We start from the raw sequence: 115,343 nt of genomic DNA on the forward strand, positions 1-115,343 counted from the left end.
CGTTCCGCTCCGCCGCGCGCAGCTTCTTCAGTGGCGACACAGGATCGGTCTCGGCCGAGAGCTCCGACCTGCTCACCCATCTCGGCGCGACCCTGCTCACGCGCTACCGGCGCACCGGAACACCCGAGGACATCGACGAGGCGATCCAGCACCTCGACCGGGGGGTCGGGGGGCTGGCCGACGGCTCGGCCAGGCGCGAAGCGGTTCACGAACTCGCCACCGCCCTGCGGTTGCGGTTCCGGCTCCGAGGCGACCTCGCCGACCTCGACGAGTCGGCCACCGAGTTCATCGGCATCGTGGGCGTGCTGCACCCCGAACACCCGATGCTCGGCAAGGTGCTGCTGGGCCTCGCCCGCACCGCGGGCGAACACGTCGACTCGACCGGCGAACCCAGCGGACTACGGCGCTGCCTGCGCGCGTTGTCCCCGGCGATCCGTGCCGTCGCCACCCACGATCCGGACCGCCCCGCCGCGCTCGCCGCGTTCGGCGCGTTGATGCGACGGCTGTTCCTGCACGGAGCCGACGCGAACGCCATCGACACCGCTGTCGCCGCAGGTGAATCCGCCACCCGCGCGGGTGGCGCCCCCGAGGTTCGGTGCGCCGTCCGGACCGCGCTGGCGACCACCCTCGTCGCCAGGTACGAACACAACGACGGTTCGGCCGACCTCGACCGCGCCGCCGAGGTCGCGAACGAGGCCGCCGAACTCGCCGAAGAAGGCTCGCCGGCCGAGTACCGCGCACGGATCCAGCTGGGCCTCGTCGCCTCCCACCGGTACCGGCAGAGCGGTTCCACCGCCGATCTCGACGAAGCGGTGAACACCTTCGACGAGGTGATGGTGCGGATGCCGCGCTCGTCGAGCGAGCGCGCTCTCGTGGCCGCACACCTGGGGCAAGCACTGCAGGCGTCGCACCAACACACGGGCAAGCGGCGGACCTACCGCTGGGCACGCCGTGTACTCGCCGAGGGTTCCGACCAGTACACGGCGCCCGCCGACCATCGACTGCGGGCGGCGACACTCGCAGGCAGGCTCGCCGCACAGGCGCAACGCTGGCCCGAGGCGGTGGAGTCGTTCCGGTCGGCCGTCGACCTGCTCCCGGTCGTCAGTCGCGGCAAACAGGCCGTCGCACCGCCGAGGACACAGCAACGCTGGGCGACGATGCTGGCCGACGCGGCCGCGTGCGCCATGGAGGACGGTTCGGCCGAGCACGCCCTCGAACTGCTCGAACACGGCCGGTCGGCGATCTTCGCCGACGTCGCGCCCGCCGCTGGGGAACTCGGCGAACTGCACCGGGTCGCTCCCGAGCTCGCCGACGAGGCCGTGCGGGTGCGCAGGCTCCTGGACCGGCCCCCCGAGGAAGACGTCCTCGCCGGTCCGCCGGTTCCCGCCGAGGACGGCAGGCGCAAACGCCTCGCGGCCGCGTGGGAGCAACTGCTGGACGAGATCCGCGCGATGGACGGCCAGCAGGAGCACCTGCGGCGGACCCCGATCGAGCGGTTGCGCGCCGTCGGCGAGTCGGGTCCGGTCGTCGTCGTCAACGTCAGTCGCTACCGCTCGGACGCGTTCGTCGTCTTCGGCGGCCGCGTTCTTCCGGTCGCACTGCCGGGCGCGAACCACGAGACGCTCGCCGGATGGGCGGCGTCACTGCTCGACGAGAGCCGACCGGACGAGATCGGGCGCACGCTCGAGGGCCTCTGGCACACGGTGACCCGGCCGGTGCTCGACCGGATGGGCTACCGGCACCAGGTCGCCGACGGCGGCCGCTGGCCGCGGGTGTGGTGGTGCACGTTCGGCGCCGCAGCGCTCCTGCCGTTGCACGCGGCGACTGCCGAGAACGGCGACAGTGCGCTCGACCGGGTCCTCTCGTCGTACACGCCGACCCTGGGCACCCTGCTCCGTGCGCGTGAGCAGGCGCAGCGGCCGCCGGTCGGGAGCGGTCTCGTGGCGGCGGGATCGCTACGGCAGGCCGCTCGTGTCCAGGGGCTTCCCGCGCAGAACCAGGTGCTCGCGCGCTCCTGGCCGGAGGCGGAGCTGATGGGCCAGGAGGACACGACCCCGCACGACCTGCTCGAGGCGATTCCGGCGCACTCGTGGCTGCACGTGTGCGAACGGAGCACGCACTTTCCAGCGCACCCGGCGGCGAGTCTGCTGCTCGACCGGGGCGAGCAGCCCTCGCTCGGGCTCGTCGAACTGGGCCAGATGGCGTTGCAGCACGCCCAGTTCTGTTATCTCGGCGCCGCCGCCACCGCTGCGCAAACGCCGACGAGCGCCTCGGTGACGCTGCCGGGATCCCTTGCCGCGGCCGGGTTCGCCCACGTCGTCGGCTCGCTGTGGCAGCTCGACGCGGACTGTGCCGAGCAGGTTCAGGCCGACGTGTACGCGACGTTGACCGCGGACTCGGCGTTCTCGCCCCAGCGCTCCGCGGAGGCGCTGCACCACGCCGCGCGCACACAACGCGCGGCCTCCCCGGAAGCACCGACACGCTGGGCCGGACACCTCCATCTCGGTCCCTGACACATCGCGCCCATGCGAAGCGAACGGCACTCTCGCCTCGTCTGACGAGGCGAGAGTGCCGTTCGCTCGGTGTGCGTGAGGGTCAGCGCGGGTTGATCTGGCTGATCTTCCAGCTGTCGCCTTCCTTCTGCGCCGTCACCGACAGCTGCGCGGGGCCGATGTTGTCCTGACCGTTGTCGGTGCGGACCGCGTTCTGGTCGACGAACAGCAGCACCTCGGCGCGATTGCCGTCGAGCTGGGTCACGCCGCTGGCCTTCACCGTCGTGGTGACCACCAGTTTCTGGATCGGCGCCTGCTCCTTCACGGTCGTGAACAGCTCGTTGTACTCACCCACGGCGTCCCCGACGAGCAGGTCGTTGGCGGCCTTCTCCGTCTTGCCCGTGTCCGCGAAGTCGTACGAGAACAACTTCTCCACGGCGTCGCTGACCTGTCCGTTGACCTCGCTCGTGCGGGCCGGGTCGACCAGCGCCTCGTTGTCGCCGCCCGCGCTCCAGGCCGCCTGGCTCGCGATGAGGAACCACACCGCGAGCGCGGCGCACACGGCAGCCGCACCGAGCAGAATCGGAACGAGCGGCGACGTCCGGCGCTTCGCGTCGGTCGCGCCGTCACCCTCGGCCGAGGCCTCGGACGATGCGGTCGTCGCCTCGCCGTCGGAGCTGTCCTCGTCCCGGGAGGTGGTGTCGGACTCACCGGGCAGTGTCGCGACGGTGACGGTCTCGTCGTCGGCGCCTGAATCCGATCCCTGGGGGTCCGGCCGGCCTGCGTCCTCAGCGCCGTCCGTCGGCGCGCTCTGTTCGGTGTCCCCCGACTGCGCCGAAGAACCGACCGCCGTCGCGGCCACGGCAGTTGCGCCCGCGGCTCCGACGGCGGTCGCGGCGCGGTCGGTGTTCCCGTCGTCGGACGCGCGCGATTCGGCGTCCGAACTGTCGGTTTCCGCGGGGCCGGTCGATGGGCTCGACCCGGCGTCCGAACTGTCGGTTTCGGGTTCAGCGCCGGTGGCCACACCGTCCGTTGTGGACGTTGCGGTGTCGGCGCCACCGGCGGTTGCGGTGTCCTGCACTGGGTCCGGTGTGTCGGATTCCGTTCCGACCGCGGATTCCGGAGTCGCGGATGTCTGGTCGACCGACTCCTCGGTCCCGGCGGCCGCGCCCTGCTGACGGCTCCGGTTCCGCATACCAGCGACGCGGGGACGCCGCGGCTCCTGCGGGGTGCGTCGAGATGGTGGCAACGGATCTACTCCTCGAACAAAGCGGTGCGCGTAGGCAGGTGGCTGGGGTCAGCCGACGGCGACGGGGCCGAGACCGCTGAGCTTCCACTGCTCGCCCTCGCGGGTGAGCTCGGCCTCGTAGCGGCTGCGCTTCTCGGACGGCTGCTGTCCCTCTGGCTTTTGCACGACCTTGACCACGGCGATCATCTTCGCCTTCCCCGCACGGCGGTCGAGCTCGGTGACCGCGGCGTCGACGACCTCGGCTTCGGTGGTCGTCTTGGCCTGCTGGATCTGCTGGGCGTTCTGCTCGCGCCCCCGCTCGACCTCCTCGCGCAGCGGGCCGGTGGAGCTGGCGACCCATTGGTCGAAGCCCCGCTGCACGTTCTTGTGGTCGAGAGTGTTGAAGTTCAGGATCGCCTGTCGACCGTCCTCCATCACCTGGTTGCGCTCGACGGCGAAGGCGACCGAGTCGTCGTTGGCGGCCAGCGCCCAGGACGCGCCCAGTCCGCCCGCAGCCGCGGCGCAGACCACGAAGACCACGACGGCCGCGACCAGTCCGCGCGGCCTGCGGGCGCGGGCGGTTTCATTCTCGGTTTCGGTCGACATCTCTCCACTCTTTCGATGTCGGGGTCTGGGTGCGTCGGCGGTCGTCCGCCTCGTCCGTTACTGGCCGGGGCCGTTCTGTGCCCCTCGGACGCTGGAATCGCTACCCCGCGGTTCCGCACAGTACGCGTCGCTGTTGAGCGGGACGGGAGCGAACTCGTTGCCTGCCCGCTTCTCCGTGGCCTCGTAGCCTGCGGTGCACGGTGCCGGATCGTTGGCGTTGAGGACCATCCCGAAGTGGGACGTGCCGTCACCTGGAACGACACTGTACCCACCGCCCGCGACCAGCGGGTAGGTGACGAACAACTGCTCGACGTTGTCCTGCTTGGTGGCCAGCAGCTCCGAGGTACTGGCCAGGTTCGCCAGCAACGGCCCGATCTGTTCGCCGTTGTCCTCGAGGAAACCGCTGACCTGGCGAGCGGTGCCGGGACCACGTTCCACGACCGAACGGAAGTCACCGTCGGAGGCCTTCAGCTGCTCGGACAGAAGTCGCAGGTCACGGCTGAACGAGGTGATCGCCGAACCCTGCTCGTTCTGAGTTCGCAGCGCCGTCGTGCCGTCGGAGATCAACTGTTGGGTCTCCGGAAGATGTTGCTGCGCCTCGGCGGTGAATTCCCTGGTCGTGTCGATGATGGTCTGCAGGTTGCCGCCGTTGTCCCGGAACGCGGTGCCGAGTTCGCTGACGACGGTGCGCAGCGAGTCGGCAGGCACCGACTTCACGAACGAGTCGAGGTTGAGCATGATGTCCTCGACCGGTACGGGAGTCTGCGTCGATTCCTGCGCGATGACCGAGCCGTTCTTGAGGAACGGCCCGTCGTCGGTCTTCGGACGCAGATCGACGTACTGCTCACCGACCGCGGAACGGTTCGCGACGACCGCTTCGACATCGGAGGGGATCTTCGGCGCGCTGGGTTCGATGTCCAGCGGTACCTCGATTCCCTGGGCGGTCAGCTGGAGTTCGCCGACGCGGCCGACCGGAACCCCGCGATACGTGACTTCGGCGTTGCTGAAGATCCCGCCGGAATCCGCGAGTTGCATCGTCACCACGTAGCCGCGCGGGCCGAACAACCGGTCCAATCCGGCATAGCGAGCACCCGCGAAGCTGACGCCGACGAGTGCGATGAGAATGAAGGCGGCGATCTGCAGCCGCGTCCTGCGGGTCAGCATCAACTACCTCCACTCAGCAGGCCACCGAGCGGCCCGCCGGACTCTTCCCCGCCGTTCTGCGGCGGCGGGGGCGGTTCGGGCGACTGCTGTCGCTCGGACCCTTCCAGGCCAGGCAGAAGCCCCGGCCCGGGGACCTCAGGGAGTTCCGGCGCAGGCGAAGGCGGCAGGGCGAACGGCGTTGAACCCTCCGGCGGCGGTGGCGGCGAACCTTCGACGATGTTGCCGATGATCGTGGACAGGTTCATGTCGATGTTGACGTAGAGGTTGGTGTAGTCGCCCTTGATGCCCTCGACGGCCGCGTCCGGGAACGGGTACGTCAGCAGAATCTCGAACGCCTTCGGGAAGTTGTCGCCCGCGGCTTCGAGCTGTTGCAGCGTGGGCTGAAGCTGTTCGAGGTTGTGCACCAGGTCGTCCTGACTCTGGTTGACCACGTTCGTGGCAACGCCGGAGAGTCGATCCAACGACTGCAACATGGTGACGAGTTGGCCGCGCTGCTCGTTGAGGACCTGCAGGCCGGGTCCGAGGTCGCGCAGCGCCGTGTCGATGTCGTCACGCTGAGCGTTGAGCGTGGCGCTGAGCCGGTTGACGCTGTCCAGTGCGCGAGTGATGTCCCCACGCTGCGCGTCGAGACCGCCGACGAGTTCGTCCAGGTTCCCCAGCAGCGACTTGATGTCACCGCCGCGTCCTTCGAGGGCCGCGTTGAGTTCCTGGGTGATGTTCTGCAACTGGCCGACGCCGCCCCCGTTGAGCAGCAACGACAGTGCGCCGAGCACCTCTTCGACCTGCGGGTTGCGGTTGGTTCGCTCGATCGGGATGAGGTCGTTGTCGACGAGCTGACCGGCGCCGCCCTGCGGCTCCGGTGGTGGGGCCAGCTCGACGTACTTCTCGCCGAGCAGGCTGGACTGCCGCACGCGTGCCACGGCGTTGGCCGGCAGTTCGACGTCGCCGTTGACCGAGAGCGTGACCTCGGCGTTCCAGCTTCCGTCGGCGAGCCGCACGTCGTCCACCCGTCCGACGGGGACGTTGTTGACCCGCACACCGGCGGCGGGCACCAGGTCGAGCACGTCGCGGAACTGCACCCGCACCTGGTAAGGGTCGTCGCCGATGTCCGCACCGCCCGGCAACGGCATGTCGTTGGCGCCTTTGAACCCGCAGCCGCTGAGCAGCAACAGACCCACTGCGGTTGCGGCCACCGCCTTGAGGGTGCCGCTGCGGGACATCAGAACCCTGCTCACTGGCCACCTCCAAGCTTGGTCAACCCGTCCAACGGAAGGGCCGGCGCACTCTGGGTGCCGGAATCACCTGGTGCGCCTTGCCCGCCGAGCAAGTCAGGCGTGAGCGGCTTGCCCTGACTCAGTAGCTCGTCGACCTTGCCGCACGGACCGAGCAGCTGCTCCGGGAAGGGGATCCCTTGCTTTTCCTGCTTGTCCTTCACCAGTTGACACACCGACACCAACGGCGGTTGGGCCATCTGGTTCATCACGGCTCGCGTATCGAGCGTGCCGGAGGAGGCATTGTACGCGTTCTGGAGGTTCCCCAGAGCCACCGGCGCGTGGTCGAGCGACTTCGCCAGTGCCGCCTTCTGGTCCACCAACACCTGCGACACCGAAGTCAGTTTGTCTACATTGGACTTGAGGGCCTCGCGGTTGTCGCGAATGAAGCTCTCCACCTTGTCCAGCGCGACCGCCAGCTCCGCCAGCGCCGCACCGAGGTCCTCGCGTTCTCCCGCCAGCAACGAACTCACGTCCTGCATCTGGGTGTTGAACTCGCGCACCTTCGCGTCGTTCTCGGCGAGCATCGTGGTGAACTTCTGCAGGTTCTCGACCGTGGCGAACAGTTCCTTGCTGTTGCCGGAGAGCGTCTTGCCCGCATCGCCCAGATTCTGGAGCATGTCGGAGAGCGCCTTGCCGTTGCCCTTGAGGTTCTGCGCCGAGGTGTCCAGCAGTTCACTGAGCGCGCCGTCCTTGTTCGCCCCTTCCGGGCCGAGCGCGGTCGAGAGGTCGTTGAGGCTCTTGTACACCTGATCCAACTCGACCGGCGTCGCCGTGCGCTCCTTCGGGATCGTCGCCCCGTTCTGCATCTGCGGCCCGCCCTTGTAGACGGGTGCGAGCTGCACGTAGCGGTCGGCGACCACGCTCGGCGTGACGACCAGCGCGTTCGCGTCGGCGGGAACCTCGACGTCGTTCTCCAGGTCGAAGGTCACCTTCACCGTCTCACCCTGGGGCTGGACGGTGTCGATCGACCCGATCGGCACGCCGAGCATCCGCACGTCCCCGCCCGGGTAGACGCCGACCGCGGCGGAGAAGTAAGCCGTGATCTTGCGTTCGGCCGCGTTCGAGAACACCCACCACGCGGCACCGGAGATCACGAGCGCGAGCACGCACAGGATCGCGAGGCTGCGGGCGCCGAAGCGGCGCCCGGCCACAGCTGCTGGACTCATGGGTTACAGCCCTCCGGGTTGATCGGGCCGACCGCGGGCGGCAACAGACCGCAGATGTAGGTGTCGAACCACCGGCCGTTGCCGAGCACATTGGAGAACAGCCGGGTGAACGGCTCGAACTTCTGGATGCTCGCGTCGAGGCTCTCCTGGTTACGCTCCAGCATCCCGGTCACTCGCTCCAACTGCTGCAGAGTCGGGCCGAGCTGCGCCTGGTTGTCGTCGACCAGCCCGGTCAGCTCCGCCGAGAGTGCTCGGGTGCCGTCGAGCAGGCCGCTGATCGCCTCCCGCCGATCCCGGATCTCCTGCAGCAGCAGGTTTCCGTCGGCGAGCAGCTTCTCGAACTCCGCGTTGCGGTCGGAGACCGTCTTGGAGACCTGGCTCGTGTTCTCCAGCAACTTGCGCAGCTCGTCGTCGCGTTTGGCGATCGTCTGGGACAACGCCGAGAGACCGTCCAAAGCACCGCGCACCTCGTCCGGGGTGTCGGAGAAGGTGTCCGACATGACCCGGAAGCTGTCCGCGAGCTGGTTGGTGTCGACCTGATCGACGGTCTGCGAGAGCCCCTGAAAAGCCTCGACGACATCGTAAGGAGCCATGGTCCGTTCCATCGGAATCGGCTCCGAAGTGGACAGCTCCTCGAGTCCCTTCGGCTCCAGCGCGAGGTATTTCTGCCCGAGCAACGTCTTGATCTTGATCGCGGCACTGCTGTTGTCGCCGACCCATCCCTGGTCGACGTCGAAGGTCACCAGCACGTGGTCGCCTTCGAGCTCGACGTCGCGCACCGTTCCGACCTTCACGCCGGCCACCCGGACCTCGTTGTCGGCCTTGAGTCCCGCGGCCTCGCTGAAGTGCGCCTCGTAGGTCTTGCCCCCGATCAGCGGCAGATCCTGGTAGTTCATGGCCGCGAAGAACCCGAGCACCAGCACCAGTACGCCGGCCACACCGATCTTGAGTGGATCGCGTTTCTGAAAACTCATCATCGGCGACACCTCGGCTGCGTCACGGGCTGCAACGGCACGTTGATCTTGGTGTTCTCGCCCACGTCGACCTGGCCGCCTGCCTTGCACAAGTAGAAGTTGAACCAAGAACCGTGCGTGGCGGTCCGCGTGATCGTGTCCAGCTTGTTCGGCATGTTCTTCAGAACCCGCTCGGTGATGACCTCGTTATCGTTGAGGTTCTTCGCCAGGCCCCCGAGCCGGGCGATGTCTTCCTTCAACGGGGGACGCGCCTCGTTCAGCAAGCCGGCGGTCGTGTTCGTCAGCCCGTCCAACGCGGTGATCGCGTCCCCGATCGGCTCGCGGTCGGCAGCGAGGCCGGACACGACCTGCTGGAGCTGGACGATGAGACCGCTCAGTTCCTGGTCCCGCGCGTTCACCGTGTCCAGCACGCCGTTGAGGTTGGTGATCACCTCACCGATGACCTGATCCTTCTGCGCGATCGTCGAGGTCAGCGACGCCGTGCGGGCCAGAAGGCTCTCGACGGTGCCGCCCTCGCCCTGTAGAACCTGGATGATCTCGAAGGACAGTTTGTTGACGTCTTCCGGCGACAAGGCCTGGAACAGCGGTTTGAACCCGCCCAGCAACGCAGTCAGGTCCAGTGCCGGCTTCGTCTGTTCCTGCGGGATCATGCCGCCCGCGGGCAGGTAGTCGCCCGGGTTGCCCGGCCCCTGCTCCAAGGCGATGTAGCGCTGCCCGATCAGGTTGCGGTACTTGATGATCGCCTTCGCCGACTTGGGAACCCTGCGTTCCCCCACGGAGAAGTCGACCTCGGCTAGCCGGTTGTCGTGCACCCGCACCGCCTCGACCTCGCCGACCTTCACACCCGAGATCCGGACCTCGTCACCCTCCTCGAGAGCCGTGGCGTCGGTGAACCGCGCCGTGTACGAGTCCGACGCGCGCAGGTCGGTGTTCGCGATCGTCAGGACGAGCACGAACGTGGCCAACAAGGTGACCAACACGAAGATGATGAACTTCGTGAGCGGTCCCGCGATACTCCGAGCGTTCATCGGTAGCTCACCTCCGCTCCGCGAAGCACGGGTCCGACCAGCAGGGAGCCCCACTCGGGCACCTCGTTCGCGGGCACGCCCATCGTCGGGGCGAGCAGCGCCGAGACGAAGTCACGTTCCGCCGGGGAGTTCACCACGCCCAGCCCCGAGCCGGTTCCCTGCGGCGACGTGCTCTGCGGCCCACTGGTCTGCGCTTCGCCGCCGGTGTTTGGCGGCTTGCCGGACGGGCCTTCGACGGTGTTCCTGGACGGCGGCGGTGTGGAGCCGTCTTGGATCGGCCCCCCGTCGGATTCCGGCGGGTACTGCGGGAACGGACTCGGCAGCTGGTCGTGCGGGTAACAACGCGGCCCGCGCTTGTCGTTGAACTCCGGTTCGTCCTGGTTGGGCTCGTACTTGCCACGGTTCTGGTTGACCTCCAGCGTGATGTGCAGGCCCGGTTCGTTCGTGCCCTTGCCGAAGACCTCGTTGACCCGCGGGACGAACTCGGCCATCTCCCCGAGAAAGCACGGGTAGGACGGCGAGTATTTCGCCAGCAGGTCCAGATTTGGCCTGCTCTGTTCCCCGAGCCGGATGATGTTGTCCCCGTTGGCCTCCAGGAACGCCGTCATGTCGTTCGAGGTGGTGGTCAACTGCGAGTTCAGCGTGGCCAGGTTGTCCCGCTGCTCGACCATGGTCCGCGAGGTCGTCGAGAAGTTCTCCAGCGCGTTGAGCAGGTCCGGCGCGGCCTGCTCGTAGGTCTCGGCGAAGCCCACCAGCTGCTGCAGGTTCTCCTGCAGCTGCGGCACCGACGGGTTGAATCCTTCCAAGTAGGTGTTCAACTGCGACAGCGTCTCACCGAGCGGCTTGCCGCGACCCTCCAACGCCTGGCTCAACGCGTTCAGCGTCGCGGCCAGGTCGTCCGGCTGCACCGCCTGCAACACCGGCATGGTGTCCGCGAGGACCTTCTCCAGCTCGATGGACGCCTTCGAGCGGTCCTGCTGGATCACGTCACCCGAGGCGATGTTGTCGGCTCCCGCGTTCTGCGGCAGCTCCAACGAGACGTACCGCTCGCCGAACAGCGTCTTCGGCAACAGCCGCGCCGACACGTTCGACGGGATCATCTCCGCCTTGTCCGGTTCGATGGCGAGCTGCATCTCGGCCCCGTCGCCGTTCGTCGCGATGTCACGGACCTCACCGATGATCATTCCGCGCACCTTGACGTCGGAATTCGGCAGCAGCTGGTTCGCCGACGACCCCGCCTGCAACGTCACGTCCACGGTCGACCGGAACGCCTTCTGGTAGCTCGCGACGGTGAGGCTCAGGAACAACGCGATCACCACGAGCAACGCGACGCCCAGCATCCGGCGCCGCACCGTCTTCAACGCACCCTGTGCACTCATCCCGCGATCCTGACCGTCGTCGTCGTGCCCCAAATGGCGAGGCTCAGGAAGATGTTCAGTACCGCCGTCGTCACGATCGCGGTCCGGACCGCGCGGCCGACCGCCACACCGACGCCGGCAGGGCCGCCACTCGCGCGGTAGCCGTAGTAGCAGTGCGTCATGATCACGACGACGCTGAATATGAGGACCTTGCCGAAGGAGTACAAGACGTCCTCCGGGGGTAAGAACAGGTTGAAGTAGTGGTCGTAGGTACCCGCCGACTGCCCGTAGAGATACACGGTGACCGTGCGGGAAGCCAGGTACGAGGTCAGCAGACCCAGCACGTACAGTGGGATCACCGCCACGAAGCCCGCCATCACCCGCGTGGTCACCAGATACGGCAGGCTCGGGACACCCATCACTTCCAGCGCGTCGATCTCCTCCGAGATCCGCATCGCGCCGAGCTGCGCGGTGAAACCGGATCCGACGGTCGCCGACAACGCCAGCCCCGCCACCAGCGGCGCGATCTCACGGGTGTTGAAGTACGCCGAGATGAACCCCGCGAACGCCGAGGTGCCCAGCTGGTTCAGTGCGGCGTAGCCCTGCAGACCGACGACGGTGCCGGTGAAGACCGTCAGGCCGATCATCACGCCGACGGTGCCGCCGATCACCGCGAGCGCACCGCTGCCGAAGCTGACCTCGGCCAGCAACCGCAGCGTCTCCTTGAAGTACTGCGTGATCGCCTTCGGGATCCACGCCAGGGCCCGCAGGTAGAACGACATCTGGTCGCCCAGGTCGTCCAGTGTGTCCAGCGGACGACGCGCCGCCCGGCGCGCACGTTGGGTCAGGGTCGCCACAGTCCTCACATCCCCTTGGGTGGCACGATGTTGAGGTAGATCGTGGTCAGGATGAAGTTCACCGCGAACAACAACAGGAACGTGATCACCACGGACTGGTTCACCGCGTCACCCACGCCCTTGGGGCCCGGTGGCGGATTCAGACCGCGATACGCGGCGACCACCCCCGCGATGAACCCGAAGATCAACGCCTTGATCTCACTGATCCACAGGTCCGGTAGCTGCGCCAGCGCGTTGAAACTCGCCATGTACGCACCGGGCGTGCCGCCCTGCAGGATCACGTTGAAGAAGTAGCCGCCCATCACGCCGACGACGCTGACCATGCCGTTGAGCAGCACCGCGACCAGCATCGCCGCGAGCACCCTCGGCACCACGAGACGCTGCACGGCGGAGACGCCGAGCACCTCCATGGCGGCGATCTCGTCGCGGATCGTGCGGGACCCGAGGTCCGCACAGATCGCCGAACCACCGGCACCGGCGATGAGCAGCGCCGTCACGATCGGCGCCGCCTGCTGAATGATCGCCAGCACGCTCGCCGCGCCGGTGAACGACTGCGCACCGATCTGCCGGGTCAACGAGCCGAGCTGCAGCGCGATGACGGCGCCGAACGGGATCGCCACCAGGGCCGTCGGCAGGATCGTCACGCTCGCGATGAACCAGCACTGCTGGATGAACTCGCGGATCTGGAACGGACGCCGGAAGATCCCGACGAGCACGTCCAGCCCGAGGGCGAACAATTTCCCGGTCTCTCGCAGCGCGGGAGCTCCCGGCAACGAAGCCGACCACTTCGGACCACGCGGACGACGCGGAGCGGTCCGAGGACTCGCCTGCGTCGTCACTTCCCGCCCCTCTTCCGGCCGAACCAGCCGCGCTTCGCGGGTTGCTCGGAAACGCTCTCACCGGGAGCCCAGAACGCGTCGTCCTCGGCACCGGACGTACGGGGAGTCGGGCTCGGGCGCTGTCCCTGCGCCGCCCCGGCGGGCACCTTCGCGACCTCTTCCGTCGACAGCGAACCCGCCATCGACTCGGTCCGCTGATTCGGCGGCCGGGTCACGACGCCGGAGTCGGTCACGCCGTAGCGCTGCTTCTCCTGCACCGTCAGGGTCGACAGGATCTCCTGCTGCGCGGCCGGCGTCAGCGACCCCAGGTTGGCCATCACCCGGTCCTGGCGGCGTTGCACCGCGGTGCGGCGCGGCAAGCCCTGCGAGACGTCGAGCTGCGGGACGATGTGCGGCACGCCCTGATCCTTGCCCAGCTCCGCGAGCTCCGCGGCCATCTGGCCCGCGTCCTTCTCCTCGCTCATGCCGATCGGGCCCTGGGTGCGGCCGTTCAGGAACTGCTCCACCACCGGCTCGTTCGAACTCAGCAACACCTCGCGCGGCCCGTACATGACCAATTCCCGGCGGAAAAGCATGCCGATGTTGTCCGGCACGGTCCGCGCCGTACCGATGTCGTGCGTGACGATCAAGAATGTCGCGTCGACCTGAGCATTCAGATCCACGATCAGCTGATTGATGTACGCCGTACGAACCGGGTCGAGACCGGAATCCGGCTCATCGAAAAGAATGATCTGTGGATCCAGCACCAACGCGCGCGCCAAACCGGCCCGCTTGCGCATACCACCGGAGATCTCGCCGGGGAGTTTCGACTCCGACCCGACGAGGCCGACCATCTCCATCTTCTCCATCACGACGTCCCGGACCTGGGACTCGCTCTTGCGGGTGTGCTCCCGCAGCGGGAAGGCGATGTTGTCGTAGAGGTTCATCGAGCCGAACAGGGCGCCGTCCTGGAACAGGACACCGAACATCTTGCGGATGTCGTAGAGGTCACTGTCCGAGCAGCTGCACACGTCGACCCCGTCGATGACCACCTGCCCCTCTTCCGGCTTCAACAAACCGATCAGGGCCTTCAGGAAGACCGACTTACCGGTACCCGATGGGCCGAGCAGAACGCTGATCTCGCCGGGGGGAAGCGTCAGGGTCACGTCCCGCCAGATGGTCTGCGCGCCGAAGGACTTCGACAGCCCCTCGACGACCACCTTGACACCCATCCGCACCTCCGCATTGATCCACAGTCGTGCTCGCGTTTTTCACTCCAACGGCGGCACTGTCGCACACGTGATGCACTCAACGTAGGTTGCCCCCGTCACACCCGTACAACGAGCACGACGCATCACGGTTACTCGCGGGTTGGGAACTGGGTTTCTCCAGGTTTCTCGTGCCTGCTGTCCGAATCTCCGTTATCGAAATGAAAGTTTCGGCGGGGATTCGTCACACACGAAAAACGGGGCGGTCACCCACACAGGATGACCGCCCCGTCACTCAGCGCATTCGCGCGTCGAGTCATCGAGCGTCCGTCACTTGACGGAGATCTTGGCGCCCGACTCCTCCATCTTGGACTTGATCTCGTCCGCCTTCTCCTTGTCGACCTTCTCGGCGATCGGCTTCGGAGCGTTCTCGACGAGCTCCTTGGCCTCCTTGAGGCCCAGGCCGGAGACGACCTCACGGACGACCTTGATGACCTGGATCTTCTTGTCGCCGGCGTCGTCGAGGATGACGTCGAACTCGTCCTGCTCCTCCTCGGCCTCAGCGGCAGCCGGGGCCGCACCCGGGGCCGCGGCCGCGACCGGAGCGGCGGCGGTGACGTCGAAGGTCTCCTCGAACTGCTTCACGAACTCCGACAGCTCCAGGAGGGTCATCTCCTTGAAGACGTCCAACAGCTCGTCGTTGCTCAGCTTCGCCATGGTGGCGTTCCTTTCACTACAGCGCCCGCACCAGCGAGCGGATCACTCGGGTGGGGTGGATCAGCCTTCGTCGGACTTCTTGTCCTTCAACGCTGCGGTCATCCGCGCGACCTGCGACGCCGGAGCGGCGAACAGGCCGGCAGTCTCGTTGAGCTTGGCCTTCATCGCGCCGGCCAACTTGCCGAGCGTGACCTCACGCGAGTCCAGGTCGGCGAGCGCCTCGACCTCGGAAACCGAGATCGGACGGCCGTCCATGTACCCGCCCTTGATCACCAGGGCTTTGTGGTCCTTCGCGAACGTCTTCAGCGCCTTGGCGGCGTCGACCGGCTCACCCTCGATGAAGGTGATCGCGGTCGGACCGACGAAGAGGTCTTCGAGGCCCTCAACGCCGGACTTCTCAGCAGCGCGCTTGACCAGGGTGTTCTTCGCGACCCGGTAGGTCGCCCCCGCGCCCAGCGAACGGCGGAGATCCACGAGCTGCGACATCGACAGCCCGCGGTACTCGGTCACGACCGCAGCGGTCGCAGTGGTGAACCGCTCCGCGATCTCGTCGACCGCGTCGACCTTCTCGGCCTTCGCCATGTCGCCTCCTCTCTCTGCTTCGCGACTCTCACAAGCCGGTCAGCCGAGTCCCGAGACGACAAAACGCCCCGGCGCAGCAGGCACGGGGCGTCACACGAGCATGGGCGCGCGGCGTGCGCGCCTGATGAAGAGCCTCGTCCTCCTGCGCGGGCCGCCCGCATCGCACGGGACCTTCGTTCTACCCCGACGCACCGGACGGAACGACGGGGAGAAGACCAGCGGTCTCTGGTGGAACCGTCAGCCAGCATACGCGACCCACGCGCAGGCTCCGTATCCACCCCTGCGCAGGTCATCCACGGAAGATCCGGACGGGGTGCCGAGACGGCCACCGGGCACGGCATCATGGTCGTCGTGGCCGACCCGAACGAGCCGACGCACAGTCCGCGCGGACACGACGCCCAGGACGAGGTCCTCGACGCGGAGATCGTCGACGAGCCCCGCCGCGACGACGCCGGCCGGGACGGTCCCGCCGCGGGCGCGTCCGGATTCCGCGACGACGAGGAGTACCGCCAGTACCAGGAGTTCCTGGAGTTCCAGAAGTTCCGCGAATGGCAGCGGAACCGGAGCGACGGTGCTCGCACCTCGTTCACCGGCGAGACCAAGCGCTCACGTGAGCCGCAGGCCCGTCCCCGGTGGAAGCGAGCGCTCGGGCTCCTGCGCTACAAGACCGTCCGCCGACTCCTGTATCTGCTCGTGGCGGTGCTGTTCGCCTGGTGGCTGCTGCACTACCTGTTGGGCGACATCATGGACAACGGCGACAGCACCGCTCCGGATGGCGGCACTCCGGGCAAACAGGACTTCTCCACCGCGCCCATCCCGTCGGCCGATCCGGCGACCGCCGTCGCGGGGGTCTACAACTACGTCGCCTACAACCGGGCAGGCGACGCGTGCGCTCTGTTCAACGAGGCGGGCCGACAGGCTTTCGCGGACAGCTACGGCGCTGCGAGTTGCGTGGCAGCCGTGCAGCGGATCAACGCGGACGTCGCCGACCCCGTCCAGTACCCGAACATCAAGATCGGCCGCGACGCCGAAACCACCGAGGGCGGGAACTCCTCGGTCTCCTCCTGCGGACTCGACGTCCAGGGCGGGCCCCGCCTCGGGATGTTCCACCTGACGCAGAACGCCAAGGGTGGTTGGCTCATCGCAGGCCACGAGCACGAACCCGCCGACTGCCTCACCGGCTGACACCCACCGAGGCGAACGGCACTCTCGCCTCACGAGACGAGGCGAACGTGCCGTTCGCACCAAACGCACATCTCGTGGAGCGAACGGCACTCTCGCCCCACCAGACGGAGCGAACGGCACTTTCGCCCCACCAAACGAGGCGAACGTACCGCTCGCACCCAACACACATCTCGTGGAGCGAACGGCACTTTCACCCCACCAGACGAGGCGAACGTGCCGTTCGCACCAAACGCACCTCTCGACGCGGAGACGACGACGGGGCCGCCACCTTCCGGTGACGGCCCCGTCGTCGATGCGGTCGCCGCTCAGGCGGAGACGGTCTCCTCGAGCAGGTTGCGCGTGCGGTTCGGGTCGACCGGGATGCCCGGGCCCATCGTCGTGGTGAAGGTGACCTTCCGCAGGTACCGGCCCTTCGACGTCGACGGCTTGGACCGCAGGACCTCGTCCAGCGCGGCCGTGTAGTTCTCCACCAGCTTGCTGGTGTCGAACGAGGCCTTCCCGATGATGAGGTGCAGGTTGGCCTGCTTGTCCACGCGGAAGCTGATCTTGCCGCCCTGGATGTCCTCGATCGCCTTCGTCACGTTCGGGGTGACGGTTCCCGTCTTCGGGTTCGGCATCAGACCACGCGGGCCGAGCACCCGCGCGATCTTGCCGACCTTGGCCATCTGGTCCGGCGTGGCGATCGCCGCGTCGAAATCGAGCCAGCCGCCCTGGATACGCTCGATCAGGTCTTCGGACCCCGCCGCTTCCGCACCGGCGGCCTCGGCCTCGGCGGCCTTGTCGCCCGTGGCGAACGCGATGACGCGGACGGTCTTACCAGTGCCGTGCGGCAGGTTCACGGTGCCGCGGACCATCTGGTCTGCCTTCCGGGGGTCGACGCCCAGACGCAGGGCCACCTCGACGGTGGGGTCCATGTTCGTCTTGGCGGTCTTCTTCGCGAGCTCGACCGCTTCCTTCGGCGCGTACAGCCGTGTGCTGTCGACGAGCTCGGCGACTTCCCGGTATGCCTTGCTGCGCTTGGTCATGTCTGTCCTTCGAAACGGATCAGTCGTGGTGACGGGCTGCGCTGAGCCCTCCCACACGTGCGGATGGGGTGGTCAGCTCTCGACGGTGAGACCCATCGACCGGGCGGTACCGGCGATGATCTTCGCTGCCTGGTCGGCGTCGTTGGCGTTGAGGTCGACCATCTTGGTCTGGGCGATCTCGTGGATCTGGTCCATGGAGACCTTGCCGACCTTGCTCTTGTGCGGTTCGCCGCTGCCCTTCTGCACTCCGGCAGCCTTGAGCAGCAACTTCGCGGCCGGCGGCGTCTTCAACTTGAAGTCGAAGGACCGGTCCTCGAACACGGAGATCTCGACCGGCACCACGTCGCCGCGCTGACTCTCGGTCGCGGCGTTGTAGGCCTTGCAGAACTCCATGATGTTGACGCCGTGCTGACCCAGCGCCGGACCGACCGGCGGCGCCGGGTTGGCCTGGCCTGCCTGGATCTGCAGCTTGATGATCGCTGACAGTCGCTTCTTCTTGGGCGGCATCTCGTACTTCCTGTACTCGCTGTCCTGTCGTCCGTCCCCGCCGTGATCGGGGTACGGACCTGGTGGCGTGCGGCGCGGCTGACGCGACCGCACGTCGTCCGTTCCTGCGGAGCACCTCCGCAGCCGTCCGAGCTCCCCTGCCGGGGAGCCGGTCAGATCTTGGAAACCTGGGTGAACGAGAGCTCGACCGGCGTTTCCCGGCCGAAGATCGACACCAGCACCTTGAGCTTCTGGTTGTCGGCGTTGACCTCGCTGATCGTCGCGGGAAGGGTCGCGAACGGCCCGTCCATGACGGTGATCGACTCGCCGACCTCGAAGTCCACCTCGGGCGCCTGCTCGCCACTCGCCGGCTGCTGCTGGGGTGCCTTCTTCCCGGTCTCCGGCTTGGCTTCCTTCTCGACCCGCGGGGCGAGGAACTTCAACACGTCGTTGATGGTCAGCGGCGACGGATTGTTCGTCGCGCCGATGAACCCGGTGACACCCGGCGTGTTGCGCACCGCGCTCCACGAGGAGTCGTTGAGCTCCATCCGCACCAGGATGTAGCCGGGCAGCACCTTGCGCTGCACCGTTTTGCGCTGACCGTTCTTGATCTCGGTAACCTCTTCGGTGGGCACCTCGACCTGGAAGATGAAGTCCTCGACGTCGAGCGTCTGCGCACGCGTCTCGAGGTTCGTCTTCACCTTGTTCTCGTAGCCGGCGTAGGAGTGCACGACGTACCACTCGCCCGGAGCCCGGCGCAGCGCGGCGCGGAGCTCCTCGACCGGGTCGGTCTCCTCCGGCTCGGCGTCGGCGGTCCCCTCGGCACCGTCAGCCGCGACGGCCTCGTCGGCACCGGCCGTGGACTCGTCCGCGGCCTCGGTGGCTCCGCCATGGTCGTCGGTCGAGACGGTGTCCTCGCCGGAGTCCGCGGCCTGGTCGGAACCGACGCCCTCGTCCGACTCGGTCTCCGCCTCGGCCGTTTCCACGGCCTCGGCGTGCACCTGCTCGTCGGACAGGCTGGCCAGTTCCTGGCCCTCGTGGGAGGTCACTGTCGGTCTCGCTTCCTCTCGTGCGTTCGCGTCCGGTTGTGGACGACACAGCTACTCAGCTGACGACGCTAGTCGCTCATCGGTGGACGCCGCAGCGTCGCCGACCGGACGCCGACCGGTGCTCAGCCGAACAGCCAGAGCACGCCCCGGGCGAAGAGCAGGTCCACTCCGGCGATGAACGACACCATGACGACGGAGAAGACCAGCACCACCAGCGTGTATTGCACCAACGACTTGCGCGTCGGCCAGATGACCTTGCGCAACTCGGCGACGACCTCGCGGACGAACCGCACGACCGTCGCGATCGGCGAGGTCCGGCCCTGCTGGCGGCCGTCCCGTGCGGGAGTGGCCCGTCCCTTGGGTTCCGTCGTCGCCGCGCCCGCGTCGTCCGAGCCCGATCCGGCGCTTCCCCGCCCAGCGGCGGACGAGCGGGCGGAGGCACGGCGTTCCCGCCGCGCCGCGGCGCCGGACGGACGGGACGCTTCCTCGTCGTTCCCGTTCCGCTCCTGCTCGCGGTCCTCGCTCACGCACCCTCCTCGCTAGCGCTCGTCGGACGCATGACCGGCGTCGCGCACGCTCACGGTTCCCGGGAACCGCGGACGTCCATCTCTTCCGCTCACCGTCTGCATCGACGCAGGGGTGACAGGACTCGAACCTGCAACCTGCGGTTTTGGAGACCGCTGCTCTGCCAATTGAGCTACACCCCTTCGCGGCCTCTCGACCACAGCACGGGACACCCTCATCCTACGTCGTCGGTCGCTGGCGATGACGACGTTGAGACGATCCGGGCATCCCGCGGCGCAAAGTGTACGACATGCGTCGACAAGCGTTCCACAGAGCCCCCGGCGACGGCTCGCCGCGCGCCGGGCAGCCTGCAGGAGACCGCAGCTCATCTGCAATGATGTCATTCCATGTCCGCACCTGACGCACAGTCCCCAGACAGCACCGCCGCGCGACGGGTCTCCGCGCGCATCGGCGGTATCAGCGAGTCGGCGACACTGGCCGTCGACGCGAAGGCCAAGGCGCTCAAGGCCGCCGGCCACCCGGTGATCGGGTTCGGCGCGGGCGAGCCCGACTTTCCCACGCCGCAAACCGTCGTCGAGGCCGCCGAGCAGGCGTGCGCCGATCCGCGCAACCATCGCTACAGCCCGGCCTCCGGTCTGCCGGAGCTGCGCGAGGCGATCGCGGCGAAGACGCTGCGCGACTCCGGCTACGCCGTCGACGCGAGCCAGGTACTCGTCACCAACGGCGGCAAGCAAGCCGTCTACCAGGCGTTCGCGACGCTGCTCGACCCTGGCGACGAGGTGCTGCTCCCCGCCCCGTACTGGACGACCTACCCGGAGGCGATCTCGCTCGCGGGCGGTGTGCCGGTAACCGTGGAGACCGACGACTCGACGGGGTTCGTCGCGACCGTGGAACAGCTGGAGGCCGCGCGGACCGAGCGCACCAAGGTGCTGCTGTTCAACTCCCCGTCGAACCCGACCGGCGGGATCTACCCGCGGGAGCAGATCGAGGCGATCGGCCGCTGGGCGGTCGAGCACGGCGTCTGGGTCATCACCGACGAGATCTACGAGCACCTCACCTACGGCGACGCCGAGCACGTGTCGATGCCCGTCGTCGTACCGGAGCTGGCCGACACCTGCGTCGTACTCAACGGAGTCGCGAAGACCTACGCGATGACCGGCTGGCGCGTCGGCTGGATGATCGGACCGACCGACGTGATCAAGGCGGCGACGAACCTGCAGTCGCATCTGTCGTCGAACGTCTGCAACGTCGCACAGCGGGCGGCGTTGGAGGCCGTGAGCGGCTCACTCGACGCCGTCGCGGACATGCGCACCGCGTTCGACCGTCGCCGCCGGACGATCGTGGACCTGCTTTCGGCGATCCCGGGGGTCAGCTGCCCGGAGCCGCAGGGCGCGTTCTACGCCTACCCGTCGGTGAAGGAGCTGCTCGGCAAGGAGATCCGTGGGTCGGTGCCGAACACCAGCGTCGAGCTGGCCGCGCTGATCCTCGAGCACGCGCAGGTGGCGGTCGTGCCGGGTGAGGCGTTCGGCACGCCTGGCTACTTCCGCCTTTCCTACGCGCTGGGCGACGAGGACCTGGCGGAAGGCCTCCGCCGCATGGCAGACCTCCTCAAGGAAGCCAAGTAGCCGGGCGGCAAATTCGCGCGAATTTGCCACTTCTTGTGCGAAGTGCACAGGGGGTGGGGCTGCCTGCCCGCCTGCCTTCTGGTGCGAACGGCACTTTCGCCTCGTGTCGCGGGGTGAAAGTGCCGTTCGCCTCAGCGGTCCTGGCGGAGTCAGGGTAGGCGGACGTGGGCTTGGGCTCCGCCGAGAACGGCTTGGTCGGCCGCCTTGGCCGTGATCGTCACCTTGACGGTGCCGTCCTCGTTGATCGCGGCGACCTTGCCCGTGACGGTGATCTCCGTACCGACCCCGTCGTCGGGCACGACGACCGGCCGGGTGAAGCGCACGGAGTAGCGCGCGACGGCCCCGGGATCACCCGCCCATTCGGTGACGATCCTGCCCGCCAGCGCCATCGTGAGCATGCCGTGGGCGATCACGTCGGGAAGGCCGACCTCGGTGGCGAAGCGTTCGTTCCAGTGAATCGGGTTGAAGTCCCCGGAGGCACCCGCGTAGCGAACGAGGTCGGCGCGCGTGACGGGGACCGTGAGCGCGGGCAGTTCGTCGCCGACCGTCACCTCGGAGAGTGTCGGTGTCATGCCTGATCCCCTTCTTCGGCGGTGCCGCGGGCGACGAGCAGCGACGTGGCGGTGCACACGCGTTCGCCGTCGACGCTGCCGACCTCGGCCCGCACGGTGAGGAAGTCGTTGCCCGCACGGGCCATGATGTCGTCGACGTGGACGACGGTGACGAGTCGGTCGCCCGCACGGATCGGCCGGTGGTGGACGAACTCCTGCTGGCCGTGCACGACCCGGCTGTAGTCGAGACCGAGCTCCGGGTCTCCCACCAGTGCGTCGTGGGCGCCCATGGACAGAATCACCGCGAAAGTGGGCGGTGCGATCACGTCCGGGTGGCCTGCGGCCTTCGCCGCGTCGGTGTCGCGACACACCTCGGAGTCGTCGTGGACGGCGTCGGCGAATTCGCGGATCTTCTCGCGGCCGACCTCGTAGGGCGGCGTCGGTGGGTATTCACGTCCGATGAATGCTTGATCGAGCGGCACGCCAGCAGGTTACCGGAGCGGCGGAGCGGGACGCGCAGACGCGAGAACCCGCCGCGGCGATTGCCGGGCGGGTTCGTCGTCGTGGTCGGATCGGAGTCGATCCGCTGCGGTCAGCGGGTCTCCTTGTGCACGCGGTGCGTGCCGCAGTTCGTGCAGAACTTCTTCATCGCCAGCCGGTCCGGGTCGTTGCGCCGGTTCTTGCGGGTGATGTAGTTGCGGTTCTTGCACTCCTCGCACGCCAGCGTGATCTTCGGGCGGACATCGGTGGTGGCCACGGCGGTGCCTTTCTCTGCTCGGCGCTGCTGGTGCGACTGTTTCCGCGTCGCGGTACTCGGTGCTCGCGGGGATCAGCCGGGGACGGTAGCGGTGGCCGGACTTGAACCGACGACACAACGATTATGAGCCGTTTGCTCTACCAACTGAGCTACACCGCCTCGCGTGTGACACACGGTATCCCACGCCAAAACAGCCGCGGTACCCAATTTTACCCGAGCAGCCACGGCTGTCTGTCGAGCCCCATTACGGAATCGAACCGTAGACCTTCTCCTTACCATGGAGACGCTCTACCGACTGAGCTAATGGGGCGTTGCTCGTTGCCGAACGAGGGGAACTCTACACACCCCGTCGGCACTGCTCCCATCCGGGGTCGGCTTCACCGAAAGTGCTGGTCATCGTGGCATTCACTGCGCGAGCGTCAAGATCGTCTCGTCCGCCGGGCCGACGCCGCGCTCGGTCCGCGCGTGCAACCACGCCTCGAAGCGATCCTCGGACAGCGGGCGCGAGATCAGATACCCCTGCGCGATGTCACAGCGCATCGTGACGAGCTGGTCCCGCGCGGCGTCGTCCTCGACTCCCTCGGCCACGACCACGAGGTCCAGCGAGTGCCCGAGCTCGACGATGGAGCGCACCACCGCCATGTCGCCGAGATCGGTGCCCATGCCCAGCACGAAGCTCTTGTCGATCTTGACCTCGTCCACGGGCAGCTGGCGCAGGTACGCCAGCGAGGAGTACCCGGTGCCGAAGTCGTCGACGGCCAGCACCACGCCCATCGTCCGCAGCCGCCGCAGCACCGGCAGGGAACGGTCCGGGTCGGCCATGACACTCGACTCGGTGAGCTCGAAAGTGAGCAGTTCCGGCGGCACGTTCGCCTGCTGCAGTGCTTCGGCCACCCGGTCCGGGAACGACTCGTCCGCGAGGTTGCGCACCGACAGGTTCACCGCCGCCGACATCCGCAGTCCCCGGTCCATCCACTCCCGGACCTTCGTCAGAGCCCGCTCGAGCACGAAGAACGTGAGCGCGTCCACCAGCCCGGTGGCCTCGACCACCGGGACGAACTCGTCCGGGCTCAGCCGTCCGTACTCGGGATGCGACCACCGGACCAACGCTTCGGCACCGACGAGCTTCCGGTGCGGCAAGGCGACCTTCGGCTGGTAGTGCACCTCGATCTGACCCGCGTCGAGCGCCTGCCGGAACTGGGTGACGAGCTGGAACCGGCGCAGGAACACCTGCCCCATCGCCGTGGCGTACCGACGCACACCGTCGTCGCCGTTGCGCGCCGCGCGCACGGCCAGGTCCGCGCGCTGCAGCAGGGTGTCGACGTCGGTCTCGCTCTCCCCGCCGTCGTCCGGTGCCGGACTGGCGTAACCGGCGACGCCGGTTGCCTCCACGACCAGCTTGTCCAGCGGATACGGCTCGGAAATGACCTCCCGCACCTGCTCGGCGACGTCGTGGGCCTCCTCGTCGGAGTGGTCCAGCAGCAGGGCCGCGAACGAATGGGCCTCCAGCCGAGCCAGCGGCGCTCCGTCGCCGAGCGTCTCCCGCATCCGGTGACCCGCGTGCACCACCATCCGGTCGCCCCACGTGTACCCGACCGCTTCGCTGACCTCCGTGAGCAGGTCGAGGTCGACGCGCAGCACCGCCGCGTCACCGCCGTTGCGGAGCACCTCGGCGGCGACCTCACGGAACCCGGTGCGGTTGAACAATCCCGTCAGCGGGTCGTGGTAAGCGTCGTGACGCAACCGGGCAAGCAGCCGCCGGTTGTCCATCGCGGTGGCCAGGTGACTCGCGAGGGTGTGCAGCAGCCGGATGTCGGCCCGTCCGAATCCGCGCCACCGGCTGACCCGGTCGTGAACCTCGACGGCACCGAGCAACTGGCTGGCTCCCCGCAGCGGGACGGCCAACGACTCGTACGCGCCGCGCTGGCGCAGCGCACGTCGCACTTCCTCCGGGGCGTCGTGAGCTCGGAACGAACGGGCGTGACTGCCCGGCAGCTGCATCAGAGGGTCTTCCCGCAGCGCGTGCGGCCCCGCCTGCTCCGCGGCCTCCGGCAGCGGTTCCCCGGCGACGAGAGTGCTGACTTCCCCGGTCGGTCCGAGCCGGAGTCGCAGCACGACCCGGGTCGCGTTGAGCTGTTCACGGATGCGTTCCGCGACCGGTTCCCACTCCGCCATCGGGTCCTGCTCGACGAGCGCGGAACCGGACGGCCCACGGGTGGCGGTCTGTCCGGACCGGGCGACGCTGAGGCTCACGTCGCTGAGCGACTCCAGGTCGCGCTGTTCCCGCAGCAGCCCCGAATACGCCCGGTACAGGCCGAAGACCGCCGCGGACAGCAACGCCACCAGGGCCCATCCCCACGGCGTCATCACCGCGACCTCGTAACCGACGAGCCCGACGGAGGTGTTGAACACACCGATCACGAGGGTGCGCACTCCGAGCCGGACCCCGGCGGTGACGCGCGTCCCGCCGCCGAGCGCGTGCAGGGCGGCCAATGCGAAACCGCAGCTGAGCAGGGAACACGTGAGCGTGCCGACCGCGGCGCCGAACCAATCGGGCGCGACGTCGCCCAGCGAGCGAGTGATCGCGTGCGCCGTCGCGAACGGCACCGCGATCTCCAGGCCCATGACGCCCGCGTTGTAGACCATGTGGGTCGAGGCTCGCCTCCCGACCTGTGCGACGAGCCCGGCGATCAGGTTGGCCAGCAGAACGACCTCGAAGGGCGCGGTGAGCAACCCGATCAGCAGCGGGATCTCGGTGAACGAGATCGTCCAGCCGACCCGTTTGACGTCGATGTCGATGGTGAGCTGCTCGGCGAGCAGAAACCCGAGCGTCAGGCAGGCTCCGATGAGCAGCAACTGCGGGTCGTAGTCGAACGGCAGCCACACCGAGGTCGCCACACACGCGACGACGCCCGCGACGAACACGCTCAACGAGAACCAGAGGAAGACCTTGCGACGTCCCGGCTCGACCTCGGCTCGCACCGGCGGCCTGGGTGCGTCGGGAGGCGCATGCGGGTCGAGGGAGCGATGACGCTCGATCATCCACCCTCCTGCGTCGCTGGCACCTGCGGCGTTGCGTCGGACCGACGGCGCCGGGCCGTTGTCGCCGACGATCGTGACGCACGACGGGCAGGCTTGAACAGTGCCAGTTGTCGGCAGTGGACGCCGCCGCACGCGCGAGGCACGGCCCCACTTGCACGACACGACTGCTCAAACTGGACGCCCGTGCGGAACTGACCTGCGGAGAAGGCACACCGAGACCCGGGCCCGTCCGAGAGGCCGACTCCGCACCGACCACAATGGACGAGGTGTGACGATTCCCCCACCAACGAATGCGGCCGGACACGGTACGTAGCACCTGGTCACGACCAGTGATGTCGCGGCATCACGCGAGATCAGTGTGCCCTGCGTGCGGACACCGAGTCCAGCGGTCCGGTGTGGACGAGCGGGGACACCCCCGCACCGGGGATTAGAGTTCGGCTGTGCAGGATCCGACGACCCCGCTCGTGGCGACGGCCGACCTCGACGGCCTCGCCGGGGCGTTCACGGTGCTCGACACCCACGCGGAGCTCAATCACCGCTATCGAAAGCTGATCGAGGACTCGTACGCGCAGCTCGCGGCCGAGCGGGTCCGTCTGACCCAGGCGCGCGGCATGGCGAAGAAAGTGCAGGTGCTGGTCCGGGCCGCGGGGCCGGAGTTCCGGGACACCCTCGGCGAACCGGAGCGCACCGCTCTCGACGCAGGCCTGACCCAGGCCGAGACGCTCATCCAGCACGCGCACCCCTGAGTGCGTGTCAGTGACCCCCAACCTCCACAATGCCGGCCGAGAGGGCGTGCTGGTCAGCCAGCGGCCTGACCGGGGAGATGTTGCTGTTCCTGGCTCTGCAGGAAGAACCGCATCGCGTACTCGACGAGCGTGATCAACGTGCGCTTCGTCGACTCCCGGTCGCGGGCGTCGCACTGCACGATCGGCACGTCCGGGGCGACGGCCAACGCGTCGCGCACGTCCTCGACGCCGTGCTGTACCGCGTCCTCGAACCGGTTGATCCCGATCACGTACGGCAGCCCCCGGTCCTCGAAGAAGTCCACGGCCGAGAACGAGTCCGCGAGCCTGCGGGTGTCCACGAGCACGATCGCCCCGATCGCACCCCGCACGAGGTCGTCCCACATGAACCAGAACCGCTGCTGACCGGGCGTGCCGAACAAGTACAGGATCAGGTCGGAGTCCAGCGACAGCCGGCCGAAGTCCATCGCCACCGTGGTGGTGGCCTTGTCGGGCGTGGCGGCGAGGTCGTCGATGCCGGTGCTGGCCTCGGTCATCACAGCTTCGGTACGCAGCGGCACGATCTCCGAGACCGACCCCACGAAGGTCGTCTTCCCCGCGCCGAAACCGCCCGCGATGACGATCTTCGCCGAGCTCGTCGGCGTCTTCGACGTCTGCGTCTGCGCGCCCCTAAAGTCGGCGGAGTCCACTCAACACCCTTTCCATCAACATCAAGTGCGGCTCGCTACCGCTGTCCGACACGGTCTGGTGCACCGTGATGAGGCCGAGTTCGGCCATGTCGGCCAGCAGCACCCTGGCGACACCGAGCGGCACGGACAGCAGCGACGCCACCTCCGCGACCGACCGGGACTCGTGGCACAACTCCACGACGGACTGGTGTTCCAGGCTCAGCCGAACGCCGGGACGGTAGTTGTCGCTGGTCGAGACCAGCGTCTCCAGTTCGAGCTGGACCTGCGAGCGGGTCCGGCCGCCGGTCCACGCGTACGGCCGGATGCTCGACGCGACTTCGCTGTCCGCCTGCTCGTCCCGCGGCCCCGGCCCGGGCTGCTGACGCGGCAACCGGGGAGCCACGGTGTCCTGTTCAGGTCGTTCCTGCTCCGGCTCCCGCTTCCGGGATCGTCGACCGCCCCGGCCGAACGTGAAGCCGTTGACGACGTCGGCGAACGAGTTCTCGTCACCCTGGTCGTCGGTGTCCCACCCGTTCACTGCCTATCCACCCTTCAGGCCCGGCCCGTCGAACGCTGGGTCCGCTTCCATCGATGGTCACACCAACTGCTCGGCCGCGGATCCCTCGAGATGGTGGCGCAACTCGGGTGTCAGAATCTGCCCGACACGCTCGACGAGCATCGCCATCTCGTACGCGATCAGACCCATGTCACAACCGGGTGCGGCGAGCACGGTCAGGCTGGACCCGTCACTGATCGACATCTGGAGCAAGATACCCCGCTCCATCTCGACGATCGTCTCGATCACCACGCCCGCCTCGAAGCAGCGGGCCGCTCCCTGGGTGAGGCTGAGCAGCCCGGACGAGACGGCGGCGAGCTGATCACCACGGTCCCTGGGCAGCCCCTCCGACGACATGAGCAGCAACCCGTCCGCGGACACGACGATGGCGTGCGCGGCGCCTGCGACCCGCTGCGTGAAGTCCGTGATGAGCCAGCTGAACTGGCGTGACTTCATCTGGGGAGAGGTCATGCGTCCTCCTGTGCTCGTGCCGGGTACCCGCACCCGGGCGGGCGCGTGGGCGTGGTGCTCACGCACCCTCCTGCGATCGGCTCGAAGCCCGAGGGGGTTGAGCGGTGGCTGAGTTCCTGCCGGACCTGCTGCACTGCTACCTCCGATCCGACGCACTGTGCCTGCCACGACGGGCACCGGACTGGAAGTTGGAGAGCCGTCCGCGCACGTCGTCCGGGTTGCGCGACTGGCCGTCACCGGCCGCCGGGTTCGCCGGTCGGCTCGGTGCGCTACCCGGCGCCAGGTGCGCGCGTGGTGTCCGGCGGGGCAACCCGGCCGAGGTGAAGTCCGACGGGTCCGGGTTCGCCGCGGCCTCCGCGCGTTGCGCCGCGTCGTCGGTGTCGAAGTTCCAGGCGTCGGCACCGGACGCGGCCGTGGACCCCGCTTCGGCCTGACCCTGGTCGGACGCGTCCTTGCGCGTGGCCTGCTGGTATCCGGAGAGCTTGCCCCGCAGGTCCTCGGGCGTGCGCTGGGTCCGTGCCGCGTTGGACTGCGGAATCTCGTTCTGCGCCCGCGGCGTACGACGAGGCAGTCCGGTTCCGGCGGCGTCCTGGGGCGCCGGGGCCTGCGCACCGGAAGGCTCCTCCTGCGGCCAGGCATGACCTTCGGGTCCGCCACCCTGTCCCGGCTGGGGCTGAGCACGTCCGGGAGTCGGAGCGTCCTCGGGACTCGGGTGGAACCACTCGGTGGTGTCGGTGAGACTCGGCTCGGCTGCCTGCGCGGTACGCGCGGTCTCACGCGGGGAGACCTGAGGGTTCGCTCCGGGGGTGCGTCGAGGCAGTCCCGCCGTTCCGGCCGGGGGCGTCGCGGCGGGTGGGCTCACGTCGGCCGAACCGGATTCGGTCTGCACCGGCTCGAACAGTCCACGCGGGCGGTCGTCACGCGGGCGCTCCTGCTGCGGCGCCGGGGCGTTGGACTCGGGAGCCGGCGTCGGTGTCGGCCGTGCCCCGTCGGTCTCGTACGCCTCGGGAGCGGTCGGCTTGCGCCTCGGCAGTCCATTGTCGGCCGGTTCGCCGCCGGTGTTCTGTCCCCGCGTACGACGGGGCAGCTCACCGCCCGTGGTGCGTTCCGGGCTGGAGCGGCGAGGCTCACCGGCGGGTGCCGCCCGACGCGGCAGTTCCGCACTGCCTGGCTGCTCCGGCGCCCGGCTCTGCTCCGGCGCGCGGTTCTGCTCCGGCGCGCGGTTCTGCTCCGGCGCCCGGCGGGGCAGGTCCCCCGCGGCGGACGCCCCTCCTGCTGCCGCTCCGGCCGCCGCGGCGCCCGCGATGGCCGGACCCGCGCCGGTCGGGAACGCCGCGCCGTTGCGTTGGGTCGCGCCGTTGGTCGCGGTCGCGCCGTTGCGCGGCGTCGGCGACGGCCGCTTCGCGACCGGGTTGCGCCGCTCGGAGTCCTGCTCGGTGCGCGTCGGGTCGAATCCCACCACGATGTCCGACGGCAGGTACAGGCTCGCGCGAACCCCCTCGACCTCGGAGCCTCCGTGCAGCCGCACGGTGACGCCGTGGCGCGCGGAAAGCCTGCTCACCACGAGCAACCCGAGGCGCCGCGAGGACGAGAGATCCGACTCGTCCGGGTCGGACAGCCGGGCGTTGGCCGCCATGAGGTCCTTCTCGCCCATGCCGATGCCGCTGTCCAGCACGTCGAGGGTGATGCTGCCGTCGGCCGCCTGCGCTGCGGACACGGTGACCTCGGTCTCCGGCGACGAGAAGTTCGCCGCGTTGTCCAGCAGTTCGGCGACGACACGCACCAGGTCACTGGCCGCGTAGCCGACGAGTTTGACCGCGGGCGGCGGCTGCACGGCGACACGCGGGTAGTGCTCGATCTCGGAGACCGCGGCACGCAGCACGTCGGCAAGGGCCGTCGGCCGGGAGAACCGGCGGGCCAGGTCGCTTCCCGACAGAACCATGAGGTTCTCGTTGTTGCGCCGCATCCGGGTCGCGAGGTGGTCGAGCTGGAACAGCGTGGAGAGCTGGTCGGGGTCCTGCTCGTCCTGCTCCAGCTTCTCGAACAGCCGCAGCTGCCGCTCCAGCAGTCCCTGGCTGCGCCGGGAGACGTTGACGAACGAGTCGGAGTAGCCGCGTCGCTGGCTCGCCTGTTCGATCGCGAGGGTCAGCGCCTGCCGGTGCACGGCGTCGAAGGACCGCGCGACCTCGCCGACCTCCTCTGTGGTGTGGATCGGGACTTCGGTGATGTCGGTGGTGACCTGCTCGCCGTGCCGGATTCGCGCGACCGCTTCGGGCAACTCGGTGGACGCCGTGTGCAGAGCGTTGCGCCGCAGTGCCGAGAGCAGTCCGAGCAGATGCCGGGTGACCAGCCAGATGAAGAACGCCGCGATCAACAGCGCCGACAGCAGGATGACTGCCTGCAGACCGGCGGAGTCGCTGGCGTTCTCCTCCAGGTCCACGGCACGCTGCTCCAACTGGCCGGACAGTTCCGTGCGGACCTTGGTGGTGCCCGCGATGACCTGCCGGGATTCACCGGTCCACTGCTGGACGTCCGGGTACGCACCCTCCGCCGCGTCCGGGTCGCCATCGGAGCTGAGCACCAGGTCGAGCGCGTCCTCGCGGGCGCCGGCCTGCGGAGCGAGAGTCGTCTCCTCGTAGGAGGCGTACTGCCGCGGGGTCGTGGCAGCCCGGAACTCGGTGAGCTTGGCGGTGAGCCGGACCCGGGAGTCGTTGAGCGCGCCGACTTCGGCCTCGGTGAAGTCGCCACGGACGAAGCCCGCCGTCCCCAGTGCCTGCTGGATGCGGATTTCCTCCTCCGCACCCGAGAGCTCGTAGAGCGCGGTCACCGTGGAGTTCATGACGGGGTCGTCGACACCGCGGATGACTGCCCGTTCCAACGACAGGAGCGCGGAGACGACCCGGTTGTAGCCCTCGACGGCGGCGACGACGTCGATGTTTCCGGCACGGACGGACTCGCGGATCCCGTTCAGTGCGACGAACTGTTCGCGCAGATCCTGGTAGCGAGCCCGGGTGGCCTCGTCGCTGGCACCGACCTCGCCGAGCACGCTCGGCGCCTGCGCGACGCCCTTGTCGACACCGGCGATGACCTTCTCCAGCGCCTGCTGCGAGCCGGGGACACCGGCGAGGGCGCTGGCCGCGAGGGTGCGCTCTTCCTGGATACCCGTGAGCAGTGGCTGGGCCTTGTCGCGAGCTTCGACCTGAGTGCCGAGTTCCTCGTAGTGGCGGGTCAGGTCGATCTGCTCGGAGATGTGTCCGGCACCGAGCAGGATGGCGAAGATGACCGGGGCGAGCACGACCGCGATGAGCTTGGTCGGCAATCGCCAGTTGTGCCAGTGCCTCCGCGGGCCGCGCCCGGATGCCTGGCCGTCGTCCGCTGCGGTGCTCGTGTCGTTCTGCCGGAAGGACCGGCCGCCCCGGCGCGCCGTCACGAGAGCGGTCCCCTCGGGTGCGGGCGGTCGTGGTGCTCTGTCACGGTGCGGTCCCTCCCGGGAGCGAGGATCGACACGCCGGAGGGAGCATGCCGCTGGCTGCCCTCGTCGATCCGACTCGTGCCGACCGGAATCGATACCAGGCCTTTTCCTTCCGGCGGAAGGCGATCGATTCTCGCGGAACTTTGGGTTGCTGCCACTGCCATCGCCGAGCCGCGTCGGTGATCAATGCCGACGCGCGATCGACTTCTCCGATCGGCGTCAGTCTAGGACCCCGGCCACGGGACTCGTCGACAGCCCCACAGCTGCCAGGAAAATCGTGCGCAGCCGCGAAATGCACGCGTCGGAGGGACACGTCCGAAGGGTCGGCTCGCACCGCTCGCGGGCCGGTGCCACGGCCGCCGGGAAGCAGCAAGTCCTCTCCTGCAGACATCTCGGGCCACGGGTCCGCGCTGTTGTCCCGTGGACGGGGATACTGACTAGTAATACGGATTGACCTGCGTGTCAACCCTCCTTCGCGGAATTCACGAACATCGCCACCGCACTGTGACGCTTGCTGGGCGGCTCCGTGCTCCGCACGGCGGAGCGCGCCTCGGCACCCAGCCGTGTGGGCGGCCACACACTGTGACCGAACCGCGGTTCCGGGCCGCTCGAGCCCATGGCTAGACTCCGATCGCCCGCGAGGCCACCGAACAGGTCACACACACCGCCCGACAGTTCCTGAATTCTCGGAAGGTCGCATGTCCAACGCACCGCAACCAGCCGTGCGCCCGCGCTCTCGCAGCACCGCCGGAAATGAACCGGCGGCGTTCGGCCGAATTCACGAGAGTGCCGCGCCGCGAACCGATGCACCCGATTTCGCCGCGATCCAACAGAGCGAGGAATTCGCGGCGCTGCGTCGCCGCGCGGGACGTTTCGCGTTCATGCTCACCGCCCTGTTCCTCGTCTGGTACGTCGGCTATGTCCTCCTCGCCGCCTACGCGACCGAGTTCATGGCCACCGAGCTGTTCGGCTCGATCAACGTCGGGTTGGTCCTCGGGCTGCTGCAGTTCGTGTCCACACTGGCCATCACCGGGTTCTACGTGCGCTATTGCGAGCGCAACTTCGACCCGGAGGTCGACGAGATCCGTGAGAAGGCAGGAGTCGACCCCGCATGAACCTCGCCGCCCCCGAACTGGCGACCGGCAGCCCTCTGATCAACACGTCGATCTTCGTCGGTTTCGTCCTCGTCACCCTGATCGTCGTCTACCGCGCGAGCAGCCGCGGCACCGCGAGCGACTTCTTCACCGCAGGCAGCACGTTCAGCGGCCCGCAGAACGGCCTCGCGATCGCGGGCGACTACTTGTCGGCCGCCTCGTTCCTGGGTATCGCGGGCGCCATCGCCGTCTACGGCTACGACGGATTCCTCTACTCCATCGGGTTCCTCGTCGCCTGGCTGGTCAACCTGCTGCTCATCGCCGAGCGGCTGCGCAACACCGGCCGCTTCACGATGGGTGACGTGCTGGCGTTCCGGATGCAGCAGCGCCCGGTCCGGGCCGCCGCCGCCGTGTCCACACTGACGATCACCGTCATGTACATGATCGCGCAGCTGGCGGGCGCCGGCGGCATCGTGGCGCTGCTGCTCAACGTGCGTTCCGGTGTCGGCCAAGCGCTCGTGATCGCGGTCGTCGGCGTGGTGATGGTCCTCTACGTGCTGGTCGGCGGCATGAAGGGCACCACGTGGGTCCAGATCATCAAGGCCGTGCTGCTGCTGTTGTCGGTCGTGCTGATCACGTTCTTCCTGCTCGGCAAGTTCGGCTTCAGCATCAGCTCGATGCTCGACCAGGCGGCGGCGAACAACCCGCTCGGCGACCGGGTCCTCGCGCCCGGGGCGCAATACGGCGAGAGCGAGACCACGAAGCTGGACTTCGTGTCCCTGTCGCTGGCGCTCGTGCTCGGCGTGGGAGGACTGCCGCACGTGCTGATGCGCTTCTACACGGTTCCGACCGGCCGGGAGGCTCGCCGGTCCGTGGTGTGGGCGACCTGGGGCATGGCGGCGTTCTACCTGTGCACCCTCGTCATCGGGTTCGGCGCGGCGGCTCTGGTCGGGGTGGATCGGATCCAGAACGCACCGAGCGGGCAGAACTCCGCGGCGCCGCTGCTCGCCTACGAGATCGGCGGCAACGTGCTGCTCGGGATCGTCTCTGCCGTCGCCTTCTCCACGATCCTCGCCGTGGTCGCCGGCCTGACGCTGACGGCCTCCGCGTCGTTCGCGCACGACTTCTACGCGAACTACGTGATGCGCGGCAGGCCGGAACCGGACTCGGTCGTGCGGGTCGCGCGCCTGACCGCCCTCGGCATCGGTGGCCTGGCGATCCTCGGCGGCATCGCGGTGAGCGGCCAGAACATCGCGTTCCTGGTCGGCCTCGCGTTCGCCCTCGCCGCGTCGGCGAACCTGTCGACGCTGGTGTACACGCTGTTCTGGCGCCGGTTCAACACCACCGGAACGTTGTGGGGGATGTACAGCGGGCTCGCGTCCTGCATCCTGCTGATGCTGTTCTCCCCGGTGGTCTCCGGTTCGCCGGACTCGATCTTCCCGAGTGTCGACTTCGCGTTCTTCCCGCTGCGCAACCCGGGCATCGTCTCGATCCCGATCTCGTTCCTGGCCGGATTCGTGGGCACGATGCTCGACAAGAGCCCCCGTGACCCCGAGCGCGAGGCCGAGATGGACGTCCGGTCGTTGACCGGAATCGGCTCCCGGGTCGGCTGACTCAGTCGGCAGGGCCGCCTCGTTCGGGGCGGCCCTGTTCGTTGCGGTGCTGTTCGTGACGGACGAGCGCGGCGAGTTCGTCCGGGGTGAGTTCGACGCCGAGTCCGCTCAGTGCGGCGCCGAGTTCGTTCGGTGCGATCTCGGTGCTCTCGGCCGTGCCGTCGGGGCGTTCCTCGGACAGCTCGCCGCCGACGAGCTTGCGGCTCAGCCCCGGTTCGAGTCGCATGACGACGGGACGCTGCACGAACGGCGACCGGGGATGCGTCGAGGTGTAGTGGTGGGCGACCTCGTAGTCGACAGGGTGCTTAACTGTTGCTGGTTCTGAGTAATTCCGTGTCATAATGTGTTATTTTGTACGGGTGAGGTTGAAGGAGTGGGCGCGTGCACAGGGTGTGTCGTATCGGGCTGCGTTGAGTTGGTTCCATGCGGGCACGTTGCCCGCGCCTGCTCGGCAGCTTGATACGGGCACGATCCTGGTCGAGCCGTCGGCCACCGAGTCCGGGCGGACGGTGGCGTACTGCCGCGTGTCCAGCACGGACCAGCGCGACGACCTCGACCGGCAAGCCGGACGGGTCGCGCAGGAATGCGCCCGACAGGACTTCACCCTGGACAGCACGGTCACCGAAGTCGGCTCCGGGCTGAACGGCAACCGGCCGAAACTCCGCACACTCCTGTCAGACCCGGCTGCTACAACGATCGTGGTGGAGCACCGCGACCGTCTCGCCCGGTTCGGCGTCGAACACCTCGAAGCCGCACTCGCCGCACAGTCCCGCCGGATCGTCGTCCTCGACGATGCCGAAGTGGAAGATGACCTGGTGCGCGACGTGACCGAGGTGCTCACCAGCATGTGCGCCCGGCTGTACGGGCGCCGGTCCGCAGCGAAACGGGCGAAAGCAGCCCTGAAAGCTGCGGAGGTGCCGCCGCGATGAGCCGGACGTTCCAGCCCCGACCGGGGTTCACGGTGCAGGCGTATGAGTTCGCGCTGGCCCCGACCGAGCAGCAAGCAGACGCGTTGCGCAGCAACTGCGGCGGGCAACGGTTCGCCTACAACTGGGCCTTGGCCCGGGTGAAAGCCAACCTCGACCAGCAGGAAGCGGAACGCTCGTACGGCGTATCCGAAGACGAGGTGACGCCCGGTCTGAACTGGTCCGCTTACAGTCTGCGGAAAACCTGGAACGCCGCCAAGCACGCGGTGGCGCCCTGGTGGGCCGAGAATTCCAAGGAGGCGTACTCGTCCGGGCTGGCCAACCTCGCGACCGCGTTGAACAACTGGAACCGGTCCCGGAAAGGGCAGCGGGTCGGTAAGCGGGTGGGATTCCCCCGGTTCAAGTCGAAGCGCTCTACCTGGTCTGCCACGTTCACCACCGGCGCGTTCGGACTCGCTCAACGCAATCGGCGGCACGTGCGGCTGCCGACGATCGGCACCGTGCGCACCCACGAGTCGACCCGGAAACTCGCCCGGCGCATCGAGGCCGACACCGCCCGCATCCTGAAAGCCACCGTGTCGCATCGCAGGGGCCGGTGGTTGGTGTCCTTGCAAGCCGAAGTGCAACGCGACCAACCGCAACCGGCTACCACCGGCGGCACCGTGGGCGTCGATCGGGGTCAAGCACCTGGCGGTGCTCTCCACCGGCGAACACGTGTCGAATCCGAAGCACCTGGACCGTGCGCAGCGGAAACTGCGCCGACTGCAACGGCAGACGTCCCGCCGCACGGGTCCGGACAAGCGGACCAAGCAGAAACCGTCGAACGGTGGCACGACACGCAAGACCGGGTGCGTCGAGTGCAGCACTATGTCGCGAACGCCCGCGCCGAGGGGCTGCACCAGCTGTCGAGCCGACTCGTCGACGAGTTCGACACGGTCGTGGTCGAGGACCTGAACGTGGCCGGGATGCTGAAAAGCCGCACCTTGTCCCGCTCGATCGCGGACGTGGGCATGGGCGAGCTGCGGCGCCAACTCGACTACAAAAACTACCTGGAACAGACGTCGCCTGGTTGTCGCCGACCGGTGGTACCCATCCAGCAAAACCTGCTCGGCCTGTGGCGCGGTGAAAACCAAGCTGCGCCTGTCCGAGCGGACCTTCAACTGCGATGCCTGCGGCCTGTCCCTGGATCGTGACCTCAACGCCGCCCGCAACCTCGCCGGACTGGCCGAGGCTGCGGGTGGCACGTCCACGGAGAGTTGCGCCGGGACGGAAAACGAGCCCGCTGGAAACCCTGGTAAGACCAGCTCTGCTGGCGTGGGGTATCGCCACGGGAAGGCCGCACCGGACGGTGCGGCCAAGGCTGCGTAGCGATACGTAGCTCAGGAAGTGCACGTTTTTACACACTTTCTGAACGGTGCTGCGGTAGTTCCGTGCTCGCGTGTTGCGGCTCCCAACCCTGGCGCGTGCGCTTCTCCAACGTCCAGGCCACGCCGTCCCACGTGAGCCGGTGTCGCCACCCGGCCTGGTCGGCGTGCGCTCCGTCGCGCATCGGCATCGGATGCAGCATCCCCGCCCCGAAGGCGATGTCGACGAAGTATTCGGCGCCTTCGGCCTCGACGGCGAGCACCATGTGCGTCGACGCCCCCGGCTGGTGCGGTTTCACCCGCGCGATGCGCCGCTGCACGCGATAGCCGAGCTGTTCGAGCACGGCGGCGAACAGCAGTGCGTGCTCATAGCAGTAGCCACCACGGCGACGACGCAGGAACTTCTCCGCGAGCACGTCGAGAGCCAGACCCCGGTGCCCGCCGAGCACGACGTCGACGTTCTCGAACGGGAACGTCTCGACGTGCGCCTCGTGCAGGGACCACAAGGCGTCGGCGGTCGGCTCCGGCCGAGCGAGCTCGACGCGGTCCAGATACTCACCGACGTCCACCGCTCGGATGTTCCACTCGTCGGCGGGCTCGCTGTCTGCGCTCATGACGCCCTCCCAGCACCTCGAGCGCACTGGAAGTCAACTCAGCTCGGGGCCCGGCCCTCGCGGGGTGACCTAGTGATCCCCGAGACGCCGCTTCGAGTCGACTGTGGACATACGTGCTGTTCGCGTCCACGTCGGCGTTGTCGTGCGCGCAGCGCCGCGCGAGTGTTCTACTGGCGCCATGCCGCTTGAAGGAGAATACGAACCCAACACCATGCAATGGGTGCGCGACCAGGTCGAGCAGATCGAGAGTTCCGGCGGCCGCGACGGCACCACGATGCGCGGCATGCCGGTCATCGTGATCACCAGCCAAGGTGCCAAGTCCGGCAAGCTGCGCAAAACACCCGTCATGAAGGTCGAGCACGAGGGGCGCTACGCCGCCGTCGCCTCGCTCGGCGGGGCACCCACGCACCCGGTCTGGTACTACAACCTGAAGGCTCATCCCCGTGTCGAGGTCCAGGACGGCATGTCAAAGCAGGACATGATCGCGCGCGAGATCTCCGGCGACGAGAAGTCGCAGTGGTGGGACCGGGCCGTGGCCGCCTACCCCGATTACGCCGACTATCAGCGCAAGACCGACCGCGACATCCCGGTGTTCGTGCTCGAACCGGCTTCGGACTGAGCCCGCCCGCCGCTTGGTTCCGTTCCCGCCGCTGACAAGGCGCACGTGTGGCCCGGCTTCGTGCCGGGCCACACCTACGAGCACGGCAGCGACGAACCGAGGGAACATGCAGCGCAACGTGCGGTTGTGCCGCGCGTTACGGTGGAGGTGCGCCGTGGTTCAGCAGGTAGCCAGGATACGAGACCGCCACATCCGGGTCGGTTCTCGATCGATGCGCCTTCGGGATCGCGCGCTGTTTCCTCGTCCGCTGACCTCCCGAAGCCGCAGGCACAGCATCGAGGCCGACCCCGTGAGAGGGGAGGCTTCGGGCCATGACTGTGACTCTGGACCCGACCGAGCACGCGATTGCCCGCCGTGCCGCGGGATGTCAGCTCTGCGTCCGGCACTATCCGGACGAGGCCACCGCCGTCGTCTCGGTACACGGCGAGTGTGACGAGCTGGTGGCCCCGCGGTTGGCCGAACTGCTCGGCACCCGCATGCAGAGCACCCTGGCCACCGTGGTCGTCGACCTTTCCGGGGTGGATTTCCTGGGCGTGGCAGCCCTGCAGACCCTCGCGACTGCGGCACACCGCGCCACGACTCAGGGGATCACGCTGCAGGTCAGCCACGGGCCGCCGTGTGTGGAGCGTGCCCTGGCCGCAGGCGGCCTGACCGCATGGATCGAGCGCACGAGCCCCGCCGCTGCGGCGGTGGAGGTTCCGGCCTGACGCCACGACGAAAAGGAGGGGTCGCGATGGACTACGACGAGTTCCTCGCGCGTGTCGGTGACCATGGCGGACCCACGGACCGCGCCCACGCGGATGCCGCGAGCAAGCAGATCCTCGCCGCGTTGGGCCAGCGACTGGCCGGAAACGAACCGCACGATCTGGCCAGTCAGCTGCCGGCGGAGGTGCAGCAACCGCTGCTGCGACCCACCGGAGAGGCCGAGATCGGAGACGATCTCGACGATTTCCTGCGCCGCGTGGCCGACCGCGAAGGGCGTGGCTGCGACACCGAACAGGCGCTGGCACACGCGCGGGCGGTGTTGGGCACCATCGCCGGTTTCGTGTCCGCAGGCGAGATCGAGGATCTCCGTTCGCAGCTGCCGACCGGGTATGCGGCTCTGTTCGAGTTCCCGACGAGCTGATCCAGCGACACCGCTGCGACGGCGAACCCGGCACCTTCCGCTCGTTTCACTCGCCCTGAGAGGCTGTCTTGGATCCCGGTGGTGGGCATGTGAAGGGCCTCTGCTAGTGATCGTGATGCCAGTCATGATCACTAACAGCAGAGGCCCGACTCAGTTTGTACCCCACGACGCCTTCGTCCAGCGCATCGGCCCGCATTCGCCGCTACCCGTCGGACATGACGGACGCCGAGTGGGCAGTGATCGAACCACTGCTGCCCACGGCGGCGTGTGCCAGCCCGGCCGGGGGGCGTCCGGAGAAGCACCACCGCCGCGACATCGTCGACGCGATCCGCTACGTCACCGACAACGGAGTGAAATGGCGCGCGCTTCCCGTGGACTTTCCGCCCTGCAAGACCGTGTACGGCTTTTTCGCTCGCTGGCGCGAGAACGGCACGGTGGAAATAATGCGTGATGCGCTGCGTGAACAGGTCCGCCAGCAGGCCGGCCGGCGCCCGCGGCCCACCGCAGCCGCCATCGACGCGCAATCGGTGCGCGCCGCCGAAACAGTCGGTGACTCCACCCGCGGCTACGACGCCGGCAAGAAGGTCAACGGCCGCAAACGCCACATCGCCGTGGACACCATGGGACTGCTGCTGGTCGTCATGGTCACCGCCGCCAACTTGCAAGACCGGCCCGCCGGGCGCCCTCTGCTGTCACTGCTGCACCGCGCCCACCACAGGGTGCGCCACATCTGGGCCGACGGCGGCTACACCGGAACCCTGCTGACCTGGGCGAAAACAACCCTGGGCATCACCGTCGAGATCGTGAAAAAACTCGCCGAACAAACCGGGTTCGTGCCCCTGCACCGCCGATGGGTCGTCGAACGAACCTTCGCCTGGATCAGCCAAGCCCGCCGCAACACCCGCGACTACGAACGCCTCCCCGAACACTCCGAGGCCTTCATCAACTGGGCCATGATCACTATGATGAGCCGACGACTGACCCGCCCACAAACGCGGGCCCCCACCCCCTAACCAAGATCAAAGACAGGCTCTGAGGGAGGGTATCCCGGGAGCGACGGCCACGGCGAAGGGACTTCGTATGGACCAGTCGGTCACGGTCACCGTCGACGGGGTGACCCGGACACTGTCGTTGGACACGCGCACCACCGTGCTCGACGCGCTCCGCGAGCGGCTCGGTGTCACCTCGGTCAAGAAGGGGTGCGACCACGGGCAGTGTGGCGCGTGCACGGTGCTGCTCGACGGTCGCCGGGCCACGACCTGCTTGAGCTTCGCCGTCGCGCACGAAGGCTCGGAGATCGTTACCGCGGAAGGTCTCGCCGACCAGAACCTGCACCCGGTGCAGCGGGCATTCCTCGACCACGACGGTTTTCAGTGCGGGTACTGCACGCCTGGCCAGGTCTGCGCTGCGGTGGGAATGCTGGAGGAGGCCAAGGCCGGATCGCCGAGCTACGTCACCGAGGACCTCACGGCGGACCCCGCGCTCGACGACGAGGAGATCCGCGAGCGGATGAGCGGCAACCTCTGCCGCTGCGGCGCGTACGCCAACATCGTCAGTGCGATCCGGGAGGCGTCCGAGTGATCCCGTTCGACTATCGACGCGCCCGCACCAGCGACGAAGCGGTCACCACTGTCGCCGACTCACCGCGCGCAGCCTTCCTCGGCGGCGGCACGAACCTCGTCGACCACATGAAACTCGGTGTCGCCGAGCCCGAGCTGCTGGTCGACGTCACCGGACTGGCTCCGGACACCGTCGAATCCCTCGATGAGGGAGGTGTGCGCATCGGCGCGGCGGTGCGCAACAGCGACTTGGCGAACGAGCCGGTGATTCGTCAGCGCCACCCGGCCCTGTCGCGCGCCCTGCTCGCCGGAGCGTCCGGGCAGCTACGCAACCTCGCCACGACCGGCGGCAACCTGCTGCAACGCACCCGGTGCCCTTACTTCCAAGACGTGACGACCCCGTGCAACAAACGGGAGCCCGGCTCGGGATGTTCAGCTCTCGACGGATACACGCGCTATCACGCGGTGCTCGGGGCGTCCTCGGAGTGTGTGGCGACCCATCCCTCGGACATGGCTGTGGCCATGACCGCGCTGGACGCGGTCGTGCACACGCGGGGACCGGAGGGCGAACGAAGCATCCCCGTCGCGGAGTTGCACCGACTGCCCGGTGATCACCCCGAACACGACACCGTCCTCGGACACGGCGAACTCATCACCGCCGTGGACGTTCCCGCACCCCCACACGGCGCACGCTCGACCTACCGCAAGGTGCGCGACCGTGCCTCGTACGCGTTCGCGTTGGTCTCGGTCGCCGCCGAGGTCGTCGTCGACAACGGCACCGTACGGAGCGCGCGGATCGCCTTCGGCGGCCTGACCCACAAGCCCTGGCGTGCCACGACCGCCGAACAGGCGATCGAAGGACAACAGGCCACGGACGCGGACTTCCGCTCCGCCGCGGACGCCGAACTCGCCGTCGCACAGCCACTGCGCGACAACGCCTACAAGCTGCCGTTGGCACGGAACACGCTCGCGACCGTGCTGCGTGAGTTGACCAGCGAGGAGAGCTGATGACCCGAGCGGTGACGCCCCGCGCGATGGGCACCGACCACGAACGTCTCGACGGGCGCGCCAAGGTCACCGGCACTGCCCCGTACGCCTGCGAGTACCCCACCGAGGACACCGTCCATCTGCATCCGGTGCAGGCTGCCGTCGCACGAGGCCGCATCACCTCGATCGACACGGCGGCGGCCGAGGCACTCGACGGCGTGCATGCGGTGCTGACGCATCTCAACGCTCCCCCGCTGTACACCGAGGATCGGGAACTGGCGGTCCTGCAGTCCGACGAGATCTCCTTCCGCGGCCAGCTCGTCGGGGCGGTGATCGCCGATCACCCGGAGATCGCTCGGCACGCCGCCGACCTCGTCCGCGTCACCGTCGACCAGCAGCTCCACGACGCTCGCCTGAGCACCGAACGCGACGACCTCTACAAGCCCGACGTGGTCAATCCGGCCTTCGACACCGACACCCGCGACGGGGACGTCGAGACGGCGATGGCCGCGGCCGAGCACACGATCGACCAGCGCTACACCACTCCGATGGAACACAACAACCCGATGGAGCCGCACAGCAGCATCGCGCTCTGGGACGGCGAACAGCTGACCCTGCACGACTCCACACAGGGCGCCCACACAGTGCGTTCCACACTGGCGCCCGCACTCGGGCTGGCGCCGGAGAGCGTGCACGTCGTCGCTCGACACGTCGGGGGCGGATTCGGCGCCAAGGGCATGCCGCACGCCAACGTGGTGTTGGCCGCCCTCGCCGCGCGGCACGTGCCCGGCAGGCCGGTCAAGTTCGCGCTCACACGCCAGCAGATGTTCCCCCTCGCCGGACATCGCACCCCCACCCTCCAGCGGATGCGGCTGGCCTCCGACGGCGACGGGCGGCTCACGGCGCTGGCGCACGACGTCGTCGAGCACACCTCTCGGATCAAGGAGTTCGCCGAGCAGACCGCCGTGTGCAGCCGCAACATGTACGCGACCCCGAACCGCAGCACGAGCCACCGCCTGGCCCCGCTCGACGTTCCGGTGCCGTCCTGGATGCGGGCGCCCGGCGAATGCCCCGGCATGTTCGCCGCCGAAGTGGCCATGGACGAGCTCGCCACGGAGGTCGGCGTCGACCCGATCGAACTGCGGCTGCGCAACGAGCCCGACACCGACCCCGAGACGGGCCTGCCGTTCTCCAGCCGCAACCTCGCCGCCTGCCTGCAGCAGGGTGCGGAGCGGTTCGGCTGGAACCCGCACGACCCCGAGCCTGGGACACGCCGGCACCGCGACTGGCTCGTCGGCACCGGCGTCGCCTCGTCGATCTATCCCGTGTTCCGCATGGCCGGGTCGACCGCGACGATCACGGTCGACGACGCCGGGAACCACCTCGTCGAGATCGGTGCGACCGACATCGGCACCGGTACCTGGACCGCGCTGACGCAGATCTCAGCCGACGCACTGGAGGTCCCGGTCGAGCGGATCGACCTGCGTATCGGCGGCACGGATCTCCCCGAAGCGTCCGTGGAAGGCGGCTCGACGGGCATCACGTGCTGGGGGTCGGCGATCGTCGACGCCGCACACCGGCTCCGGGCCGAGCACGGTGACTCCCCGCAGGCGAACGCACGCGCCACCGGCAGTCAGCAGGACAACCCGGACACCGGGCGCTTCGCCATGCACGCCTTCGGCGCGCAGTTCGCCGAAGTCCACGTCCACGCCGACACGGGTGAAGTCCGGGTTCCGCGCATGCTCGGCATCTTCGCCGCCGGACGGATCATCAACCCGCGCACCGCGCGTTCGCAGTTCCTCGGCGGGATGACCATGGGCCTGTCCATGGCGCTGCACGAGGACAGCGTCCTGGACCCCCGCTTCGGCCACGTCGTCAACCACGACTTCGCCGGGTACCACATCGCCTCGAACGCCGACATCGGCGACATCGACATCACCTGGCTCGACGAAGACGACCCGTACGTGAACCCCATGGGTTCCAAGGGGATCGGCGAAATCGGCATCGTCGGCACCGCCGCCGCGATCGCCAACGCGGCCTATCACGCCACCGGGATTCGAGCCCGAGACCTGCCCCTCACGCCCGACACCTTCCTGACCTGACCGGGAAGCACCGTCGCGTGCTCACGGAGCGCTGTCTCCATGCGGGAACCGACGCCCGCCATCGGTCTTGTGTACGCCCGGAGGGCAGGTCACGGTAGCTCAACGGTCGGGGCCTGATCACCACCGGAGACGCCGACAGCAACACCGAGCTTGTCGTACGGCACGGGCACGCAACCCATCGAGATCAGCCGCGAGAGACGGATACTTCGCTGGTCCAGTTCGACCAAAACCGAACGAGGCATTACCCGGAACTCCCACTGAGCTATGTCGAAAACGTCGTACGACGCTGGTTCACGAGCGGTGTTCAGGGCGAACACGTACACATCAGCTCGGAATTCGCGCCGACTACCCCGATACGCCCTGCCGTCCGCAGACAGCCGCTGGCCCTTCAATCCGGTATATGTCGGCACAGACGCCTTCCCTGAGAGCCTGTTCCTAATCTTGGGTGAGGCGTTTGCTGGTGGTGTGGATCATGGCCCAGCGGACGATGGCTTCGTGGTGTTGGGGTAGGCGTTCGTAGTCGCGTACGCAGCGGCGGTGCTGGTTGATCCAGGCGAGGCTGCGTTCGACGACCCATCTGCGGTGTAGGACGACGAAGCCGACTTGGCCTGCGAGTTTGGCGACGATGTCGATGCTGATCCCGAACAGGGTTCTGGCCCAGTCGATCAGGGTGCCGGTGTAGCCGGAGTCGGCCCACAGGTGCCGCACGCTCGGGCAGAGGTAACGCAGCCGTGTGAGGAGGTGCCGGGCGGCGACGCGGTCTTGGACGCCGGCGCCGGTGACCAGCACGCAGATCAGCAGGCCAGCGGTATCCACAGCGATGTGGCGTTTACGGCCGTTGATCTTCTTTCCCGCGTCGAACCCGCGGGTACCGGCACCGACGGTCTCGGCGGCTTTGACCGAGGCCGAGTCGATGATGCCCGCGCTCGGAGCGGCGTGACGACCTTCGGTCAGCCGTGCTCGGTCTCGCAGAGCGTCAAGCAGGTCCTGGGTGGCTTCCTGCCGTTCCCAGTCGGCGAAGTGGTTGTACACAGTGGACCACGGCGGGAAATCCGCTGGCAGGGCGCGCCATTTGATCCCGTTGTCGACCACGTACAGAATCGCGTCGACGATCTCGCGGCGGCAGTGCTTGGCCCGGCGGCCACCCCGACCGGCCAGCCACCCCGGCGTCGGCAGTAACGGCTCGATCACAGCCCACTGAGCATCGGTCATATCCGACGGGTAGCGCTGCGACCTACACGAAGGACGGTGCGTGGTAGCCAACAGGCAACACTCACGACCCCGCACGCCAGGTATCGACAGGCTCAGGCACGATGGCACCCGGGACTCCTCGGTAGAGCGACTGATTAGACACCACTCGATCTACCAGGAGTCCCTCTCCTTCCCCGCAGCGCCCCATCAGCCCAAGATCAGTTCAGGAACAGGCTCTGACGCAACCTCCCAGGCTTGCAGATACGCAGTGGATTTCACTTCCACCTTAATGTCGTTTGGCGTCCTGACATCGAACTCGTCCCATTCATTACGAGGTTCCTCAACGTCTGCGCCCGTCGCAGTGGCGACCAGCCACTCCGCAACAACACCTCGGGTGGCGTTGCTGCGAAGCGGAAGCGCCCATCGGGCGAACCGCAGGAATTCCTCATCGGTAGGTGACAACGACCTTTCCCTTCCTCGAAGCCGCAGGCGACGTGAGCCAACCGGCACCCCCACCATTCGGAGAGGCTACGGAGGACCTGCACAGCGCTGGACCTGTCGAGGTTCAAGCGGATGCACAATGGCGCTCAGGAACTAGTAGCCCCAACGAGGGCCGCTTCTGAGGTGCGGTGCCACTTCCCTGACCCTGCCTCCACCTCGCGCCGGGACCGGGCTCGGCTGCTTCGAAGGTCGAAGGTAGCTCGACCAACCGGCTGCCCGTCGCCGGATTCCGATGCCGTTTCGCACTTGCGGGCACACCCGGGCGGGTGACACGCTCCAAGCTCTGTCCGATTCGGACGTTCGGGCCGCATGTGACCGAACCGCTCGGAGGGATGTCACCGTGGACAACCTGGGCGTACTCAGCCTGCTGGCTCTCACCCCGATCATCGTCGTCGCGATCCTGCTGGTCGGCCTGCGCTGGCCGGCCAAGTACGCGATGCCGCTCGGCTTCGTCGCCGCGGCTCTCATCGGTGCGCTGGTGTGGGGGATGGACACGACTACGATCGTGGCCGCGTCGATCGAAGGCCTGATCCTCGCGGTCGGCCTGCTCTACATCATCTTCGGTGCCCTGCTGCTGCTACAGACCTTGACGCAGAGCGGCGCGCTGGCCGCCATCCGAGCCGGATTCACCAGCATCAGCCCGGACCGGCGGGTGCAGGCGATCATCATCGGCTGGCTGTTCGGCTCGTTCATCGAGGGCGCCTCGGGATTCGGCACGCCGGCCGCGGTGGTCGCCCCGCTGCTGCTCGCGCTGGGCTTCCCGGCACTCGGCGCGGTGCTGGTGGGCATGGTCATCCAGTCCACGCCGGTCAGCTTCGGCGCCGCCGGAACCCCGGTGCTCACCGGCATCGGCGACGGGCTGACCGGATCCGGTCAGGTCGAGGCGCGGACCGCGCTGCTGGGGCTGAACCCGGACGGCTATCTCGCGACGATCGGGTTCGAGGTCGCCGCGCTGCACGCGGTGGCAGGGACCCTGGTCCCCCTGTTCATGGTGTGTCTGCTGACCCGGTTCTTCGGCGCGAACCGCAGCTTCGCGGACGGGCTGGCGGTGGCGCCGTTCGCGCTCTACGCGGCGTTCGCGATGACCGTGCCCTACCTCGCCGTCGCCGCGCTGCTCGGCCCGGAGTTCCCGGCTCTGCTCGGCGGGCTGATCGGACTCGCCCTGGTCATGTTCACCTCCAGCCGAGGCTTCTTGATGCCGAAGCAGGTCTGGGACTTCCCGCCCCGGGAGAACTGGCTGGACCGGTGGACGGGCAACATTCAGCCGGACACCTCTGCCACCGGCGACCGGATGAACATCTGGCTGGCCTGGGCGCCATACGTCATCGTCGCGCTGGTGCTGGTGGTGAGCCGCACGATCGAACCGCTCAAGGACGCGCTGCAGGCGGTCACGCTCGGGCTTTCGGACATCTTCGGCACCGGAATCGGCGACGAAGTGGACGTGCTCTACTCACCGGGCGCGGCATTCCTGCTGGTGTGTCTGATCACCTACGGCCTGCACCGGATGAGCGGACGGCAGATCGCCACCGCGTGGCGGGTCTCGGCCGGTCAGCTCGCCGGGGCAGCCGTAGCCCTGCTCTTCGCACTGCCGCTCGTCCGGATCCTGATCAACTCCGGTCCCGAGTACAACGCGAGCGGATTGGCCAGCATGCCGCTGACCCTCGCCGAGGGCGCCGCGACGATCGTCGGGCCGGCCTGGCCCGTCCTGGCGCCGTGGATCGGCGCGCTCGGCGCGTTCGTGGCCGGCAGCAACACCGTCTCGAATCTGACGTTCTCGCTGTTCCAGTTCGCGACGGCGGAGAACATCGGCGTCTCCCCGGAGACCGTGGTCGCCGCCCAGGCGGTCGGCGGCGCCGCAGGCAACATGATCACCGTGCACAACGTCGTCGCGGCGTCGGCGACGGTCGGCCTGCTCGGGCGGGAGGGCGACGTCATCCGGATGACGATCATCCCGATGACCTACTACTGCCTGCTCGCCGGTGGCCTGGCGTTCGTGCTGATCTACGGCATCGGGTTCAACACCGGGACCGTGCTGCTGGTGCTGCTGCTGATGACCTTGGCAGGCATCGTCGTCGCGCTGCAGCGATCGGCGAACCGCAGGCGAACGACGCAGTCCTGACCAGAACGCGTGAGCCTTTTTGGTGCCTATGACAACCAAAAAGGCTCACGCACGCGCCCAGCCCTGCCCAGGGGACTCCGGCTCCTGGGCAGGGGACTCCGGCTCCTGGGCAGGGGACTCCGGCTCCTGGGCAGGGGACTCCGGGTACGGCAGTCAGGTCAGGGGGCGGTCGTTCGGGCCGATCGGTGTCGGCAGGACGTCCCGGCCGGTGAGGTAGCGGTCGACACCGGCGGCCGCCGCGCGACCCTCCGAGATGGCCCAGACGATGAGCGACTGCCCTCGTCCCATGTCACCGGCGCTGAACACTCCATCCACACTAGACATGAAACTCTTGTCCCTGGCCACGTTGCCACGCTCGTCGAGATCGACGCCGAGCCGCTCGATCAGACCCTCGCGTTCCGGGCCGACGAAGCCCATGGCCAGGAGCGCGAGTTCGCAGGGCAGTTCCTGCTCGGTCCCCGCCACCGGGACGAGCTCGCCGTCCTGTCGCCGAACCTCGACCAGCCGCAGCGCGCGCAGCCCGTCCTGCTCGTCACCGACGAACTCCCGGGTGCTGACCGAGAACAGCCGCTCGCCGCCTTCCTCGTGCGCCGAGGTCACGCGGTAGAGCATCGGATAGGTCGGCCAGGGCTGGCCCTCCGCCCGCTCGTGGGGCGGGGTCGGCATGATCTCCAGCTGCGTCACCGATCGCGCGCCCTGGCGGTGTGCGGTGCCCACGCAGTCGGCACCGGTGTCACCGCCGCCGATGACCACCACGTTCTTGCCCTCGGCGGTGATCGGTGCCGTGTCGAGATCGCCCTCCTGCACCCGGTTGGACAGCGGCAGGTACTCCATCGACTGGTGGACGCCGTGCACTTCACGCCCCGGCAACGGCAACTCCCGCGCCTCGGTCGAACCGCCTGCGAGCACCACCGCGTCGTAGTCCGAACGCAGCTTGTCGACCGTGACGTCCACACCGACGTCGACGCCGACACGGAACTCGGTCCCCTCGGCGCGCATCTGCTCCAGACGACGGTCCAGACGGAACTTCTGCATCTTGAACTCGGGAATGCCGTAGCGCAGGAGGCCGCCGACGCGGTCTGCCCGTTCGAACACCACCACGTCGTGGCCGACGCGGGTGAGCTGCTGCGCAGCGGCCAGCCCGGCCGGACCGGAGCCGACCACGGCGACGGCCTTGCCGGTCTTGGCCTTCGGCGGTTCCGGCTGAACCCAACCCTGCTGCCAAGCGTGGTCGATGATCTCCAGCTCGACCTGCTTGATCGTCACCGGGTCGGAGTTGATGCCCACGACGCAGGCCGCCTCACACGGCGCGGGGCACAACGTCCCGGTGAACTCCGGAAAGTTGTTCGTCGCGTGCAGCCGTTCGATCGCGTCGCGCCAGTCCTGGCGCCACACGAGGTCGTTCCACTCCGGGATGAGGTTGCCCAGCGGGCAGCCCTGGTGGCAGAACGGGATCCCGCAGTCCATGCAGCGCCCCGCCTGCTTCTCCAGCTTGTCCTGCTCGAACTCCTGGTAGACCTCGCGCCAGTCCTTGATGCGGACATCCACCGGCCGTCGCTGCGGCGTCTCGCGCGGTGTGACGAGAAAGCCCTTCGGGTCAGCCATGAGCCGCCTCCATGATCGCTTCGTTGACGTCGCGGCCGTCGCGCTGCGCCGAGTCCTTCGCGGCCAGCACCCGCTTGAAGTCGGTCGGCATGACCTTGGCGAAGCGCTCGACCGCGGTGTCCCAGTCGGCGAGCAGATCGTGCGCGACGCGCGACCCGGTCTGCTCGAAATGCCTGCGCACGCGGTCATGCAGGAACTGCCGGTCGGACTCGTCGAGCGGATCGACGTCGACCATCTCCGCGTTGACCCGCTGCGGGGCGAGATCCAGCACGTAGGCGATGCCGCCGGACATGCCTGCCGCGAAGTTGCGCCCCACCTCGCCGAGGATCACGGCGCGGCCGCCGGTCATGTACTCGCAGCCGTGGTCGCCGATTCCCTCGACGACGGCCACGGCACCCGAGTTCCGCACGCAGAACCGCTCGCCCACGGCCCCACGCACGAAAAGCTCACCGCCGGTCGCTCCGTAGAGCAGCACGTTTCCGGCGATCACGTTGTCCTCGGCCGCGAACGACGCGGCCTCGTCCGGACGCACGACGAGCCGACCGCCGGAGAGACCTTTGCCGACATAGTCGTTGGCGTCGCCTTCCAGCCGCAGCGTGATCCCCCGCGGCACGAACGCGCCGAAGGACTGGCCGGCCGAGCCGGTGAACGTCACGTCGATCGTGTCGTCGGGCAGGCCCTGCCCGCCCCAGCATCGGGTCAGCTCGGATCCGAGCATCGTGCCGACGGTGCGGTTGACGTTGCGCACCGGCATCTCCAGCCGAACCGGACGGCCCTCGCCGAGCGCGCCCTCGCAGAGCTGGATCAGCGTGTTGTCCAGTGCCTTCTCCAGCCCATGGTCCTGCTCGGTGGTGCAGTGCCGTGGCTCGTCGTCGGCCATGTCCGGCACGTGCAGCACCTTCGACAGGTCCAGGCCCTCGGTCTTCCAGTGCCGGGCGGCCGCGTCGACGTCGAGCAGCTCGGCGTGGCCGACGGCCTCGGCGATCGACCGGAACCCCAGCGCGGCCAGGTACTCACGCACCTCCTGAGCGAGGAACTCGAAGAACCGCACGATGTACTCGGCGCGGCCGTCGAATTTCGCCCGCAACTGCGGGTTCTGTGTCGCGACACCGACCGGGCAGGTGTCGAGATGGCACACGCGCATCATCACGCAGCCGGACACCACGAGCGGGGCGGTGGCGAAGCCGAACTCCTCGGCCCCGAGCAGCGCCGCGATCACCACGTCGCGGCCGGTCTTGAGCTGCCCGTCGGTCTGCACGACGATCCGGTCGCGCAGGCCGTTCGCCAACAGCGTCTGCTGCGTCTCGGCCAACCCCAGTTCCCACGGGGCTCCGGCGTGCTTGATCGAGGACAGCGGCGAGGCGCCGGTTCCGCCGTCGTGACCGGAGATCAGGACCACGTCGGCGTGCGCCTTGCTCACGCCCGCCGCGACCGTGCCCACGCCGACCTCGGAGACGAGCTTGACGTGCACCCGAGCCCGGGGGTTGGCGTTCTTCAGGTCGTAGATGAGCTGCGCGATGTCCTCGATGGAGTAGATGTCGTGGTGCGGCGGCGGGGAGATCAGTCCCACGCCCGGTGTGGAGTGCCGGGTGTCGGCGATCCACGGATACACCTTGTGACCCGGCAGCTGTCCGCCCTCGCCCGGCTTCGCTCCCTGCGCGATCTTGATCTGCAGGTCCTCGGCGTTGACCAGGTACTCGCTGGTGACCCCGAACCGGCCGCTGGCGACCTGCTTGATCGCCGAGCGGCGCGAGTCGCCGTTGGTGTCCACGGTGAACCGGTCGGCGTCCTCACCGCCCTCGCCGGTGTTGGACTTACCGCCGAGGCGGTTCATCGCCACGGCCAGCACCTCGTGCATCTCCTGCGAGATCGAACCGTAGGAGATGCCGCCGGTGGCGAACCGCTTGACGATCTCCGAGACGGGTTCGACCTCCTCGATCGGCACCGGCTCGCGCACGCCCTCGCGCAGACCCAGCAGGCCGCGCAGCGTCATCAGGTCCTCTGCCTGGTCGTTGACGCTGTCGGTGTACTCCTTGAACACCTCGTACTGCCCACTGCGGGTGGAGTGCTGCAGCTTGAACACCGTCTGCGGGTTGAACAGGTGCGGATCGCCCTCGCGTCGCCACTGGTAGTCGCCGCCGACGTCGAGCGCACGGTGGTTGGCGGTGACCCCGTCGGCCGGGAAGGTCTTGCGGTGCCGCTGTTGGACCTCCCGCGCGAGCGTGTCGAAGTCGATGCCCCCGACGCGGGTCGTGGTCCCGGTGAAGCAGCGGTCGACGATCTCCTCGCCGACGCCGACCGCCTCGAAGATCTGGGCGCCGGTATAGGAGGCCACTGTGGACACTCCCATCTTGGACATGGTCTTACGCAGCCCCTTGCCCAATGCCTTGATGAGGTTGCCGGTCGCCTTCTTGGCGCTCGTGCCCGCGAGGTGACCGCGCTCGGCGAGGTCTTCCACGCTGGCCATCGCGAGGTACGGGTTCACCGCGGCCGCGCCGTATCCGACGAGCAGTGCCACGTGGTGCACCTCGCGCACATCGCCGGCCTCGACGACGAGGCCCACCTGGGTTCGGGTCTTTTCCCGCACGAGGTGGTGGTGCACGGCACCGGTCATCAGCAGCGACGGGATCGGCGCGTGGCCGGGGTCCGCGCCCCGGTCGGAGAGCACGATGATCCGCGCCCCGTCGGCGACCGCGGCCGAGACCTCCGCGGAGATCTCGTCCAGGCGCGCCCGCAACGCCGTTCCTCCGCCGTCGACCGGGTACGTCATCCCGATCGTCACCGACCGCAGGTCGGGCCGGTCGCCGTCGTCATCGATGTGCACCAGCTTGGCGAGCTCGTCGTTGTCCAACACCGGAAACGGCAGCACGAGCTGGTGACAGGCTGCGGGATCGGTCGCGAGCAGGTTGTGCTCCGGACCGACGTGCGTGGTCAGCGAGGTGACCAGCTCCTCGCGGATCGAGTCCAGCGGCGGGTTCGTCACCTGGGCGAACAGCTGCGTGAAGTAGTCGAACAGCTGCCGCGGGCGTTGCGAGAACGCCGCGAGCGGGGCGTCGTTACCCATCGAGCCCACGGGTTCCGCGCCCCCCTGGGCCATCGGCTTGAGCAACAGCCCCAGCTCTTCCTCGGTGTAGCCGAACATCTGCTGGCGCCGGACCAGCGAGTCGTGCGAGGGCGTCTCCCGCTCCCGCACGGGCAGGTCCTCGAGGTGGACCATGCCGTCGTCCAGCCACTGCTGGTAGGGATGCTGGGTGGCGAGCTCGCCCTTGATCTCCTCGTCGTCGACGATCCGGCCCGCCTCGGTGTCGACGAGGAACATCCTGCCGGGCTGCAGCCGCCCCTTGCGCGCGATGCGGTCCTGGTCGATGTCGAGCACGCCGACCTCGCTGGCGAGCACCACCAGGCCGTCCTCGGTGACCCAGTACCGGCCCGGCCGCAGGCCGTTGCGGTCCAGCACCGCCCCGATGCGCGCACCGTCGGTGAAGGTGACCAGCGCCGGGCCGTCCCACGGCTCCATGAGGTTGTTGTGGAACGCGTAGAACGCCCGCCGGTCGGGATCCATCTCAGCGTGGTTCTCCCACGCCTCGGGGATCATCATCAGCACCGAGTGCGGCAGCGAGCGCCCGCCCAGGTGCAACAATTCCAGCACCTCGTCGAACGTGGCCGAGTCGCTGGCGTCCGGCGTCGCGATCGGGTACAGCCGTCGGAGATCGCCCGGGATCAGGTCGGTGTCGAGCATGCTCTCGCGGGTGTGCATCCAGTTGCGGTTCCCGCGCATCGTGTTGATCTCGCCGTTGTGCGCGATGTAGCGATACGGGTGCGCCAGCGGCCACGACGGGAACGTGTTGGTGGAGAACCGGGAGTGCACGAGTGCGATGGCGCTGGCGAAGCGCTCGTCGGTCAGGTCCGGGTAGAACGCGTCGAGCTGCGGCCCGGTCAGCATTCCTTTGTAGACCAACGTCCGCGCGGACAGGCTCGCGAAGTACACCTGCGCCTCGTGGCCGGAACGCTTGCGGACGCAGAACGCGCGCCGTTCCAGGCGCATCACGTCCGGCACCGGCTCGCCGGCTTCGGCGAGGAACAGCTGACGGAACCGCGGCATCACCTCTCGGGCGGCGCGACCCGCGTACTCGGGCTCGGTCGGCAGCTCACGCCACCCGAGCACCCGCAGGCCCTCCTCCTCGGCGACCCGCTCGATCGTGGCCACCGCCTTGGACAGCGCCCCGTCTTCGACCGGCAGGAATACGTTGCCTACCGCGTACGAGCCGGCGTCAGGCAGCTCGAAGGGCACGACCGCACGCAGGAACGCGTCCGGGATCTGGGTCAGCACACCGACGCCGTCGCCGGTGTCGGGGTCCGCGCCCTGGGCACCGCGGTGTTCCAGATTCCGCAGCGCCACGAGGGCATTGGCGACCGTGCGGTGACTCGGCTCGCCTGCCAGGTCCGCGACGAACGCAACCCCGCACTCGTCGTGGTCATAGGCGGGGTCGTACAGCCCCTCGGCTCCGGGCCGCGTCTGACTTCTCACATGCTGGTATTGAGGCATCGGTCCTCCCCGTCGCCGTTCCGCGAACTCGGCGAGGTGCGCTCTCTCGGCGCGAACCCGCCAGAGCCTTCCGGCTCCCGACGCCCTCGTTGGCCGGATCTCCAGCGACAGGACCGTTCGAGGCTCCGAAACCTCGAAGGACCAGCGACAACGACCTTAGCGACCTGAGGGCGCCCAAGATGTTCAGGCACTGACACCAGGATGCGCCGTTGCACTACGGTCAGTTCCGCGCACTCTACCGGCTACCCGGGGCGCGCACTACTCCCGAGTAGTCGGCATGTGTCACAGTTCGTCGTTCCCAATATGCGGGAAGGTCGCTCGTCCGTCGCGTCGATGCACGTCGGCGGATGCCGCAACCCGCCGTGCGGACACCACAGAGCTCACGAATGCTCAATCGGTCCAGCATGCCAGCACGAACTCACGGCCCTAGTCGCCTGGTGCCACCGTGATGTGCCCGTACACCGTGATGGGTGTCCGCTGGTAGTGGCCGTGTACGGCTTGCTGGGTCCAGGACTCACTTTCCTCGGAGGTCTCTTCCGTGACCTCCGTGCCGAGCAGGTCCGCGAGGGTGGTCAGGTCCGCGAGGCTGTCGTTGATGTCGTCCCGGTAGAGCTGGCCCTCGATGGAACCGTCCAGGCTGCTCAGGCGCCAAGTGACCAGCGGCACGGGATGCTCGCGCAGGAACGCGGCCAGCACTTCGGCACGGTCGGCTTGAGCCGCTCGAATATCCACAACGCCGATGGTAAGTGGTCGCGTGGGCTAAGGGCTGTGGTCGGCCCACCGTCCCGACACTGTCCGCCGCCTACGCGAACCGGCTGTGCGGAACCACCACCGCAGACCACAGACAGCGTCTGAGCTCGGGCATCCGGGGAAGCCCGTCAGAGCGGGTGGCTTCGGGCGTGGGCGGCGGCGATCGCGCGTGCCCAGGTAGCGACATCGCTGACTGCGTCGGCGCAGCGCGGGGCGGTGTGCCAGATCTCGACCAGGGCGGCGTGGGTGGCTGTCTCGGCGCTGGCGAGATCACCGGTGATGTCCAGCGCTGTGGCCAACATCGAGGGCGCGATGTCGTCGTAGAGCGCGGCGAAGGCCCCTATGTCGCCGTCGGCGACTTCGGCGAGCAACGCGGCCGTCGAGGGCACGGTCCGCTCGCGGCGGTGTGATCGCGGGCGTCGCCGGGCTCGGGGTCCGGGACGAGGGAGCATCACTCGGAATTGTGCGACAACCCGGACGTATCGCCGATATCGGCCCCGCCGGGCGCTGGAGGGAGGGGTGGCCCGGCAGGGCCGATCTGCGGACCGGGAGAGCGGCCCGGCTTCGCCCGGGGGGTCGCCTCCACATGCGGAGTGGAGGGTCGATCGTGGTGCGCCCGGGACTACTGGAACGCTTCCCGATTCGGGCATGGGCTCGTTCCCGTGCTCACACCCGGGACCGGGGCAGGCGGGGCTGGGAGAACCCGCCTGCCCCGGGGTGAATCGTGGCGGGAAGCCTCAGAAGTCGAGTGCGCCGCCGGTGAGGTCGCCCGCGGTGTTCTCCAGGCCGCCGGTGACGTCCTCGACCGCGTTGACCGGGGCGGTCACACCGGTCTCGGGCATCACACCCTCGAGGGCACCGTCGACCGGCAGCTCACCGGTGACGTCCTCGACCGTGCCGGTCACACCACCGGTCACACCACCGAGGTCCTGCAACCCCCCGGTGACATCCCCGGCGCCGGCGAGGTCGCCGACCGTGCCCATGACGTCGCCGCCCTGGACAGTGTCGGTCACGCCGCCCACGACGTCGTTGACGCCACCGAGGTCCTGCAGGCCGCCGGTGACGTCGCCACCCTCGACCGCGCCCTGCACGCCACCGACCACGTCGGTCACGCCGTTGCCGGCCACGTTGCCCACGTTGACGTCGCCCGGCTGGATGTCGCCGACCAGCCCGTCGACAGCGAACTCGTTGCCCGAGCCGACCTCGTTGCCCGAGCCGACGTTCTGCTCGGTGTTCTCGGTGTTGTCGATGTCGGTGTTGGTCGTCTCCTCCGACTGGCTCGCCACGGGACGCATCGTCTCGTCGACGTCACCGGCCGCGGAGAAAATCTCAGGGGTAGGCACGTTGAATTCCCTCTCGTTCGCGTCGTCTGCCTCGAGTGGCGTCTCGAGTGGCATCGGGTAGCTCAACGCCACGTGCTGGCTACCGGCGAGGGTGTCCAGGCCGGGCTGCACGGCCCGCGCATAGGCCTCGACCGCCTCGACCGGGGCTTGGTCGATCACCAGGCCCACGGCCTGTGCGAGATCAGGGGCCGACAGCTGCTCGAGCCCGACCGCCCGCAAGGACCCGTCCGGGTCGGCGGCGAACGCCGAAGCAGCCTGATCGTCGGCGACGAGCTTGGTCAAGAACTCGTGCACCGTCAGGGCCATGCCGTCTCCCGTGTCGTGCCAGTACCGGGCGTTGTCGCTACACCAGCGATACTAAGAATTCAGCGGCCCACCCGGATCGGGGACATTCCCCCATCCCACGATTCTCTATTAGGGGAAATGCGCGCTCGGCGCCCAAACCCGCTGCACAGGAACCCGGAACCCGTCGGGAACACGTCCACTCTGAACAATTCAGATGACGCAGCACACGTTACCGTCCGGTAAGATACGAAAAATCTACTGCACGGACCAAACCACGAGCAAGCCCGCTACGAACACGGACCAGCGATACTCTCGAATTGTGGTTGGTATCACTGCGGGGATAGTGAACGCACTCGACTTTCTCGGGAAACGACGGGTTTCGCAGAGCTCGTCGTTGATCAAAGCCCGCTGACCCGACTCGGGATCGAGTTCGCACCGAGCGAAGGCTCGTTGAGGTCGTGCTCCACCCGAAACGGTGAGCACCCTGCTTCGCGCCTGCTCGATCATGCTCGACGCAGGTCACGCCGCATCACCAGACGTGGCATCCCACCTGCCACGGCATCGGTCGTGCCCACCACCCGGAAATCGGCCTGTTCGAACATCGCTCTCGTCCCGACGAATGCCATGGTCAGGTCCATCCGCTCCGGTGGGTCGACGGGGTACGACTCCACCGCCGGGGCACCGTGCGCGGCGGCGTAGGCGACCGCGCCTTCGAGCAGTGGTGCCGTCACGCCTTGGCGACGACGACCGGGACGGACGATGACACAGACGACGCTCCAGACAGGCAGGTCGTCGAGGGGACGGATCAACCGCGAGCGGCTCAGCCGCGTGATTTCCGAGCGTGGCCCGATGTTGCACCACCCGACCGGCTCACCGTCCCGGTACGTCACCACCCCGGGTGGAGGGTCACGCTCGCACAGCCGACGCATCGCCTGCTCGCGGCTGCCGTCGCCGAGGTGTTCGATCTCGGCGGACTGCAAACGGTGAGACAGGCACCAACAATGGTTGCTCCGGCGAGCGCGATTGACGACATCAGCGAAGTCCTCGAAGCGCTCGGGCGTCAGCGGACGCGTCTCCCACTCCATGAAGCAAGCTCACCACAGCCGACCGACAACGAGTCGCCATTGTGACCCGGGCGTTTCCTGATCGCTGAGCTTCGTCGTGCTGAACAACTGGGGAACGCCGTACCCGCTGGTCCACTACGCTCTGACGGGTGGCCCACGACGAGGACTCGGCGAATCGGGTCCGTGAGGTGATCGGAGCAGAGCCGGACCTGACGGAGAAGCGAATGTTCGGCGGGTTGGCATTCCTCCTCAACGGAAACATGGCGGTCGCCGTCGGCAGCGAAGGAGACATCATGGTTCACGTCGCCCCGGACACGTCGGACGAGCTGACCGAGTCCGGGGAGGCGGATCCGGTCGTCATGCGCGGTCGACCGATGCGAGGGTGGGTCCAGGTCGGGCCGGAGCGCCTTCACACCCGGAAGCAGCTGGCCCGCTGGGTGTCCCTGGGTCTCGGATATACGCGGTCCCTGCCGCCGAAATAGCGTTCAGCGGACGATGTCGAGGAATCTCCTTCTCACGCGAGGCGGGCACTGAGCGCGGCGAGCCGATTTTCGCCCGGCCACTGAGCCGATCCGCTCGGCAAGCACGCCGATGATGCCGCCGCGGTGTCGGTTTGGCTGGTTGGCTCCGGGGACCGCAGCAGACCCGGACACCGGGCCCACGAGTTCACCGTGCACGACAGGCGTGAGCCTTTTTGGTGGCTCCAGCAACCAAAAAGACTCACGGCGGAATGTAGCGGCTCCGGACGAGCGCCTGCGGGCACGTATTGGCCACAGACACCCGTAGAGAGCGGAACAGGGTCGGACACAGCCGGGGAGCACGAAAAACACCCCCTGGCCTGTCTGTGCAGGTCAGGGGGTGTTCTTGCTGGTGTGCCAGGTAGAGGATTCGAACCTCTGAAGGCAATGCCGGCTGATTTACAGGCTCACGGTCCGCCCTGTTTCATCGCGCTCTGACCTGCAGGAATATGTGCCAGCCGATCTCTGGTGGTCGCGGGTGGCCACGCATTGGCCACATGAGGACCAGAACATCCGCTATTCGTCATGCCGCGCTCACCTTTAGGTGACGAAGACCGCTCAGGTTTGTCAGAACTCGTGTCTCCGGTCCGACCAAGCGGACAATTACCCTGAATAGGTCCGCAATCAGACCGCTGACCCGCGAAGACGGTGCGGTCGATCTCAACTTCTCCGAGTATTGGCCACAGACGGCGTGGCGCTTGCTACCGTGCTCAAGCTGTGACCATCCGACGGGGGAGGCTTTGTGGTCGACGGCTACCACGTCAGCATGGAGAAGCTGACTCGGCTGATCAACGATCTGGATCGTGCTGCCGACGACATCACCGCAGCGAACAAGGCGTTGAGCAATGCGAAAGGCCATGACCTGGGAACGCCCGGTATCGACACTGCCAGCGAGGAGTTTCGGGACACATGGTCGGACGGGATCAGCAAGATCTCCGAAGGAGCCAAGGCGACCAGCGATGCTCTCGGTGTCGCCCGGTCCACCTACGCCAAGCTCGAGAACGAGGTCGCGAGTCTCGTCGCTGCTGCGGGCGAGGCCTCGCAGGCGCCGACGGGCGGAAGTCAGGCGGGAGCCGGGGAGGGGCAGTCGTCGCATATCGAGCAACGCCTGTCCGGGTAGTGGAGGCATCTTCAACCCGGATGACCAGATCACCCGGGCTGCGCGCGAATGCGTGACGTGCGACGGCGACAGCAACAACTGACAGGACTAGGACATCGCGGATGGCTGGAACCGCCGAGTACCCGGCGTTAGGGTTCGATCCCGCCCCCGGCACCGTGACCACGGTGGAGTCCGTGGCCGCGGATCTTCAGCGGGTGGCGACCAAGATGGGGAATGCTCACGAAGCTCTGGGGAAGATCGGTCACCAGGACGGAATGTGGGAAGGGAAGGCCGCAGAGGCGTTCCTGGGCAGTGTGGGCGAGCTGCCGAAATACCTGGATCAAGCGCACCGCTCGCTCGGCGGTGCCTCGAAGACACTGACCCAGTGGTCGCACAACCTGAGCTCGATGCAGCAGAAGGCCCAGCACTACGAGGCCGAGGCCGCTGCCGCTAAACAGCACGTCCGTCAGGCTGAATCGAACCCAGATCTGGGATTGGCCGGACAGCACTTCCCCGACCAGGCATCCTTGCAAGCGGCTGAGCAGAAGCTGACGGCCGCTCAATCAGCAGTCAACAAGGCCAATGCCGACCTCGAAGCGATTGTCGAGCAGGCCAAGCGTCTCTTGCAGCAACACGACGATGTGGCCAAAGACGTCGAAGACGCGTTACGGCGTGCAGCCGACGAAGCTCCCGACAAGCCCGGACTACTGGAACGCCTCAGCAACGCCCTCGAACAGCTCGGAGAGAGCATCAGCGAGGCAGCGGACAAGGCATGGCAATGGGTCCAAGACCACGCCGACGAACTCAAACAAGTCGGCGACGTGCTCAGCACGGTCGGGACCGTGCTCGGTGTCGTCGCGCTGGCTACATCGTGGATACCCGGAGTAAACGCTGTCACCGCTGGAGCCGCGATGACGGTCAGTGCCGCGGCGTTGGGCGTCAACGCACTCGCCAAGGCAGGTGGAGCTGATGTGTCCTGGGGGAAAATCGCCACCGACGCTGTCGGCGTCATCCCCGGTGGCCGCATCCTCGCGGGCGCCAAGAACGCAGCTTCACAGGTGGCAAAAACAAGCGTAGCCGCGCAAGGGACAGGTAAGGCAGCGAAAGCGAGCCAAGCTCTGACGGGGACGGGCAAGGTGACGACCGAGTCGAAGGCACTGAGGCACGTTACCGGAGTCAACGGGAAGGTTGACATCACCCCAACCACGATGGCGGATCTTAAGGCAAGTCCGAAAGAAGCGATCGACAACGCTGCAGCTTTCACCCACGGGAAATCGGTCGACTTGTTCAACAAGCTCACGAGAATGGACATTAAGGATCCGTTTTCCAATGCCGGCATCGCAGCCGGTGCCGGTACTGAGGCGGTCAAGAAGGTTGCCACGGCCGAAGCTGTCGATTACGGGTCTGGCCAGGTGGAATCCCGGATCCAGCAGAAGATCGGATGATCATGAGCAACAAAAGGACAAGCGCTCAAGTGCTGGCACGTGAACAGCAGAGAGCAGCGCTCCGGCAATGGGGCCAAGGCAGCTGGGCAGACCGCTGTGAGGCCATCTCCTTCCATCGCCAGCGTTTCGACCTACAGGAGTTCACTGGCCGAGGGGAGTTTGGCACGAAACCCCTGTGGTATAGAGTTCTCTGGGTTGCCCAGCTTGTCGTACTCTTTCCTGTGTGGTTTCTCTACGGCTGGATTCGGCAAGGCCTTGATGACGCTGGGGTGACCAAACCGCCCGCGAAGAAGGGAATCACTCCCGGTGTCGTCTCGGTAGTTGGTTCGACGCAGAACCCAGCCTCTACGGCGGTTATTGACACGGTCAAGCGGGCCTCTCGTGACCTGTGGATCGTCTTTTCGAATTCACGCTTGGCGGTGCTCGTGATGAATGACAAAGATTCTCCGCCGCAGGTGATTTGGCAGACCGATGAGAGTGCAGACGTTCGGTTCCACCATGCTGCGGTAAACAGCATCGAAATCACCTGGCGCGACCGGAACCGTGTCCTTTTTTGTCCCACTATCGACGAACGCGAGGTTGTCACTCGTTTCGTCAAGTCCACGTGGAACGATCAGCGGTGACCACCTCCCGCACCCAGCAGCTACCCAACTACTCCCTCACACTCCCTGACGGGTTCATCGAGCTGCCCCGCGGCGAACCGACCGACGAGAAACTACGCACGCTCGCCATGGCGATCGCGTCCCGATTCGGGCTGCCCGCGGATACAGAGGTCGATCAAAGCCTCGCCGGAGTCGCGGCGATGCTGATGACCCTCGGAGCTTCGACCGAGGCTGGTGGTGCCCACTACACGGCGGCTGCAGTTTTCCGCTCCGCAAAGCAGGCGGACCGACCGTTGATGGTCGTCGTGAGTTGCTTCCTGCTGCCATCCGAGCATCCTTCAGCACGTGTGGCGGCCGACGGACTGGAGAAGTACCACCGCAACCAATCCGGGACGGAAGTGGAACAGGTCCCGCTGCCAGCTGGTCAGACTGTTGTGACCCGTACCGCCAGCACCAGCACGCTTACGGCAAACGACCAGACCATCGACGTCATCAGCCACGCGATCACGGCGTGGATCCCGAACCCGTCCGGCAACGGACTTCTGGGTGTCTCGGTCACCAGCAACAACACGGAAGACTGGGAAGACATTTGCGACATGGCGAGCGGGCTCTTCGAAACAGTCGAATGGACACCACACGAAGAACCCACGGACTGGTAGCGGAAACGTGGATCCGCGATGGTTCACTCGTCCCAGGCCCGGTCGGCGAGGATCGCCACCTGCCTGACCAATTCCCCGGGCGAGGTGGCGAGGTCGAGCGGGTACTCGATAACGCTCACCGGCGAGTTGAGGATTCGACGCGGTCGTGCACTGCCGTCGCCACTGGCATAGACGAGCCATGCCTTGGGGAGCTGGAGCGCGGTGCAGTAAGCCAGCATCTGGTAATGGTCGGCGTTGGGATAGCGGCCCGCCGAGTCAGCGAGCTTGTATTTGGCGTCGGCGATGATGCGGGGAATGCGGTCGACCACGTGCACCACATCCACTTTCATCCGGATCTCGCCGTCCCGGTCAAGGCACGCAGGGTACTGCGGGATGGTCGCTCCCGGACGACTGGAGAGCGCTTCTCCCAATGCCAGCGCGACGAAGTTCTCGAACACCGTAGCCATGTCTACCACGAACGCTGCGACGTCGATTCCGCCTGATCCGACCTCGAACGACATCATGCGCAGCACCATCTCCGCCAACCGCAGTGACGACTGGTAGCGGGTGTTCAATCGCGTGGGTTGCCACTCGGGGAGTGGGGCACCGGTGACCAGTGGCACGACTCCGTCCAACCGGGCATCGAGATGCCGCAGCCGCGCCACCAGTTCCTCACGGAGGCGTGGCAGGGCGCGCACTCGGCGTATCGCAGTGCGTAGCAAGCGGTTCTCGGGGATGTCGACGGAGTACTCGTCGTAGCGCACTTCCAGAGGCAGCAACATCCCTGGCCTGCGCGAAATCTGATCTGCAATCCGGAGCCGGCCCCGCATGACGGTGAGCGCGGCGTCTTCGGTGACGTAGCCCTGAAGGATTCCTCGCGCTAGCGCCCGTTCGGCGTGCCGACACACCGTCTCAGCGACGGCTGCCCAGAGATCATCCTCTTGAATACCTTCGACGTCCTCGGGGCGGAACCCCGGGTCGCGGGCGTAGCCAAGCAGGAACAGCAGCCTAGCAATGCCGACTTTGGGGGTGACGATCACATCGACACCGTCGACGTTGACCGCACCGACTCGTCCTCGCGGAACCAAGAGGGAGGAGCCGTCGCCTTCCCAGCGGACATCGACAAGACCACTTTCACGAAGCGCGTGTGCCTGCTGCGCCCCGAGTGCGGCGGGAACGCCGCTGCGGTCGTTCTCAGCCAGCACGTAGCGGTGCCGTGTCCGGGTCATCATGTGTCCTCGGACCGCTCACCTCGGATCAGGGCTCGCTGTATCGTGGCCAGCCCGAATCGCGCGTGGACCTGGTCACGAGTGAGCCGCCCATAGTAGTGCTCCTCCAGCAGCGGCAGGATCGAGTACTGCCAGATCCGGTTGAGACCGCCTTCCAGCTCGGCCTCGGGTGTCATCAGGTACGACGGGCCGATTTGGAAGTCGCGGTCCTCCGCGCCGATCGCCGCGTTGATCGCCGCCAGGAGTTCTGCGCGCTGATCGGTCTTGCCGCTGGCCGCGAGCCAGTTGGGAAGCAGCTCACGTATCGGTGACTCGTCCGGGTGCAGCTCGACGAAGGCGAACCGTCGTCGCATGGCTGCGTCCACCAGTGCGATGGAGCGATCGGCGGTGTTCATGGTGCCGATGAAGAACACGTTCGCGGGAAGACTGAACGACTGTCCTGGTGAGTACTGCAGCTGGATCTTGTCGTTGCGGTACTCCAGCAGGAAGTACAGCTCGCCGAAGACTTTCGCCAGGTTGGCCCGGTTGATCTCGTCGATGATGAGGATGTAGGCGCGAGCGGGATCGTCTCGCGCGTTCGCGGCCAGTCGCCGCAGCGGTCCAGGGGTCAGCGCGAAACCAGCGGTGCCGTCATCGGAGACTTGGGGGCGGTATCCCTCGAAGAAGTCCTCGTAGGCGTACGAGGGATGAAACTGCACCAGCTCAACGGCTTCAGGATCGGTGAGATGCCGGGCGAGCTTGCGGGCCAAATAGGTCTTGCCGGTGCCCGGCGGCCCGTAGAACACCAGCTGCCGACGATCTCGCAGCACGTCGACGACTTCCTGCAACCATGTTTGATTGAGATGCAGCTCAGCCGACAACGCGCTGTCGGCGTGGCGAAGCTGCGGTGTCACCGTTGCCGGAGCCGGTTGTTCCTCCCCAGTGCCCGTTTCTGGTTGCGTGTCGTCGAGAAAGCGACGAAGCACGTCCATGCCACCGGTGATGTCGACGACGGTGCCCTGCTGCTCGATCTCCGCTCGCAGAGGTGCTTGTAGGCCGGAAACCGCGCCGATGGTGTCTTGCTGCCAGGCGACGTCACGCTGCCATCGTGCGTTCGTGTCACCGACATTCCGTGCTTCGCCGGTGATGGTGCCGACGTACACCTCAGCGTCGAGGACGGTGACAACCTGGTCGCCGGGTTTCATGACGTTGAGGAACTGCGAGTACTCACCCGCCAGCGTGATCCGCTGCGCGTAATCGAGGTGCTGGTAGCCCTGCTCGACGGCCTCGGTGATGGCCTTGCGGCTGTCGCCAGGCGACACCTCTCCGAGGTGGGTTCCAGCCAGCGACACGAACTGCTCGCTGCGCCACCGATCCACCAGTTCGTGGCCGGCAGGACGGGGACGCACTAACCAGGCGCGGATGCTCGACGTGTCCCGCGGGGAGTCATCGAGTTCGCTCAACCGATCGCGAATGTCCTCGGCCGTGAGCCGCTGATCTTGGGAAGCACATCCTGACGGATCGAACTCCACGCCCTCGGTGCGCAGTTTCTTCGCCACGTCCATCCCCCGATGACGCGAGGGAAGGAAAGAATCCTCTGGTATCGACCCGTCCGGGTTGAGCACCCGGTAAGTCATGGGAATGTTCGTCTGTCCGCTCGCGAGGAAGTGACCAACCCGCTGCCCTTCAACATTCGCGATCTCGGCGATGTCGTCGAACGACGTCCATGCACTCGGCTCGACCAGGGCCACGATCTCTGCGATGAGTCGATGAAGTCCGCCAAGTGCTTCGGTCGCTTGCTGCCTCTGTCGGTGGATCTCCTTCTTACGTCGGTTCGTCTCGGTAAGCACCCGTTCGGCGTCGTACGCCTCGAGCGCCGCTTCGCCCGCATCGGTTAGTGTCCACAGCCCGTCCCTCTTGGACATCCACCCGATCGTGGTCATGTCGCCGCTACGCCAGCGCAGATTGTTCTCCCAGCGTGGCTGCCCGGAACTGTTGACCGGTCCGCTCTCGTACGATGTCAAGTCGATGCGTTGCTCGACCCGCTTCAACGCCTCACTCGTAGGGATCGGCTCGTCGGCTTCAGCGAGGACTTCCAGGCACGTCCGCATCAGCAAACCGACACGCACTGGTTCCGTCATCGTCAGGCCTCCTTCGCGAGCGCGCGCTCGGGGTGGCGGAACCCTTGGCCCGGCGGTGGGTCGAGGATGGTCTGGTACGGCTTGCCGGTGCGGATGGCTTCGGCCATCCGGTCGTAGATCTCCAGAATGAACCGCTTCGTGCGGTATTCGCCGTAGGCCTTCTCGTCCTTGCGCTTCACGATCGGGAACGTCTCCATGATGTAGTCCGCGTCTTCCCGGTTCACGCCGTAGAGATGGAGGAAAGCCGCATCCAACTCTGCGCGGAGTAAAGGACGACGCTCCTCGTCCCAGTGGAAGGGCGCGCCTGTATCGCCCATGTCCAGAGCGAACGGGGCCATCTCGTGCGCGGTGTAGGTGAGTTCGAGAACACGAGATTCGAAGAACGCATCATCACCTTCAAGTTGAGACGGAGAGGCCACCGGAAGCTGGTATACAGTATAGAATTTGAGGTGCGTTCCGCCGACTTTCTGCCTTGTCGCAAAGTCAAAAACAAAGGAAGACAGACAAGAAATTAGACCCGAGACGGGCACTCCAGCTGGAAGCATTAGTAGGGTTCCGTCTGGAGTGGCCGTGCGGGGAGTCACGCTGCTAATCATCGTCCGCTCATCGGTGGATCTGGATATATCTCGCCAACCGAGAAGCCATTCGCGATGCCAATCACTATTTTCCAGGCGACTCGCAACGCCCGACACGTAGCGACGCTTTCCATTTTTGTCGACCTTGTCGACGGGGATGTCTTGTTCAGAGACCCAGTAGCGGGGCAGGACGACTGATGCAGGCTTGTATTTCTCTTCGAGGGTGACATCGCGAAAGTCACCGTTCTCGTAGGTGGCCCAGCGGTGGTCGTAATGGTGGATCATCTTCGCCTCGTAGAGCGGGAGCATGCGGTGTTCGCCGCGGGTAAAGATGTTGCCGTCGAGGGTCCAGCCGTCGGCTTCGAGCTGTTCGCGCGTGTGGAACAGGTGCGAGTCGTTGGACATATGGAACATCGTCATGAACGAGATGCCCCAGGGGTTGCCGTCGGGGTCACCGTCCTTGACCAGCACCGGGACGCGCTTGTAAATGCCGAGGGTGATCTCGGCGTCGCGGCGGCTGCGGAACACCGGACAGGTTCCGGTGTTCGGGTTGAGCAGCAAGATCTCCTCTGGGGTCATCGAGAACGAGTAAGCTTCGATGTCCGCCGGGTCGTGCAGGAAGAACGCGAAATCCGCTCTCGGTTCACGTTGCTCGCGCCCCGTCACTGTCAGCAACGAGAACTTGGTACGGCTGTCCACGTCTTCAAAGATTCCTCGGCGGTTCTCGAAGTCGTACAGCTTCGCCAGCGATGCCGTCTCCACGAGGTCCTTGAAGAAGTACTGTGTCGTGGCATCGGTGGCGATTCCGGTGGGCACGATGACCCCTGATCGACCATAGGGGCCCGTCAGCGCCCGGAAAGTCTCGGCGAAGACTGCGTAGGTGTTGACGTCCCCACGTCCAGTGAGTGGGAACCGGTTGGTGTTGCGTAGCAAGGCGCTCTCGCCTTCGGCCTGACGCTTGGCCTCCAGGTACGCGCGATGCAGCGAGAGGCCCGACGGCGACGAGCCGCCTTCCACCAACGCGTCGATCAGAGCCTTGCGCGCGGCCTTGTTCGGAGCACGCGCGATCTCAGGGTCGCGCGCGGCAAAGAACTCCTGCTCCTGCAGCTTGACCCGCTCCCACGGCGGGTTGCCCAGCAGGACCGAGAAGCCGCCCGACCAACCCTCCGGCCCAGCGCCACCGCTGTCTTCGGCCACCTCAAACACCTCGGGGAACTCCAGGTGCCAATGGAAGAAACCGTACTGTTCGGCCAGGCGCGTGACCTCCTCACCCACCTCCGGTGGTACGGCATCGGGACTGTCGAGCGCGGTGCGGACCAGGGCGGTGGTCGGCACATCAGGGCAGCCCTTGTACAGCTTCCACACGAACGCCGCGCACCAGGTATCAGCCTGGGCACGTTGGCGTGCCAACTTGTCGTCACCCGAGTCGTAAAGTTCCCATCGCGCCGCCTGTGTCCGGACCGCGTTGGGATCATCGAGCAACTGCAACAAGGGATCGCGATGGTCTGCCAGTTCAGTGTTCGACTCGACCCCACCTCCGGCGAACAGGCTCTGCTGACCTTCTCGTTCCTGCTTGTTGCGCTTCTTCAAGGCGTTGACAAGTGACTTGTCATCGCCCTCCAGCGGCTTGAATGCCTCATCCGGCACCCCACCCGCAAGCAGCGCTGGCGTGGTGCCGAGAAGGCTGTTGCCGACTCGGATGCGGGCGTCGAGGAACCCGAGCGGCTTGCCCGGTTCCAGCGCCTCCAGCCACAGCGACACCTTTGCCAGCTCGGCAGCCATCGGGTTGACGTCCACGCCGTAAAGGCAACGTCCGACGACATCCCGCAGCGCGTGGTGCACGTCCGCAGGAGTCGGCTCGTCCTCCCCGGACCTCGCCTCGGCCAACTCACGAGCAACCCGTCGAGCCGCGGCCACCAGGAAGTGCCCCGAACCACAAGCCGGGTCGCACACCGTCAACGCGAGCAGGTTGCTCTCCCACTCGCGAGCGTTCGCAGCATTCTTGCGGGCGTCGGTCAACAGTGGATCCAGCGCCGAGTCCAGCAGCGCGTTCACCAGGCTTGTGGGCGTGTAGTAGGAACCGGAGGTCTTACGGTCATTGCCGCTGACCTTCTCCAGCCGGAACTCCCGCGCTGCGGTGTCGACTCGGGGCACCAGTTCCAGCAACGACTCGTAGATGCTGCCCAGTTCCTCCGCATCGAGGTTCCGGTAGTCGACCGGCTGCACGCGCTGACCACGAAACCGGATCCAGCCCAGCGAGTACATCGCCGCGAGCAGGTCCTTGTTCGCCAGCGACGCCTCGCCGAGCAAGTCCACAGTGCCCGCCGAGCCGTCCAGCGCGCGGTCTGCGGGGTCGAACAGCCCCGCCAGGGCGGGAATACCGAGCTGCGGGAGACCTTCCCCGCCGAGCGCAGCCAGAACCAGACGCAGCGACTCCCACAGATCGGCGTGCGGGCCGCCCGTTCGCACACGAGCCAGGCGCCTCAGCCTGCCCACCGAGAAGTACTCGGCGTAACGGTGCTTGATCTCGGTCCTGGTGCCCTCAGCGTGAAGCAGGGCGCGGTCCTCGGCGACGCTGAGGAAAAGCAGCCGGTACACCAACCGCAGCAGCGCACGGTGAAACTCCTCGCGCGTGAGCGCTCCATCCTGTAGCGCGACGCGGAGCTCGTGGTTGTCCGGGTGCCCGAGGAAGCCGCTACCCAACGCCTCCAGCGCTGTCTCGACACCGACACGCAGTTCCGCCAACGCACGTGTACCGGAGGTGCGCACATCCTCGCGCCAGGATTCAAGCCAGCAATCTCCAGGAGGGGCGTCGATGCCGCCGCGCTTCTCAACGCGCGAGACGTGGCAGAGCTGCCACAGCAACAAGAACTCGTCGAAGAGCAGCCCGTCGAAGATCTCGACGAGGTCGAACTCGATGTAGGCCGAGCCTGCTAACGAGGTCGAGTCACGCAGCACCCGCAGCCGTAGCCCATTGGACAGGAACGCCCACTGATGATGCTCGCTACGGTTGAGCAGATCCTGCACCATCGCCTGCGGAGCCCGAGCCGCGCCCGCCACGCCTGGGTTCCGTCGATCCAGGTCGACGCCAGGGCCAAGTAGGTGCACCGGAACGTGCTGCCACACATGCGAGATGGGGAACTCGTCCTCGTCCACCCGCAGACCACCGCGAGTGGGCTGCAACTGGCCGTACCCGAGCTGTTCGAACAGCTTGCTCAGCCATTCCGAGCGAGCCGGGCCAGTGCCCGCGTGATCACCGGGCCGGGCCTCCGCGCTCCGCCAGTCCTCCCAGCGACCCCGCAGATACGTCCACGCGCGGCTGGCAGCGTCGCGAAGTGTCTCCCGACCTGCCAAGTGATACGACCGAGCACTGAGACCTTCAGCATCGGTGAGCTCACCGGATCGGATTCGGCCGAACAACGCGGGCGGGACGAGCCCACCGGTCACTCGAGTCGCCTGCAACCCCGGCCCGCTCATTGTGCACCTCCCGCTGGTAAGTAGAGATACGCACCGAGCACGTCCACCGGCAACTGCGGCGTCACCGCCAGTCCGCTCACGCCCAGCACACCCGACGTGCGACCTCGCGCGGCTCGACGCACCCGCGCGTGCGTCTCACGCAGTTCAGCAGCAAGCTCTGTCGCGAAGCGTTCCAATTCCGGGGTGATCGCCGGCAGCTTCTCCAGCACAGCCGAGGCCATATTCCTGGCTACATCGCCCGGTGTGTTGGCGGTGGCTCCCGCAGCCAGCAGCGCATCGACCTCGTCCGGAGGCAGCCACGTCGGGGAGTTCGGCAGACCCGTATAAGCCAGTGTCCTGGCTTCCTCCGCGACGGAGACCCGCTCCCCACTTCGGGACGGCAGTGTCACGTGCAGACGGAACCGGGCGAGCAGCACGGTTGTCGGCACCGTAACGGCGTCGGTGCGGACGACGCTGCACCGGCGAGCCGGCCGATGCTCAGCGGGAAGCGCGGGATCCAATGCAGCATCAAGAACGTAGCCGGCCAGAGCGCCCACGCGCGTGTCAGTACGCCGCAGCACACTCGCATGACGGGTGGATGCCGGTAGGTCGCGGTCGAAGCGCATCGGGCTATCGGGCCGCCCCAATGCGTCTCGCAGTCCCAGCGGCAACCCGTGCGGCTCGACGGTGAAGCCAGTGTCATCATCGACCACCGCCAGCCCAAGCTCTTCACACGCTGTGCGCACGAACGCCGCAACATCCCCCGGGTCACCCATCGCGGCGCGCGCAGCCTCCAACTCTCGTCGTACCTCGGTGTCCTTGATGCTGCGCTGCGCGTAGCGAGTCCGGGAAAGCTTCTCGCGTTCGGCGGTGCTATCCCACTCCGCGTGCAAATCATCACGCTGTTGACTTGCTTCCAAGTCAAGAGTCATCTGCCCCGCATCGCGTCCGCGCATCAACAAGCCCTCCACCAATGCGGCCATGACTTGATCGGACTGGCTAGGCACCGGGACGCTCACACCGAGATCGCGGCTGATCGCCTCATGCTTGCGAAGCAAAACTTGCAAGATCAAACCGTCGATACCGTTGTCCGCGCCGTAGACAGTGGCCGCGCGGACAACCTCCGCGGTCTGGCCGAATCGGTCGACGCGGCCCTCTCGCTGTTCGTGCCGCGTCGGGTTCCAGGCCAAGTCGTAGTGCACGACAGCCTGGAAGCTCTCCTGCAGGTTCACGCCCTCCGAGAGGGCATCGGTGGCGACCAGTACAAGGTTGGGTTCCTCGGCGGACGCGAGACGTTCCACCCGAGCCTGTCGGTCCTCCGGAGCGAGTTCACCGGTGACGACGTCAACGGCGGCCCGAAGCGGCCTTCTTTCCAACTGGGTGCGCAAGTGCTCGGCGACGTAGTGCGCGGTCTGGATGAACCGGCAGAACACGATCGGCTGGAAACCATCCTTCAGCAACTGCTTGACGAGCTTCGTGACCGTGGTGAGCTTAGTGTCGTCCTCGACGGTCAGTTCGGCTACGCGATCGTGGAACTCGCGGAGCATTCGCCGGGCCCTGATGTCTTCCTGGTCCTCAGCGACCGCGCCTGCTACCAGATCGGCGTTCTCACTTGTTTCGTCTCCTGCGGGGTCCAGAACGGTGGCTTGGCCGACCTCGTCCGCCCGCTCGGCGGTGTCGGCATCGCCGGCCCGCGCGCGAGTGCGCAAGGTAGCAGCAGCTGCTCGGGGGGACGATGCCAGCGCCCGTAGTAACGACAGGGCCGACCACCAGCGCACCCGCTGTTCCAGGCGCGTGCCCGATCGATCGGAGACACGCTCCCGCACGTAGGCGAGCACATCCTCGAACAGTTCCTTGTAGGCCGGAGCGAGTGAGTAGGACACTTCCTGCGTCTTGCGGTCCCGGGGGAAACGAGTTTCTGCGCCCAGATACTCACGAATGTCGCGACGCCGTCGCTGAACCATGTGCGTAGCGAGCCGTGCCCTACCTTCGTCGGCCGAGAGGTCGGCGTTGATCAGCGACTCGTCAAGAAGACCCAGGAGGTTGCGGAAAGCCTCGTCCTTGCCGCTGTGCGGGGTCGCGGTGACCAGGACCAGGTTGCGTTCTGCATCCTTGGCAAGTTCCTGCAACAACCGGAAGCGCTGAGTGCGTCCTCGTGAACCAGCCTTTCCATCCGAGACGCTGGTGTGCGCCTCGTCGACGATGACCAAGTCCGGTGCGGAACGTACGAAGTCGTCGCGCCGACGATCGGCCTTGATGAAGTCCGTCGAGACGACCGTCACCGGAAACCGTTCGAACAGGGACTGGCCGTACTCCAACTGCCGTTCCAACCGGGTCACGGTGCCGGGCAGCACGATCTCGGCGTCGAGGTTGAACTTCTCCGCCAACTCCTTCGCCCACTGCTCGGCCAACGATGGCGGGCACAACACCGTCAGGCCGCGTGCGTCGCCCTGAGCAAGAAGTTCCGAAGCGACGAGTCCCGCCTCGACCGTCTTACCGATCCCGACGTCATCTGCGATCAGCAACCGCACCGGGTCCTGGCGCAATGCCAGCAGCAACGGAACGAGCTGAAACGGGCGCGGGTCGACGGCCAGACCGGCAAGGCTGCGGAACGGTCCGCCCGTGGAGCGGAACCCGATCCGCAGGGCGTCGCGCAATAGTCGAGCACTTCGATCATCACCGCGGTCCTCAGAGCTCGGCCATGCGAACGTGGCAGACTCGACCGGTTCGATGCCACGCAGCACCCCGGCAACGTCGGCGTCGCCACCACCCAACGGCCGCAACAACAGCAACTCGTCTGTGCTGTCCGGCAGCACGACCCACTCCCGGCCCCGGGCTTTGACCAGCGCGCCTGGTGTGAACCTCTCGGTGACGCTCACGACACTATCCGCCTTCACGCTTCGTATCCGAACACACTCGGGTTGCCGACAATCACGGTTTCGATGTCTTCATCTTCCTTCACCCGGATAACGTTCCACCCCCTTTCGAGTTGAAGCATGCTTGTGTCCGGTTGGTGACCTCCTCCCGGATCGTCCAGGACCACGGCAGTGGTGATGCCGTTGACGCGGTACACGAGATCGACCCGGCCCCGGTAGCCGGTCACCTCCACGTCCACTTTCTCGGGAGGCCTCAGGTCACGTTCGACGATCAGTCGCAACAACTGCTGGGCACGGGAGCCCGCTGCTTGATCGACGATGCCGGGGTCGGCCTTGTGATCCTGTGACGCCTCTGTGGGGACCGGCCGCACACGTGAACGAGCCAGCGTGAGCAGGTGCGGCACCGCCCGTCGCCGATCGATCAGCTCATGGACTCCCTGATTGCCGTACGACAAGAGGCATCGATAGCAACCCTTGACGCAGGCGTCTGTCCTGTCCTCACCAGTGTCTGGGTCGGCGTGGATGATGCGCAGCGACTCCCGCGCGGCCTCGGTCAACGAATCGGGTTCCGCCTGGATGCGCCGTAGCACCCCCGCTCCGCCCTCTGCGGCTTCGATGAACATGGTCCGGCCGCGCAGTCCCTGATCCGGGAGTAGCTCGGAGGTCAGTTCGGAATCTTCGAGCTGGAACACCGCCTCGATGCCGCGCTCAAGCGCGAACTGCAGGGTGGTGGATTCGACGTTCGTGGGAGAGCTGGCGCTGGGTACCTGGTCGACAGCATCATTCCAGCGAAAGACGAGAATGTTCCGACGGTCTTCCACGAACGGGACGACACGAGCCTTGGTCTTGACGTCCGCCGCCTTCGGCGAATCATCGTCCTCGCTGGTGTCGGTGTCCGTGTCGGCCTCGTTGAGCCAAGTTCCTTGCACCAGATCCAGCCAGAACCCGTGCACATCCTTGTTCTTGCGACGCTTACGACCCAGGTTGATCACCCTGAGCTCAGCTGCGTCGCCGTAGTACAGCTCAGCGACCGTCGCGTCATCGTTCTCGTCGGCCACTCTCCCCGCGAGGTAGCCGGGAGTTCGCCCTCGACGTACGAAGCGATACGAGGTCAGCATGTCGAATCCGACCCGGTTGCGTTCCTCCTCGTCGGCGCTGATCCGCTCCCGCCGACGGGTCACCACCGTCTGCATGTGCAGCATCTCCTGCAGCGCCTTGCCAAGGGGCGCGTCGCAGTGATCGCACACGTCGGCGCCCTCTTCACGAGGATGGTGATAGCCGCAAGAGGCACACACACGGGCTTGAGAGCGCACGACTTCCCCGGCGCCCGCACCGTCCCTGCCACGCGGCAAGTTGATGCGCCTGACCTCGTAACGAGCGCCCTCGTGGTAGATGAGTGCCTTCGGGCCGAACTCCGAAAGCGCCAGGAATCGCGGTCGTTGCAACCAAGTGTTGCCCCTGCCCCGCATACCGGGGATGTAGGCAGCGAGCGGCAAGCGAGGAAATGAATAGCCGGGAAGGAAACCCTCGCTGGCCAGGTAGCGGTACGGATAGAAGTCGCTCTGTCCAGAGTTGTCTGACTGGTTGAGTAGCAGCTCCATTCGCTGACGCGCCTCCCGCCACCGCTGGTCGGCGTCCTGGCGAGCCGTAGCCTTCGCTGAGGCGTCCTGCGCATGAACCGCAGCGGCGTCGAGTTCAGCTCTCACCGTGAGGTAAAGCTGGCGCCAACGGGTACACGCAGCGTCGAAAGCCACTAGCGCCTGCTCTACCGCTTCGGCGACCCACTGAGGATGCCACCACGCTTCCTGCCCGAACTGTTCGTACAGCGGCTTGAGCATGTGCTCAGCGGCCGCCAGCGCTCGCCGTTGCGCGTCCGCGTCAGACAGGTCGGCTCGAACCTCGTCAATGATCGGAAACTCGGGCAGGTCCAAGTCGAGCAGATCGGACATAGACGTGCCCAGCTTCCGCCCCGTCTCGGCGAGCCAGATCGCATGGACGTGTGAACGCACCAAGTCCTCGTTGGCCAAGTCCAATCGAGGTGGTTGCACCTTGCCCGCCACCATGAGGTCCGAACGCTCGAAGTAGTAGGTGTCGTGGCTATTACCGCTCGAGCAGTAGGTCACCACTAAAGCCGGCTGACCGGAACGTCCTGCACGACCACTGCGCTGAGCATAATTTGCAGGCGTCGGCGGCACGTTTCGCAGCCCCACCGCGTTGAGGGAGCGGATGTCGACACCGAGTTCCATCGTCGGCGAGCAGAACAACAACGGCAGCTTCGCAGAGCTGAACTCCTGCTCCCGTTCCTCTCGAGTGTCCGCGCGAACCTGCGCCGTATGCTCGGCAGCTCGGAAACCTGCAAGCTCCCTGGCAGTGTCCCGGTAGAGGTCACGGAAGTAAGGCACCACGCGAGGTTTGCGGTCTGCCCCGAATCGTTGTCGGATCGGGTTGGTCACGCCGGACTCGCCGTCACCCGGACGCAACACCATCAGCGAGACGTTCAGCCGGTAACCGGTGCGACCGAGTTCGGCGACCTCGGTCAGGTAACCCTGATCGTGCAGTACTCCGAGTAGATTTTCTATGACCTGGTCAGCATCAGTGGTCGAGAGCTTGACACCGAATCTCTCCTCCTGACGGAGCCACCTGCCGTATGCGCCACGACCGGTGAGGTGCAGTGCATTCCTGGGCGCACCTTTGCCGCCAGGCCCAGGGATCGCGATACCGATCGGCGGATCCGGCTCGCGCTCGGAGACTGACCACAACCCGACGAGCTGGTCCCTGCTCTCACGACGAAGGCGGTCGACAAAGTCCGGGGTCAGCACCTCCGACTCCAGAGCGAGAACGCGCCGCATCTCGTCGAAGAGGACTTTAATGATCTCCTTGCGCACTCGCGGAGCCGCAGCACCAAGGTGTGGATCGACCTTGGACCAGAGCGCGTCCATGGCGGCCAGCTCATCGAGTCCCTCGTATTCGATCAGCAGCAACCCCGTTTGCTCCAGGTTCGGCAGCGTGACCCGCCATCCGTACTGCAAGTCTCGCATCGCCCGGTACTCCACGACGTTGCGCAGAGCCCGTTCGGCGCGAGAACGCAGTGGGATGCTGTTCGGAGACATCGCGTAGTCGTCGGCGTCCAGGCCAAGCGCCTTAGTGACTGCAGGCGCCAGATCGAGCGTGCTCAAGGAGGTCGCTTCAGTCGCAGCCCGGTACATCGCGGCCCTCAATTGCACGACCAACGCAAAGTCATTGAAGTGACCAGCTTGCAAACTGGCGTCCTGCCGGTTGTCTACGAACGTCAGAAGCTTTTTCGCGTCGTCGGCGAACTCTGGGTCGGTGACACTATGTAAGGAGCGCAACACGCTGGAGGCGATGATGCTCATGGCGCTGCTCCGGCCCTCTTTGTCTAACGTGACGAGCTTCGCGAGTTCGCTGCTGCGTGCAGCCTCGTAAGCGACACCACAGGTCAAACAGAATCGGAAACTCCCCGGGATCCAAGCCGCCACCGTCGTCCCCGGGTCGTCCGGCGTCGCAGCAGTACCGTCAGGCAGCAGCCACTTGCGACGAGGAACATCTCCCTGCCGGGCCTTGATGACCTGAGTCCCGCCCGGAAAGCGCTCCAACCAGCTGAATGGAAGTCTGTCCTCAGCGATGGGGTCCTGCGGCCAGGGATTCTCGGAGGAAATGTACAGGTAGCCGTCATGCTCGTCGGATGGCCGCAAGCCGTGTCGCGCCTTGAACATCTCTTCCGCAGAGCCAGCTCGTTCCCGCGTGACCATCAGATAGTCCTGACCACACTCACGGCAAAACGCAAGCGGATAGAGGCGTCGCTCTCCAGGCAATTCAACCTGGAAGTCACTCTCGATCGACCGGCTCTCTACCGACTCGAGCGTGGCATACACCGACCCGCCCTTAGAGAGGAATTGATGCAGCCGGAAAGCGAACAACGGGCGGTTGTTGTTGGGATCACGCACCCTTGAACCGGCGAGGAGGGTGGCGCGGATCGCGTTGCCACAACTCTCGGCGTCGATCCCGGTGATCTCGCTAAGGTTCGCCGCCGCAAGCTCCACGGTGTTCGGATTACGCCGGACCAACGCACGCGTGTGCGGTTCCTCGGCAAGACCGAACGTATTCTCGATCCACGTGACGAGCGGATCTCCGCGAAGAGTATCGAAGTCCGCGTGCAAAGCGCTGTCGTCCGACTCCGCATCGCCTCGGGCGCGGACACGTTCCGCAAGTTGAGCGGAGTCAGTCACGTGCTCGATAGACGTCCGACTCAACGTCTCGCCGATGACCGCATCGGGTCGAACAGTTACACCGAAGATCTTGGAGGCAACTTCGGCTACCGCCACCCGCTGCTCAGCCCTAGTCTCACCGGTCGCCATAGTCGCTGACGTGCCCACGCACTGCAGAGTGTTCGCGGCTTGGCAAGCATCCCGGGTCCGGCGCACGAGCATCGCTACGTCGGCGCCTTGTCGACCCCGGTAGGTGTGCAGCTCGTCGAGCACCAGGAACCGCAGCCCTCGGGCCTGTTGGATGAGCTGTCGACGCTCCTCCGGCCTGGTCAGGATCAGTTCCAGCATCACGTAGTTCGTCAGCAGGATGTCCGGAGGGTTCTGCAGAATTCGCCTGCGTGCTTCGTCGTCCTCTTGACCGGTGTAACGCCCGAAAGTGACGGGTTGGCTCCCGTCGGGATAACCGGCAACCAGGAACTTGGCAAGTTCTTCCATCTGGCTGTTCGCCAGGGCGTTCATCGGGTACACGACAATCGCTTGAATGCCGCGCCCGCTGCCTTCCCTCAGCACGCGGTCGACGATCGGCACGATGTAGCTCAGCGACTTCCCCGATCCGGTTCCAGTAGTCAACACGTAAGACTCACCGGTGGCCGCAGTTTCGATCGCTTCACTCTGATGTTGATGCAGGACGAGCGGATGCCCACCTTCTCCGGTAGGAGGCTTGCCCACCCGGAAGATTCGCTCGCATTCGGGATGCAACTGGCCAGCCGAGACGAGATCACCTACTCCTCCACCCCTTGCGAACGAGGGGTTGAGAGCCAGCCACGGGGGCGGCCACTGCGCACCGCGAGAGAGCTGCCGCTGCACATGTCCACGGACCCGCTCGTCGCGGATCTCAACGAAACCTTCGCTGAAAGAGCGGTAGTCGCGGATCAGCTGCTCATGTACTCGGAACGCGTCCAAGACGGCCCTCACTCACTCTGACGTTAACCCGAATCTACTACCCTAAGTGACATCTCGACTACGGTCATAACCGCAGATGATCGAGTTTGCAACTACCCCGTCCCACCTCGTGCCCAGTGGAAGAGGCCAGCACTGTCGGTGCACGACAAGGCGGTCGGACGGGCTAACCCTCACCGGGGCAAAGTCGGCCACCGAACGGTCACGACGACCGAGTCTTCCTCCGCTTCCCATGCGTGCTCGACGCCCGGTCCCCACACCAGATAGTCGCCCTGCCGCTGAAGCAGGGCGCTGTCGTCGGTGAGATGCACGTGGAACTTGCCGTGGATGAGGAGGACCAACGTGGTGCGCTCGTTGTCCGGTGCCCACTCCGGGCGCGTCTCGCCTGCCGGGTGAGTACCCCACTTAACTTCGACATCCTTGGAGTGGCGTACGCCTTCGCTGGGGTCGATGAAGTGGCCGAGGATCCAGCCGCGGCGCTCACTGCCGTCGTCCGCCGCGTTACCGGTGTACCACTGGTCGGTCATTGCTGGATCTCCCATTCGATCGCCGGGGCGTCTACGCGAGGGCTGTCCAGCTCGGACAGCCGACGAAGTCCTTGCAGGAAGGCGAACAGACCCTCGTTGCTCCATGCCACATCGGCGCACAGCTCCGCGAGCAGCACGCGGTCCATGCTGGAGTACTGCTGAAGCTTGCTTGATTCCCAGTTGGCCTCCACCTGGCCGCCGAACCGCTGCCAGAACTCCTCGTCATGGATGACGATCAAACTGGCGAACTCATAGTTCCCGCTGACGAGGTTCAGGCCGAGACCGGTGCACTCCATGAGCCATTGACGGTCGCTGTCGTTCTCGGTCAGCCACCGCATGGGCTCGGAAAGCCTGCTCAGATGCATCGGGTCGGCGCTGCGTTGAGGGGAGATGGTGTTGTCCACGTCCTCGCGCCCGAACAGCTCTTCCTCCATCTCTCGCTGGAGCGTGGCGCTGAGCTGCGTGTCCTCGCGTTGATCGATGAGCGGTTCATGGAACGACTTCGGGATCGGAGCGAGGCGCCGGGATGCGTTCAAGACGTGCCCACCGCGTTCCTGGACAAGTAGGACGTAGTCAGCGGGACGACGACCTCGCCCAGGGCGCGCGATCGCGCACAACGCGAGAGGACCGCCAGCACACAGACGCTGCCGGGTGTCGAGGACGGCCGCAGCGTCCGGCAGATAGTGGTCCCGTAGCGGGAGCTGACCTGGCAGCGTTGAACGATCCTCAGCGATCGCGTCAACCATCTCCCCTTCGAGGAGATCCATCGTAAGCGCGTACTGCACGAACTCGGTCATCCCAAACGAGCCGCCGAGCTTGCCGGAGCCGACATCGGCGTCGAGTAGACGATACAGCGGGGCGTTGACCAGTCGGGTGTCTTCTTCCAGAGTCTCGGCGATCCGTTGAACCGCCTGCTCGGTCGTGAACTCGTCCAACCCGTGTCCGTATGCGGCCGGCGTGCGCTCCAAGGCGAACTGGTCGTGGTCGGGTGTGAGCGGGCACCGCAGGTCCAGCCAGTCCGGACTGGTGAAGACGCTCGTCACGGCACGTCGAGCGTCTTCGATGCCTGCCGTGTAAGTGCCCCACCCTGTCCGGCCATCTCTGTAGTAGGTGGCCAGAGCCTCGGCAAGCTGGTGTTGGTCGACGCGGTTGCGGCGGAATCGCCGATCGCGCAGAGAGTGCGGTTCCAGCGCAGAGAGACGGTCGAGCACTTGGTTGCGAGCGGTTCCGCTTGCCCAGCCAGCTTCCCGCTCAACCCAGTCGAGGGCTGCCCCGATGTTGGGATCAGCCGTGATCCGCCGCTCGGCTTCTGCCGTATCGCGTTTGCGGTGCCCTTCGGACGCTTCGGGATGCGATGCCTCGTCCGTGGTCTCCACGAGCAGTGAGAAGCGTGCCTTGACTTGATCTGGCGCTTGGTACAGCAAGGTATCGAGCGCCTGTTGAAGCTCGCTGCCCGGCTGAGATTCCGGGTTTGCGTTCCACTTCGCAACGGTGCGCACCGCTGTCCCGAGTCGGTCCGCGAAGGCTTCGTTCGTCAGTCGCTGTGCCCGCTGGAGGGCGCTGGCGCGCTCACCCGTCCAGACATCGACAACGTCCACTTCGCCGCGCTCCCCTCAGTCGAGTGCATCGTGGGTGCACTGCTGGTGCATCGCTGGTTCATCAGATTTGCCCAGGTCACAGGGTTGAATTCTTGGTGTCAGTCGAAAGCAGACACCAGGAGGAACACCGTGAGCCACCCGCTCCCGCACTCAGCGGCCGGCTTCGGACTGAGATTGCTCGACAGCCTCGACCCGCATCCGAAGTTCGCGCACCTCGTCGCGGATCGCCTGCAGCTCGGATGTCTCGTCACTCGGGGCTACATCGTCCGGTTTGGCGCTGACGAACGTTCCACGGCCGCTCACCGAGGTAAGAACCCCTTCGTGCTGGAGCTTCTTCACCGCGACGTGCACGGTCAGCTCGGCCACACCGTAGTCCTCCGCAAGCGAGCGCAGGGACGGAAGCTTCGCCCCTACCTGCACCTCACCGGCCGTGATCTGGCGTCGTAGGTCTTCCTCGATCTGTGCGCTGAGTGGCTGAGCGCCCTGCTGATTGATCGGCACGACGCCAGCTTAACCCCTTCCACTCCAGGCGCACTAGTGCGCCACAAACGGCCCTTGACACGAGCACACTAATGCGCCTTAATGTGCATTAACCGCACGACAGGAGTCAGCAATGCGTAAGCCTTCCGAGTCCGCCAACACCTTTACTGAGCAGCCCCTGGAGGCCGAGCGGGCTGCGCTGGCGACGGACTATCTCGCGGTGAAGCTCGAACTGAACGTCATCGATGCCGAGAGCGCGGTGCTGGCATCGGAAGCCGTGGGGGTCACGGATGTCTTTGCGATGCGGCGGTTGGACCGTGCCCGTCGCGAGTTGCACAAGCTGCTGGCTGAACGGCAGTGGGCCCGCGCGCTGTCCAACGGTCCCGGTCCTCTGCGGGAAGTCGAGATAGACGATCCGTCGTCGGCTGCGTGAGTCGCCGAGAAGTCCGAGGAAAGCGGAGGAGTCATGGCTAAGGATTTTGTTCACGATGCTCGTCGGAGCTGGTGGAACGGAGATGTCACCACCCGGTGCGGAATGAGGTTTCCCGGCGGCACGGGGGACTGGGAGCACGTCTTCCTCGGCTCGGTCACGTGCCGCGAGTGCAAGAACGCCCGCAAGCGGAGTCGTTGAACCGCAATCGAGACCTGTGGTGGTCTCTGTCTGTCCTGATTGGAGTTTCGCTGTGGTGACCTACAACGTCCTCGTCGGATTAATCGTCGTGATCCTGATCCTGGCGCGCAAGCGGATGGATTGGACCCAGCTCATCGGTGGGATGGCCTTGGCGTTCCTGCTGTTGCCGACCGTGGTCGGTGACCCGATGGCTGAGGTGACGCAGACGTTCGCGTCCGCGATCACTACCGCCGCCAACGGTGTGCTGGCTGATGTGGGGATCAGTTGAGCCCCCGCAGGTCCCGGCCCGGCAGTCATTCCGCCAAGAACTCCCTGCCGGACCGGGCTCCCCACCACCAGCTGAGCAGCAAGGAGACCCTCAGCATGACGACCCCACCGCCTGAGGGCCACACGCGGGTGCGCCGGTATCCGGTGGCCACCGTCGACGACGATCCGCGGTTCACGCTCGGCCTGGTCCTGGACGTGGCCGAGGTGCTGGAACGGCACGGCTATCCCGCGTTTCGCGGTCCGTGCGCCGTCGGCACCGCCGACCTGGTGGACCTGCAGCAAACCCTGTTCGCGTTCCTCTACACCGGTGGGGGTGGGCAGGCATGAGTGCTCCTGCCACGACCCGCAGCGCCTACCCAGCCCAGGTCCAGGACTTGGTGCCGCAGGCCCGCGAGCTGGCCGAGGTGCTGGGCCGGGTTCCGTCGCGGAACCGGTTGATGAGCGAGTTCCGCATCGGCGCCCGCAAGGCCACCACCCTGCGGGCACACCTCACCGACCACCCCACCGGACCCAGCGAGACGGGTCCGACAGGCTCGGTCCGGCCGTACGCGGTGCCCGAGCCCAGCGGGACCGGGGTGGGATCGGCACCGGTCGATCCATCCACGGAACCGCTGCCGGTAATCGCTCCACCGGAACCGGCCGACTCCGCCAACGGAGCGGACCAGAACCCGGTGTCACAGGCGGGTACCGGCAAGGGTGTGCCGGCTGCGCCCGAGCCGGTGAGCACGCCTGCGAACCCAGACACGACCTCCGGCACGGAACCAGCAATGACCGTGCCGCCGGCGGGTCGGGTTCCGGCGGCGTGGCCGGTGTTGTTGTTGGCGCTTCCGGCGTTTGTGGCGATCTGGTCCGGCTGGGTCGGACTGGGCTCGCTGACCGGATTCGGCATCGTGCACCCCTTGCCCGGGATCTGGGACTCGCTGCAGATCAATACGGCGATCACGTTGCCGATCGGGGTGGAGACCTACGCCGCCTACGCCCTGCGCGTGTGGCTCTCCGGCGCGGTCCCACTCAGGGCACGCGCTTTTGCGAAGTGGTCCGCGCTCGGCTCCCTCGCGCTCGGCGCACTCGGCCAGATCGCCTACCACCTGATGACCGCCGCCGGTATCACCGCCGCTCCGTGGTGGATCACCACCGCCGTGTCCTGCCTGCCCGTCGCCGTGCTGGGCATGGGCGCCGCACTCACCCACCTCCTACGAACCCCGGCCGAAAGCGAGGCCCACTGATGACCGAGAACCACAACCACACCCCCGACCACGACGACAACCGCGACGACGTGCGTTCCGAGACGGGCGAGGACGCTCGTGTCTACAACTTCCCCGCCAAGTCCACAGAACGGTCCGACGAATCTGCCCGTGACGAACACCCCGCCCCTGGCGAGGTGGAGTCGGCTCCGGAGGTCGTCGAGGGCGAGATCGTCGACGAGGACGAGCCCGACACCTCAACGCAGGTGGATCAGCCCGACACCAGCGCGGGTCTGTCGTTCTGGGAGCGGTTGAACCGCGCGGAGCGGCGGGCGATCCTGCCGACCTGGCTGTCCTCAAAGGACCAGATCCGGGAGGCCGCGAAGTGGGCGGGTGGGCACTACACCCACGCGGCCGGGTATCACGCCGCCCGCAGCCCGCTCTATGCAGCGAAACTCGCGGGCCAAGCGCCTCGGGGCACCGGGCGTCTGGTGAGTGGTGCGGCGCGGTGGGTATTCGACGCCGAAGGCCAACCGCTGCGCTCGGCGGCCGCACGCCGCGAAGACGCGGCCGAGTACCTGCGGCTGACCACCCAGCGCGACCACCGCGTGCGCACCCGCCTCGCCCTGACCGCTCCCGTCCTGCTGGTCGGTCTGCCGCTGGTGGTTGTCGTCGTGCCCGGGTTGCCGACGTTGCTGTCCTGGACCCTGCTGGTCGGGCTCGTGTTGGCCCTCGGCGTGGCCGGAGGCCACAAGGACCGGCCCGTCACGGGTCGGGCCGTGGTGTCGACGCAGGTGGCGAAGCTGACCAGCGACATCGTCGAACGCGCCCTCGCCTCACTGGGCATCGCCGAAATCAACAAAGTGATGGGTGCCCGCGGTTCCGGGATCGCGTTCCCGAAACCCATCACCCGCGACGGGCCCGGGTGGCGGGCCGACATCGACCTGCCCCACGGCGTGACCGTTCCGGACATCGTCGAACGCCGCGAGAAACTCGCCTCCGGGCTGCGTCGCCCACTTGGCTGTGTGTGGCCGGAGTCCGACGGCACCGAACACGCCGGCAGGTTGGTGTTGTGGGTCGGGGATCAGGACATGGCCAAGGCCACCCAACCCGCCTGGCCCCTACTCAGGAAGGGCACGGCCGATCTGTTTCAGCCGGTGCCGTTCGGCACCGACCAACGCGGCAGGCCCGTCGCGATCACCCTGATGTTCAACAACCTGCTCATCGGCGCCATGCCCCGCGTGGGCAAGACGTTCGCGCTGCGGGTGCTGCTGCTGGCCGTGGCCCTCGACGTGCGCGCCGAGATGCGCGTGTTCGAGCTCAAGGGCACCGGCGACCTCGAATCGTTGGGGAAGGTGGCGCATCACTACGCCTCGGGCCCGGATGACGGCACCGTGGAGGCCACCCTCGACAGCCTCCGCGAGGTCTACAAGGACCTGGAGGCCCGGGCCGGGACGATCACCCGCCTGGCGCGAGAGAACAAGGCCCTCGTCCCGGAGAACAAGGTCACCCCCGAGGTCGCCGGACGCCGCGACCTCGGCCTACACCCCCTCGTCATCGCGGTCGACGAATGCCAGGAACTGTTCTCCCACCCGGAGTTCGGCAAGGAAGCCGGAGAGCTGGCCACGGCCATCATCAAACGCGGCCCCGCGATGGGCGTGATCTTGATCCTGGCCACGCAGCGGCCGGACAAGGACAGCCTGCCCACCGGCGTGAGCGCCAACGTCGGCATCCGGTTCTGCCTGCGCGTGATGGGCCAGGTCGAAAACGACATGGTGCTGGGCACCTCGATGTATCGCAACGGCGTCCGCGCCTCCACATTCACCGCCAAGGACAAGGGAATCGGCTACCTCGTCGGCAACGCCGACGACCCCCAACTCGCCCGCTCCGCCTACGTCGACAACCCCGCCGCCGACACCATCACCGACCGCGCCCGCACCTCCCGGCACACCGCCGGAACCCTCTCCGGCCACGCACTCGGCCACGACACCACCCGCCACCGCACCGCCGACACCCTGCCCGAAGACCTCCTGTCCCTGCTCAGCCCGGACGAGGACAAGATCTGGACCGAAACCGCCGCCACCCGGCTGGCCGCGACCTGGCCCGAGACCTACGGCACCTACACCGCCGACCAGTTGACCACCGCGCTCAAACCCCACGGGCTCAAAACCAACCGGCAAGTCTGGGGCACCGACCAAGCCGGCGAGGGCCGCAACCGGCGCGGATTCCACCGCACCGACCTCACCACGATCGTCACCGAACGTAACCGAAAGCAGGACGCCGGCTAGGCCCAGCAACCCCGCTAGACCTAGCAACCCCACCCGCTAGACCTAGCGACCCCGCTAGCACCCCAACACCACAACTGCCCAGCACCCTAGCCACTAGCGGTGCGCAGGGAGAACCGTGCCCACACCCCGCACAGGAGGCCCATGACCCCCACACATGAGCTGCTAGCGATCCTCATCCCCGCCGCCCTCATGCTCACGCTCGGTTACTTCCTCACCTGCGTGATCTGGCCCTTCAAGCCGTGTCGCCACTGCTCCGGCACTGGCAAACGCCACGCCCGCATCGTCACCGCCTTCCGCCTCTGCACCCGCTGCCACGGCACCGGACGCCGCATCCGACTCGGACGCCACGCCTACAACCGCACCAGCCACCACCGCCGCCGCACCCAGAACCGGAGGTGACTCCTCATGGCTAAGCCGATGCACATCACCCCCGACACCTGCCGCGCCGAGACCGCCGCCCAAGGCCTCAACAGCATCCGCGCGCTCTGCGGCACGAAGCTCAAGCCCGGCGAAGGCGCCAAGCCCAACGCTCCTCTCTGCGGCCGCTGCTACCGCAAGGCCGGATGGAGCTACGACAAGCGCCACTGGTGAACCCACTGAATCCACCCCAGTAAGCAGGCCCCGCCCGCACACCTACCACCAGCGGCGGGCGGGGCCCCTACCCCGCTTGGAGGCACCACCATGCTCGCAGAACTCCCCTTGATCCTGGGCACCGCCAGTTGGGCGGCCGCGACCACCACCGCCGCACTCGTCTTCCGGCGCAGGCTGCACACCGACCCGCTGACCGGGCTCGGCAACCGCACCGCCCTACACCGCCTCGCCCGCCGCGAGCGGTTCACCCGCAGCCTCGTCGGGCTGTGCATGGTCGACCTCGACGGGTTCAAAGCCATCAACGACACCCACGGCCACGACTTCGGCAACAAGGTCCTGGCCGCCGTCGCCACCCAACTCGCCACCGCCACCCAACCCGGCGAACACGCCGTGCGGCTGCACGGGGACGAGTTCGCCGTCTGGCTCGGACCCGTGCCCACCAGCGGCGCCGCCGAAGCCCGTGCCGAGCAGATCACCGCTGCACTGGCCGAGCCGATATGGGTCGACGGGCACCGCCTGACCGCCCTCGGCAGCGTCGGCCTGGCCATCGCCCCCGCAGCCACCCCACTGACCGAGCTGCTCGGGCACGCCGACGCGCACATGTACGAGATCAAAGCCAACCGGCGCCTGACCGTCCTGCCCACCCACTCCGACCGCACCCGCGACCAACACGGAGGCACCGCAGCATGAACCCCACCCACCCGACCCCATCCGGCCCAGTCACCCTCGATGCCGAGGTTTCGTTCCTCGGTTGCCTCATGCGGTGCGATGCCCCCACCGCACTGCGGCTGCTGGCCGGGATGGAACCCGACGACGCCACCACCCCGATCGCTGGGGAAGTCCTCGCGATGGCCATCCGCCTCACCGCCCAGGGCATCGCACCGGACCCAGCCGTACTGCTGGCCGAAGCACGGCGCACCGGGCGTCTCGACACCGTCCACAAATACCAGCTGCTCACCGACTGGCTCATCGACACCTACCGCGCCGCACCCGACCCCGTCACCGGCCCGTACCTCAAAACGGCGATGCTCGAAGCCGCCTACCGCCACGCCCTACGCGAGCACGCCCACTGCATCCTCGCTCGTATCGAGCACGCCGGAGTGTCCGAACTGGACGAACTCGCCACTCTCGACGACCGCACCATCGACCTCGAACACCGCCACCGGCAGTCCCTCGACGCCGACTCCATCCGCCCCATCGCACCAACGGTTCCCTCCCGTTGCGGGAGAGGCGAACTCAGCGGGATCACAGAACGCCTCTCCGGCGACGACTCGGCGCCGGAAGCCACAAACGGGGACACCACCGGTCGACGGGCACAACGCCACTCAGCCCGCGCAGAACGTCAGCGAGGGGAGGCCGCGTGAGCACACCCCAACCCCAGACTGCCGGACTCGGCCGCATCCAACGCCCGAACCCACCAACCAGCGGAGAGGAGGACGCCATGCCCACAACCCCCGCGCTGCACCTCGTCGGCACTTCCGACAACCAACAGCGTCCACAGACGCGGGCTGGTGCCGAGGTGCTCGACGACGTGGCCACGTTCCTCAGCCGGTTTCTGGTGCTGCCCTCCGAGCACTGCGCGCCGACGATCGCGCTGTGGTTCGCCCACACCCACGCCGCGCACCTGTTCTACGCCACACCCCGGCTGATCCTCGACTCGGCCGAGCCCGGCAGCGGCAAGACCCGCGTGCTCGAAGTCGGCCAATACCTCGTCCGCGAACCCGAAATGACCATCTCCGCCACGACCGCCGCACTGTTCCGCATGGTCAGCGCCGGGCCGATCACGATCCTGTTCGACGAGGTTGACGCTATCTTCAATCCCAAGAACGGCGGCAACTACGAAGACCTCCGCGCCATGCTCAACGCCGGATACAAACGCTCCGCCACGATCGCCCGCTGCGTCGGCGATGCCAAAGCCATGAAGGTCGAACGCTTCCCCGTCTACGCACCCGCCGCCCTCGCGGGAATCGCCGGACACATGCCCGCCACCATCACCACCCGCGCCATCACCATCCACATGCGCAAACGCGCCCCCGACGAACCCGTCGAAGAATTCCTCGAAGAAGACGTCGAAGGCGAAGCCGCGCCGCTGCGCGAGGAACTCGCTGCCTGGACTGAGCAGGCCAGCGAGCGCCTCGCCGGGGCACGACCGGCCATGCCAGCCGGAGTGTTCGACCGCTCCGCCGAAATCTGGAAACCCCTCATTGCCCTCGCCGACCACGCAGGCGGGCACTGGCCCGACACCGCCCGCGCCGCCTGCCAACACTTCGTTCACGCCACCGGAGGAGGCACCCAGTCCCTCGGGGTACGGCTGCTGGCCGACCTCCGGGACCTGTTCACCGCTCGCGGCGTCGATCGGATGACCACTGTGGACATTCTTCCCGCACTGCACGGCCTAGACGAAGCACCGTGGGGCGATCTCTACGGCAAACCCCTCGACCCCCGACGGCTGTCCAAAGAACTCGCCCGCTACGGCGTCGCCTCCAAAAACATCAAGCAACCCGGCGGACACGTCGCCAAGGGCTTCCGCACCGACGGCGAAGACGGACTCGTCGACGCCTGGCGCCGCTACCTGCCGAGTGCCGCTACCAGCGCTACCGACGCTACCGCGCAGGTCACACCGGTAGCGGACGACGAACAGGTGCCGCTACCGGCGCTACCCGACGCCGAGGCAGGTAGCGGCGGTAGCGGCAGCGGAAACTCCTCCGCTACCGCCCTGACCAGGCAAGTAGCGCCAGTAGCGGCAGTAGCGGACAACACCAGCCAACCGAGAACGGAGAACCCGCCCTGACTCCGCCCTCGCACCGACCGACGCCCCACGCACAACCAGCCGGGAGGCCCATCATGGCTCAACGCAGTGGCAACTGGATGACCGTCGCGGAGTTCTGCGAGGAGATGGGGATCGCGCGAACGACCTTCGACGACTGGCGAGCGAAGCAGCGGGCGCCCAAGGCTATCCGCCTACCCAACGGCTCCCTGCGCATCCGCCGCACCGACTTCGAAACCTGGCTCGACACCCTGGAGGACGCCGCATGACCGAGACCACCTACGAAGTCCGAGTCTGGAACATCCGGTACCGCAAGAACGCACATGACAAGGTCACCAGCTACGGGGTCCGTTGGCGCACACGGAACCAGCGCCATTACGTCTCATACGGCACCTACGCACAAGCAGAGAGTTTCCGGTCGGATCTCGTCAGCGCATCGCGCAAAGGCGAAGCGTTCGTCGTCGAGACCGGCATGCCCGTCTCGCTGTCGCGGACCACTACCGAGCGGTCTTGGTTCGAGTTCGCTCGTGAGTACGTCGACATGAAGTGGCGTGACACCTCCCCGGGGCAACGCAAGAGCACGGCCGACTCTCTCGCACCGATCTCCGCAGCCATGCTCTCCACGAACCGGGCGGCACCTGACCGCAGGATTCTCAACAAGGCCTTCCGCAGAGCGTTCAACCCCTCTACCCGAGATGGGGAACACTCACCCGAGGTCAGGAAGGCTCTCAAATGGATCGCTGACCACAGCCGCAGCGTCAGCGACCTCGCCAAACCCGAGGTCCTGCGCGAAGTCCTGGCAGAACTGGACGTCAAGCAGGACGGCAGCCGAGCCGCCTCGGACACTGTCAGACTCCGTCGCACGACGCTCTCGAACGCAATTCGCTACGCGATCGAGCGCAAGCTCCTCACCAGCAACCCCCTACACGAAGTCAAGATCCGGCGGAGCAGCACGACGCTGAAGCAAGTGGACCGACGAGCCGTCGCCAACCCGATCCAAGCTCGCACCTTACTGCGAGCAGTCCACGAGCGCACACCGCGAATGACCGCGTTCTTCGCGCTCATGTACTTCGCCGCCCTACGGCCGGAGGAGGCCACCAACCTGCGCAAACGCAACCTGTCGCTACCCCAAGAGGGCTGGGGCGAGCTGCACCTCGAACGCGCCACGCCCGAGATCGCCCAGGAGTGGACCGACAGCAGGACCGCCAGCGAGGAACGGAGTCTGAAGCACCGTGACGACGACATCGGCCGGATCGTGCCGTGCTCACCCGAGCTCACCGCGTTCCTGCACAATCACCTGAACGCCTACGGAACCGCACCGGACGGTCGGCTGTTCTGGGGCAAGCGGAGCGGTGGACGCCTCTCCAGCACCGTCTACGGACGAGCCTGGGCCAACGCCCGCACGGATGCGTTCACGGAAGAGGTGGCTGCCACTCCGCTGGCCAAGCGTCCGTATGACCTCCGGCACGCGGCTGTGTCGACGTGGCTCAACGCCGGAGTCGAGGCGACACGGGTCGCGGAGTGGGCCGGGCACAGTGTCCACGTCCTGCTCCGCGTCTACGCGAAGTGCCTCGACGGTGGCGAACAGGAGGCTCGTGCGCGGGTCGACCGCGCGCTCCGGTGAACCGTGTCCACGCATTGTCCACAGACGGCCGGGTGAGCCCGGGTAGCTCCGGGTGCGCCCGGGTAGCACGAAAAACAACCCCTGGCCTGTCTTCGCAGGTCAGGGGGTGTTCTCGCTGGTGTGCCAGGTAGAGGATTCGAACCTCTGAAGGCAATGCCGGCTGATTTACAGTCAGCTCCCTTTGGCCGCTCGGGCAACCTGGCTCGAACGCAGGCCTTGTCCGCCTGCGGTGACCAGCTTACATCCCCGGCGCCAACGGAATCGGTCGGGGGCGGTGGCGGTAGCGTGGGCGGACGGAAGCCGACCGAGCAGGGAGGACAGGACGTGGCAGACCCGTCGTTCGATGTGGTGAGCAAGGCTGACCGCCAGGAAGTCGACAACGCGCTGAACCAGGCCGCCAAGGAGCTGGCGAACCGGTTCGACTTCCGGGGCACCAACACGAAGATCAGCTGGGCGGGCGAGGACGCCGTCACCCTCGAATCCGAGACCGAGGAACGCTGCAAGGCTGCCATCGAGGTCTTCAAGGAGAAGATGATCAAGCGTGGCCTGTCGATGAAGTCGCTCGAGATCGGTGAGCCCGCCAGCTCGGGTCAGACCTACAAGGTCACCGGCCAGATCAAGCAGGGCATCGCCCAGGACGTCGCCAAGAAGATCTCCAAGAAGATCCGCGACGAGGGGCCGAAGGGTGTGCAGGCGCAGATCCAGGGCGACCAGCTCCGGGTCTCGGGCAAGAAGAAGGACGACCTGCAGACCGTCATCCAGTTGTTGAAGTCGGCCGACTTCGACGTGGCCCTCCAGTTCGAGAACTTCCGCTGACCACGGGGCGGGCCGCTCGCGGGCGCGTCCCGCGAGTCGGGCACCCGACGGAAGGACACGTGTGAAAGGGATCGTGCTGGCGGGCGGCAGCGGGACGAGGCTGCACCCGATCACGCAGGCCGTCTCCAAACAGCTGCTACCGGTCTACGACAAGCCGATGGTCTACTACCCGCTGTCGGTGCTGATGCTCTCCGGCATCCGGGAAATCCTCGTCATCTCCACCCCGCAAGACCTGCCGCTGTTCCGCCGACTGCTGGGCGACGGCAGCCAGGTCGGCATCGAACTGAGCTACGCCGAACAACCGCAACCGAACGGGCTCGCCGAAGCGTTCGTCATCGGCGCCGACTTCATCGGTGACGACGACGTCGCACTCGTGCTCGGGGACAACATCTTCTACGGGCAGGGATTCTCCCGCGTGCTGCGGGAATCTTCGCGCGGACTCGACGGCTGCATGCTGTTCGGCTACCCGGTGCGCGACCCCGAACGCTACGGCGTCGGGGAGATCGACGCGGACGGCAAACTTCTGTCCATCGAGGAGAAACCCGCGCATCCCAGGTCGAACACGGCGATCACCGGGCTGTACTTCTACGACAACGAGGTCGTCGACATCGCACGCGGCCTGCGCCCGTCCGCGCGCGGCGAACTGGAGATCACCGACGTCAACCTCACCTACATCCGGCGGAACCGGGCGCGGCTGACGGAACTGGGGCGCGGCTTCGCGTGGCTCGACACCGGCACCCACGACTCGCTGCTCGAAGCCGGCCAGTTCGTGCAGGTGCTCGAACATCGCACCGGGGTGCGCATCGCCTGCCTCGAAGAGGTCGCGCTGCGGATGGGCTACATCTCCGCCGACGACTGCTTCGCCCTCGGCGCCAAACTCGTCAAGTCCGGCTACGGCGACTACGTCATGGACGTCGCCCGCGCCGCAGGCGCCACCGGCTGAGCCGCGGGGTGGCAAATTCGCGCGAATTTGCCACCCGGTTGTCCACAGGGGGCGGGGTTGTCCACAGGGGCGTGTGCGGTCTGAAAGTGCATTTCGGAACTGGCTTGTGTGCCCGTCGGGCACGGTCATACGCGAACAGCCTCGGCACGGTGAGGGGCTCCGGCGTTCGGAGTTCGTGCCTCGCAAGGCAGGGGTTCTCGCCGCGTACGGTAGTGGCACTCAAGAGGACCCCAACGCCGCGAGGCACGAACTGGGACGGCGGTACCGGACCCCCATCCAAGTTCCGAAATGCCTCTGAGGCCGGTGGCTCACATCCCCGGGGGGAGTTCGCGGCCGGCCATGCGTTCGAGGCGGCTCACGCGTTCGCCGATCGGAGGGTGCGTCGAGAACAGCTTCGTCATCCGCTCCCCCGGGCGGAACGGGTTCGCGATCATCAGGTGCGACTGCGAGACCAGGCTCGGTTCCGGGGCGAGCGGAGCGCGCTGCGTGCCGCGTTCGAGTTTGCGCAGGGCCGAGGCCAGACCGAGCGGATCACCCGTCAGCTCCGCACCCGAGGCGTCCGCCTGGTACTCCCTGGACCGGCTGACGGCCATCTGCACCACGCCGGCCGCGATCGGGCCGAGCAGCGCGACCAGGATCATCGCGAACGGGTTCGGCCGATTCTCGCCGCTGCCGAACATCCCGAACAGCATGCCGAAGTTCCCGAGGAACGTGACGACGCTCGCGAGCGCTCCCGCGACGCTGGAGATGAGGATGTCGCGGTTGTAGACGTGGGACAGCTCGTGACCGAGGACCGCCCGCAGTTCGCGCTCGTCGAGCAGTTCCAGGATTCCCGTCGTGCAGCACACCGCGGCGTTGCGCGGGTTCCGGCCCGTGGCGAACGCGTTCGGGGCCGCTGTGGGGCTGACGTACAGGCTGGGCATCGGCTGCCGCGCCGAGGTCGCCAGCTCGCGCACGATCCGGTACATCGCGGGCTGCTCGGCCTCCGACACCGGCCTGGCACGCATCGAACGCAACGCCAGCTTCGACGAGTTGAAGTACGCGTAGCCGTTCATGCCGAGCGCGAGCACCAACGCGATGACCAGCCCCATGCGCCCGAAGATCGAACCGACGAGCAGGACCAACGCGCTCATGCCGCCCAGCAGCAAAGCGGTCTTCAGACCATTGAAATGACTGTGCACGTACTCTCGCCTCCGTGCCCCCGACCGATGACCTGTCCCTGTCGAAGGTCACTCGTTCAACGAATCGGCGCGCCCCGGAGTTCCACCGCCGAACGTGGCCGTCACCACCCACACACCCACGACCAGGTGATGTCCGGCCCGTTCGAGCCGCGGTCGGTCAGCTGTGGAGTTCCATCGTGCAGCACTTGTGGGCACCACCGGCCTTGCGGATCTCCGAGAGGTCCACGAACACCGGCTCGTAGCCGCACTCCTCGATCTGCTTCGCCAGCGCCGTCGCCTCGACCGGCAGCAGCACGTGCTTGCCGTCCGAGACCGCGTTGAGGCCGAGGCAGTCGGCGTCGGCGGCACCGACCTTGATCGCGTCGGGGAACAGCCGCTCCAGGACGCGCAGCGAGGACGCCGAGAACGCTTCCGGGTAGTAGGCGATGTGCGGCTGGTCGGCCCGATTGAGCACGAACAGCGCCGTGTTCAGGTGGTAAAAGCGCGGGTCGACGAGCGTCAACGACACGACCGGGACACCGAGCACTTCCTGGGCCTCGGCGTGCGCTTCCGGGACGGTGCGGTAGCCGCTGCCCGCGAGCAGGTACCGCCCGGTCCACACGAAATCACCCTCGGCCTCGTTGACGTACCGGGGCATGACCAGCTCACGGTAGCCGCGTGCGAGGAACCAGCGGCGGAAGTGCTCGGCCTCGGCGGCACGCTCCGGGGCGAAGAACTTCGCCCCGAGGACCCGGCCGTCGATGACGGTGCCGGAGTTGTCCGCGAACACCATGTCGGGCAGACCCGGCTGTGGGTCGACCACCTCCACGGTGTGTCCCAGCCGCTCGTAGGTCGCCTTCAGGTTCTCCCACTGACGCATCGCCTTCGCGGCGTCGACGGGTGAGTCCGGGTCCATCCACGGGTTGATCGAGTACTGGACCGCGAAATGGGTGGGCGGGCACATGACGTAGTGGCGACGCGTGGGCACGCGGGTGGCGCGCTCGGCCTGCGGCACGACGGTAGGGGCGGACATGATTCGAAATGTAATGGCCGTCTGCGTACGCGACAACGGCACAACGTTGCACATTTTGCGGCAGAATGTTGCATATGGACACGTTGGATCAACGAATCATTTCGCGGCTGGTCGCCGACGCGCGCGCGAGCTTCGCCGACATCGGCGCCGCCGTTGGCCTCTCCGCGCCCGCCGTCAAACGCCGTGTCGACAAGCTGCTGGACCTCGGCGTGCTCCAGGGCTTCACGGCCGTCGTCGACCCGGAGGCGCTCGGCTGGGGGACGGAGGCGTTCGTCGAGGTCCACTGCCACGGAAACGTCCCCGCACACCGCATCCGTGGCGGACTCGAACCGCTGCCCGAGGTCGTCGCCGCCTACACCGTCTCCGGGCAGGCCGACGCGATCGTGCACATGCGAGCCGCCGACATCCACCACCTGGAGACGGCGATGGAACGACTGCGGGCGGTCGACTTCGTCAACCGCACCGTCTCCACCGTCGTGCTCTCCCGGCTGCTCGACCGCCCTCCCCCGGCGGACCGCGCCTGAACCACGACGCAACGATCGAAACCAACGCTCAGCCGCGCTCGCGCGGACAGTTCCCCGCCACCTACGCCAAGCCGCCTACGCCGATCGACCACCCGCGGGTTCTCAGCGCCCTCCTCGCGAGGACAGCGTCGACGTGGTGTAGGTCGGCTACTCGATGTCGCCGATCCCGCAGCGAGGAGGGCGCTGAGGTTCCGCCACGAAACCACCCCCGGCAGACCAACCCGCGCAACCTCAGAGTGCATTGGGGAACTGTCCTTGGTGCCCGTAGGGCACGCTCATACGTGCCCAGCCGCAGCAAAGCGAGGGGCTCCGGCGTTCGGAGTTCGTGCCTCGCAAGGCAGGGGTTCTCGCCGCGTACGCCTGGTACTCAAGAGGACCCCAACGCCGCGAGGCACGAACTGGGGCGGCGGTACCGGACCACCCACCCAACTTCCACAACGCCCTCTCAGCTCAAGCTCAGTCGCGGTTGCGGAGCCAGCCGTCCCACGGCTCGAACCCGGCGCGCTCGGCCTCCTCCGCGTCGGCAAACCACACCTCGGCGACGATCCGGTCGTAGTAAGGCGAGTCCGGGGTGTGGTATCGCCTCGACGCGAAGTGGCCCTTGACGACGTCGCCCTCGTTCTTCGGCACGCCCTCGGGGCGCGCGGAGCCCACGGCTTGCTCGGGGGACGCCCCGTCCGACGACCGGGACTTGAGGTTCTGCAGGCCCGGGCGCGGCCCGACACCCGGAGTGCGACGCGGCAGCGGCTCGGCTTCCGGGTCGGGAGTGATCGTGATGCCCGCCGCTTGGACGGCCTCCGCCTCCGTCGGAACCTCGATGCTCGTCGCCTGGGTCGACGACTCCGGCTCGTCGGGTGCGACGGCCTGGTCGGGCTCGCTGTCCTCGACCTCGGGCGGCTTCTGGAACCAGCCGGGCACGCCCTGCTGCCGCTCGGCCGGGGCCGCCGGTACGTCCGGGGTGGGAGGATCGACCGGCGCGACCCGTGCGGTCGACTCCGCGTCGACCGGCTCGAGGCCGCCCACCGTCTCGTCCTCGGAGGTCTCCCGCTCCGGCGTGGGCATCCCGGGTGCCGTTGGCCCCGATTCGAGATCGTCCTCCGGGGACACCGTCGGCCACTCGCCGACACTCCCCCCGAACGTCGGTCGCCGAGTCGCCGAATCGAGGTTCGCGATCGGGATCACCGACGTCTGCGGCTTCTCGTCCACGTCCGCCTGGGAGGTGCGTTCGGTATCCGGTGCTGCGTGCCCGTTGGTGGACGGGGACCACGACTCGGCCGTTTCGTCCCACTCCGGGAGGTCGGTCACGTCCTGGCTCGGCAGCTCGTCGGTACCCGTCCCGCCCAGCCACGGCGGGTCGTCTCGATCCGGGGGAGCCGACTCCGCACCGAACCGCTCGCGTTCGCCCACGTCGACGAACCGCTCGTCCATCGGCTCGAATCGAGTGGCCTCGTTGGCCGGCTCCTCGGGGGCGATCTCGGGAACCAGCGCCCGGCGAGCGAGAGGCTCCTGACGTGCACGCTCCTGCGCGAGCGCGTACTCGAGCCGCGCCGCCCGCGCCCGCGCCGGACGGACCAGCAACAACCACGCGAACGCGACACCCAGCGCGAACGCGAGCAGGCTCCACAACCACACCTGGACAAACAGCCACGTCACGGGCGACGCTCCTCCTCAAGGACCGGGACAGCCCACCACAACCACGGTGCGCGCAGCCCTGAGTATGACGAATCCCCACCGCGTTTCGGGACCGCTGTCGAGATCTGACCCGATCATGTGCCCGCAGCGGTCGGCCGACCACTCAGCGCGTCCGGTCCACCACGTACTCGGCGAGCCGAGCCAACGCGTCCCGCGCGGGGCCGGCAGGCAACAGATCGAGTTCCGCACGAGCGTCGTCGGCGAAGCGGTCCAACGTGCGCCGGGCGCGCGCCATGCCCTCCGACGTCCGGAGCAGCTCCAGCGCCTCGTCGACCTCGTGATCGACGGTGATCGGACCGGAGAGCAACCGGCGCAATCGGCTGTCGGTCTCCTCGCCCGCGAGCGCGTAGAGCATCGGCAACGTCCGCACCCCCTCCCGCAAGTCCGTGCCCGGGGTCTTCCCGGACTCCCGCGCGGGCGAGTCGATGTCGATGATGTCGTCGGAGATCTGGAACCCGATGCCGATGCTCCGGCCGATCCGCTCCAGCGCCCCCACGTGGACCTCGTCGGCACCGGAGAACTCGGCACCGAACCGCCCGGCCGTGGCGATCAACGAGCCCGTCTTCTCGTACACCACGGTCAGGTAGTGCTCGACGGCGTCCTCACCCTCGTCGGCACCGATCGTCTCCCGCATCTGGCCGGTCACCAGCGCCTCGAACGTCCGCGCCATCAGCCGCACGGCGTCCACGCCGAGTTCGGAGACGAGACTGGACGCCTGCGCGAACAGGAAGTCCCCGGTCAGGATCGCGATCGAATTGTCCCACCGGGCGTTGGCGCTGCTCGCGCCGCGCCGCATCGTGGCCTCGTCCATGACGTCGTCGTGGTACAGCGTCGCGAGATGGACCATCTCGACGATGGCCGCCGATTTGATCACGTCCTCGGCGTCGTGGTCACCGAACTGCGCGGCGAGCAACGTGAACAGGGGGCGGAACCGCTTGCCGCCCGCGTCGACGAGATGCAGTGAGGTGCGGGTGGCGAAGTTGTACTCACTGCGCACCGACTCGTGCAGCAGGTTCTCGACCCGCTGCATGCCCTCACCCACGGCGGCGGCGAGCACCGGATCCGAGATGTCGAGTCCCACCGGCACGGCACCGTCGGGCGCCGCACTCGTCGGATCACTGGCCGCGCCAGTCACTGGCCTGCTCACGTCACCGTCGCCTTTGCTCCCGCCGTGCACCGACGGCACTCTAGGACACGAAACCGCCCACGCCGGCCCATTCCAGCGCCAACGTCGGCAGCACGCCCAGCAACAGCGTCACGACCACGCCCAGGGTGATCGCCGCCGTCGTGAACGCACCGGGCACGCTGACGGTCGGACCGTCGGCAGCCGGCTCACTGAAGTACATCAGCACGATGACACGAAGGTAGAAGAACGCCGCAACCGCACTGGCCACCAGCGCGACCACCACCAGCGGTGCCATCCCGTTGGCCATCGCGGCCTCGAAGACCACGAACTTGCCGACGAAACCGCTCGTCATCGGGATACCGGCCAGCGCCAACAACAGGAACGTGAACACCAGCGCGAGCATCGGTGAACGCTTGGCCAGCCCCGCCCACGCCGACAGGTGAGTTGCCTCACCGTCCGAGGTGCGCACCAGGCTGATCACCCCGAAGATCGCGATCGTGGTGAATCCGTACGCCAACAGGTAGAACATGGTGGCCGCCAGGCCACGGTCGGTGAGCGCGATCGTGCCGACCAGCAGGAAGCCCGCGTGCGCCACCGAGGAGTAGGCGATCATGCGCTTGATGTCGCTCTGCGTCAGCCCGAGCACCACGCCGATCACCATCGACGCGATCGCGACCGCCCACAGCACCCCGCGCCACTCCCAGCTCGACGCCTCGAAGGCGACCTGGAAGACGCGCAGGATCCCGCCGAACGCCGCGACCTTGGTGCACGCGGCCATGAATCCGGTCACCGCGGTCGGTGCGCCGTGGTACACGTCCGGGGTCCAGGTGTGGAACGGGCCGACGGAGCCCTTGAACATCAGGCCGATCACGAGCAGCCCGAACCCGGCGAACAGCAGCGTCTCCGACCGGTCCGACCCGGCGGTGGCGTCGGCGATCTCCTGCAGCTTCACCGAACCCGCGTACCCGTACAGCAAGGCCAGTCCGTAGAGGAAGAACGCCGAAGCGAACGCCCCCAGCAGGAAGTACTTCAGCGCCGCTTCCTGCGAGATGAGCCGCTTGCGCTTGGCCAGCCCACACAGCAGGTACAGCGGGAGGCTCAGCACCTCCAGCGCGATGAACATCGTCAGCAGGTCGTTGGCGGCGCAGAAGATCATCATTCCGCCGAGCGAGAACAGCGCCAGCGGGAACACCTCGGTGCGCATTCCCGCGACTCCGGCCCGAGCCCGGTCCATGGCGGCACCGTCCGACGTGCCCGCCGGGTCCGGTTCCGTGATCTTCTCGGCGATGAACGCGCCGCCCGGCTCGATCGACCGGTCCGCGAGCAGCAACATCGCGCCGAGCCCCAACGCGAGCAGCGTGCCCCACAGGAACAGTGCCGGTGCGTCCACGGCGAGCGTGTCCGCCATCGTCGTGACGCCGCGCGGCCCGCCCGAGGCGTAGATCCCGAGCGAGATCCCGGCCACGACGATCGCGCCGATGCTCAGCCCGACCTGCACCGACCACCGCTGGTGCCGTGGCAGGAACGCCTCCACGAGCACGGCCACACACGCCGCACCCAGGATCACCAGGATCGGGGTGATCGCCGCCCAGTCGATCGCCGGTGGCTGCACGTCCTGTGCCAGCAACTCGACGCCCGTACGTGCTGCACCCACTGTCAGTTACCTCCCTGCGAGGTCACGGGGTCGGAGACGCCGACCTCGCTCATCGTTGCCGCGACCGTCGGGTTGATCACGTCCAGCATCGGTTTCGGGTAGATGCCGAGCGCGAGGACGAGGACGATCAGCGGGGCGAGCACGCCGACCTCACGCGGGGTGAGGTCCGCGATCTTCGACTTCCGGGCCCCGTCCGCGAGCGTGGCCGGATCGGTCGCCGCCCCCGGGCCACCGGCGAGGCCGACCAGCGCGTCGCCACGCACCGGGCCCTGCATGAGCTGCTGGTAGAGCCGCAGCACGTAGACGGCGGCGAGCACCAGGCCGAGTGTGGCGACGATGGTGAACACCGGACGCGTCGGGAACGACCCGACCAGCACGAGGAACTCGCTGATGAAGGAGTTCGTGCCCGGCAGCGACAGCGTGCTCAGACCGGCCACCAACAGTGTGCCGGCGAGCACCGGGGTCACCTTGGCCATGCCGCCGTAGTCGGCAATGCGGGTCGAACCGCCACGGGCGATGACCATGCCGATCACGAGGATGAGCATGCCGGTCGCGATGCTGTGGTTGACCATGTACGAGACCGCGCCGACCTGGGCCTGCGAGGTGAACGCGAAGATCCCCAGCGCGATGAACCCGAAGTGCGCGATCGAGACGTAGGCGATGAACCGCTTGAGGTCGCTCTGCCCGAACGCCTGCAGCGACCCGTAGATCACGCCGATCACGCCGAGGGTGAGCACCAGCGGCGCCAGCTGCTGCGCGGCGACCGGGGTCAGCGGCAGGTTGTAGCGCAGGAACCCGAAGGTGCCGACCTTGTCCAGCACACCGACGACGATGACGGCGACACCGATCGGCGCCTGCGACGCGGCGTCCGGCAGCCATGTGTGCACCGGCACCAGCGGCGCCTTGATGGCGAACGCCACGAAGAAGCCGAGGAAGATCCAGATCTGCACGTCGGCGGGTGCGTCGGAGAGGATGCCCGACAGGGTGGCCCAGTCGAACGTTCCGCGGCCGGTCTCCTGCGCGGCGTAGACGTAGGCGCCGATCGCCGAGGCCAGCATGATCAGGCCGCCGAAGAACGAGTACAGGAAGAACTTCATCGCCGCGTACTTGCGCTGTTCACCGCCGTAACCGCCGATGAGGAAGTACATCGGGATCAGCATGATCTCGAACAGGACGTAGAACAGGAACACGTCCGTGGCGGCGAAGACGGCCACCGTCAGCGCCTGCTGGACGAGCAGCAGCGCGAAGAATCCGCTGTGCGAGCGTCCGCGCGGCAGCTTCTCGCCCCAGCTGAAGCCGAGCACCAACGGCATCAGCACCGCGATGACCGCGACCATCACCAGTGCGATGCCGTCGACGCCGAGCGAGAACCGGATGTCGAACGCCGGGATCCACTCGACCGAGCTGACCATCTGCATCCGAGGGCCTGCGGGGTCGTAGACGAACCACGCGGCGGCGGCGAGCGCGACCTCGACGAGCGAGACCGCCAGCGCGGTCCACTTCGCCGCGGACTCGTTGCCGCGCAACAGCCCCACGGCCACCGCACCCAGCAGCGGCAGCAGGATCAGCGCCAGCAGCAGCGTCATCGGATCTCCTCCGAGAGGTCGTTCGAACAAATGCGGCGCGCAGCGCCCAGCACCCCGTTGCGGTTTCGCGCGAACCGGCCACCGTCAGGCAAGCGCCGCAGGCGCTTGCCACCACGCACACCATCGGCACCGCCGCGGGTTCTGCGGGGGTCGTCTCGCGAGGACAGCCCGTTTGTGGCGTCTACTGCTCCAGTGGCGCGGCCGCGCCACAATGGGAGGCGGCGGTCGGGCGACGGGGGGGCTACCCGAAAACGGGCTCCCGCAGCGAGCCGGCCCCCGCAGGTTCCGCCACCCGCACCGCTGAAGACTCGCCCCGTGTCACTGTCCACACTCATGGCATCCCCACTGTGAGTAGGGCGGCGATCAGCACTACACCGCCGGCGAGCATCGACATGGCGTACGAGCGGACGAATCCGGTCTGCCACCGGCGGCCCAGGCGCGAGCTGCCGCCGAGCAACCCGGCGAGGCCGTTGACCGCGCCGTCGACGCCCTTGTCGTCGAACGACACGAGTCCCGTCGTGAGCGCCTTCGTGGGCCGGACCGCGACCGCGTCGTTGATGGCGTTGCCGTAGAGGTCGGCGCGCGCGGCCCGCACGACCGGCGAGACCTTCGCGGGCCGCCGCACGGGGACGGACTTGCGGCCGACGACGAGGTAGGCGACCAGTGCACCGAGCGCCGAAAGCCCGACCGTCAGCACCGCCACCATCGTGTGCGACAGCGGCGCCTCTCCCTCGTTCAACGGGCCGAGCGTGGGCGCCAGGAAGTTCACCAGCCGGTCCCCGGTGGCCAGGAACATGCCCGCCCCGATCGAACCGACCGCGAGCAGGATCATCGGTGCGGTCATCGTCGACGGCGACTCGTGCGGGTGGAACTCCTTGCCGTCCGCGGTGCGCAGGTTCTCCCACCTCTTCTCGCCGAAGAACGTCATGAGCATCAGACGCGTCATGTAGAACGCGGTGATCCCGGCGCCGAGCAACGCAGCGCCGCCGAAGATCCACCCGCGCGCGCCTTCCTGCCCGAACGCCGCGTAGATGATGGCGTCCTTCGAGTAGTAGCCGGACAGGAACGGGAATCCGATCAGGGCGAGGTAGCCGAGCCCGAACGTGACGAACGTGATCGGCAGGTAGCGGTAGAGCCCGCCGTACTTGCGCATGTCGACCTCGTCGTTCATGCCGTGCATGACCGACCCGGCGCCGAGGAACAGCCCGGCCTTGAAGAAGCCGTGCGTGAGCAGGTGCATGATGCCCAGCGCGTACCCGGCAGGCCCGAGACCGACGGCGAGGATCATGTAGCCGATCTGGCTCACCGTCGAGTACGCGAGCACCTTCTTGATGTCGTCGTAGGCGCAGCCGATGACACATCCGACCAGCAACGTCACCGCACCGACGATCGTCACGGCGAGCCTGCCGTCCGCCGAGAGCGTGTAGAGCGGGTTCGCGCGGGCGATGAGGTAGACGCCCGCGGTGACCATCGTCGCCGCGTGGATCAGGGCCGACACCGGGGTCGGGCCTTCCATCGCGTCCGGCAGCCACGCCTGCAGCGGCACCTGACCGGACTTGCCGCACGCACCGAGCAGCAGCAGGAGCGTGATCGCCAGCAGCACGCCGGGAGAAAGCTCTCCGGCGCGGGCGAAGACCTCGGTGTACTGGGTGGTGCCGAGCTCGGCGAAGAGCAGGAAGATCGCCAACGCGAGTCCCACGTCGCCGACGCGGTTCATCACGAACGCCTTCGTCGCCGCCGAGGCCGCCGACGGGCGCTGCTGCCAGAACCCGATGAGCAGGTAGGACGCGAGGCCGACACCTTCCCAGCCGAGGTAGAGGGTCACGAAGCTGTTGCCCAGCACCAGGACGAGCATCGCGGCGACGAACAGGTTCAGGTACGCGAAGAAGCGACGGCGTTCGGTGTTCGCCGCGCCGCTCCTGCCTTCCTGGTCGTGGCCCATGTAGCCGATCGAGTAGAGGTGGATCAGCGACCCCACTCCGGTGATCAGCAGCAGGAACACCAGCGACAGCGGGTCCATCCGCAGCCCGAAGTCGACCTGCAGCGCGTTGACCGGGATCCACGAGAACAGGTGCAGCTCGCGGACCGGGTTCGTGCTCCCGGTGACCGAGGCGAACAGGGCCAGGGCGTAGGCGAACGACCCGAGCACCGTGGCGCACCCGAGCAGGTGCCCCCACGCGTTGGCGCGCTTGCCCGCCACCAGCAGTACTGCCGCGCCGAACAGCGGCAACGCGATCATCAACCACGCGTTGCCCTGAATCGCCCCCTGCGCGGCCTCGACCGGCCCCGCGGTGTCGGCGGCCAGAAACGTCGTCGTCACGCTGGCTCCCTGGTTGTTCATCGGCCTAGTACTTCAGGAGGTTGGCGTCGTCCACAGAGGACGAACGGCGGGTGCGGAAGATCGACATGATGATCGCCAGACCGACCACGACCTCGGCGGCCGCGACGACCATGACGAAGAACGCCATCACCTGACCGGTCACGGTGCCCTCGATGCGGGCGAAGGTGACCAACGAGAGGTTCACCGCGTTGAGCATCAGCTCGATACACATGAACACCACGATCGCGTTGCGTCGCACGAGGACGCCGACCGCGCCGATGCTGAACAGCAGCGCCGACAGCAGCAGGTAGTACGTCGGGGTCACTGCCGGGCCTCCTCGGGTGGCGCGTGTTCGGGACCCGCGCCGTTGCCGTTTCCGTTGCCACCGCCGGTGGGCCGGGACTCGGGCTCGCCGGACTCCTCCGATTCGGTGTCCTCGTCGGAGTCGGTCGCGGTCAGGGAGTGCGGGTCCGGGTCGGCGACCTCGCCGGCGACCGCCTTGCGATCACCGGTGAGCTCGTCCGACGGGGTGTTGTCGAGCAGCTCGGACAACGACTCCGGCGCCACCGAGCCGTCCGGCAGCAGGGCCGGGACCGCGACGGAGTTGGCGGTGGCGAACACGCCCGGCCCGGGCAGCGGCGAAGGCCGGTTGCCCCGGAACCGCGCGTTCGCCTGCTCGCGCTGCGAGAGCCGCACACCCGGGCCCTTCCCGCCGTAGGCGAGCACCATCGCGCCCAAGGAGGCGGTGATGAGCAACGCCGAGGTCAACTCGAACGGGAACAGGTAGTCGGTGAAGATCAACGCGCCGAGTCCGCCTGCCCCGCCGCCCTGCGGGGACCACGGGTCCAGCGGAGCGGCGAACTGCACCTCGGTGAACGCGCGCGCCAGGCCGCTGACCATCAGCAGCGCGAACCCGATCCCGAGCACCGCGGCTGCGAGCCGCTGGCCGCGCAACACCTCGACGACCGAGTCCGACGAGTCGCGTCCGACCATCATGAGCACGAACAGGAACAGCATCATGATCGCGCCGGTGTAGACGATGATCTGGGTGAACCCGAGGAACTGCGCGCTCTGCGCCATGTAGAGCACACCCAGACAGAGCATGGTGACCACCAGCCACAACGCGGAATGCACCGCGTTGCGGGCGAAGACCATGCCGAGGGCTCCGAGCAGGGCCAGCGGCCCCAGGATCCAGAAGACCGTCGCCTCGCCGGTGCCGATGGGGCTCTGGGCGAGCACCGTCGTCCCGGCGAGCACGGGGGTCGCCGTCGTCAAGGACATCACCGCCCGGCCTCCTCGTGCCCGGTCTCCACCGTCTGTCCCTCCGGGACGCCGGTGTTGCGGGCCAGCTGCGGTCCGCGCGCGTAGTAGTCCTGCTCGTCGTCACCGAGACGCATCGGGTGCGGCGGCTGCTCCATGCCGGGCAGCAGCGGCGCCATCAGGTCTTCCTTGGTGTAGATCAGGTTCTGCCGGTTGTCGTCGGCGGTCTCGTACTCGTTGGTCATCGTCAGCGACCGCGTCGGACACGCCTCGATGCACAGTCCGCAGCCGATGCAGCGCAGATAGTTGATCTGGTAGTCGAAGCCGAACCGCTCGCCGGGGGAGTAGCGCTCCTCCTCGGTGTTCGTGCCGCCCTCGACGAAGATCGCGTCCGCCGGGCACGCCCAGGCACACAGCTCGCAGCCGACGCACTTCTCCAGACCATCCGGGTGCCGGTTGAGCTGGTGGCGTCCGTGGAACCGGGGCGCCGGGATCTTCTTGACCTCCGGGTACTCCTCGGTGACGACCTTCTTGAACATCGTCGAGAAGGTCACGCCGAAACCCTTGATCGGATCAAACGTCCCCACGGGGCGCCTCCTGGGTCGTCGTGTCCCCGTCGTCGCCCGGCAGCTCGGAAGCGGCGCCGGTGGCGCCCGCCGAGGTGGCGACCGCGGTGCGGCGGGGTGGTGACTGGGGAACTTCCAGGTCCAGCGGCGGCACGGGATAGCCACCACCGGACAGCGGTGCGGTGGCCTCCGGCTCGGGAGGCTTCTTGTCCGGGATGAGGGCCGTGAGGAACACGAGCAGCACGACCGCTCCGCCCCCGATCCACATGATCTGCGCGGTGCTCACGGTCTCGCTGGTGACCAGGCCGCGCAGCACGATGGCCGCCATGATCCACAGCAGGCTGACCGGCACGAGGACCTTCCAGCCCAGGTTCATGAACTGGTCGTAGCGCATCCGGGGCAGGGTGCCGCGCAGCCACACGAACACGAACAGGAACGACAGCGTCTTGAGCAGGAACCACAACAGCGGCCACCAGCCGGTGTTGAAGTAGTCGTCGCCGACCGTGCTCAGCGGCCACGGGGCCCGCCAGCCGCCGAGGAACAGCGTCGTCGCCAGCGCCGAGACGGTGACCATGTTGATGTACTCGGCGAGGAAGAACAGCGCGAACTTCAGCGACGAGTACTCGGTGTGGAAACCGCCGACGAGCTCCGACTCGGCCTCCGGCAGGTCGAACGGGGCCCGGTTCGTCTCGCCCACCATGGCGATCGCGTAGACGACGAAACTGAACGGTAGCAGCGCGAAGAACCAGCCCTGCGCCTGCGCGTCGACGATCCCCGAGGTCGACATCGTGCCCGCGTAGAGGATCACCGCGATGAACGAGAGACCCATCGCGATCTCGTAGGAGATCACCTGGGCCGCCGACCGCAGCGAGCCCAGCAGCGGGTACGGCGAGCCGGACGCCCACCCGGCGAGGACGATGCCGTAGACGCCGACCGAGGCGCACGCCAGTACGACCAGCAGGCCGACGGGGAGGTCGACGAGCTGCAGCGCGGTCTCCTCGCCGAAGATCGTCACCCGCGGCGCCATCGGGATGACCGAGAACGCCACGAGAGCGGGCGTCGCCGAGATCACCGGGGCCAGGATGTAGACCCACTTGTCCGCGAGCAGCGGCCGGATGTCCTCCTTGAACGCCAGCTTCAGCCCGTCGGCGAGGGACTGCAGGACGCCGAACGGCCCCGCGCGGTTCGGACCGGGCCGGTGCTGCATGCGGCCGATGACCCGGCGTTCCGCCCAGATCGTCAGCAGCGTCATCACGACGAGGAACGCGAAGATCCCGACGACCTTGATCAGGATGAGCCAGATCGGGTCGTCGGCGAGCAGCGTCGCCGTCTCGGTCATGCCCTACCCCCGTCGGTGTCGGTGTCGCCCTCGGGGCCCGTCGTCCGCTCGTGCGGGGCGGTGCCGCCCTGGACTGCGGCACCGGCCGGGTTCTCGGTGTGCGCCAGTTCGTCCGGCGCGTGGTGCCCGTTCGTCTCGGCGGGTGTCAGTGCCGCCGCCACCGCGAGGCCGACCACGTCGCCGTGCACCGCACCCAGCGCCCGTCGCACCCGGGATCCGCCGGAGTTCTCCGGAATCCACACGACCGCGTCCGGCATCTCGTCGAACTCGACGTCGAGACTGATCGTCCCGGAGCCGGAGCTCACGGCGGCCCGGTCGCCCGCCGTGAGGCCGACGTCGCGCGCGGTGCGCCGCGACATCCGCGCGACCACCGGCCGCGCGGTGCCCGCCAGCGCAGGCTCGCCGTCCTGCATGGAGCCGTTGTCGAGAAGCTGGTGCCACGTCGACAGAACCGCTTTGCCGGTCCCGGGGGCGGGCTCCCGCCGCGCGGCGACGTCCGGTGCCGCCGGACGCGGGCCGGTGTGTGCCCCGAGGCGGCCGAACTCGCCCGCCGCCGCGGCCGGGGTCTGGGTGAACAGGTCGATGTCCATCTCGACCGCGAGGGTGTCGAGCACCCGGCAGTCCGAGAGCGAACCGGGGGCGTCGATGGTCTGCGGGAACTCCCGGGAACGGCCCTCCCAGTTGAGGTACGTCCCGGACTTCTCGACGGCGGGCGCGATCGGCAGCACCACGTCGGCGTGCTCGGTGGCCGCCGTGGGGCGCATCTCCAGACTCACCACGAACCCGACGCGCTCCAGCGCACGGTCGGCGCGAGCCGGGTCCGGCAGGTCGTGCGGATCGACACCGCCGAGAACCAACGCCGACAGGGCACCACGCTCGGCTGCCTCGAGGATGCCCGTCAGGTCGCGACCGGGGTTCGCAGGCAGCGACCCGCTGTCGAGGCCCCAGGCCTGCTCGATCTCGTTGCGTGCCGCGACGTCACCCACGGGACGGCCTCCCGGCAGCAGCGTCGGCAACGCTCCGGCCTCGATCGCGCCTCGCTCCCCGGCGCGGCGGGGGACCCACGCCACCCGGGCGCCGGTCCGCTCGGCGAAGCGCAACGCCGCCGACAGCAGTCCGGGAACGGTCGCGGCGCGCTCCCCGAGCAACAGCACCGCGCCCGGCTGTCGGGTCGCATCGTCCACTTCGGACGGAAGGTCGGCGAGCGCGGCGGCCTCTCCGCCCGGCAGGCAGGGAATCAGTCCGCCGGTGTGCAGGGTCGAGCCGGGTCCTGCGATCTCGGTGGTCTTCTCGACGCCCGGTGAGTTCCACTGCCCCAGGTGCCAGACCAACGTGTCACGGTCGCGTGCCGCCTTGCGCAGCCGCAGGAAGACGATCGGCGACTCCTCCTCCGGCTCGAACGCGGCGCACACCACCGCCGGTGCGGCTTCGAGGTCGGCGTAGGTCACCCCGCCGGAGTCCGGTGTCGTTCCGACCACAGTGGACCCGAGGAACGCGAGCTCCTCGTCCGAGTGCGGACGGGCACGGAAGTCGATGTCGTGGGTTCGCGCCGCCACACGGGCGAACTTCGAGTACGCGTAGGCGTCCTCGAGCGTCAACCGGCCGCCGGGCAGCACTCCGACACCGTTGCCGTCACGCGCGGCGACGAGGCCGTCGGCGGCCACCCGCAGCGCCTCGGTCCAGGACGACGGACGCAACTCACCGCTGTCGGCGTCCCGCACCATCGGGCGGGTGAAGCGGTCCGAGGCGGTGGCGTAGGTGAACGCGAACCGTCCCTTGTCACAGTTCCATTCCTCGTTGACGTCGGGGTCGTCGCCTGCGAGGCGACGCATCACCTTGCCGCGCCGCCAGTCCGTGCGCGTGGCACAACCCGACGAACAGTGTTCGCACACACCGGGAGTCGACACCAGGTCGAACGGCCGGGACCGGAACCGGTACGCCGAACTCGTCAACGCACCCACCGGGCAGATCTGGATGGTGTTGCCCGAGAAGTACGACTGGAACGGCTGCTGCTCGCCGATCCCGATCTGCTGCACCGCGCCGCGTTCCAGCAGTTCGATGAACGGGTCGCCCGCGACCTGCTTGGAGAACCGGGTGCAGCGCTGGCACAGCACGCACCGTTCCCGGTCCAGCAGCACCTGCGAGGAGATCGACACCGGCTTCGCAAACGTGCGCTTGTGGTCGTGGAACCGGGAATCGGCCCGCCCGTGCTTGAGCGCCTGGTTCTGCAACGGGCACTCACCGCCCTTGTCGCAGATCGGGCAGTCCAGCGGGTGGTTGATGAGCAGCAGCTCCATCACGCCCTGCTGCGCCTTGTCCGCCACCGCCGAGGTCTTCTGGGTGTTGACGACCATTCCGTCGGCCACGGTGATCGTGCACGAAGCCTGCGGCTTCGGCATCGGCCTGCCGTTCATCTCGACCTCGACCAGGCACTGCCTGCACGCGCCCGCCGGATCGAGCAACGGGTGGTCGCAGAACCGCGGAATCACGGTGCCGATCCGCTCGGCGGTGCGGATGAGCAGCTCGCCCTTCGGAGCGTCGACCTCCACGCCGTCGATCGTCAGCCGGACATGCCCCTCCGGAACCGGACGCTGCTCGGTGTCCTGGGCTTTCGATTCGGGTGCCACCGTCATCGGGCCGCTCCAACCAATGCCGGGTCCCCGGCAGTCTCATCGGCGTTCGTGCCTGCGTTCTTCCGGCACAGTGCGAGGAACTCCTCGCGGAAGTACTTGATGCCGCTGGTGATCGGGCTGACCGCACCGTCGCCGAGCGCGCAGAACGACCGGCCGAGCACGTTGTCGCAGACGTCGAGGAGCGTGTCGATGTCCTCCTCGGTGCCGTTGCCGTCGACCATGCGCTCCAGCACCTGCGCCAGCCAGAACGTGCCCTCCCGGCAGGGAGTGCACTTGCCGCAGGACTCGTGCTCGTAGAACTGCGTCCACTTCATCACCGCCCACGGCACCGACACGGTCTCGTTGAAGACCTGCACGGCCGTGGTTCCCAGCATCGACCCGGCCTCGGCCGCGCCCTCGAAATCCAGTGGCACGTCGAGGTGCTCGGCGGTGAACAGCGGAGTGGACGAACCCCCCGGCGTCCAGAACTTCAGCGGCACGCCGTCCTTCATGCCGCCCGCGAGTTCCAGCAGCTGCCGCAGCGTCGTCCCCAGCGGCGCCTCGTACTGGCCGGGGCGCTCCACGTGCCCGGAGATCGAGTAGATCTTCGGTCCCGGCGACTTCTCGCTGCCCATCCGGCGGAACCAGTCCGAGCCGCCGTTGACGATGAACGGCACCGACGCGATCGTCTCGACGTTGTTCACCGTCGTCGGGCACGCGTACAGCCCGGCGGCGGCCGGGAACGGCGGCTTGAGCCGGGGCTGGCCCCGCTTACCCTCGAGCGAGTCCAGCAGCGCCGTCTCCTCGCCGCAGATGTAGGCACCGGCACCGGCGTGCACCACGACGTCGCAGTCGAAGCCGGACCCGAGAATGTCCTCGCCCAGATAGCCGGCGTCGTAGGCCTCCCGCACCGCGGCGTGCAACCGGCGAATGCAGTGCAGCGCCTCGCCCCGCACGTAGATCGCCGAGAAGTGCGACCGCATCGCGTAGCAGGCGATGATCACACCCTCGACGAGTGAGTGCGGGTCCGCCATCATCAGCGGAATGTCCTTGCAGGTTCCGGGTTCTCCCTCGTCGGCGTTGATGACGAGGTAGTGCGGCCTGGCGGTGCGGCCGTCCGCGTTCTCCTTCGGCATGAAGCCCCACTTCACGCCGGCCGGGAACCCGGCGCCACCGCGGCCGCGCAGTCCCGATGCCTTCACCAGCTCGATGATCTGGTCCGGGTGCGCCTGCAGAGCCTTGCGCAGTGCGGTGTAGCCCTCCAGCTGCTCGTAGGTCTCGAGCGTCCAGGAGTTCGGGGACAGCCAGCGCTTCGTCAGCACCGGAGTCACCGGATCGACGTCCCGTTCACCGGGCCGGGAGACAGTTGCGTCGGTCATGGCCACCCTCACTTCCTCTCCGGAACGGGCGGGAACTCCGCGCTCTCGGGCATGGCCGGGGCCGTCCAGCCCTCGTCCTGAGCCAGCCGAGCGCCGCGCAGGGTCTCGGTCGCCGAGGACGGGCCGTCGTTCGCGGCGGGCTCGTCGCCGTCGAAGAACCCGGCGAGCTGACGTTCGACGGTGCGGAGATCGGTCAACGGCGCTCCGCGCGTCGGCGCCGGTTTCTCCCCGCGCTGCAACGACTTCACCAGTTCCGTGGCCGACTCGGTCGTCTGGTTGTCGTAGTACTCGTAGTTGACCTGCAGCACCGGGCCGAAATCGCACGCGGCGAGACACTCGGCGTGCTCGAAGGTGATCGACCCCTCCGCACCCGGCTCGCCCGCCGTCTCGTCGTGCCCGACGCCGAGGTGCTCGCCGAGCTTCTTGTAGATCTCGTCGCCGCCCAGCGCCGCGCACAGCGTGTTCGTGCAGACACTCACCAAGTGCTGGCCACAGGGACTGCGCTTGTACATCGTGTAGAAGGTGGCGACCGCGCTGACCTCGGCGACCGACAGTGCGAGCTGCTCGGCGCAGAACTCGATGCCGACCTTGCTCACGTACCCCTCGACCGACTGCACCAGGTGCAACATCGGCAGCAGCGCCGAGCGGGACTCCGGGTACCGCGCCACGATCGCGTGCGCCTCGGCACGCGTCGCCTCGGAGAAGGCCTGCTCCTGCGAGGTCGGCGTCACCACGTGCTCGGTGGTGGTGAAGTCGAACTGTTCGGTCATCAGCGATCCACCCCGCCCATCACCGGGTCAATGGAAGCGACGGCGGCGATCACGTCGGCGACCAGGCCGCCCTCGGACATCGCAGGCAACGCCTGCAGGTTCACGAAACTGGGCTCGCGGGTGTGCACCCGCATCGGCCGCGTGCCGCCGTCCGAGACCACGTGGTAGCCGAGCTCGCCGCGCGGCGACTCGACCGGCGAGTACACCTGCCCCGGCGGCACGTCGAAGCCTTCGGTCACCAGCTTGAAGTGGTGGATCAGCGACTCCATCGACTGACCCATGATCTTGTGCACGTGGTCCAACGAGTTGCCCATGCCGTCCGGGCCGATCGTGAGCTTCGCCGGCCAGGCGATCTTGGCGTCCTCGACCATGGTCGGGCCGGGGGTCTCGTCGAGCTTGTCCAGGCACTGCTTGATGATCTTCAACGACTGGTGGATCTCTTCCACCCGCAGCACGAACCGGCTGTAGCAGTCCGCATCGGTGCTCGTCGGCACCTCGAAGTCGTACTCCTCGTAGCCGCTGTAGGGCTCGATCTTGCGCAGGTCCCATGCCAGGCCCGCGGAACGCAGGAGTGGTCCGGTCACGCCGAGCGCGAGGCACCCGTCCAGCGGCAGGTACCCGACGTTCTTCAAGCGCTGCTGCCAGATCGGCTGCCCGGTGAAGAGCTTGTCGTAGGCAGGAAGCCGCTCGTCCATCACCTTGATGAAGTCTTCGATGCGCTCCCGGTAGTTCTCCGGCATGTCCTGGGCGACGCCGCCGGGCCGGATGAACGCGTGGTTCATCCGCAGACCCGTGAGGAACTCCAGCAGGTGCAGCACTTCCTCGCGGTCGCGGAACCCGAAGGTCATGCCGGTCGTGGCACCCAGCTCCATCGCGCCGGTCGCCAGGAACACCAGATGCGACGAGATCCGGTTCAGCTCCATGAGCAGCACCCGGATGATCTGCGCCCGCCGGGGAACGTCGACCCCGAGCAGCTTCTCCACTCCGAGGCAGTACCCCGCCTCGTTGTACAGCGGCGCCAGGTAGTCCATCCGCGTCACGAAGGTGACGCCCTGCGTCCAGTTGCGGTACTCGAGGTTCTTCTCGATTCCGGTGTGCAGGTACCCGATCACGGTGCGGGCCTTGGTGACCGTCTCACCCTCGAGTTCGATGACCAGGCGCAGCACGCCGTGCGTCGACGGATGCTGCGGGCCGAGGTTGATGACGACCCGTTCCTCGCCGTGGGTCTCGTCGACGAAGTCGTCCCAGTCCCCGCCGGTGACCGTGTAGACGCGGCCTTCGGTGGTCTCCCGGGAGGACGCGTCGTAGGGCCTGCCCGACGAGCCGGGGGTCTCCGCGCCCGGCTGCGTCGTCGAGTCGGTGGTCATGTCAGCACCCCTCTGCTCCGCGGTGCCCGGTCGCCGCGGCCCCGGGCGGGACGACGGTGGCAAGTCCGTTCACGGCAGCGATCACGTGTACGCCCTCCGTTGGTCCGGGGGCGGGATCTCGGCGCCCTTGTACTCCACGGGGATCCCGCCCAGCGGGTAGTCCTTGCGCTGCGGATGGCCGTCCCAGTCGTCCGGCATCAGGATCCGGGTCAGCGCCGGATGCCCGTCGTAGACGATGCCGAACATGTCGTAGGTCTCGCGCTCCTGGAAGTCGGCGGTCGGATAGACCTCGACGACGGACGGCACGTGCGGGTGCTCGACGTCCGCGGTGACCTCGACGCGGACCCGGCGCCGGTAGGTCATCGACGTGAGGTGGCAGACCGAGTGCAGACGCTGCGGCACGTCCTCGCCGTAGTCCACACCGGACACCGAACTGCACAACTCGAACCGCAGCGCCGGATCGTCCCGGAAGGACCGGCAGACCTCCAGCAGGTGCTCGGTGCGGACGTAGAACGTGATCTCGCCACGGTCCACAGTGATCTGATGGACGGTGTCGTCCGGAAGTCCCTTGGCACGCAACGACTCCAGCAACGCGTCCGCCGCCTCGTCGAACCATCCGCCGTACGGACGCTCCGCGGCGGGCGGCACGTACCGGGGCAGCTGCAACCCGCCGAACCCGGACGTGTCCCCGGTACCGCTGACTCCGAACATGCCCTGCCGGGCGCGACCGGCGACCGGCGTGTGTGCCTCGTCGCGACGTGCCGGCGCCTGCTCGTCGCCCGGGCGCTCGGCGCTGGATCCGTACTGTCCGGTCACCGACCCTCACCCCCGGTGATCTCCTTGCGCTGCTCGACCCCGGCCATGCCGAGCTCGTTGTCCGCGCCCATCTCCTTGCGCTGGGCGGCCTGCTGCCGCTCGGCACGCTTGAGGGCCGTGCGACCCGTCGGCGCGAACCGTTCGGACGACGGGATCATCGGCGTCGTCTCGCCGTTCTCGGCCTTGATCTGGGCGCGCTTGGCGTTGATCGGCTCGTCCATGATCTTCGCGTGCAGCTTGAGGATCGCGTCGAGCAGCATCTCCGGCCGCGGCGGACAACCCGGCAGGTACATGTCGACCGGCACGACGTGGTCGACACCCTGCACGACCGCGTAGTTGTTGAACATCCCGCCGGTCGAAGCGCACACGCCCATCGACAGCACCCAGCGCGGCTCCGGCATCTGGTCGTAGATCTGCCGCAGCACCGGCGCCATCTTGTTCGTGACCCTTCCGGCCACGATCATCAGGTCGGCCTGACGCGGCGTGGCGGAGAAGCGCTCCATTCCGAACCGGGCGATGTCGTAGCGGGAACCGCCGACGGTCATCATCTCGATGGCACAGCACGCCAGCCCGAACGTGGCGGGCCACATCGACGTCTTCCGGGTCCAGTTGACGAGCTTTTCCACGTTGGCCAACAGGATGCCGTTGGGCAGCTTTTCCTCCAGCCCCATCTCGGCACTCCCTTCCGACTAGTTGCCGTTCACGACCGGGCGCCGCGGCGCCCCTGTTGCGCTGACCTCGCCGTCAGTTCCAGTCAAATCCACCGCGCCACCACACATAGAGGTCGGCGATGCCGAACGTGATGATGAACAGGACCACCGCCGCCACGCCGTAGAGACCGAGGGCGTCGGCGGAGACCGCGTACGGGAAGAGGAAGACCATCTCGATGTCGAACAGGATGAACATCATCGCGGTCAGGTAGTACGCGACGGGCATCCGACCGCCGCCCACGACGGGCGTGGGCGACGGCTCGATGCCGCACTCGTAGGAATCGAGCTTGGCCCGGTTGAACCGGCGTGGACCGACCAGCGGCGCGATCGCGACGGAGAACGCGGCGAACCCCAGTGCCAACGCGAACATCAGCACCAACGGGATGTAGGGGTCCAGCACGGTGCTGCCCTCCTTCGGTCACGACGCCGGGACTCGAATCACCTGCGACTTCTCGTTGTCGCACTCTATGCGTCCACGCCGACGCCCTCGGTAGTGAGGCGCACCTAACTTTATGACGTCCCGCACAGCTGCCCGGTCATCTGATCAGACGCGAGCCGTCAGGCGCTAGGCGTCAGGCGGGTAGTGGCACTGATCACACGGTCCATCGCGTCACCGTCACGCGTGTCGTAGAGATTTGCCAACAGTTTCAACACGAAACGCATCAACGTCTCCCTCGGGAGGCCGTGCTTCGTGGCGGTCCGCATCACCACCGGATTGCCAATCAACTTGCTGAAGAGGTTGCCGAGCCGGAAGTAGCCGCCCATCGCCTCGGACACGGCACTCGGGTAACGCGCCAGCGCCTGCTCCCGAGACGCACCCGCCGGACGGGACAGCGCGTGCACCACGCACTCAGCAGCGAGCCGGGCCGACTCCATCGCGTAGGCGATTCCCTCACCGTTGAACGGGTTCACCATGCCGCCGGCGTCACCGACCAACAGCAGTCCGTCCCGGTAGTGCGGCGTGCGGTTGAAGCCCATCGGCAGCGCCGCACCCCCGATCCGGCCGGTCGCGTTCTCCTCCCGGAAGCCCCACTCCTCGGGCGTACCGTCCAGCCACGAACGCAACAGCTGCCGGTAGTCCGTCTTGCCGTACGCCTTCGACGTCGACAGGATGCCCAGCCCCGCGTTCACGGTTCCGTCGCCCATCCCGAACAGCCAGCCGTAGCCCGGCATCAGCTTCGGCTCGGAGGGCGTCGAGCGGTCCCAGAGCTCCAGGTGCGATTCCAGGAAGTCGTCCTTGGTGCGGGGGCTGTCGTAGTAGCGGCGCACCGCGACGCCCATCGGCCGGTCGTCGCGCTTGCCGATGCCCATCGACAACGCCACCCGCGACGAGACCCCGTCACACGCGACGACCAGCGGCGCACGGTACGTGACCGGGGTGCGCTCGGGTCCCGACTTGGTCTCCACACCCGTGATCCTGCCGGTGCGCTCGTCGGTCACCGCCCCGGTCACCGACGTCTCCTGCACCAGCCGGGCGCCTGCCTTCTGCGCTTCCTTCGCCAGCAGGTCGTCGAAGTCGTTGCGGGGACGCACGACGCCGTAGGGCGGGTAGTTTGCGATGTCCGGCCAGTCCAGTTCCAGCGTCACGCCGCCGCCGACGACGCGCAGGCCGCGGTTGTGCAGCCAGCCCGCCTCCTCGCGCATGTCGACGCCCAGGTCGACGAGCTGCTTGACTCCTCGCGGCGTGACGCCGTCGCCGCAGACCTTCTCACGCGGGAAGACGCTCTTCTCGAGCACGAGCACGTCCAACCCGGCGCGCGCCAGGTACGTCGCGGCCGTCGACCCCGCTGGACCGGCGCCCACCACGATGACCTCGGCGTCGTCGTCAGGGCGGCGGCGGCTGCTCGGGCTGGTCATGACACTCCTCGCGATCGGAAACCCACCGGTCCCACGGACCGGCCTCGCACGTTTGTGAACGAGTTCACTAACGCCGAGTCTAGGGCTCCGAAACCGTGCAATCGACCCCTGTCGGGCACGACGAGAAGCGGATCACGCCCGGTCAGGCGTAGGGCTTGACCGCCCGGTGCACGGCGACGACCCCGCCGGTGAGATTCCGCCAGGCCACGCCCGTCCAACCGGCCTCGGCGATCCGCCGGGCGAGAGCGGGCTGGTCGGGCCACTCGCGGATCGACTCGGCGAGATAGACGTAGGCGTCCGGGTTCGACGACACCCGACGTGCGATCGACGGCAACGCACGCATCAGATAGTTCATGTACACCGTGCGGAACGGCGTCCACGTCGGCGTGGAGAACTCGCACACCACCAGCCGGCCGCCCGGCCGCACCACGCGCGCCATCTCGCGCAGGCCCTGAGCGCTGTCGGCGAGGTTGCGCAGGCCGAACGAGATCGTCACCGCGTCGAACGCACCGTCGGCGAACGGCAAGTGCAGGGCATCGGCGGCGACCATCGGCAGCCGACGCTCCCGGCCGGCGCGCAGCATGCCCAGCGAGAAGTCCGCCGCCACGCAGTAGGCGCCGGAGCGGGCGAACTCGTCGGTGGAGACACCGGTTCCGGCGGCCAGGTCGAGGATCTTCTCCTGCACCCGGGCGTCGAGCGCCTTGCGGGTGACCCCGCGCCAGTACCGGTCCTGTCCGAACGACAGGACGGTATTGGTCAGGTCGTAGCGACGCGCCACGTCGTCGAACATCCTGGCGACGGCGCGAGGATCCTTGTCCAACCCAGCCCGAGACACGCCCGAAGCCTACGACAGCCGCCGCTTCCTCCCGCGCCCCGCTCCAGCCCCCGGACCGCGCTCCCCCGACGCCCTCTGCTGAGGCGAACGGCACCTTCGCCCCGTCACACGAGGCGAACGGCACTTTCGCACCACCGGCTCCCCGGACCGCGCACCCCCATCACACGAGGCCAACGGCACTTTCGCCCCGTCACACGAGGCGAACGGCACCTTCGCACCACCCAGCTCCCCCGGACCGCGCA

At 67.4% G+C, this 115,343-nt stretch carries 98 protein-coding genes, 4 tRNA genes and 1 pseudogene (1 of these 103 running past the window's edge); 37 read left to right on the top strand and 66 right to left on the bottom strand.

Annotation, left to right across the window (positions count from 1 at the left end; genetic code table 11):
• On the top strand, positions 1-2,513 hold the 3' portion of the coding sequence (locus GIY23_RS20300) for a CHAT domain-containing protein (protein WP_154078118.1). 676 nt of this gene lie to the left of the window's left edge; the window shows 2,513 of its 3,189 coding nt (coding positions 677-3,189); the start codon falls outside the window, past its left edge; the stop codon is at positions 2,511-2,513.
• 82 nt (positions 2,514-2,595) lie between these two features.
• Here the strand turns inward: GIY23_RS20300 and GIY23_RS20305 are convergent, their stop codons facing one another.
• The 13 genes from GIY23_RS20305 to rplJ form a co-directional block, all read right to left on the bottom strand.
• Positions 2,596-3,687 (bottom strand): prolipoprotein diacylglyceryl transferase, encoded by a 1,092-nt coding sequence (locus tag GIY23_RS20305; RefSeq protein ID WP_154078119.1) that lies wholly within the window; start codon positions 3,685-3,687, stop codon positions 2,596-2,598.
• Positions 3,688-3,789: 102 nt separating this feature from the next.
• The gene (locus GIY23_RS20310; RefSeq protein WP_154078120.1) at positions 3,790-4,326 is read right to left on the bottom strand and encodes a hypothetical protein; all 537 of its coding nucleotides are present in this window, start codon (positions 4,324-4,326) and stop codon (positions 3,790-3,792) included.
• Positions 4,327-4,383: 57 nt separating this feature from the next.
• Positions 4,384-5,490: an MlaD family protein gene (locus GIY23_RS20315; protein ID WP_154078121.1), complete on the bottom strand. Its 1,107-nt coding sequence runs from the start codon at positions 5,488-5,490 to the stop codon at positions 4,384-4,386.
• Positions 5,490-6,710, bottom strand: coding sequence for an MCE family protein (locus tag GIY23_RS20320; protein ID WP_154079010.1), 1,221 nt, complete (start codon positions 6,708-6,710; stop codon positions 5,490-5,492). The genes GIY23_RS20315 and GIY23_RS20320 overlap by 1 nt, the downstream gene beginning before the upstream one ends.
• Positions 6,711-6,721: 11 nt before the next feature.
• A complete protein-coding gene (locus GIY23_RS20325; protein WP_154078122.1) occupies positions 6,722-7,930 on the bottom strand; it encodes an MCE family protein in 1,209 nt (402 codons plus the stop codon).
• Positions 7,927-8,907 carry an MCE family protein gene (locus GIY23_RS20330; protein ID WP_154078123.1) on the bottom strand — a complete coding sequence of 327 codons (981 nt, stop codon included), beginning with the start codon at positions 8,905-8,907 and terminating at the stop codon, positions 7,927-7,929. The genes GIY23_RS20325 and GIY23_RS20330 overlap by 4 nt, the downstream gene beginning before the upstream one ends.
• A complete protein-coding gene (locus GIY23_RS20335; protein WP_154078124.1) occupies positions 8,904-9,932 on the bottom strand; it encodes an MCE family protein in 1,029 nt (342 codons plus the stop codon). The genes GIY23_RS20330 and GIY23_RS20335 overlap by 4 nt, the downstream gene beginning before the upstream one ends.
• The gene (locus GIY23_RS20340; protein ID WP_154078125.1) at positions 9,929-11,311 is read right to left on the bottom strand and encodes an MCE family protein; all 1,383 of its coding nucleotides are present in this window, start codon (positions 11,309-11,311) and stop codon (positions 9,929-9,931) included. Before GIY23_RS20340 ends, GIY23_RS20335 begins: the two co-directional genes overlap by 4 nt.
• The gene (locus tag GIY23_RS20345; RefSeq protein WP_154078126.1) at positions 11,308-12,147 is read right to left on the bottom strand and encodes an MlaE family ABC transporter permease; all 840 of its coding nucleotides are present in this window, start codon (positions 12,145-12,147) and stop codon (positions 11,308-11,310) included. Before GIY23_RS20345 ends, GIY23_RS20340 begins: the two co-directional genes overlap by 4 nt.
• Positions 12,148-12,152: 5 nt before the next feature.
• Entirely contained in the window at positions 12,153-12,920 is a 768-nt protein-coding gene (locus GIY23_RS20350; RefSeq protein WP_228717746.1) for an MlaE family ABC transporter permease, read from the bottom strand.
• Positions 12,921-12,982: 62 nt separating this feature from the next.
• Positions 12,983-14,197, bottom strand: coding sequence for an ABC transporter ATP-binding protein (locus tag GIY23_RS20355; protein WP_154078128.1), 1,215 nt, complete (start codon positions 14,195-14,197; stop codon positions 12,983-12,985).
• Positions 14,198-14,503: 306 nt separating this feature from the next.
• On the bottom strand, positions 14,504-14,890 hold the full coding sequence (gene rplL, locus GIY23_RS20360) for a 50S ribosomal protein L7/L12 (RefSeq protein WP_154078129.1): 387 nt from the start codon (positions 14,888-14,890) through the stop codon (positions 14,504-14,506).
• A gap of 60 nt (positions 14,891-14,950) precedes the next feature.
• The gene (rplJ, locus tag GIY23_RS20365; protein WP_154078130.1) at positions 14,951-15,472 is read right to left on the bottom strand and encodes a 50S ribosomal protein L10; all 522 of its coding nucleotides are present in this window, start codon (positions 15,470-15,472) and stop codon (positions 14,951-14,953) included.
• Positions 15,473-15,823: 351 nt separating this feature from the next.
• Here rplJ and GIY23_RS20370 point away from each other — a divergent pair, with 351 nt between their 5' ends.
• The gene (locus tag GIY23_RS20370; RefSeq protein WP_154078131.1) at positions 15,824-16,657 is read left to right on the top strand and encodes a hypothetical protein; all 834 of its coding nucleotides are present in this window, start codon (positions 15,824-15,826) and stop codon (positions 16,655-16,657) included.
• Positions 16,658-16,962: 305 nt separating this feature from the next.
• On the opposite strand, the gene rplA is transcribed toward GIY23_RS20370, so the two are convergent.
• From rplA to GIY23_RS20395, 5 genes are all read right to left on the bottom strand, one after another.
• Positions 16,963-17,682 carry a 50S ribosomal protein L1 gene (gene rplA / locus GIY23_RS20375; protein ID WP_154078132.1) on the bottom strand — a complete coding sequence of 240 codons (720 nt, stop codon included), beginning with the start codon at positions 17,680-17,682 and terminating at the stop codon, positions 16,963-16,965.
• A gap of 72 nt (positions 17,683-17,754) precedes the next feature.
• Positions 17,755-18,189, bottom strand: a complete 435-nt coding sequence (gene rplK, locus GIY23_RS20380) for a 50S ribosomal protein L11 (protein ID WP_154078133.1) — start codon at positions 18,187-18,189, stop codon at positions 17,755-17,757.
• A gap of 152 nt (positions 18,190-18,341) precedes the next feature.
• A complete protein-coding gene (nusG, locus tag GIY23_RS20385; RefSeq protein WP_154078134.1) occupies positions 18,342-19,217 on the bottom strand; it encodes a transcription termination/antitermination protein NusG in 876 nt (291 codons plus the stop codon).
• Between the two features lie 122 nt (positions 19,218-19,339).
• On the bottom strand, positions 19,340-19,744 hold the full coding sequence (gene secE / locus GIY23_RS20390) for a preprotein translocase subunit SecE (protein ID WP_154078135.1): 405 nt from the start codon (positions 19,742-19,744) through the stop codon (positions 19,340-19,342).
• Positions 19,745-19,851: 107 nt separating this feature from the next.
• Positions 19,852-19,924, bottom strand: a tRNA-Trp gene (locus GIY23_RS20395).
• A 204-nt stretch (positions 19,925-20,128) separates the two neighbouring features.
• On the opposite strand from GIY23_RS20395, the gene GIY23_RS20400 reads away from it, so the two are divergent.
• On the top strand, positions 20,129-21,367 hold the full coding sequence (locus tag GIY23_RS20400; protein ID WP_154078136.1) for a pyridoxal phosphate-dependent aminotransferase: 1,239 nt from the start codon (positions 20,129-20,131) through the stop codon (positions 21,365-21,367).
• 149 nt (positions 21,368-21,516) lie between these two features.
• Here the strand turns inward: GIY23_RS20400 and GIY23_RS20405 are convergent, their stop codons facing one another.
• The 6 genes from GIY23_RS20405 to GIY23_RS20430 all read right to left on the bottom strand — a co-directional run bounded on the left by GIY23_RS20405 (position 21,517) and on the right by GIY23_RS20430 (position 25,717).
• On the bottom strand, positions 21,517-21,939 hold the full coding sequence (locus GIY23_RS20405; RefSeq protein ID WP_154078137.1) for a MaoC family dehydratase: 423 nt from the start codon (positions 21,937-21,939) through the stop codon (positions 21,517-21,519).
• On the bottom strand, positions 21,936-22,400 hold the full coding sequence (locus GIY23_RS20410) for a MaoC family dehydratase N-terminal domain-containing protein (RefSeq protein WP_154078138.1): 465 nt from the start codon (positions 22,398-22,400) through the stop codon (positions 21,936-21,938). The genes GIY23_RS20405 and GIY23_RS20410 overlap by 4 nt, the downstream gene beginning before the upstream one ends.
• A gap of 110 nt (positions 22,401-22,510) precedes the next feature.
• Positions 22,511-22,675, bottom strand: a complete 165-nt coding sequence (rpmG, locus tag GIY23_RS20415) for a 50S ribosomal protein L33 (RefSeq protein ID WP_154078139.1) — start codon at positions 22,673-22,675, stop codon at positions 22,511-22,513.
• 86 nt (positions 22,676-22,761) lie between these two features.
• Positions 22,762-22,834 (bottom strand) — tRNA-Met (locus tag GIY23_RS20420).
• Positions 22,835-22,912: 78 nt separating this feature from the next.
• Positions 22,913-22,985, bottom strand: a tRNA-Thr gene (locus tag GIY23_RS20425).
• Between the two features lie 95 nt (positions 22,986-23,080).
• Positions 23,081-25,717: a putative bifunctional diguanylate cyclase/phosphodiesterase gene (locus tag GIY23_RS20430; protein WP_154078140.1), complete on the bottom strand. Its 2,637-nt coding sequence runs from the start codon at positions 25,715-25,717 to the stop codon at positions 23,081-23,083.
• Between the two features lie 440 nt (positions 25,718-26,157).
• Here GIY23_RS20430 and GIY23_RS20435 point away from each other — a divergent pair, with 440 nt between their 5' ends.
• Complete coding sequence (locus GIY23_RS20435; protein ID WP_154078141.1) at positions 26,158-26,463, top strand: hypothetical protein; 306 nt, start codon at positions 26,158-26,160, stop codon at positions 26,461-26,463.
• Positions 26,464-26,516: 53 nt separating this feature from the next.
• On the opposite strand, the gene GIY23_RS20440 is transcribed toward GIY23_RS20435, so the two are convergent.
• The 4 genes from GIY23_RS20440 to GIY23_RS20455 all read right to left on the bottom strand — a co-directional run bounded on the left by GIY23_RS20440 (position 26,517) and on the right by GIY23_RS20455 (position 31,585).
• Positions 26,517-27,149 carry a GTP-binding protein gene (locus GIY23_RS20440; RefSeq protein WP_154078142.1) on the bottom strand — a complete coding sequence of 211 codons (633 nt, stop codon included), beginning with the start codon at positions 27,147-27,149 and terminating at the stop codon, positions 26,517-26,519.
• A complete protein-coding gene (locus GIY23_RS20445) occupies positions 27,130-27,666 on the bottom strand; it encodes a DUF742 domain-containing protein (protein ID WP_154078143.1) in 537 nt (178 codons plus the stop codon). The genes GIY23_RS20440 and GIY23_RS20445 overlap by 20 nt, the downstream gene beginning before the upstream one ends.
• A gap of 57 nt (positions 27,667-27,723) precedes the next feature.
• Entirely contained in the window at positions 27,724-28,155 is a 432-nt protein-coding gene (locus tag GIY23_RS20450) for a roadblock/LC7 domain-containing protein (protein ID WP_154078144.1), read from the bottom strand.
• Positions 28,156-28,291: 136 nt separating this feature from the next.
• Positions 28,292-31,585, bottom strand: a complete 3,294-nt coding sequence (locus GIY23_RS20455) for a sensor histidine kinase (protein WP_154078145.1) — start codon at positions 31,583-31,585, stop codon at positions 28,292-28,294.
• A gap of 740 nt (positions 31,586-32,325) precedes the next feature.
• Between GIY23_RS20455 and GIY23_RS20460 the strand changes: the two genes are divergently transcribed.
• Together GIY23_RS20460 and GIY23_RS20465 are read left to right on the top strand one after the other, a co-directional pair.
• A complete protein-coding gene (locus GIY23_RS20460) occupies positions 32,326-32,742 on the top strand; it encodes a DUF485 domain-containing protein (RefSeq protein WP_154078146.1) in 417 nt (138 codons plus the stop codon).
• Complete coding sequence (locus GIY23_RS20465; RefSeq protein ID WP_154078147.1) at positions 32,739-34,334, top strand: solute symporter family protein; 1,596 nt, start codon at positions 32,739-32,741, stop codon at positions 34,332-34,334. The genes GIY23_RS20460 and GIY23_RS20465 overlap by 4 nt, the downstream gene beginning before the upstream one ends.
• A gap of 1 nt (position 34,335) precedes the next feature.
• Here GIY23_RS20465 and GIY23_RS20470 read toward each other — a convergent pair whose 3' ends face one another.
• Positions 34,336-34,674 carry an arylamine N-acetyltransferase gene (locus tag GIY23_RS20470; RefSeq protein ID WP_154078148.1) on the bottom strand — a complete coding sequence of 113 codons (339 nt, stop codon included), beginning with the start codon at positions 34,672-34,674 and terminating at the stop codon, positions 34,336-34,338.
• Between the two features lie 19 nt (positions 34,675-34,693).
• On the opposite strand from GIY23_RS20470, the gene GIY23_RS20475 reads away from it, so the two are divergent.
• The 3 genes and pseudogenes from GIY23_RS20475 (at position 34,694) to GIY23_RS23445 (ending at position 36,628) form a co-directional block, all read left to right on the top strand.
• Positions 34,694-35,263: an IS607 family transposase gene (locus tag GIY23_RS20475; protein WP_154075420.1), complete on the top strand. Its 570-nt coding sequence runs from the start codon at positions 34,694-34,696 to the stop codon at positions 35,261-35,263.
• Positions 35,260-36,249, top strand: a pseudogene (locus GIY23_RS20480) (transposase); the annotation flags it as partial. The gene GIY23_RS20475 and the pseudogene GIY23_RS20480, both read left to right, overlap by 4 nt.
• Positions 36,250-36,325: 76 nt before the next feature.
• The gene (locus tag GIY23_RS23445; protein WP_407646881.1) at positions 36,326-36,628 is read left to right on the top strand and encodes a zinc ribbon domain-containing protein; all 303 of its coding nucleotides are present in this window, start codon (positions 36,326-36,328) and stop codon (positions 36,626-36,628) included.
• A gap of 28 nt (positions 36,629-36,656) precedes the next feature.
• Here GIY23_RS23445 and GIY23_RS20485 read toward each other — a convergent pair whose 3' ends face one another.
• Positions 36,657-37,238 carry an arylamine N-acetyltransferase family protein gene (locus GIY23_RS20485; protein ID WP_154078150.1) on the bottom strand — a complete coding sequence of 194 codons (582 nt, stop codon included), beginning with the start codon at positions 37,236-37,238 and terminating at the stop codon, positions 36,657-36,659.
• Between the two features lie 178 nt (positions 37,239-37,416).
• Here GIY23_RS20485 and GIY23_RS20490 point away from each other — a divergent pair, with 178 nt between their 5' ends.
• The 7 genes from GIY23_RS20490 (at position 37,417) to GIY23_RS20520 (ending at position 43,631) form a co-directional block, all read left to right on the top strand.
• Entirely contained in the window at positions 37,417-37,857 is a 441-nt protein-coding gene (locus GIY23_RS20490; RefSeq protein WP_154078151.1) for a nitroreductase family deazaflavin-dependent oxidoreductase, read from the top strand.
• Between the two features lie 311 nt (positions 37,858-38,168).
• On the top strand, positions 38,169-38,564 hold the full coding sequence (locus GIY23_RS20495; RefSeq protein WP_154078152.1) for an STAS domain-containing protein: 396 nt from the start codon (positions 38,169-38,171) through the stop codon (positions 38,562-38,564).
• A gap of 26 nt (positions 38,565-38,590) precedes the next feature.
• On the top strand, positions 38,591-38,983 hold the full coding sequence (locus GIY23_RS20500; protein ID WP_154078153.1) for a DUF2267 domain-containing protein: 393 nt from the start codon (positions 38,591-38,593) through the stop codon (positions 38,981-38,983).
• Positions 38,984-39,198: 215 nt separating this feature from the next.
• Entirely contained in the window at positions 39,199-39,996 is a 798-nt protein-coding gene (locus GIY23_RS20505; protein ID WP_154075648.1) for an IS5 family transposase, read from the top strand.
• Between the two features lie 67 nt (positions 39,997-40,063).
• Positions 40,064-40,564, top strand: coding sequence for a 2Fe-2S iron-sulfur cluster-binding protein (locus tag GIY23_RS20510; protein WP_154078154.1), 501 nt, complete (start codon positions 40,064-40,066; stop codon positions 40,562-40,564).
• Positions 40,561-41,550: an FAD binding domain-containing protein gene (locus GIY23_RS20515; RefSeq protein ID WP_154078155.1), complete on the top strand. Its 990-nt coding sequence runs from the start codon at positions 40,561-40,563 to the stop codon at positions 41,548-41,550. The genes GIY23_RS20510 and GIY23_RS20515 overlap by 4 nt, the downstream gene beginning before the upstream one ends.
• On the top strand, positions 41,550-43,631 hold the full coding sequence (locus tag GIY23_RS20520; RefSeq protein WP_154078156.1) for a xanthine dehydrogenase family protein molybdopterin-binding subunit: 2,082 nt from the start codon (positions 41,550-41,552) through the stop codon (positions 43,629-43,631). Before GIY23_RS20515 ends, GIY23_RS20520 begins: the two co-directional genes overlap by 1 nt.
• A gap of 435 nt (positions 43,632-44,066) precedes the next feature.
• Here the strand turns inward: GIY23_RS20520 and GIY23_RS20525 are convergent, their stop codons facing one another.
• Positions 44,067-44,843 (bottom strand): IS5 family transposase, encoded by a 777-nt coding sequence (locus tag GIY23_RS20525; RefSeq protein ID WP_154075434.1) that lies wholly within the window; start codon positions 44,841-44,843, stop codon positions 44,067-44,069.
• Between the two features lie 820 nt (positions 44,844-45,663).
• Between GIY23_RS20525 and GIY23_RS20530 the strand changes: the two genes are divergently transcribed.
• Positions 45,664-47,442 carry an L-lactate permease gene (locus GIY23_RS20530; RefSeq protein ID WP_154078157.1) on the top strand — a complete coding sequence of 593 codons (1,779 nt, stop codon included), beginning with the start codon at positions 45,664-45,666 and terminating at the stop codon, positions 47,440-47,442.
• Positions 47,443-47,595: 153 nt separating this feature from the next.
• Here GIY23_RS20530 and GIY23_RS20535 read toward each other — a convergent pair whose 3' ends face one another.
• From GIY23_RS20535 to GIY23_RS20560, 6 genes are all read right to left on the bottom strand, one after another.
• Positions 47,596-49,047, bottom strand: coding sequence for a glutamate synthase subunit beta (locus GIY23_RS20535; RefSeq protein WP_154078158.1), 1,452 nt, complete (start codon positions 49,045-49,047; stop codon positions 47,596-47,598).
• Positions 49,040-53,575, bottom strand: a complete 4,536-nt coding sequence (gene gltB, locus GIY23_RS20540; protein WP_228717415.1) for a glutamate synthase large subunit — start codon at positions 53,573-53,575, stop codon at positions 49,040-49,042. The genes GIY23_RS20535 and gltB overlap by 8 nt, the downstream gene beginning before the upstream one ends.
• A gap of 444 nt (positions 53,576-54,019) precedes the next feature.
• The gene (locus GIY23_RS20545) at positions 54,020-54,325 is read right to left on the bottom strand and encodes a hypothetical protein (RefSeq protein WP_154078160.1); all 306 of its coding nucleotides are present in this window, start codon (positions 54,323-54,325) and stop codon (positions 54,020-54,022) included.
• A 146-nt stretch (positions 54,326-54,471) separates the two neighbouring features.
• Positions 54,472-54,732, bottom strand: coding sequence for a sigma-70 family RNA polymerase sigma factor (locus GIY23_RS20550; protein WP_154078161.1), 261 nt, complete (start codon positions 54,730-54,732; stop codon positions 54,472-54,474).
• A gap of 348 nt (positions 54,733-55,080) precedes the next feature.
• On the bottom strand, positions 55,081-55,992 hold the full coding sequence (locus GIY23_RS20555) for an IniB N-terminal domain-containing protein (protein WP_154078162.1): 912 nt from the start codon (positions 55,990-55,992) through the stop codon (positions 55,081-55,083).
• 482 nt (positions 55,993-56,474) lie between these two features.
• Positions 56,475-57,056 (bottom strand): GNAT family N-acetyltransferase, encoded by a 582-nt coding sequence (locus GIY23_RS20560; RefSeq protein WP_154078163.1) that lies wholly within the window; start codon positions 57,054-57,056, stop codon positions 56,475-56,477.
• A 128-nt stretch (positions 57,057-57,184) separates the two neighbouring features.
• Here GIY23_RS20560 and GIY23_RS20565 point away from each other — a divergent pair, with 128 nt between their 5' ends.
• The 5 genes from GIY23_RS20565 to GIY23_RS20585 all read left to right on the top strand — a co-directional run bounded on the left by GIY23_RS20565 (position 57,185) and on the right by GIY23_RS20585 (position 61,358).
• Positions 57,185-57,517, top strand: a complete 333-nt coding sequence (locus GIY23_RS20565) for a TfoX/Sxy family protein (RefSeq protein WP_154078164.1) — start codon at positions 57,185-57,187, stop codon at positions 57,515-57,517.
• Positions 57,518-58,319: 802 nt separating this feature from the next.
• Entirely contained in the window at positions 58,320-58,673 is a 354-nt protein-coding gene (locus GIY23_RS20570; protein ID WP_154078165.1) for a hypothetical protein, read from the top strand.
• Between the two features lie 101 nt (positions 58,674-58,774).
• Positions 58,775-60,097 (top strand): putative T7SS-secreted protein, encoded by a 1,323-nt coding sequence (locus GIY23_RS20575; protein ID WP_154078166.1) that lies wholly within the window; start codon positions 58,775-58,777, stop codon positions 60,095-60,097.
• Complete coding sequence (locus GIY23_RS20580; protein WP_154078167.1) at positions 60,094-60,720, top strand: hypothetical protein; 627 nt, start codon at positions 60,094-60,096, stop codon at positions 60,718-60,720. Before GIY23_RS20575 ends, GIY23_RS20580 begins: the two co-directional genes overlap by 4 nt.
• Positions 60,717-61,358, top strand: coding sequence for a hypothetical protein (locus GIY23_RS20585; protein ID WP_154078168.1), 642 nt, complete (start codon positions 60,717-60,719; stop codon positions 61,356-61,358). Before GIY23_RS20580 ends, GIY23_RS20585 begins: the two co-directional genes overlap by 4 nt.
• A 23-nt stretch (positions 61,359-61,381) precedes the next feature.
• On the opposite strand, the gene GIY23_RS20590 is transcribed toward GIY23_RS20585, so the two are convergent.
• The 8 genes from GIY23_RS20590 to GIY23_RS20625 all read right to left on the bottom strand — a co-directional run bounded on the left by GIY23_RS20590 (position 61,382) and on the right by GIY23_RS20625 (position 79,405).
• On the bottom strand, positions 61,382-62,542 hold the full coding sequence (locus tag GIY23_RS20590) for an McrC family protein (RefSeq protein WP_222850190.1): 1,161 nt from the start codon (positions 62,540-62,542) through the stop codon (positions 61,382-61,384).
• A 23-nt stretch (positions 62,543-62,565) separates the two neighbouring features.
• Positions 62,566-64,686 carry an AAA family ATPase gene (locus GIY23_RS20595; protein ID WP_154078169.1) on the bottom strand — a complete coding sequence of 707 codons (2,121 nt, stop codon included), beginning with the start codon at positions 64,684-64,686 and terminating at the stop codon, positions 62,566-62,568.
• A gap of 2 nt (positions 64,687-64,688) precedes the next feature.
• Complete coding sequence (locus GIY23_RS20600) at positions 64,689-68,417, bottom strand: Eco57I restriction-modification methylase domain-containing protein (protein WP_228717416.1); 3,729 nt, start codon at positions 68,415-68,417, stop codon at positions 64,689-64,691.
• Between the two features lie 317 nt (positions 68,418-68,734).
• Positions 68,735-71,614 carry a helicase-related protein gene (locus GIY23_RS20605; protein ID WP_323845613.1) on the bottom strand — a complete coding sequence of 960 codons (2,880 nt, stop codon included), beginning with the start codon at positions 71,612-71,614 and terminating at the stop codon, positions 68,735-68,737.
• The gene (locus tag GIY23_RS20610; protein WP_222850191.1) at positions 71,611-76,548 is read right to left on the bottom strand and encodes a DEAD/DEAH box helicase; all 4,938 of its coding nucleotides are present in this window, start codon (positions 76,546-76,548) and stop codon (positions 71,611-71,613) included. The genes GIY23_RS20605 and GIY23_RS20610 overlap by 4 nt, the downstream gene beginning before the upstream one ends.
• Positions 76,549-76,952: 404 nt before the next feature.
• Positions 76,953-77,306 (bottom strand): signal peptidase I, encoded by a 354-nt coding sequence (locus tag GIY23_RS20615; RefSeq protein WP_154078172.1) that lies wholly within the window; start codon positions 77,304-77,306, stop codon positions 76,953-76,955.
• Entirely contained in the window at positions 77,303-78,904 is a 1,602-nt protein-coding gene (locus GIY23_RS20620) for a transcriptional regulator (RefSeq protein WP_154078173.1), read from the bottom strand. Before GIY23_RS20620 ends, GIY23_RS20615 begins: the two co-directional genes overlap by 4 nt.
• 150 nt (positions 78,905-79,054) lie before the next feature.
• Complete coding sequence (locus GIY23_RS20625; protein WP_154078174.1) at positions 79,055-79,405, bottom strand: GntR family transcriptional regulator; 351 nt, start codon at positions 79,403-79,405, stop codon at positions 79,055-79,057.
• A gap of 112 nt (positions 79,406-79,517) precedes the next feature.
• Here GIY23_RS20625 and GIY23_RS20630 point away from each other — a divergent pair, with 112 nt between their 5' ends.
• From GIY23_RS20630 to GIY23_RS20685, 12 genes are all read left to right on the top strand, one after another.
• Positions 79,518-79,817, top strand: coding sequence for a hypothetical protein (locus tag GIY23_RS20630; protein WP_154078175.1), 300 nt, complete (start codon positions 79,518-79,520; stop codon positions 79,815-79,817).
• A 250-nt stretch (positions 79,818-80,067) separates the two neighbouring features.
• Complete coding sequence (locus GIY23_RS20635; protein WP_154078176.1) at positions 80,068-80,283, top strand: hypothetical protein; 216 nt, start codon at positions 80,068-80,070, stop codon at positions 80,281-80,283.
• 95 nt (positions 80,284-80,378) lie between these two features.
• Positions 80,379-80,609 carry a hypothetical protein gene (locus GIY23_RS20640; protein ID WP_187351951.1) on the top strand — a complete coding sequence of 77 codons (231 nt, stop codon included), beginning with the start codon at positions 80,379-80,381 and terminating at the stop codon, positions 80,607-80,609.
• Positions 80,606-81,508, top strand: coding sequence for an ABC transporter permease (locus GIY23_RS20645; RefSeq protein ID WP_154078177.1), 903 nt, complete (start codon positions 80,606-80,608; stop codon positions 81,506-81,508). Before GIY23_RS20640 ends, GIY23_RS20645 begins: the two co-directional genes overlap by 4 nt.
• Positions 81,508-83,754, top strand: a complete 2,247-nt coding sequence (locus GIY23_RS20650) for an FtsK/SpoIIIE domain-containing protein (RefSeq protein WP_154078178.1) — start codon at positions 81,508-81,510, stop codon at positions 83,752-83,754. The genes GIY23_RS20645 and GIY23_RS20650 overlap by 1 nt, the downstream gene beginning before the upstream one ends.
• A 141-nt stretch (positions 83,755-83,895) precedes the next feature.
• Positions 83,896-84,153 carry a hypothetical protein gene (locus GIY23_RS20655; RefSeq protein WP_154078179.1) on the top strand — a complete coding sequence of 86 codons (258 nt, stop codon included), beginning with the start codon at positions 83,896-83,898 and terminating at the stop codon, positions 84,151-84,153.
• Positions 84,154-84,159: 6 nt separating this feature from the next.
• Positions 84,160-84,345, top strand: coding sequence for a hypothetical protein (locus tag GIY23_RS20660; RefSeq protein ID WP_154078180.1), 186 nt, complete (start codon positions 84,160-84,162; stop codon positions 84,343-84,345).
• 90 nt (positions 84,346-84,435) lie between these two features.
• Complete coding sequence (locus GIY23_RS20665) at positions 84,436-85,035, top strand: GGDEF domain-containing protein (protein WP_154078181.1); 600 nt, start codon at positions 84,436-84,438, stop codon at positions 85,033-85,035.
• Entirely contained in the window at positions 85,032-85,709 is a 678-nt protein-coding gene (locus GIY23_RS20670; RefSeq protein ID WP_154078182.1) for a hypothetical protein, read from the top strand. Before GIY23_RS20665 ends, GIY23_RS20670 begins: the two co-directional genes overlap by 4 nt.
• Before the next feature lie 77 nt (positions 85,710-85,786).
• Positions 85,787-87,136 carry a DUF3631 domain-containing protein gene (locus tag GIY23_RS20675; RefSeq protein ID WP_154078183.1) on the top strand — a complete coding sequence of 450 codons (1,350 nt, stop codon included), beginning with the start codon at positions 85,787-85,789 and terminating at the stop codon, positions 87,134-87,136.
• A 53-nt stretch (positions 87,137-87,189) separates the two neighbouring features.
• Positions 87,190-87,381, top strand: a complete 192-nt coding sequence (locus GIY23_RS20680; protein WP_154078184.1) for a helix-turn-helix transcriptional regulator — start codon at positions 87,190-87,192, stop codon at positions 87,379-87,381.
• The gene (locus tag GIY23_RS20685) at positions 87,378-88,736 is read left to right on the top strand and encodes a tyrosine-type recombinase/integrase (protein WP_154078185.1); all 1,359 of its coding nucleotides are present in this window, start codon (positions 87,378-87,380) and stop codon (positions 88,734-88,736) included. The genes GIY23_RS20680 and GIY23_RS20685 overlap by 4 nt, the downstream gene beginning before the upstream one ends.
• 121 nt (positions 88,737-88,857) lie before the next feature.
• Here the strand turns inward: GIY23_RS20685 and GIY23_RS20690 are convergent.
• Positions 88,858-88,939: transfer RNA gene (locus GIY23_RS20690), tRNA-Tyr, on the bottom strand.
• Between the two features lie 121 nt (positions 88,940-89,060).
• On the opposite strand from GIY23_RS20690, the gene GIY23_RS22720 reads away from it, so the two are divergent.
• A complete protein-coding gene (locus GIY23_RS22720) occupies positions 89,061-89,552 on the top strand; it encodes a YajQ family cyclic di-GMP-binding protein (RefSeq protein WP_187351952.1) in 492 nt (163 codons plus the stop codon).
• A gap of 61 nt (positions 89,553-89,613) precedes the next feature.
• Positions 89,614-90,495 (top strand): glucose-1-phosphate thymidylyltransferase RfbA, encoded by an 882-nt coding sequence (gene rfbA / locus GIY23_RS20700; protein WP_154078187.1) that lies wholly within the window; start codon positions 89,614-89,616, stop codon positions 90,493-90,495.
• A gap of 308 nt (positions 90,496-90,803) precedes the next feature.
• Here the strand turns inward: rfbA and htpX are convergent, their stop codons facing one another.
• Together htpX and ddaH are read right to left on the bottom strand one after the other, a co-directional pair.
• Entirely contained in the window at positions 90,804-91,676 is an 873-nt protein-coding gene (gene htpX / locus GIY23_RS20705; protein WP_154078188.1) for a zinc metalloprotease HtpX, read from the bottom strand.
• 157 nt (positions 91,677-91,833) lie between these two features.
• Entirely contained in the window at positions 91,834-92,688 is an 855-nt protein-coding gene (gene ddaH / locus GIY23_RS20710; RefSeq protein WP_154078189.1) for a dimethylargininase, read from the bottom strand.
• 74 nt (positions 92,689-92,762) lie between these two features.
• Here ddaH and GIY23_RS20715 point away from each other — a divergent pair, with 74 nt between their 5' ends.
• Positions 92,763-93,212 (top strand): Lrp/AsnC family transcriptional regulator, encoded by a 450-nt coding sequence (locus GIY23_RS20715; RefSeq protein ID WP_187351953.1) that lies wholly within the window; start codon positions 92,763-92,765, stop codon positions 93,210-93,212.
• Between the two features lie 456 nt (positions 93,213-93,668).
• On the opposite strand, the gene GIY23_RS20720 is transcribed toward GIY23_RS20715, so the two are convergent.
• The 18 genes from GIY23_RS20720 to GIY23_RS20805 all read right to left on the bottom strand — a co-directional run bounded on the left by GIY23_RS20720 (position 93,669) and on the right by GIY23_RS20805 (position 115,101).
• Positions 93,669-94,865, bottom strand: coding sequence for a sunset domain-containing protein (locus GIY23_RS20720; RefSeq protein WP_154078191.1), 1,197 nt, complete (start codon positions 94,863-94,865; stop codon positions 93,669-93,671).
• Positions 94,866-95,007: 142 nt separating this feature from the next.
• Entirely contained in the window at positions 95,008-96,051 is a 1,044-nt protein-coding gene (locus GIY23_RS20725) for a polyprenyl synthetase family protein (protein ID WP_407646791.1), read from the bottom strand.
• A gap of 40 nt (positions 96,052-96,091) precedes the next feature.
• On the bottom strand, positions 96,092-97,654 hold the full coding sequence (nuoN, locus tag GIY23_RS20730) for an NADH-quinone oxidoreductase subunit NuoN (protein WP_187352200.1): 1,563 nt from the start codon (positions 97,652-97,654) through the stop codon (positions 96,092-96,094).
• Between the two features lie 32 nt (positions 97,655-97,686).
• Positions 97,687-99,270 carry an NADH-quinone oxidoreductase subunit M gene (locus tag GIY23_RS20735; protein WP_154078192.1) on the bottom strand — a complete coding sequence of 528 codons (1,584 nt, stop codon included), beginning with the start codon at positions 99,268-99,270 and terminating at the stop codon, positions 97,687-97,689.
• A gap of 331 nt (positions 99,271-99,601) precedes the next feature.
• Positions 99,602-101,509 (bottom strand): NADH-quinone oxidoreductase subunit L, encoded by a 1,908-nt coding sequence (nuoL, locus tag GIY23_RS20740; protein WP_228717748.1) that lies wholly within the window; start codon positions 101,507-101,509, stop codon positions 99,602-99,604.
• 106 nt (positions 101,510-101,615) lie between these two features.
• Entirely contained in the window at positions 101,616-101,915 is a 300-nt protein-coding gene (nuoK, locus tag GIY23_RS20745; RefSeq protein WP_154078194.1) for an NADH-quinone oxidoreductase subunit NuoK, read from the bottom strand.
• Complete coding sequence (locus tag GIY23_RS20750) at positions 101,912-102,871, bottom strand: NADH-quinone oxidoreductase subunit J (protein WP_154078195.1); 960 nt, start codon at positions 102,869-102,871, stop codon at positions 101,912-101,914. Before GIY23_RS20750 ends, nuoK begins: the two co-directional genes overlap by 4 nt.
• Positions 102,871-103,437, bottom strand: coding sequence for an NADH-quinone oxidoreductase subunit NuoI (gene nuoI / locus GIY23_RS20755; protein ID WP_154078196.1), 567 nt, complete (start codon positions 103,435-103,437; stop codon positions 102,871-102,873). Before nuoI ends, GIY23_RS20750 begins: the two co-directional genes overlap by 1 nt.
• Entirely contained in the window at positions 103,424-104,755 is a 1,332-nt protein-coding gene (gene nuoH / locus GIY23_RS20760) for an NADH-quinone oxidoreductase subunit NuoH (protein ID WP_154078197.1), read from the bottom strand. The genes nuoI and nuoH overlap by 14 nt, the downstream gene beginning before the upstream one ends.
• Positions 104,752-107,388 carry an NADH-quinone oxidoreductase subunit G gene (locus GIY23_RS20765; protein ID WP_154078198.1) on the bottom strand — a complete coding sequence of 879 codons (2,637 nt, stop codon included), beginning with the start codon at positions 107,386-107,388 and terminating at the stop codon, positions 104,752-104,754. The genes nuoH and GIY23_RS20765 overlap by 4 nt, the downstream gene beginning before the upstream one ends.
• Entirely contained in the window at positions 107,385-108,746 is a 1,362-nt protein-coding gene (nuoF, locus tag GIY23_RS20770; RefSeq protein ID WP_154078199.1) for an NADH-quinone oxidoreductase subunit NuoF, read from the bottom strand. Before nuoF ends, GIY23_RS20765 begins: the two co-directional genes overlap by 4 nt.
• An 8-nt stretch (positions 108,747-108,754) precedes the next feature.
• Positions 108,755-109,516 carry an NADH-quinone oxidoreductase subunit NuoE gene (nuoE, locus tag GIY23_RS20775; protein WP_154078200.1) on the bottom strand — a complete coding sequence of 254 codons (762 nt, stop codon included), beginning with the start codon at positions 109,514-109,516 and terminating at the stop codon, positions 108,755-108,757.
• The gene (locus GIY23_RS20780) at positions 109,516-110,883 is read right to left on the bottom strand and encodes an NADH-quinone oxidoreductase subunit D (protein ID WP_154078201.1); all 1,368 of its coding nucleotides are present in this window, start codon (positions 110,881-110,883) and stop codon (positions 109,516-109,518) included. The genes nuoE and GIY23_RS20780 overlap by 1 nt, the downstream gene beginning before the upstream one ends.
• Positions 110,884-110,964: 81 nt before the next feature.
• Positions 110,965-111,699 (bottom strand): NADH-quinone oxidoreductase subunit C, encoded by a 735-nt coding sequence (locus tag GIY23_RS20785; protein ID WP_154078202.1) that lies wholly within the window; start codon positions 111,697-111,699, stop codon positions 110,965-110,967.
• Positions 111,696-112,370 carry a NuoB/complex I 20 kDa subunit family protein gene (locus GIY23_RS20790; protein WP_154078203.1) on the bottom strand — a complete coding sequence of 225 codons (675 nt, stop codon included), beginning with the start codon at positions 112,368-112,370 and terminating at the stop codon, positions 111,696-111,698. The genes GIY23_RS20785 and GIY23_RS20790 overlap by 4 nt, the downstream gene beginning before the upstream one ends.
• A 73-nt stretch (positions 112,371-112,443) precedes the next feature.
• Positions 112,444-112,809, bottom strand: a complete 366-nt coding sequence (locus tag GIY23_RS20795) for an NADH-quinone oxidoreductase subunit A (RefSeq protein WP_154078204.1) — start codon at positions 112,807-112,809, stop codon at positions 112,444-112,446.
• Between the two features lie 158 nt (positions 112,810-112,967).
• On the bottom strand, positions 112,968-114,266 hold the full coding sequence (locus tag GIY23_RS20800) for a geranylgeranyl reductase family protein (protein WP_154078205.1): 1,299 nt from the start codon (positions 114,264-114,266) through the stop codon (positions 112,968-112,970).
• A 142-nt stretch (positions 114,267-114,408) separates the two neighbouring features.
• A complete protein-coding gene (locus GIY23_RS20805) occupies positions 114,409-115,101 on the bottom strand; it encodes a demethylmenaquinone methyltransferase (RefSeq protein WP_154078206.1) in 693 nt (230 codons plus the stop codon).
• Between the last annotated feature and the right edge of the window lie 242 nt (positions 115,102-115,343).

Origin of the sequence: Allosaccharopolyspora coralli (assembly GCF_009664835.1) — a bacterium.
GTDB lineage: Bacteria > Actinomycetota > Actinomycetes > Mycobacteriales > Pseudonocardiaceae > Allosaccharopolyspora > Allosaccharopolyspora coralli.

Coding starts and splice junctions, on each gene's coding strand:
- GIY23_RS20305 (WP_154078119.1), bottom strand. CDS start 3,687: ATGCGGAACCGGAGCCGTCAGCAGGGCGCGGCCGCCGGGACCGAGGAG.
- GIY23_RS20310 (WP_154078120.1), bottom strand. CDS start 4,326: ATGTCGACCGAAACCGAGAATGAAACCGCCCGCGCCCGCAGGCCGCGC.
- GIY23_RS20315 (WP_154078121.1), bottom strand. CDS start 5,490: ATGCTGACCCGCAGGACGCGGCTGCAGATCGCCGCCTTCATTCTCATC.
- GIY23_RS20320 (WP_154079010.1), bottom strand. CDS start 6,710: ATGTCCCGCAGCGGCACCCTCAAGGCGGTGGCCGCAACCGCAGTGGGT.
- GIY23_RS20325 (WP_154078122.1), bottom strand. CDS start 7,930: ATGAGTCCAGCAGCTGTGGCCGGGCGCCGCTTCGGCGCCCGCAGCCTC.
- GIY23_RS20330 (WP_154078123.1), bottom strand. CDS start 8,907: ATGATGAGTTTTCAGAAACGCGATCCACTCAAGATCGGTGTGGCCGGC.
- GIY23_RS20335 (WP_154078124.1), bottom strand. CDS start 9,932: ATGAACGCTCGGAGTATCGCGGGACCGCTCACGAAGTTCATCATCTTC.
- GIY23_RS20340 (WP_154078125.1), bottom strand. CDS start 11,311: ATGAGTGCACAGGGTGCGTTGAAGACGGTGCGGCGCCGGATGCTGGGC.
- GIY23_RS20355 (WP_154078128.1), bottom strand. CDS start 14,197: ATGGGTGTCAAGGTGGTCGTCGAGGGGCTGTCGAAGTCCTTCGGCGCG.
- rplL (WP_154078129.1), bottom strand. CDS start 14,890: ATGGCGAAGCTGAGCAACGACGAGCTGTTGGACGTCTTCAAGGAGATG.
- rplJ (WP_154078130.1), bottom strand. CDS start 15,472: ATGGCGAAGGCCGAGAAGGTCGACGCGGTCGACGAGATCGCGGAGCGG.
- rplA (WP_154078132.1), bottom strand. CDS start 17,682: ATGACCAAGCGCAGCAAGGCATACCGGGAAGTCGCCGAGCTCGTCGAC.
- rplK (WP_154078133.1), bottom strand. CDS start 18,189: ATGCCGCCCAAGAAGAAGCGACTGTCAGCGATCATCAAGCTGCAGATC.
- GIY23_RS20400 (WP_154078136.1), top strand. CDS start 20,129: ATGTCCGCACCTGACGCACAGTCCCCAGACAGCACCGCCGCGCGACGG.
- GIY23_RS20405 (WP_154078137.1), bottom strand. CDS start 21,939: ATGACACCGACACTCTCCGAGGTGACGGTCGGCGACGAACTGCCCGCG.
- GIY23_RS20430 (WP_154078140.1), bottom strand. CDS start 25,717: ATGATCGAGCGTCATCGCTCCCTCGACCCGCATGCGCCTCCCGACGCA.
- GIY23_RS20450 (WP_154078144.1), bottom strand. CDS start 28,155: ATGACCTCTCCCCAGATGAAGTCACGCCAGTTCAGCTGGCTCATCACG.
- GIY23_RS20460 (WP_154078146.1), top strand. CDS start 32,326: ATGTCCAACGCACCGCAACCAGCCGTGCGCCCGCGCTCTCGCAGCACC.
- GIY23_RS20465 (WP_154078147.1), top strand. CDS start 32,739: ATGAACCTCGCCGCCCCCGAACTGGCGACCGGCAGCCCTCTGATCAAC.
- GIY23_RS20470 (WP_154078148.1), bottom strand. CDS start 34,674: ATGACACGGAATTACTCAGAACCAGCAACAGTTAAGCACCCTGTCGAC.
- GIY23_RS20485 (WP_154078150.1), bottom strand. CDS start 37,238: ATGAGCGCAGACAGCGAGCCCGCCGACGAGTGGAACATCCGAGCGGTG.
- GIY23_RS20490 (WP_154078151.1), top strand. CDS start 37,417: ATGCCGCTTGAAGGAGAATACGAACCCAACACCATGCAATGGGTGCGC.
- GIY23_RS20495 (WP_154078152.1), top strand. CDS start 38,169: ATGACTGTGACTCTGGACCCGACCGAGCACGCGATTGCCCGCCGTGCC.
- GIY23_RS20500 (WP_154078153.1), top strand. CDS start 38,591: ATGGACTACGACGAGTTCCTCGCGCGTGTCGGTGACCATGGCGGACCC.
- GIY23_RS20505 (WP_154075648.1), top strand. CDS start 39,199: ATGACGGACGCCGAGTGGGCAGTGATCGAACCACTGCTGCCCACGGCG.
- GIY23_RS20510 (WP_154078154.1), top strand. CDS start 40,064: ATGGACCAGTCGGTCACGGTCACCGTCGACGGGGTGACCCGGACACTG.
- GIY23_RS20520 (WP_154078156.1), top strand. CDS start 41,550: ATGACCCGAGCGGTGACGCCCCGCGCGATGGGCACCGACCACGAACGT.
- GIY23_RS20525 (WP_154075434.1), bottom strand. CDS start 44,843: ATGACCGATGCTCAGTGGGCTGTGATCGAGCCGTTACTGCCGACGCCG.
- GIY23_RS20535 (WP_154078158.1), bottom strand. CDS start 49,047: ATGGCTGACCCGAAGGGCTTTCTCGTCACACCGCGCGAGACGCCGCAG.
- GIY23_RS20555 (WP_154078162.1), bottom strand. CDS start 55,992: ATGGCCCTGACGGTGCACGAGTTCTTGACCAAGCTCGTCGCCGACGAT.
- GIY23_RS20560 (WP_154078163.1), bottom strand. CDS start 57,056: ATGGAGTGGGAGACGCGTCCGCTGACGCCCGAGCGCTTCGAGGACTTC.
- GIY23_RS20570 (WP_154078165.1), top strand. CDS start 58,320: ATGGAGAAGCTGACTCGGCTGATCAACGATCTGGATCGTGCTGCCGAC.
- GIY23_RS20575 (WP_154078166.1), top strand. CDS start 58,775: ATGGCTGGAACCGCCGAGTACCCGGCGTTAGGGTTCGATCCCGCCCCC.
- GIY23_RS20580 (WP_154078167.1), top strand. CDS start 60,094: ATGATCATGAGCAACAAAAGGACAAGCGCTCAAGTGCTGGCACGTGAA.
- GIY23_RS20595 (WP_154078169.1), bottom strand. CDS start 64,686: ATGACGGAACCAGTGCGTGTCGGTTTGCTGATGCGGACGTGCCTGGAA.
- GIY23_RS20615 (WP_154078172.1), bottom strand. CDS start 77,306: ATGACCGACCAGTGGTACACCGGTAACGCGGCGGACGACGGCAGTGAG.
- GIY23_RS20630 (WP_154078175.1), top strand. CDS start 79,518: ATGCGTAAGCCTTCCGAGTCCGCCAACACCTTTACTGAGCAGCCCCTG.
- GIY23_RS20640 (WP_187351951.1), top strand. CDS start 80,379: ATGACGACCCCACCGCCTGAGGGCCACACGCGGGTGCGCCGGTATCCG.
- GIY23_RS20645 (WP_154078177.1), top strand. CDS start 80,606: ATGAGTGCTCCTGCCACGACCCGCAGCGCCTACCCAGCCCAGGTCCAG.
- GIY23_RS20650 (WP_154078178.1), top strand. CDS start 81,508: ATGACCGAGAACCACAACCACACCCCCGACCACGACGACAACCGCGAC.
- GIY23_RS20655 (WP_154078179.1), top strand. CDS start 83,896: ATGACCCCCACACATGAGCTGCTAGCGATCCTCATCCCCGCCGCCCTC.
- GIY23_RS20660 (WP_154078180.1), top strand. CDS start 84,160: ATGGCTAAGCCGATGCACATCACCCCCGACACCTGCCGCGCCGAGACC.
- GIY23_RS20665 (WP_154078181.1), top strand. CDS start 84,436: ATGCTCGCAGAACTCCCCTTGATCCTGGGCACCGCCAGTTGGGCGGCC.
- GIY23_RS20670 (WP_154078182.1), top strand. CDS start 85,032: ATGAACCCCACCCACCCGACCCCATCCGGCCCAGTCACCCTCGATGCC.
- GIY23_RS20675 (WP_154078183.1), top strand. CDS start 85,787: ATGCCCACAACCCCCGCGCTGCACCTCGTCGGCACTTCCGACAACCAA.
- GIY23_RS20680 (WP_154078184.1), top strand. CDS start 87,190: ATGGCTCAACGCAGTGGCAACTGGATGACCGTCGCGGAGTTCTGCGAG.
- GIY23_RS20685 (WP_154078185.1), top strand. CDS start 87,378: ATGACCGAGACCACCTACGAAGTCCGAGTCTGGAACATCCGGTACCGC.
- ddaH (WP_154078189.1), bottom strand. CDS start 92,688: ATGTCCGCCCCTACCGTCGTGCCGCAGGCCGAGCGCGCCACCCGCGTG.
- GIY23_RS20715 (WP_187351953.1), top strand. CDS start 92,763: ATGGACACGTTGGATCAACGAATCATTTCGCGGCTGGTCGCCGACGCG.
- GIY23_RS20735 (WP_154078192.1), bottom strand. CDS start 99,270: ATGACGCTGCTGCTGGCGCTGATCCTGCTGCCGCTGCTGGGTGCGGTG.
- nuoL (WP_228717748.1), bottom strand. CDS start 101,509: ATGATCGCGTTGCCGCTGTTCGGCGCGGCAGTACTGCTGGTGGCGGGC.
- GIY23_RS20750 (WP_154078195.1), bottom strand. CDS start 102,871: ATGTCCTTGACGACGGCGACCCCCGTGCTCGCCGGGACGACGGTGCTC.
- nuoH (WP_154078197.1), bottom strand. CDS start 104,755: ATGACCGAGACGGCGACGCTGCTCGCCGACGACCCGATCTGGCTCATC.
- GIY23_RS20765 (WP_154078198.1), bottom strand. CDS start 107,388: ATGACGGTGGCACCCGAATCGAAAGCCCAGGACACCGAGCAGCGTCCG.
- nuoF (WP_154078199.1), bottom strand. CDS start 108,746: ATGACCGACGCAACTGTCTCCCGGCCCGGTGAACGGGACGTCGATCCG.
- nuoE (WP_154078200.1), bottom strand. CDS start 109,516: ATGACCGAACAGTTCGACTTCACCACCACCGAGCACGTGGTGACGCCG.
- GIY23_RS20780 (WP_154078201.1), bottom strand. CDS start 110,883: ATGACCACCGACTCGACGACGCAGCCGGGCGCGGAGACCCCCGGCTCG.
- GIY23_RS20790 (WP_154078203.1), bottom strand. CDS start 112,370: ATGGGGCTGGAGGAAAAGCTGCCCAACGGCATCCTGTTGGCCAACGTG.
- GIY23_RS20800 (WP_154078205.1), bottom strand. CDS start 114,266: ATGACCAGCCCGAGCAGCCGCCGCCGCCCTGACGACGACGCCGAGGTC.